Consider the following 115,343-nt stretch of genomic DNA (forward strand, 5'->3'; position numbering starts at 1 on the left):
TGCCGGCCTCGCGATCCTCCTGGCCCTTGCCTTGACCGCCACGGGAGTGGCCTTCGCGCAGCGGCAGGCCGCCGTTGCCGCCCAGCGCGAGGCGCAGTCCCGGCAGATGGCCGCTCTGTCGAGCACCCTGCTCGCCACCGATCCCGACCTGGCCTCGCTGCTGGCAGTGCAGGCACACCGCACCAGCAAGACCGACGAGGCGACGGCCAGCCTCTACGCAGCCGCAACGCTTCCCCTTCGCCACCGTCTCACGGGCCATACCAGTGCGGTGGCGTCTGTGACGTTCAGCCCCGACGGCAAATCCCTCGCTACCGGTAGCTTTGACGGAACCGCCCGCATTTGGGACGTCGCTACGGGGAAGCCTCTTACGACGCTGACCGGCCACAGCGCACCGGTTCGGTCGGTCGCGTTCAGCCCCGACGGGAAAACGCTCGCCACCAGCAGCGACGACAGGGCCACGAGACTCTGGAACGTCGCCACGGGAGAGAACCGCGGCCTCCTGACGGGCCATAACCGTCCGGTGATGTCGGTTGCCTTCAGCCCGGATGGTCTCACCATCGCCACTGCCAGCGCTGATGACACCGCCCGTTTGTGGGACGTCGCAACGGGCGCACACCGCGCCACCCTCGACGTCCATGCCGAGGTGCTCTCGTTGGCGTTCAGCCCCGACAGCAAGGTGCTCATCACCGGAGGAGGCGAACGGACGGCTCGAATCTGGGATATCGCCACACGAGAAAGCCGCCTTACCCTCGAGGAAACGACGAGCACTACAGTCCGGTCGGTGGCGTTCGCCCCCGATGGCAAGTCCTTCGCCACGGGCAACGATGACGGCACCGCCCAGCTCCGGGACGTGACGACCGGGAAAGCCCGCACGATCCCCACGGGGCAGCAGGCCCCGGTGCAGTCGGTGGCGTTCAGCCCTGACGGCACGACCCTCGCCACGAATGGCGCCAGGTCCGCACAGCTGTGGGACGTGGCAACGGGGGCGGCTCGCAGCACCCTCACCGGCCACAGCGCCCCGGTGCAGTCGGTGGCGTTCAGCCCCGACGGCAAGTCCTTCGCCACCGGCAGCTCCGACGGCACCGCGCGCATCTGGGACGCCCGGACAGGGAGCGCCCGGGGCGCCCTTCCCGGGCAGGACAGCCCCGTGGAGGCAGTGGCCTTCAGCCCCGACGGCAAGGCCCTGGCCACCAGTCATTACGACAAGACCGTACGCGTGTGGGACGTGGCAGCGCGCAGAGTCCGCCGCGTCCTCACCGGCCACACCGCCCTCGTCGCCTCAGTAGCCTTCAGCCCCGATGGCAAGTCTCTCGCCACGGGAAGCTATGACGGCACCGTCCGGCTCTGGGACATCACCACGGCCAGGACCCGCACCCGCGCAATCCTTCCCAAGCACGCCGCCCCCGTAACCAGAGTGGCCTTCAGCTCCGACGGGAAAGCTCTGGTCACCGGAAGCCAGGACACGGCCGTCCGCATCTGGGACATCCCCACAGGCACGATGCGCAGCGCCTACACCGGCCCCACAACCCCCGGAGGGCCGTCGGTGATCAGCCCCGACGGCAAGACCGCTGTCATCGGAAGTCTCCCGGGCGACCTCGACAGGGCCATGCGGATTCGGGACGTAGCCACGAACAGAACCCGCACCATCGCCACCGACCACACCGACCGCGTCGTGCTGATGGCGTTGAGCCCGGACGGAGGAACACTCGCCACAAGCAGCGGCGAGGAATCCGTCCGTACCGCTGCCTACGACGACACCGTACGGCTGTGGGACGCACGCACAGGGAAAGCCCGTAACGCCATCACCAGCCTCACCGACAACGTACTGGCCATGGCCTTCAGCCCTGACGGCAAGACCATCGCCATCAGCACGGACGACAAGACGGTGAGGCTCTGGGACGTAGCCACGGGCAAAGCCCGCAGCACTCTCTCGGAAGACGTCGCGCAGGTGGCGCTGATGGCGTTCAGCCCTGACGGAAAGATGCTGGCGACCAGCACCGGCTACCAAGGCGACAGGACGGTACGGCTCTGGGAGGTCGACCTTCCTGATGCCGCTGAAGCCGGCAGAAGAGTCTGCAAGGCACTCCACCGGGGCTTCACCGCCAAGGAACAGTTGGCGTACCTCCGGGACCAGACGTCCAGCCCGTGCGCCCGGTGGTGAGCCGCGACAGACCCGGCCCCGGCCGGGGGTGCATTCGGCGGCCTTCCGTTCACACAGGTCAGCGGGGGTTTCCCGGTCCCCTCAGCCAAGGGAAACAAGGAAACTCCTCGACATGCGCCGCCTCCCCGGGCTGAATGGATGACGTACCGGCACCGAGGCGGCAGCACCGTCTTCGACGCCGGGACACAGCGCCGGCTCGGGCCCAAGGGGGGCACGTCCGGGGTCCGGGGCCACGGGGGAGTGGGCGCCGGGCCTCACGGGGGAGATGTGCGGGCCCGAGCCGGCGGGGACGGGAGACTTCCAGGGGGGGACTGTCATCGGGGTGGTTGAACGGGCACAGGCGCGCTGAACCGGAGGTGGTACGCGGCCGGTCTCGTGCCCGCCCTGCAAGTCGCCAGCCGGACCTCGACGGGCAGCAAGGTCATCCGGTCGGGTCACCAGCTCCTCCGGACCGCCGGGCTCGCCGTGGACGTCCAGGTGCGGACGGTTCTTGCCCGCCTTGGCCTCGGGTACCTCCTGGAAGAGCAGCCGTCGGCCGCGGCCGACACCGCTGGTCTGATCGAACGGTCGCGTCTGACGCCGACGCCCGCGCTGGAAATCTCCCAGGACGAGGTGACCGACGCGCGAAGGCTGCGCGATGCACTGTTCCGGGTGGTTCTCGCCCACACGCGCGGTGAGCCGCACCCGCCCGGTGACCTGGAGGTCATCAATGAGACGGCTGCCCGGCCGGCCCTGGCGCCCGCCATCACGCCGGCCGGGCAGCGGCAGTGGGCCGGGACTCCCAGCGGAACGCACCTGCTGGCCACCGTTGCCCGGGACGCCGTCGAGCTGCTGACCGGCCCCTTCGCACACCGCATCCGCACCTGTGCCGCCGAGGACTGCCACCTCCTCTACGTCGACACCTCACGCCCCGGCCGCCGCCGCTGGTGCTCCATGGAGCACTGCGGCAACCGTCACAAGGTCAGGGCGCTACGCGCCCGCCACTCCGAGGAAGGATGACCGCCATGCCCACAGGCCTCACCAAGGGCGCCGGCTGGCAGATGGGCGTGTCCCGCACGCTGTCCCACCCCGCGCCCGTCGTCCGGGACTTCATCAGCAGTCCCGAAGGGCTCGCTCTCTGGCTCGGCGCCGGAGCAGCCCTCACTCCCGAGCGAGGCGCCCCCTACCGGACGGCCGCAGGAGTGACCGGTGAAGTGCGCGGCTACCATCCGGGCCGGAAGATCCGCGTCACCCACGGCGCCACCACCCTCCAGATCGCCCTTGCCCCCGCTGCCGACGGGGCCCGCGCGATGCTCCGCTTCCACCAGGAGCACCTGGCGGACGCCGAAGAACGCGAACAGCAGCGGGCGCACTGGCAGCACATCCTGGACCGGATCGCCGCCGCCCTCGGCTGAGGACCGTCCGACCGGGCCTGCCGCCCCCGGAGGTCGACTGTCAGTGGCCACCCTTAGAGTTCCGTCACTGAACGTGAAACGTGAACGCGAACACGAACACGAACGTGAACGGGGGAAGGGCGGTGGCGAACATGAGCGCATGCTCGGTGGAGGTCGTCTACGGCGAGGGGTGGTGCGCCCGAAGCCGCGCGGTCATCAGCCCGGTGTCCGAGGAGGAAGCCCGGCGGCGCCACGCGGTCGGCGATCCGTACATGGCTCTGCTGCGCACGGACGGACAGCCGCTGGCGGAGCTGCGGATCACGGGCCGGGCCGGCCACGTGGGCCTGCTCCTGTTCGACGCGCACGGCAGGCGCCACCAGGAGTACGACTACGTGGAGCTGCGGCGCGGCCGGCTGCACCTGAGACGCCACCGCCAGTGGCTGTACCGCACTCCTGAAGAGGCCGAACGACCCGAGCCGGCCGCGCACTTCACCCTCACCATCCGGCCGGACGGGAGCGCTCAGCGGAGTCTGGAGCAAGACGGCCGGTTCGACACCATCGCGCGCATACCCGAAGAGCACCGCACGCTCCCCCTGGCGGACTTCGGGGACTGGACCCGCTACGCCGATGCCGGCCTGCTGGGTGTCCCCGGCCCGGTCACGCTGGTGCCCGCGCCGCCGCCGGAGACGGCCGGCCCGACCGGCGGCGACCCGCTGTGGAGTGCGCCCGCGCCACTGGCTCCGGGGGCGCTGGAGGCGCTGTTCGTCCCCGGCAGCCGCTTCGAGTCGTACGACGGCCCGGTGACCGTCGTCGAACCCGAGCACGCAGGGAACCTGCGGCTGCCCACGGGCCGGGTGGTCGCGGCCGATCCGGCCTGGCTCTCGGCGGACAGCGAGCCGTTCACGGTGCCCGTGCCGCCGGGGACGTACCCCCTGGTGCTGGGCAAGGTGGAGCAGCGATCCGAGTGGGCGGGCGAAGAGATGACCTGGGAGGAGATCACGGCGGCGATGCTGTGCATCGGGGACCGGCGGCCCACCGTGGCCTGGGAGCCGGCTCTGCTTCCGGGGCAGGAGGTGCGGCTGCTCGGTGACCGGGAGTTCTACGGTTTCGGCGTCGACTCCGGCACGGGCGCTTTCCTGGATGCCGCCGCGCGCGACGCGCTGGACGCCGACCCGGACGCCGGGGTGCAACTCGCGTCCTCCATCGGTGACGAGGCCGCCTGCCCTGAGTTCCGCGACCCCGTGTCCGGTGCCAACGCGATCGCCTTCCCGAGCGGCGCGGGCGACGGATCGTATCCGGTCTGGATCGGCCGAGACCACGACGGCGAGGTCACCTGCCTCATAGCCGACATGCTGACAGTCGACAGTGCGCGTCCCCTGCCGCCCACGGCCGCCTCTCCGGCGGTGGTCCTCGTTCCGCCGGTTCCGGCGGCCGAGGGTCCGCTACCGGCTGCCGTGCCGCACGCGGAAACGGCCCTCCTCTTCGCCGAGTTGCTCGTCGAGACCGTCACGATGGCGCGCGACGTCCGCTGCCTGAACCGGAACTGAGGGCCCTCCGCCGATGGTGCCTCCACTCACTCACTTGCCAGTTTGGAAAGTACTTGTCATTCTGGAATCAGGTGGTCGGCGTACATGAGGGGGAGCCATGCACGGATTCACCGATGCCGAGGTGGCGTTGGGGCGGGTCGCTGACGTAGAGAAGGCGGCGCGGGCCCGGAGCGGCTGGTATGCGCGCTACCTCTGGGCGTTCGCCGCCGGGCAGTTGGTCCTCGTCCCGATCGCGGTCCTGTGGCACGGCTTCGCCTCAGCCTTGGCCTTCGGGTTCGTCAACACGGCCCTCGTGACAGGGCTGAGCCTGTACGCCGCACGGCAGCGCGTGGTGCGCCGCGGATTCGGCGTCAAGCACGGCGTGATCGTGGGAATCTGGGCCGCCGTGTTCGTGCTGGCGGTGACGTTCGGGAACACGGCATTTGCGAACAGCCCCGCCTTCGCAGCAGCGGCTGCGCTGACGTGCGCGCTGCCGCTCGCGACGGGTGCCTGGCTTGAGATGCGGCGATCGTCGTGACGGAAGGCGAGGCCATGGGGGAGGAGAGTCCCGCCGGACAGCGGGGCAGCCACCCTCGCCACGCCCTCGCACCCCTGCTCAACGCACCTGTGCGCCTGTCGGTGGTGGCCGCCCTGGCCTCGGTCGAGAAGGCCGAGTTCGGCTTCGTGCGCGACCTGGTGGAGGTCACCGACTCGGTCCTCTCCAAGCAGGTGTCGGCCCTGGAGGAGGCCGGCTGGGTGGCCGTCGACAAGGGCCGGGTCGGCCGTCGTCCGCGGACATGGCTCTCCCTGACCGCCGAGGGGCGTGCCGTCTATCAGAGGCATTTGGCGGCGCTGAGAGCCATCGCCGCAGGCTGAGCGGCTCTGGGACGGCGGCCTCTTCCGTCGCGGGTGCCGCAGCGATCAGTCGAAGTGCCGGGCGAACACCTGTGACTTGCCGTTGGTGTCGCCGGGCAGGATGCCGGCCGTGGAGTGGAAGACCACGTCCCGCCCATCGGCGCTGACCGCGTGGGTCCCGGCCGAGGCGAGCCGGTCCGAGACGACCTTGTCGGTGCCCGTCTGCAGGTCGCGCAGGATGAGCGACGGTCCGGACGTGTCGTGCGGGGCGTACAGCAGATGGCGGCCGGTGGGATCGATGGCCACGCCCCGCACGTTCGGCACCAGCCGCTCGGTGCCTGAAGGTACGTCATGGACGTAGGTGTCAGAGCCCGAAAGGTAGACGACCTTGGTGCCGTCGTCGCTGAGCTGGACGAGGGCCGCCTCCTTGGAGGGGCCCTCGATCGGGCCGGAGGTGGTGCCGCTCGTCCGGTCCCACACGAAGACGTCCTGCGCCTCGCCGTCCTGGTAGGCGACATAGCGGCCGTCACCGCTGATGGACGGCCGGGAGGGCTGGGTGTGGCCGAGGGTGGCGACGGTCGCCTTGGTGCCCCCGCTGTTCCAGTCCTGAACCTCGATGCGCTGGCCGGGCGACGGCCGCTGGAAGAAGATGGCGAGGGCGGTGTGCCGGCCGTCCGCACTGAGCGAGGGCTGGTTGCAACTGTAGGCCGAGCAGTCGGCGGAAGCCGTTCTTCCCGTGCCCACCTCATACTGGCGAATCCGCACGTTTCGCATCCACTGCACCGGATAGGCGACGTATTCCCCGTCACCGCTGATCACCGGAGGCTGGAGCGTGGTCAGGGACCCGATCCGCTTGGTCTGCCGCGCCGGCTGGTCGCGGACGAAGACCCTGTCGCCTCCCGTCGTCTCATCGGGCGTGAGGTTCTTCGCCGACGACGAGAAGACGATGTGGCGGCCGTCGGGCGTGATTGAGGCGCCGGCGGAGTTGTCGTCGGCCTGGGTGCCGTCGGCCGCGGCACTGACCCTCTCGACACCGGCCGCGCGATTGCCCGCGAGACCCGCCACGACCGTGGGCTGAGCCGAGGCGGCTCCGGGCAGCGCCACGGTGACCGCGCAGACCACGACCGCCGCGCTCAGAGCGGCCCGCACGCGTCTGATGCTGCTCCGGTTCGCGTTTCCTCTCATTTTCCCCCCAGGAAGGATGTGGTCTCTTCTCCGGCTCTCCACCGGAGAACCGCAAGCATGCAGCCGCAACGGTGCTGTGGGAGGCGGGGTTTCGGTCATGTGGGAGCGGTCAGCGGGTACGTGCCGGACGGCGCCGCCCCGCTTCGTGAGCCCGCTTCAGCCGGATCGTGGTTCGGGTCGCGAGTCAGGCTGCGCCAGTTCGAGTGCCTCGGTGCGGTCACGGTTTTCGATGGCGTCGATGAGGGCGGCATGGTGGTCGTACCGGTCCCGGAGCTGCTCTGCGCTGTCGGGTTCGGCCAGGGGGAGGAGCGTCGCGTAGAGCGAGCGCAACAGCATGTTGGGGCTGATGGCCGCCAGGCGCGTACGGAGCCGGTGGTCCGCGGCGGAGAAGGCGGCCGGGTCGGATTCCTGCACGGCTTTGGCCAGGTCCGCCAATCCCTCCCGGAGTGCGCTGACATCGGCAGGCGAAGCGTGCCAGAGGGCGTCCTCGACCAGGAGCGGTCCTAGGGCGTCGCGGATGCGCCGGGCCTCCTCGGCGCGTGCGCCGTCCGGCTGGTGAGTGTCCAGCGCGAGAACGGAGTTGCCCAGACGCCGCATGGGTGACTGTTCGGCGGCGAAGAGACCGCCGCCCGGCCCGGGGCGCACCGTGACCAGCCCGCGGGACTGGAGGAGCCGCAGAGTCTCGTTGAACGTGCCGACGGACACCCCGCACGTGGCGCGGAGTTCTTCCTTCGTGCCCAGGCGCGCACCCGGTTCGGCGTCCGTGACCATGGCGGCGATGCGCTCGGCGGCCACCTCGGCGCGGGAGGCCGTGGTGCGTTCCCAGTCGCCGCGTCGCAAGGCCGGCGGCTCGATGCCCCCTCTGGTGTCGTCTGCGGCTCCCACTGGGGCCTCCACATCCTCAGAGCTATTGATTATGACCAATAGCATCGTACCCCTTGACGGTCTTTCAAACCTCCGTGCATGATCACCGTAATCATCATGATGAATTGGAGGGGTTGTGATGACCGAGCAGGACTTCCGGGACCTGATGGCCGGGGTCTGCGCCCCGGTGACCGTCGTGACCGCGACCGAGAACGAGGCGCCTCACGGGGCAACCGTCAGCGCGTTCGCGTCGCTGTCCTTGCGCCCGCCGATGGTGTCGGTGGCGCTGGACCGCGGCTCGGGGCTGCTGGCCCGCATCCTGGCGACCGGGCGGTTCGGGGTGAACGTGCTCGGCGCGGAACAGGAGCCGCTGGCACGGCGCTTCGCCGGCCGGTCAGCCGGCCGGTTCGCCGGGGTCCGGTGGCAGTACGACCACGGGCTGCCGCGGCTCCCGGACGCGCCGGGCTGGCTCGTCTGCGAGCTGGCCTCGGCCGTGGAGGGCGGTGACCACCTCCTGCTCCTGGGAGTGGTCGTCCACGCCCGCACCGCCACGGCGGCACCACTGGTCTACGGCCACCGGACCTTCGGCACGCACTCCGCGTTCGCCCCGGTCGCGTAACCCCCTTAATCCCACGACGTGTTCAAAGCTATGGAGACAGACATGACCATTACCGGCACCAGCACCAGCACCAGCACCGGAACCAGCACGTCCGCCGCGACCGCAGCAGAGCTGGTGGCGCGGGCCACCGCCCTGCAGCCGCTGCTGCGCGAGCACGCCGCCAGGATCGAGGCGGACCGCAAGGTGACCGACGAAGTCATCGACGCCCTGGCCGACGCCGGGCTGTTCAAGCTGACCGTGGCACGGCGCTTCGGCGGACACGAGACCGACATGCGCACCCTGGTGGACGTGACCGCCGCGGTCGCCGAGGGCGACGGCTCCACGGGATGGGTGGTGGCCGTGGTCAACACCTGCAACTGGCTGGCCGGCCTCTTCCCCCTCCAGGCCCAGGAAGAGGTCTTCGGCGCAGACCCCGACGCACGCGTCACCGGCGTCTTCACTCCCGCCACCGCCACCAACCACAAGGTCGAAGGCGGCTGGCGGATCTCCGGCCGCTGGTACTACAACTCCGGATCCTGGCACTCCACGTGGGCCGTGCTGGGCCTGCCGCTCACCGACGAGAGCGGCGACGTGGCAGACCAGGCGATGGTGCTCGTACCGCGCACGGACCTGGAGATGCAGGACGTCTGGCACGTCGCCGGAATGCGCGGCACCGGCAGCAACTGCCTGATCGCCGAGGACGTCTTCGTGCCCGAGCACCGCGTCATCTCCGTCCCGCGCGCGATCGACGGCGAGCTGCCCGCCGTCCACGGGCCGACGGGCCTGTTCCGCTCTCCGCTCTCACCGCTCCTCGCCCTGGGCCTCGCCGGGCCCCAGGTCGGCATGGCCCGCGCCGCGCTGAAGCTGGTCACCGAGAAGGCCGCGACCAAGCCGATCTCGTACACCTACTACGAGACGCAGGCCGAGTCGGTGGCCGTACAGCTCCAGGTCGCCGAGGCCGCCATGCAGATCGACACCGCGCAGCTGCACCTGCACCGAGCCGCCGCGGACATCGACGAGGCCGCCGCCCGCGGCGGCGACCTCGACGTGCCCATCCGCGCCCGGGTCCGTGCCGACAGCGGACACGCCATCAAGAACGTCCTGGAAGCCATCAACACCCTGCTCAACGTGCACGGCGGCGGCGCCTTCGCCGACGCCAACCCGCTCCAGCGGATCTGGCGTGACGCAGGCACCGCCGGACGCCACGCGGTCTCCACGCCCGCGGTGGGCATGGAGATCTACGGCAAGCTGCTGCTGGGGGTCGAAGAGCGGATCACGCCCTTCGTATGAGATGACCGCCCGGCCCGGCGCGGCACCCACGCGCCGGGCCGCGCCGCGCCGGGCCGGGCCCGGCGGTCATGCGGCGGAGCAAGGAGCTGGGCGTGTGTCGAATGTGCCTGGTGAGGATGGCGAGGAGCCCATTTCGTGATCCAGAATGATGGGATGGTCACGCTGGAGACTCCCCGTCTGATCCTGCGCCGCTGGCGCGAGGAAGACGTCGCGCCCATGGCAGCCGTCAATGCCGACCCCGAGGTCATGCGGTGGATCCGAGACGGCAGCGTCCGTGACGAACAGCAGACTCGCAGCGGGATCCAGGCATGGGAGAGCGAGTGGGAGTCGCACGGCTTCGGTCTGTTCGCCGTGGAGATCCGGTCCACTGGTGAGCTGGCCGGGTTCACCGGCCTCTCGGTGCCCGACTACTTGCCGGAAGTACTGCCGGCGGTTGAGGTCGGCTGGCGGCTGGGGCGTCCCCACTGGGGGCAGGGTTTGGCCACCGAGGCCGCTGCAGCCGTTGTGCGGTTCGGGTTCGAAGCGCGAGGGCTGGAGCGGATCGTCAGCATCACTCAAGTGGGCAACGACGCCTCCGAACGGATCATGACCAAACTGGGGATGCGTCCGGTCCGTGAGACCGTCAATCCCACCGGCGGTCGGCGGGTCCGGGTGTTCGAGTTGTCGTCGGACCAGTACGTCACCACCACTCGTTGATGGCGGCGACGAGGACGGTTGCCTCGTAGTGGACGGCGGGTTTGTCGTACCTGGTGGCGGGTGAAGCGGCGGACGGCGTCAAGGCGTTCGGGGTCCGGGGCGGGGCTGAGGGTGGCGAGTTCGTCCCCGCGGAGACCGCCTTCCGCCTCGACGCCACGAGCCGGCTCGGCGGCTCCTGAACTGAACGGAGCCGACGGCGGGACAGCTGGTCGAGCGTCCGGGCGGGTCAGGAGCGCCCGGGCCGGGCAGAAAGCAGGCAGGAACCGAGCAGGAATCGAGAAGCCCGGTTCACGGAGCCGCGTCTAGCCTGCTCGTCATGAACATCACCATTCACACGACCGCTCTGCCGCACGACGACCCCGACGCGTCCCTGGCCTTCTACCGCGACGTCCTCGGCTTCGAGGTCCGCAGCGACGTCGGGCAGGGCAGGATGCGCTGGATCACGGTCGGCCCGGCCGGTCAGCCCGGCACGTCGATCCTTCTGGCGCCGCCCGCCGCCGATCCCGGCATCACGGAGGCCGAGCGCCGCACCATCACCGAGATGATGGCCAAGGGCACCTACGGCTGGATCCTGCTGGCCACACCGGACCTCGACGCCACGTTCGAGAAGATGCAGGCCGGCGACACCGAGGTCGTCCAGGAGCCGACCGAGCAGCCCTACGGCATCCGTGACTGCGCCTTCCGCGACCCCGCCGGCAACCTGGTCCGCATCCAGGAACTTCGCTGAGCCGAGCCCCGCGGGTATCGCCGCGGCGCACCCGAAGACGTCGATGGCATTGAAGACGAACGACAAAGGGGAGGGTCCCCATGTGTGAGCCCGAATGGCGGCGTGCACGCGTCCAGGCGCAGCGCCTGGACGATCTCGCGCGGTTGCGCCGCGTCCGCGACCGGATCGACAGGGAGTACGCGCAGCCGCTGAACGTGGAGGCGCTCGCCCGCGATGCGCACATGTCCGCCGGGCACTTGAGCCGGCAGTTCCGGGCCGCGTACGGCGAGTCGCCGTACGCGTATCTGATGACGCGTCGCATCGAGCGGGCGACGGCGCTGCTGCGGCGCGGCGATCTCAGTGTCACCGAGGTCTGCTTCGCGGTCGGCTGCGCGTCGCTGGGCACGTTCACCACCCGCTTCACCGAACTGGTCGGCGTGCCGCCCGGGGCCTTCCGCCGCCTGGCGGCAGATGCGGCGGCCGACCCTGCCGATGCCGCTGGTGCGGCCCGTGACACGGGCCCGGCGATCACGGTGGAGGGGATGCCTGCGTGCGTGGTGAAGCAAGTGGCGCGACCGGTCAGGAATCGAGAAGCCCCGGCCGTCGCGCAGCCCCTAGCGTGATGATCCTGGCCGACCCGGCCGACCTGGCCGACCTGGCCGACCCGGCCGACCTGGCCGACCTGGCCGACCCGGCCGACCTGGCCGACCTGACTCCCGATACCCCACGCCCCCGCACCACCCCGTCCCACCTTGTACGAGAGGAAACACACCATGCCGTCCACGAACTCGCCCGACGAGAAGTACAGCGGATTCACCGCCGAGGAGCGGGCCGCGATGAAGGAGCACGCCCGCGAGCAGAAGAACGCGGCGGCGCGGCGTGGTGCGTCGAAGGCGGAGAGGGAGGCGGCAGCGGAGCAGGACGTGCTCGCGAAGATCGCAGAGATGCCGGAAGCGGACCGGGCCCTCGCCGAGCGGATCCACGAGATCATCAAGACCGCCGCTCCCGGCCTCGCGGCCAAGCTCTGGTACGGGATGCCCGCGTACGCCAGGGACGGCAAGGTCGTCTGCCACTTCCAGAGCGCGGAGAAGTTCAAGTCGCGGTACGCCACGCTCGGCTTCAGCGACCAGGCGGCACTCGACGACGGTGCTATGTGGCCGACCTCCTACGCCCTGAAGGAACTGACCGCAGCCGACGAACAGTTCATCAGCGCCCTCGTGAAGAAGGCAGTGGGCTGAGGAGCACGTCGAAGAGTTCGTCGCCGAGTGCCACCAGGTTGCCGAGGCGATGCGGCAGCAGCCGGGCTTCCTGTCCGTCGGGGTCTGGGTCACCCCGGGCGGCGACGCCGTCGTCACCACCGGCGCGTTCGAGTCCGAGGAGGCCTTCCGGGCGACAGCCGACCTCGCTCGCGAGATGGGCGCGACGCCCGACGGCTTGAGCGATCTGGAGGTCAGGCCCCGCGAGGTCCACTTCCTCGTGTCGCGGTAGAACGGTGGAGCGGGCAGGGCGCTGGTGGCCGGGCAGCACCTGCAAGCACCGCGGCCGGCCTCCTGGCCGGCCTGTGTGCGGGGCGGGCCCGCCGTGCGGGTGAGTCGTCGTTGCCGGGAACGAAACTGATCGTTTTCGTGAAGAGACAACAGTTTCCCGTATTCCTCTCGACGAATGGGGTCCACCGTGCGTCGTTCTTGGTGTCCTCGGGCCCGGCGGAAGGTCGTCGCCGGTATCACCTCGGCCGGCCTGGTGTGCTTGCTCCAGACTCCGGCCGCCGCAGTGTCCCGCGACCACCATGAGATCTCCGATTGCCTGGGCCGGGAAGACGGCTACGACCGTGATCTCCTGCTGAACAACAAGGAATGGGCGCGTGCGGAGAACCGCAGCCTGGGATACCCCAGATACGCGACGTGTCGTTTCGTCATCAAGCACGACTCCAGATACGTCGACTTCGGTCAAAGAGCCGTGTCGGCCAGCTTCGGCGCCTGCGAGGGGCCGGCATGGAGTGTTGAGCTGCTGGTCAACGAGTCCGTGGCCAGGTCGAGGGCGGTGACGCGGGGGAGCGAGAGGGTCAGGAGGCACGAGCGGTCGATCGAAAAGAACGTCTCGAGGGCGATCTCGGCCGCCATCGCGGACGTGCTGAACGTCAGCCTCGGCCGCAACGTCACCGTGAGCGAGGGGGAGGCCCGCGAGTACAAGCAGCTGCAAGGTGAGAGCACGGAGTGGACCGACACCAGGACCGCGGAAAAGAAGAGCATCGTCAGCATTCCCGAAGGGAAGAGGGTGTATCTCCAGTCCGCCCCATGGCTCCAGAAGAGCTCCGGGTACCTGGAGATGAGCTACTGGGAGGGCGAGCCCAGCACTCGTAGCAGAGGCGTGAAGAAAATCGATCTGACGACTCATACGCCGGTCCTGGGGGAGGACAAGAGGCCGCGTATGGACTACCAGACCAGGTGGATGGAGTGCCCCAAGAACAAGTGACCGCCGGCTGCCGAGGCGGCCGCCGATGACAATGGCAGGCTGGGTGTAGGCGCGCACGTTAGCGCAGGGGCTCACTTCCCCGAAGCGAGCCCGTACCAGGTGCTCGCAACCCCCTGCTTACCGGCCGGCCGGGGTGCAGGTCCGGGCAATCCGCCCCGAGATGGCCCGGGGCGCCGAACGCGGCGTGCAGCGCAACGTGTTGGGCGCCGCTCCCCGAACGCCCGGGGTCCGGCGAGCGCCATGACAATGTCATCCGCCCTGATCAGCCCTCCACCTGACGCCTCGTCGCCTCCGCCTTCTTCCTCACCGGTACCGGGCCGACGTCTTCACGCCCCTCCACGGTTGAGTCGCCTGACCGTGTCCATCAACACAATCACTCGACATTGTCGACCGACAATGTCGTCTGTACGTTGACGGGCAAGCGACCTCTGGTGTGAAACGAAAGGCACGCTCATGCCTCACACGCCTCAAACACCTCACGCATCTCGTGCGCCTCACGCGCCCATCGACGAGCCGCAGACGATCCCCGAGCGCCCAGCGCTGCCCCTGATAGGTCACGCCTTCGACCTGCCCAAGGGCGCTGACGGCCACGACCACCTGATGAAGGAGGTCAAGGAGATGGGTCCGGTGTTCCGGATGCGCGCCTTCGGGGCCGAGACCGTCATCATCGGCGGGCTGGACCTGGTGACGGAGCTGTCGGACGAGTCCCGGTTCCGCAAGAGTCTGTCTCCGGACCTGATCGAGGTCCGCCGCTTCGCCGGGGACGGCCTGTTCACCGCCTTCAACCACGAGCCGAACTGGCGCAAGGCCCACGACATCCTGATGCCGGCGTTCTCGCTCGGCGCGATGCGCAGCTACCACGGCACCATGCTCCGCGCCGCCCGGTCCCTGATCGCCAAGTGGGACCGGGCCGTCGGCGCGCGGGAAGTGGACGTCCCCGAGGACATGACCCGCCTGACCTTCGACACCATCGGGCTGTGCGGCTTCGGCTACGACTTCCAGTCGTTCCGCCGGGACCAGGTGCACCCCTTCGTCGGCGCGATGTCACGGGCACTGGCCTTCACCCAGGACAAGGTCGAGTCCGTCCCGGGCGCGGAGCTGTTCAAGCGGAAGCAGGCGGAGCAGTTCCGCCGGGACGTCGACCTGATGACGGACCTGGTCGACGAGGTCATCCGGCAGCGCAGGTCATCCGGTGACACCAGGACGGACGATCTGCTCGGCCGGATGCTGCACACTCGGGACGCGGTGACCGGCGAGCCCCTGGACGACGTGAACATCCGCAACCAGGTGATCACCTTCCTCATCGCCGGGCACGAGACCACCAGCGGCGCCCTGTCCTTCGCTCTGTACTACCTGACCAAGCACCCCGCCGTGCTCGCGCGGGCCCGGGCCGAGGTGGACGCCCTGTGGGGCGACGCCGACACCCCGGAGCCCGGCTATGGCGACATAGGCAAACTCACCTACATCCGCCAGGTCCTCAACGAAAGCCTGAGGCTGTGGCCGACCGCACCCGGCTTCGCCGTGGAACCCCTCCAGGACACGGTCATCGGCGGCAAGTACGCCGTACGCAAGGGCCGGACACTGACGGTCTACACCCCGGCCCTGCACCGCGACCCCGCCTGGGGAGAGAACGTCGAGCTGTTCGACCCCGAGCGCTTCACACCCGAGCGGGAGGAGAAGCGGCCGGTCCACCTGTTCAAGCCGTTCGGCAACGGTGAACGCGCCTGCATAGGCCGCCAGTTCGCCCTGCACGAGGCCACCCTGCTCCTCGGGCTGCTGGTGCACCGCTACCGGCTGATCGACCACGCCGACTACCAGCTGAAGATCAAGCAGACCCTCACCATCAAGCCCGACGGGTTCACCCTCGAACTGGCCCGGCGCGCCGGCAGCGAGCACCGCCTGCCCGCAGCCGCCACGAGCAGCGCCCCCGCCGGCCAGGACCGTCCCGTGACCCGACGGGCCGCGGGAACCGCGCTCACCCTGTTGCACGGCTCCAACCTGGGCACCTGTGCCGGCATCGCCCGCGATCTGGCAGCCGACGGCGACGAGCACGGATTCTGCCCTGCCGTGGCATCTCTCGACGACTACGTCGGCAAGCTGAGAGCCGCCGAGGGCCCGGTCGTGATCGTGGCCGCCTCCTACAACGGCAGGCCCACCGACGACGCCGCCGAGTTCGTCGCGTCACTGGAGGAACTTGAGCCCGGCTCGCTCGGCGGTGTCCGGTACGCCGTGCTCGGTGTCGGCGACCGCAACTGGGCAGCCACCTATCAGCGCGTCCCCTCCCTCATCGACGAGCGTCTGACGGCGGCCGGCGCCACGCCACTGCTGGAGCGCGGCGCCGCCGATGCCTCCGGCGATTTCGCCGGCGCCGTGGACCGGTGGACGGGCGACCTGTGGACTGCCCTGCTGGAGCGGTACGGCGACCCGGTACCCCACGCCGCCGCGGCGACCGCCGAACCCGAGGAGGTCCCGGGCCTTTACGAACTCCACGACACCACCGAGTCGGTCACCGGCGCACTCGCGGCACGACACGGCGTACGGCCCATGCGCGTGCTCGACGCGTACGAGCTCGTCGACACCGACCATGAGCTCGGCCGCTCCAAGCGCTTCCTGAGACTGCGACTGCCCGACGGCGTCACCTACCGCACCGGCGACCACCTGGCCGTGCTCCCGCGCAACCCGGACACCCTCGTGCAACGCGTCGCCGACCGGTTCGGCCTCGACCTGGCCCGCACCGTCCGGCTGCACGCACGCCGGCGCAACCGCAACACTCTCCCCGTCGACCGCCCGCTGACCTTGCGCCGGCTGCTGACCGACTTCGTGGAACTGCAGGACCCCGCCACCCGCGACCAGGTCGCCGTGCTCGCCGAGCACACCGCCTGCCCGCCCGAGAAGCGTCCCCTGGCCGAACTCGCCACGGCGGACCCCGAGACGTTCCGCGAGCAGGTGACGGCCGCCGGACGCAGCGTCCTGGACCTGCTGGAGCAGCACCGCGCCTGCGAGCTGCCCTTCGAACGCTTCCTGGAACTGCTGCCGGTCCTGCGTCCGCGCCACTACTCGGTCTCCTCGTCGGCCGAGGCCTCTCCCGGCGAGGTGGACCTGATGGTGTCGCTGCTCACCGCACCCCACCGGAGCGGCGAGGGCACCTTCCACGGCATCGCCTCGCACTACGTCCGGACCGTGCAGGCCGGTGACACCCTCCAGGCCCGGGTGCTGCCGTGCAACGAGGCCTTCCGGCTTCCCGAGGACCTGTCCGCGCCGGCCATCCTGGTCAGCGCGGGCACTGGCCTGGCGCCCTTCCGCGGGGCGGTCCTCGACCGGCTCGCCCGGCTGCACAACCGGTCGGCAGGCATGCTGCTGTGCTACTTCGGCTGCGACCACCCCGACGTCGACTACCTCCACCGAGAGGAGCTCGAAGCCGCCCAAGTGGCCGGAGCCGTCAGCATGCGCCCCACGTTCATGTACGAGCCCGAGGACGGCGCGCGCTTCGTCCAGGACCGCATCGCGCGCGAGAGCGAAGAGGTCTGGACCGTGCTGGAAGCCGGTGGCCGGGTCTACGTCTGCGGTGACGGCCGCCGCATGGCCCCCGCAGTGCGGGAAGCATTCATGGCGATCTACCGCAAGAACACCGGTGCGTCCGACGAGGGGGCAGCCGCCTGGCTGACCTCCCTCACCGAGTCCGGCCACTACGTCGAGGACGTCTGGGCCGGCTGACCACAGCCACCGGCTTGGACCCGGCACCGACAGGGTCAACCTCCGGAGACGATCACCATGAGGCCGGCCCGCATGTCCGGATGGATGCGGCAGTGGTAAGGGAACGTGCCGAGGGTTTGGAAGGTGATCGGGGAGGACGTCCGCCCCGGAAGGATGTCGCCGGTGTCCCAGACCGGCGGGGAGGCGTCGGACGTGGCGGTGTGTGTGATGCTGTCCTGGTTTGTCCAGGCGACGGAGTCGCCGGCGTTGATCACCAGGTCGTTCGGGACGAAGGCGAAGTTCCGGATCAACACGGTGTGCTGGGTCGACATGACTGGCCCCCTCTTCCGCTTCCCTTTCCCCCGTACGCGATCCCCGCTGGGTGCGGGGATCGCGTACGCGTGAGTGCGGGAAATATGCCCGGAATCATCCAAGCAAATCCAGAATCATCCTAATTGGCTATTGGAAAGGGGGTGTTGGGGAGGCCGGGACGGGAGTGGGGGAATCCCATGCCCCCCGGCTCCGCGGACGCCGCCGCCTTCCCGACGCCGGCCGAGCCGCCCCCGCCTGGCGTCTACGGGCTTGCGGACACTCTGTTCAACTCGTCGGCACCTCCGCCAGGTCCAGCCGCCCCGTGGCCAGGGCGACGGTCGCGGAGACCAGAGCCCGAAGGCCCACACCTCCCGAGAACTCGTCCGGCGCGTACAGGCACTGCAGCGTCAGCCCGTCGAAACCGGCGAGGAAGAACCGGGCGACCGTCTCCGCCGGCTGGGCGAGCTCATACCCCGTCCGCGCCGCCGCCTCGCTCACCAGCCTCGCCGTCACCTCACTCACCCCCCGGTAATAGCCCTGGTAGGCCTCACTCAGACCAGGGGTACGCAGGGCGATCATGCTCAACTCGGTGAGCAGACGGTAGCGGGTCGCTTCCTCCCGCACCGTGCGCCAGCAGGCGCCGGCCAGCGCGACGATCGTCTCCTCGAAACCCGCGTCCTCCGGCGCCGCTCGCTCGACCTGCGCTATCAGGTCGTCGGTGAGCTGCTCCATGACCGCCCGGTACAGGTCCGCCTTCGTGCCGAAGGTGTAATGGACCGTGGCCTGTGCAACGCCGAGCTCGGCGGCGATGGCGCGTGTGCTGCCGGCGGCGACCCCCTCCCGGGTCATGAGGTCGATGGCCGCTTTGATCAGCTGAGGGCGGCGCTCAGCCGCGGAAACGTGAGCCATCTCGCCATCGTATCGACTGAGTCTGGCGAACAAGTCGTGTGACCAAGTTGGTGGTTCCGGCGCATCGGTGGAGCGAGAAGGGACGAAGCGATCGGCAGTGCGCCCCGAGAGCGACACCGACACCGACAGCGGCGACGGTGACAGCGCCCGGTCAAGCCGTGACGTCGGCCAGCCACAGGTCGGGACCGAAGACCTCGTAGCGGATGTTGCGGGCGGCGATGCCGTCATGGAGCAACTGCGACCGGATCTCCCTCATGAAGGGCAGCGGGCCGCACAGGTACACGCACGCGTCGGCCGGCAGGCCGAGCCCGTCGATGTCCATCAGCCCCGCCCGGGAATCCGGCTCCTCCGCAGCGGACCGCTCGTACCAGAACGTGGCCCGCGCGTGGGGCAGCGCATCGACCAGCAGGTTCATATCCCTGCGCAGCGCGTGGTCGTCGGGGGAGCGGTCGGCGTGCAGGACCGTGACGGAACGGGTGGACGCGATGCCCGCGAGGTACTCCAGCATGCCGACCATCGGGGTGCAGCCGATGCCGGCGGAGACCAGCACCAGCGGCGCGTCGCTCTCGTCCAGCACCACATCGCCGAAGGGCGCCGAGAGGGTGAGTTCGTCGCTCACCTGCAGAGTGCGGTACAGCAGGTTCGATACCTCACCCTCGGGAGCACCGTCACCGTGGACGCGCTTGACCGTGATCCGGCGCTTCTGCTCGCCGGGGGCCGAGGAGAGGCTGTACTGGCGCAACTGGTGAACGCCGTCGGGCATCTTGACCCGCACGCTGACGTACTGCCCCGCGCGCGCCCGCGGCGCCGGGGCGCCGTCGGCCGGCCGCAGGAAGAAGGAGACGGTGTCGGCGGTCTCCTGCCGCCGGTCCAGGACGGTCCACTGCCGCCAGGGGTGCCCCGGTCGCACCTGTGCTTCCAGGCAGAGACGGGCTTCCTGGGCAATGAGGGCCCCCGCCATCAGCCAGTACACCTCGTCCCAGGCGGCCGACACATCAGGGGTGACGGCCTCGCCGAGCACCTCTGCGATAGCGGCGAACAGATACTTGTGCACGATCGTGTACTGGTCGTTGCTGACGCCGACGGCCACGTGCTTGTGCGCGATGCGCGCGAGCAGCGTGTCCGGCCGGGTGCCGGGGTCGGCTGCCAGCGCGCCGGCGAAGGCGGCGACGCTCCCCGCCAGCGCCCGCCGTTGCGCGCCGCTCGCCTGGTTACCGCGGTTGAACATGCCGTCCAGCAGCTCGGGGTGTTCGGCGAACATCGTCGCGTAGAAGCGGGTGGATATCTCGTCCAGTGCCCCGCCCACAGCAGGCAGGGTTGCCCGGATCACCGAGGCGGATTCGGCAGACAGCATGACGCTCCCGAGAGAACAAGAGGGGGACAACTGGCCCTGCGCAACCGCGGGCACTGTCAGGTTTAGCAGCCGTAACAGCAGGTCAGCCCGGTGCGCGGAACATTCGGGACCAGCGTCCGGGCAGTCGGGGCCGCCTGGTCCCTGACGAGCCCCGCAGACCGGGACCAGCGGCCCCTGGGCATCCGGCGCCGAACCGCGTAATGATGCCGGATTTCCGCGGCTCATTCTTCTGCGGTCATCCGTGTTTGGATGGAGCCTGCCTTTGTGAGGGGAAACGTTGACACGCACGACGCCGCCGCGCCCGCTGGACGTGGCCGTGGAACTTCCGGAGCTGGCGCACCTGGCCCGGACAGCCACTCGCCTGCACCCGCGACCAGGTGCCCCCACGGTCCATGACAGCTCAGTGGGCGGTCCGCTGCTGTGGCCCGCGGGCGAACCCTGGCCGGTGTACGAGCCGGTGCACGGGGCCTACGGGCCGCTGACCACGCCGGCGGACGTGCGCACGCTGCGGCAGACCATCGCGCAGGCACGGTCACGGCCGCGGAGGCCCGGTACGGACCTGCTGACCGAGCAGGAGACGGCAGCGGTCGACCGGATCAGAGCCGGGTACGCACCGGAACTCCTGCCGGAAGGGCCGCTGCCCCTGATCCCGCTCGTGCAGCTCTACGCCCGGGACGTACCCGGACTTCCGTGCCCCGAGGGGACGGACATGCTTCAAGCGCTGTGGACGCCGTTCGACGAGATCGAAGGGGCCTCGGGTGCCGTGCAGCTGCGATGGCGGCTGTCCTCGGACGTACAGGAGATCCTGGCCGAGCCGCCCGAGCCCGCCTACATCGACATGAGTGACCACGTGCCGATGCCCTGTGTGCTGCATCCGGAACAAGTCCGGGAATTTCCACCAGTACACCTCCTCACGGAGGAACAGACGCAGCGCGTGGACGCCTGGACGGAGCAGCGCTCGATCGACCACCAGCACGTGGACTACGAGGGAGACCTGTCCACCGCCCCCGGCTGGAAGCTCGGCGGCTGGCCGGCACACTTCACCTACGGCTGCCCGGCCGACTTCGAAGAGCTCCGGTGCGGCGAGTGCGGCGGCCCTGTGGAAGCGCTGCTGACCGTCGCCAGCAGCGAGTGGGAAGGAAGAAGCCGCAGCTGGCGTCCGGTCGAGGACGTGGACGGAGACCTGTACCACACCCGCACACCGACGATCGTGACAGTCGGGCGCGGCTGCGCCCTGCAGATCTACAGGTGCATCAGCACGCCGACTCACCTGCCACGGACGATCATCCAGTAGTACGGGGTGCGCGACCGCCGGACCGGCACCACCCACCGGGTCATCGACCCTCCACCGGGCTACGGAGCCGCGCGACACCCGTCGATTCTGCGCGGAGTGCCGTGCCGTTTCGACGGGCGGCACAAGGCGTCGTTCATGGACGGAGCGCGGCGCGCACTCGCCGCGGCGCAGCGCGCGGGGAAATCGGGGTGTGCTCGACGAGTTGGACAGGCAGCATGGCCGGATGTCGGATTTGGTGTGGGATGACGTCAGGAACTTCTTCGACCCTGACCTGATGGGTGCTCTGCCGGACGTGTCCGTGCAGGGCGTTGCGGTGGAGGACTGGCAGACGGTGTTCGATCTCGTTCGGTCGAGTGATTGGGGGTGGGAGTACTCGGAGGGCGGCGTCTCCGGGCCCCTGCCGCCTGCGGTGGAGGTGCTGACGCGTCCGGCCGACGCCGATACGGTCGATCTGCGGGTCCGGCCGGTTCCGGGCGTACTGGTGATCTTCCGTCCCATGTCTGCTGAGGAAATCGACTTCGACTTCGACCTTCGAGAGCTGCAGGGCCAGCAAGGAGTGGACATCCTGTGCGGATTCCTGACCACGCTGGGCAGGCAGCTGGGCAAGGCGGTGACCATGACCGCCGAAGGCGACTACGAGAACCCGGTGCTCGGGTTCGACCCCGGCGCAGACCGCGTGGTGCTGATGGCGGACCCGGAGTTGGTGCAGCTTTCTGCTGTGGCCGATCGCTGACGCCAAGCGAACACATGCACAGCGCAGGCGTGCTCAGCCACGTACGGACGGATCCTGCTCCCCGGTGGGGTTCATGCCGTGAAGACACTCGGGGAAGCCCTTGAGCTCCGGAGTGACCGTTGATGGAAGAGAAGAGAGCTGCGAGGGGAGCCGGACGAACAGGGTCGGCCCGAAGGCATCGCAGGTCACGCTGACGGCCTGCCCGACGGCAGGTGCGCGCGACGGTTCCGGCAGGACAGGTGCGGGGTCAGGAACTGAGAGGGCGGCAGCGGGAGCTGCCGACGCGGCCAGCGCGAGCAGGCCGACGCTGACGCCGATGCCGGCGGCGGCAAGCAGGCGGTTCTGCGGAGGCCGGAGGGATGAGGTCATGGAGCAGAGCATGCAGCCAGTGGCCGGCGCGGAGCAGTAAGGACACAGCGCCAACCCTCGAGTGAGTGACGGCCTGTCACCCGAACAAGCATGGCGTCGGCACAGGGGAAGCCAGGGGAAGGCTACGGGCGGCGGCGTCCCCACGCGGAGATCATGGGGCCGGTTGCCAGGTCGAGTTGCCCGGTGGCGATGTTCGCGAGGTGGCGGTCGATTTCCTCGTCGGTGGCGAGTCCTGCCGCCACCAGGCGGTGACGGACCTGCCGTACGGTTGCGGCTTCGAGGACGGCGCATGCGGGTGAGGTGATGGGGAAGTACGCGTCGGCCTGAACGTCGTCCAGACCGGCCTCACGCAGCAGCCGGGGCAGGGTCCGCCCGTAGGCGAGGTCCGCGCCGCGGCCCGCCATCAAGGTGCGGAAGCCGGCCCGCAACCGGTTGGCGAGCTGCTGCTCGGGGCCCGACTCGTCCGGGCACGGCAATGGCTGCAGCTCCGGGTCGGCGTCCTCGAGGAGGAGCCGGCCGCCGGGCCGCAGCGCCTGGACCATCCGGCGCAGGGCCTCGGCGCGGTCGGTGACGTGTATCAGGACCAGCCGGGCGTGGACGAGGTCGAATTCGCCGGGCGGCGGTGGCTCGGCCGCCACGTCGTGGCGCAGCACTTCGATCACGCCGCCGGCGATGTCCCGGGTCCAGGACACGTCGATGTCGGTGGCTATCACCGCTCCCGTGGGGCCGACCCTCTCGGCCAGCCCGAGAGGCACGGACGGACCGCCGGCACCGACCTCCCAGCACCGCATGCCGGCAGTGATCCCGAGCTGGTCGACGTGCCGGAACGTCACCGGATCGAACAACTCGCTCAGCGCCTCGAACCGGATCCCTGCCTCCGATTGCCTGTTGTCCAGCAGGTAACCGTGATCTGTTTCGTGCTCAGCCATGCGGCGATTGTGGCAGAGGGGTCTGACGCCCGGTGTTCAGGCCTGCCAACTCGCCGGCTGTGACCGTGCTTACGTGATGACTGTGCCGTGCGCTGGAACGCTGCCGTCGCGGCCTGACGTTTGCCGAGGACGGCGAAACGCCCACCGGGGGGGGCGTGCATATCGTCGACGTGCCGGACCCCGCTCCGTCCGAGCCATCGGCCCCGCCATGCCGACCAGGGTGTGGGAAGGGCTGCTGGTCAGGACGGATATCGTCCTGGCATGACACCAAGCTTCGATCTTGTCGGGTCCCTTGCCAGAGGCGTCGAAAGCCGTGGCGGCGCGTGGGACTTCATCCGGGACTTCGCTGCCCACTGGGTGAGCCCGCTCCGAGACGGGGACGGGTGGCCGGAGACCGAGGTGGCCGCGGCGGAGGAACGGCTGGATATCCGGCTGCCGGCAGCGTTGCGCGAAGCTTATGTGCTGCTCGGACGCCGTCCGGACCTCACGAGCAACCATGATGTGCTGCTCAGCCCGGCGGAGCTGTATGTGGATGACGGCAAGGAGGCGCTGGTCTTCCGGCACGAGAATCAGGGAGCCGCGTCCTGGGGCATCCTCCTGGACAGCCTTCAGAACGAGGATCCTGCGGTGCTCATCCGGTCCGACCTGGCGGACAAGACTGCCGAACGGTGGGAAGGCTGGCTGGAGCGGCTGTCCCTGTGTTTCGTCGAGATCGTTCTCTCCGAGGCACTGAACGCCGACGCGGACCTCTGCGACTTTCTCGACACCGACGACGACAGCGTCGAACTGCTTCAGGAGAAATGCCTCCGGCTGCCGTTCCCGGACTATCCCGTCGGCGACAAGGGTCATGCGACGCGCTGGTTCCTGGGGCCGGACGTCCTACTGCGCGACGATGACGGCATGGCGATCCTGGCTCGCGGCCGGACAGAGGACGATCTGGACCGCATCCGGGACCTGATTCCGGGCGACTGGCTCAACGACTGTCGCTGAATCGCGGTTTTCTTTGGTCTGCATCGGGTCGTGGGCTGCTGTCACGCCCCCAACCGCCCTCGCGGCGCTACTGGAGCGGCAAGGCATGTGTGAAGAGGCTTCGGCAAGCGCTCAGCCCACGACCTGATGCAACATGACTCAAACCAGTTCGGGTTGCGGTTCCGGCTGCCGCGCCGGCGCGGTCTTCGGCTCCCACCGCTTGGTGGTCCGTATGTAGCCGTAGATCACCGAGGCCATCGCCAGAATGAGAAGCGGTCCGAACACCCACGGGTTTTCGGCCATTTCCATCGGCAGGTAGCGGAACGACACCAGAAGCGCGGTGAAGACCGCTGCACCGTAGGCGACCAGCTGGATTCCCGAGCGGTCCCAGCCGCGTTCTTGCGAGCGCAGCGCTGCCTCGATCGTGAGCGTGAACACCACGCCGGTAATGATGTCGGTGCCGTAGTGGTATCCGAATCCCAGCGTTGCGCCGAGCGTGGAAATCAGCCAGAACGCACCGAAGAACTGCAGAATGCGCGGACCCTTGCGGGAATGTATGAAGATCGCGGTGGCCCACGCCGTGTGCAGGCTGGGCATGCAGTTGCGCGGAGTGATCTCGTCGAAGGGCATCTGGTGGGGCACGTTGAGCGGCGGCGGAGTGTTCGGCCACAGGTCGGCCACCGCCCAGTGCGTGCCGTCGGAGCCGTAGGCGAAGATCGGGCCGACCACCGGGAAGATCATGTAGATGCCCGGCCCGAGGAGGCCGATCATCAGAAAGGTCCGCACCAGGTGATGGCTCGGGAAGCGGCGCTCCGCCGCCACGTTGCGCAGCTGGTACAGCGCGACGATGACCGCGGCCACCGCGAGCTGGATGTAGACGTAGTCGAGGATGTGGTCACCGATCGGGCCGGTGGCCTCGACGATCCGGCCCACCACCCACGACGGGTTGCCCAGGGCGTGGTCGGCGATCGCCACGTACTGGTCGAGCACCGTCGGGCGGGTCTTCGACGTGATGAGCAGCCAGGTGTCGCCGGTCTTGCGTCCTGCGACGAGCAGGAGGCCCAGCCCGACGCCCTTCAGCAGCAGGACACGTTCGCGGCCGGTGCGGCGCGTGACGGCGATGACGGCATAGCCCAAGGTCACCCACAGCGCGCCGTTACCGAACATCATCTTGGCGTCGACTGCCCACCGGACCAGAAAGAAGATGACATCGATGCCAACTGCGATGCCGGCGGCGATGAGCCGCTCCCGCCAGGTGAGCACCACCATCATCAGTGCCATGCCGGCGTACAGCAGTGGCCCTGATTTGGGAGCGAGTATCACCTCTTTCGCCTGGTTGGTCATCGGCCCCGGAAGGCCGTAGTGCCGTGCGGCGATCTCCAGGGCTATGAGGAATCCGAGGGCCACCACGCTCACCGTGGCCCACAGCATCACCCGTGGTCGACGCCATGCGGCGGACGTGAATGTGTTGTCTATTCGCGAAGACGCCCGCGAGCTTTTAGATATCAATTGTTTGGCCGATTTGTTAGTTTTGAGATAAATAGGTCAATTTTTGCTGGATGGCATGGTTTCCGGTGAAGGACGGGCGATCGGGGCGATCGCCACGAGGTCGAACATGCTATCGGAGCTGGTACGGGCGGGTTTCGGCGGTCGTGGGTGGTGGGGCGTGCGAGGGTGGCCGGTCTGTCATGTCATGGGGTCGCTCAGTGGTTCCAGGCAGGGAAAGTCGCTTCCTCTGTGGCTGCTGATGGGGATCGCGCCGGCGATTCTACCGGCGGTAGAATCGCCGGTGTGGGTAAGCCGACGAGCATCAAGACCACCGAAGAGGTCCGTGACCGGCTGCGGATTCTTGCGGCTGAGCGCGGCACCACCATCACGGAGCTGCTGGAGGAGCTCGCGGCCCGTGAGCTGACGCGGGCCGAGCGGGAGGAGCGCGCTCTGCAGGCCGCCCGGGAGCTCGGGGTCGAGTACACCGATCAAGTGCAGCAGGCCGGCCAGGAGGCCTGGGTGAAGATCCGCGCTCATCGGGACGGCACCGCCATATGACTCCCGCGGCTGTCCTGGATCACACTGCTCTGGCCGCCCTGTACGGGGAGGACCCCTTCTTCACCGGCCTGTACATCGAAGCCTCCCGGGGCACCGGCCGAGTTCTGATCCCGTCACTGGCCGCGCTCGCCGCGGAGCGCGGGGTCCCTGGCGCGGGCCGGCACGCAACCTCTCTGCGGTTCGCTGAAGCCGTTCCGTTCACGACGGCGCACGCCGAGGCGGCGATGAGCTGGCCGGATGCCGACTGGCCTGTGGTGCACACGGCTGCCATCGCCTGGCAGGCGGCCGGAGCGGGAGAGCCCGTCACCGTTCTCTCGCTGGAGCCCGAGCTGTACGAGGGCACGGGCGTCACCCCGCTGAACCCTCTCTGATCACGCGGCCGGTGGCTGCCGCCCAACCGCCCTTGGACAGGGAGATGACCATCTCATCCACGCCGGTCAGCTCCGGTTCGAACGAGCTGTCGTGGTCGCGGGGCACGCGTATCTCCGGCGGTTCGCCGGTTCGCCGGTCGGACGTCCGTCAGGAAACGCGCAGTCAACCCTCCCTAAATGCAACCGCATCGGACAAGATATGCGGAAGCATGTGAGATAGTGCGTACTCCACTTATTGCGGGTGAATAGCCTGAACATGCCGAATGATGCATTTTACGGGTGCAACGGGCTGTCGTCCGGAGCTCGTCCCGCCATGGCGCAGCCTCTTCTCATCCGGTGCGCAACGTCTGCCACGGTCATCCGGCTGCCTGCCACCTCGTGCGCTGCCGGGGCCCAGGTGTGAGCGTGGTGCAGTACAGCGCAAGGCCGGGAGCCGGAGGAGGTGATCATCGTGGCCGGAGCCCGTAACCGGACAGATCGCACGGTCATGCCTACGCGGTGACCGCTGAATTCCCCCGTACCCTCCCCCCACCATGGCCTCGGAGGCACCTCATGCCCGAGCACCACCCCGGCCCGGGCCGCCCGCATCCCCCCACAGCGGTGGCCATCCTCCTCCCCCTCCTGACCGTACTCACCCTGCTCGTCACTCTCCCCGGAACCGCCACCGCGGTCGATGGAACCACCAGCCGTCCGACCCACCCCGAGCAGGACTGGATGGGTTCGACCGTCCGCGCCCACGAGGGCGAACGCGGCCCGGCCACCAAGGGCCCCGCGCGGCGCGACCGCGCCCTGGGAGGCGCCTCGGTCGACGGAGTCGACGTCAGCAGCCACAACGGCAACGTCTCCTGGTCAAAGCTCTGGCACAAAGGCGTCAGATTCGCCTACGCCAAGGCGACCGAGGGCACCAGCTACACCAACCCCTACTTCGCCCAGCAGTACAACGGCCCGTACGACGCGGGCATGATCCGGGGCGCGTACCACTTCGCTCTGCCGGGCAACTCCAGCGGCGGCGCACAGGCCGACTACTTCGTTCACCACGGCGGCGGCTGGACGGACGACGGCTGGACGCTGCCGGGCGTGCTCGACATGGAGTACAACCCCTACGGCAGTGCCTGCTACGGGCTGAGCAAGGGCCGGATGATCGACTGGATCGAGGACTTCCTCGACGCCTACCGGGACCACACCGGGCGCGACGCGGCGATCTACACCTCGACCGCGTGGTGGAAGAAGTGCACCGGCAACCACGGAGGATTCGGCCGGTACAACCCGCTGTGGGTACCGCGCTACGGCTCCTCCTCCGGAGAGCTCCCGAACGGCTGGGACTTCTACACCTTCTGGCAGCACACCAGCACCGGCCCCACCGTCGGCGACCACGACCGGTTCAACGGCTCCTACAACAGGCTCGAGGCGCTCGCCTACGGCTGACGGGCCGGCCTCGGATCCGGCTCAGGCGCCGCGGCGTACCCGGGCCGCCTTGCGGGCTTCGGCGAGTTGGCGGGCCTCGGCGGCCTTGCGGGATTTGCCGCCGGTGCGGCGGGAGGCGTCCTTGCTGGTGCCCAGGCCGCGGAAGGGCGTGTTGGTGTTCTTGGCCCGGGACGCGGCGGGCCCGCCGTCGAGCGGGGTGCCGGAGGGGGCCTTGGCCCCGGTGATCCGGCTCAGCTCCGCCTCGCCCGAGCGCACCTTGGTGACCGTCGGCTCGACGCCGGCCTCGGCCATCACCCGGCTCGCCTCACGGCGCTGGCCCGGCAGCACCAGAGTGACGACGCGGCCGGACTCACCGGCCCGCGCCGTGCGGCCCGCGCGGTGCAGGTAGTCCTTGGCGTCGGTGGCCGGGTCGACGTTGACCACGAGGTCGAGATCGTCGACGTGCAGGCCACGGGCCGCGACATTGGTCGCCACCAGAACGGTGATCTGGCCGTTCTTGAACTGCGCCAGGGTCCGTGTGCGCTGCGGCTGGGATTTGCCGCTGTGCAGGGCCGCGGCGTGCACTCCGCCGGCCCGCAGATGCCGGGTGAGCTGGTCGACCGCGTGCTTGGTGTCCAGGAACAGCAGCACGCGGCCGTCGCGGGCGGCGATCTCCGTGGTGACGGCGTACCGGTCGGGACCATGGACGACCAGCACGTGGTGATCCATCGTCGCGACCGCGCCCGCGGACGGGTCGACCGAGTGGACGACGGGGTCGCGGAGGTAGCGGTGGACCAGCTGGTCGACGTCACGGTCCAGGGTGGCCGAGAACAACATCCGCTGGCCGTCGGGGCGGACCTGGTCCAGCACCTCGGTGACCTGCGGCAGGAAACCCATGTCGCACATCTGGTCGGCCTCGTCGAGGACGGTGATCCGTACCCGCCCCAGGCGGCACGCCTTGCGCTCGATGAGGTCGTGCAGGCGGCCGGGGGTGGCGACGACGACCTCGGCACCGTCACGCAGCGCAGCGGCCTGCCGGCCGATCGACATGCCGCCGACGACCGCGGCCATCCGCAGCCGAAGCGCATCGGCGTACGGCGCGAGCGCCTCGGTGACCTGCTGGGCCAGCTCCCGGGTGGGCACCAGGATCAGAGCGAGGGGCTGCTTCGACTCCGCGCGGCGCCCGGCCGTCCGGGTGAGCAGCGGCAGGCCGAAGGCGAGCGTCTTTCCCGATCCGGTGCGCCCGCGCCCCAGGACGTCCCGTCCCGCGAGAGAGCTGGGCAGCGTGGCCGCCTGGATCGGGAAGGGCTCGCGCAGACCGCGCTCGGTGAGCGTGCGCAGCACCGCGGCCGGCAGTTCCAGGTCGGCGAAGGAAGCGACCGGGGCCGCCGTCGAGGCGGGGGGTACCGGCCGGGTGGGGGCGTCGTGCGAGGTGCCGAGGTGATCCGCGTCGTTCATGAAGAGCCTTCCGCATAGGGAACGTACCGAGGAAGGCCCGGCAGGAAATGAGCGGCCGGCCGAACAGGGGGATGCCGGACGGACAGAATCACCGAACGTCACGGCTGTCCAAAGATCCAACGTTAACACAAAGTGATAGTTCGGGCCGGTGCTGTGGTGCGGTATCCGCCCGCCCCGGGGCCCAGGGCGTGCGCGCGCCTTCTTCCCGCGCCGCACCACCCGTGTGATCGTCATGGTCAGTGCCCGAAGTGATACCCCGAAGTGACACCGCGAAGTGACGACGCAGGGAGCCGCCCGTGTCAGCCGCGCTCTCTGTGCTCTTCGCCCTGCTGGCGGCCGTCGGCAACGCCTCGGGGACGGTGCTGCAGCGAATCGCCGCGGTGACGGTGCCGCACGGGGACGCCTTCAGCGTCCGCCTGGTCGGGCACCTCCTGCGACGCCCCGCCTGGCTCGCCGGCATCGCCGTGATCGTCGGCGCCGCGGCCTGCCAGGCACTGGCCCTGAATCTCGGCTCCCTGTCCCTCGTACAGCCCCTCCTGGTGATCGAGCTCCCGCTCACTCTCCTCATCGCTGCCGCCCATTCCCGCCGGCCGCTCCCGGCCGCGGGCTGGGCGGCCTCGGCCATGGTCGCCGGAGGGCTCGGCCTCGCTCTCGCAGCGGCGAAGCCTTCCGGCGGACACAGCCAGGTCCCCGGCGGCCTGTGGGCCCTGACCCTGGTGTGCACGACAGGGGCCATGGCCCTGTGCGTCCTGGCCGCGCTGCCCAGACCTCGCGGACGGCTCCGTGCCGCTCTGTTCGGCTCGGCCTCGGCCATCGGCTACGCCCTCACCGCCGTCCTCATGACTGCCGCCACCGACATCTTCGCCAGGGACGGCGGCACGGCCTTCCTCACGGCCTGGCAGTTCTACGGCTTCGTCGCCGGCGGCGCCTGCGCGCTCTTCCTCCTGGCCAATGCCATGGAGTCCGGCCCGTTGATCGCCTCCCAGCCCGCCCTCACGCTGGGCGAGGCCCTGATCAGCCTCGCCCTCGGCATGCTCGTCTACGGAGAACGGGCCCGCACTGGCTGGTGGCTGATCCCGGAGGCCGTCGGGGCGGTGCTGGTGACGTGGGGCGTCCTCATCCTGCCCCGGGTCGATACGGAGACCCCGCGCAAGCTCTGACCCGGCTGTGCCGGCCCGCTGCCGGGGGCTCCGGGCGGTCCTAAAAGATCTTTTCGGCCCACCATTCGAGGCCCGCGATCGCCGCGGCCCCGCAGGCGTACGCAGCACCGCGTACGGCGTTGAACGCGGCGGTTCGGGCCAAACGTCGCAGGGTGGTCTGTGTCGATCCCTTGTAGATGGCGGATCCCTTGTGCATGGCGGCTCCTCACGATGTGACGGCTGTGCAGAGTGCTCGTGACCACCTTCGCCGCGGCCGTACCCGGCGCAGAGGGAGTGGGCCGGACCCGCCCGCGACAGACAAGAAGTCGCCATGGCGTGGGGAAAGTTGAGGACGCGTGGGAATATCGTCGAACGCTGTTGAACGGACGCGAATGGAGATGCGTGGTGGGGCGGGCCGGACGTCTGAGCAAGCCGGATATTCCGTACAGGATGCACCGGGCGTTGAACGACGCCCTGCACGAGCTCCATCTGGTGGCCAAGAGCCCCTCACTGACGACGATGGTGAAGGGGCTGAAGGACGTGCCGGGAGCCTCCCGGACCACGATCTACAACGCGTTCTCCAGTCAGCGGCTGCCGATGTCCGGCGTGGTGGACGCGCTGGTCGTCTACCTGGCCGAGCGAGTGCGGAACGTCTCCCCGGCTCAAGTCGACGCCGTGTCCCGCCACTTCGACAATCTCTGGTGCCTGGCCGAAGCCGAAGCCCGCTCCCACGCCACCACGACACACGCTCCACCACGCTCCGGACCCGAGGAACCGGCGGAGGCGGTGGTCTTGAACGTCCCGGAGCTCGATGCGCCGCGGCAACGCCTCGCGCTGGAGCCGGTGAGGCTGCGATCACGTCTCGACTCCCTACGGGAGGCGTTCGGTGACGCGGAAGTCGACGAGGCCGTGATCGCCGGCGTGGCCGAGGCGATCTCGGCCCTTCCGGGTCCGTACGGCGGCGACCGTACCGGGACCATGCCGGTACGACGGACACGCGGAGCGGCCGGCTTCCACGGCGACAGCGAGGCTGCCGCCGAGTCATAGAGGACATACCCGGCCCCACTCCTCGACTCCCGGACCTCACCGCCCTCAGCACCGGGCAACTGAGCTTCCTGCCACAGGCGCCCCGGCGGAGCGCGCGGCCGAACTGGCCTGCCCCACGGGCAACATGGGGAGCGTCAGCACTAAAAAGGTCGGCCAATGGGGTGATGTTCCGGCGAAACGCTATGTATGTCACTGAAAAAGGCGGAGATTTCCGCTAACGGGCCTGAACAGCCCGTTGGTGAGCCGGACAGCGCCTGGCGAGTGGCCGGGGAGGTGCTCGATGAGCATGGTGGAAATGCTCAGATTTCGGCGGGATCCGCTGGGGTTCGTCGAGAACTACTCCCACCGCAGCCCGTCAGGCGTGTTCCGGCTTCCGTGGGGCGCCTGGTGCGTGGGCGATTCGGACCTGGCGCTCGTGGTGCTGCGCGACCCGGCCTTCAACACAGGGACGGCCCCCTTCTTCGGAGACCTGCTGCCCTCGCGCCCTGCCCAGAACGACTTCGGCCACGCTGTACGCAACCTGGTGCGCGCGCGTTTGCCCGAATACCGGGTCAACATGGCCAAGGCGGCGGCCGAATTGCCCGAGGCCAGCCAGTGGCCGGCAACCGGAGCCATGCTGGTGTACCGGTGCACGGCGGACCTGCTGCTGCAACCGGACGCCTCGCCGACGTTGCGTCGGTCGATGGAGCAGGCGGTACGCGTCGGTTCGCTGGTCCGTGCGCCCCATATGTGGCAGCGCGCACTGGTGGAAATGCGCCGCCCGAAACTGAAGCCGATGGTGGTCGAGCTCGTGACGGCCCGACGAAGAGAAGGCATCCCCGCCGACGAGCCACGAGACCTGCTGGACACCCTGATCGCCGTGTGCCCCGACGAGGTCACCAGCCGTGAGCTGGCCGACCTGTACTTGTTGATGTTCCTGTCGATCGTGGGGACCGTCGGCCACTCGGTGGCCTGGTCGCTGCTTCTCGCCTGCCTCCACGGCAGGCCGCGTTCCTCCTGGCCGTGGCCCGCCGACTGGATCGCCCGTGAGGCCGCACGGCACCGGCCGGTGGTCTGGATGGTCGGCCGGTCCGTACCGCGCCCCACCGAGTTCGGCGGGGTTCCCTTCCAGCCCGGCGCGGTCCTGTCCGTCAGCCCCTACCTCCTGCACCACGACGAGAACCGCTGGACCCGGCCCGGCGTGTTCCGGCCCGAACGCTGGGCCGAACCAGGTGAGCACGGCCCCTACGTTCCCTTCAGCTCCGGCCCGTTCATCTGCGCCGGAGCGGCGGTCGCGCAAACCATGATCTCCGACGCCCTGACCGCCCTCGCCGACGGCGCACACCTGACCGTCACGGGCGGCGACCTGCGTCCGTTCGTGACCAACGCCGCCATCTGCCGCCCCTTTGTCCTCCACCGCACCACCAAGCCCCGTGGAGGACCCTCACGCCGGGAAGGAGGTGAACAACCGTGATTGCTGCAATCCGTCGGGTCGTCAAGAACACTCCGGCCTATGACTGGTTCGGTACCGGTCTCAACTGGTACTACGGTGGTTGATCCAGTGCCACCCGGGTGGCCTGTACGTCGAGTGATCGGACGTGCAGGCCACTTGCCGTCTCGTGCCCTCGCGCGGTGGCGCCGGCATGCCGTCTCAGCGCAGGAAGGCCACCGTCCCCCTGCCGTGGAGCGTGCGCAGCCCGCCCAGTACGCAGCCGCTGACATCGCTGGTGGGGGTTGCGCTCCCGGAGACGCGCGCGCCCGCCAGCGTGCCCCGGGCGACGGTTCCCCCCAGCAGGGCGTCGCCGGGGTTGTAACTGGTGATGTGGTGGAGGGACGGCTGCAGGGTCGAGGAGCCGACGGTGCGCCCGCCGGCGTCGTACCAGGTGACCCGGCCCCGGCCGGCGACGGCCTGTGCCCCGGTGCAGACGGCCTGGGCGCTGCCGCGGAACGTGAAGAGGCCCGAGCGCACGCGCGCCACGGAGCTGTCGTGTGCCGCACAGTCGGTGAACGCCATCGCGCCGCTCACGGTGACCGTGCGCGGAATCTGGCTCAGCGGAGGGGCGAAGGTTACCGGGTGATCCGGAAGGGTGCTGACGGCGCACGTCAAGGCGGCCGCCTGGCGGTGCTGTTCGGGCAGGCGTGCCCCGGGGACGGCCCCGTCCGCCGACTGTGTGGTCAGCAGCAGATGGACCGTGGCTACGGCCGCGGCTGTGGCGACCGCCGCCGGTGTACGTCGAGGCCTCCGCGTGAGACCGGCCGGAATGCGAAAGGTCATCCTTGCTCCTCTGTGAGTGCCCCTGTCCGTGACGCGCGGTTCGTCTGGGAAGGGGGCCGGGGAGAGACGAGGGGAGAGGCGGCCTCGGCGTCCGGGAACGCGTGCGCTCCGGTGCGCCTCGGGGCGGGCAGCAGGCGTGTCAGCCCGTGCGGGAGCCACCAGTTGCGGTGGCCGAGCAGCCGCATGAGGGACGGCACCAGGACGATGCGGATGACGGTGACGTCGATGGCGATGGCGGCGGCGACGGTCAGGCCCATCTGCTGGAAGTCCTGGCGGTGGGTGGTGAGCAGGCCCGCGAACGTGACGACCATGACCGCCGCGGCGAGCGTGATGGTTCGCGCGGTGTGCTGCAGCCCGTGGGCGACCGCGCGGGCGTTGTCGCCGCTGCGGTGGTAGTGCTCGGCGATGCGGTGGACGAGGAAGACCTCGTAGTCCATGGACAGGCCGAACACCAGGGCGAAGGCCAGCAGCGGGATCAGGACGTTGACCCCGCCCCCTGCGACCCCCGCCCCCGCGACGCCGCCCGCCGCGGTCCCGCCGCCCGCCGGCGTCCCTCCGGACATCTCGGACACCAGGGTGAGCACACCGAACGCGGCGCCGACGGCCAGGACGTTCATGGCGATCGCTTTGAGGGGGATCAGCACGCTCCGGAAGACCACCAGGAGCAGGACGAACGAAGCGGCAAGGACGATTCCGATCACCTGCCACAGGCCGGTGACCGCCGCGCTCTTGAGATCCGCGAGCGCGGCCGTGGGCCCGGCGATGAGCACGCGCTGCCCTGCGGGGAGCAGCCGCGGCGCGAGCCGGTGGATGTCGTTCAGAAGGGAGGTGGAGGCCGCGCTGTCGGGGGCGTTGCGTTCCCCGACCGCGAGCACGGTGAGGTCCTTGCCGTTGTCCAGTGCGCTGGCCAGAGCGACCCGCGGGTCGGCGTGCAGCGTGGCGGACAAGGCCGTGGTGTCCACGGGGGGAGCGCCCGGTGGATGGGGGAGGGCGAGGACGGTCACGCTGGCCAGCCGGTCGTGCTCCATCCGCAGCAGGCCTTGGCCCGTCGTGGTGTGCGCGAGGGCCGTGCGGTCGTAGTGCAGCCCCAGGCGGATGCCCAGGACGGGGGTGGCGGCCAGGAGCAGCACGGTGAGCGCCGAGATGAGGTAGGGCCACGGGCGTCGCATCAGGTGCAGCGTCCAGCGGGTCCACCACCCGTCTGTGGTGGCCTTCGCCCCCGCCCCGGGAAAGGCCGTCGGCCCGGTCGTTCCTTCTGCCTCAAGCCTTCCTGGGGACCCGCCCCGCCGGCGCAGGCGGCCCCGGTCGAGCCAGGGATCGAGGCGCGGCAGCAGGGCGGGCAGCAAGGTCAGCGCGGCGCAGAGCGTGATGCCGGTGGCGATCATCGCGCCGAGCGCCAGCATGCGCACGTTCCGCGCCGGAATGATCAGAAGTGCCGCGCTGGTGGTCACGACCACCAGCGCGCACCAGGAGACGGTGGTGCCCGCCGTGGCGGTGGCGCGGGCGGTCGCTTCGAGCGGAGTCCGGCCGCGCGACCGGGCCTGCCGGTAGCGCAGCAGGATCAGCAGGGCGTAGTCGAGCCCGAGGCCCAGGCCGACGCTCGACGCCAGGGTCAGCATCGTGGTGTCGACCTGTGTCACCAGGCTCATCGCCATCAGCGCGCCGGTGCTCACCAGGATGGTCGACACAGCGACGACGAGGGGCACCACGGCGGCCCCCAGCGACCCGAGGCCGAAGGCGAGGAGCAGCACGGCCGTGGGGACGGTGACGATCTCTACGAACCTCAGGTCCTTCACGTCGGCGTGGATCAGTTCGGCCAGTACGGGCGTGAGCCCCACGACGGCCACGGAGACGCGGCCGCCGGACGCCTCTCGCGCGGTGCGGTAGGCCACGTCCTGCAAGTGCGGCAGCCGCCGCTGGCGCGTGGATTCGTCCCCCGTGACGCCGATGGAAACATATACGTGACGGGGGTTCTGCCCGGTGACCGTGGGCACCGGCAATACCGTGCCCACTCCCGCCCGGTCGACGATCGCCCGGGCGGTCGAGGACACCGCCTTTTGGTAGGCGGGATCGGTTCCTTGCCACGTCGGGGAGTCGAAGGCCAGCATCATCTGTTCGGAGCCCAGCCGCGGAAATCCCCGGGTAATCAATTCAGCGGCCCGCAGGGCGGGAGAGTTCCCCATGGCGGTGGACGGAATGCTCAGCCGGCCCAGTTGCAGGGGGAGAAGAACGGCCGAGGCCGTGATGAGTACGGCCCATACCCACATCACCAGCCGGCCGTGCCGGGCGGCCGTCGCGCCGATCCGCCCCGTAGGACCGGATTCCCTCGCGGTGATGTTCGTGGAGTCTGGCATGTGCTTCACCGTTCAGCCGTCGGGCAGCAGCACCGAAAACACAGGACAGAATGGCACGCCGAAATCGGGAAGAGTTGATCCGAAACGCTCACGCTCCTGAATCGTTGACTTCTCTACGAGAGCGAGCCGCAATAACCCGATTTACCTCCGGGCGCTCTCCGGACATCGCATGCCCACCCTCGGCGAGGAGTTTTTCCATGACGCACTTCGACACGTCCGGCGCCGTCGCCGTGGTGGGCGCCGCCTGCCGGCTGCCGGGCGGGATCACCACCCTGGACGGGCTGTGGTCCGCGCTCACCGAAGGGCGGGACCTCGTCGGTGAACTCCCCGACGACCGGTTCGATCCGGGCCGGTGGTTCGATCCGGTGCCCTGGCGCCCGGCGAAGACCTACACCCTCGCGGGCGGATTCCTCGACGACATCCACGGGTTCGACGCCGCCTACTTCGGAATGTCGCCCCGTGAGGCGTCGCGCACGGACCCCCAGCAACGGATCTTCCTGGAAATGGCGGTGGAGGCACTGGACGACGCGGGCATCGCGGCCGCGTCGCTCGCCGGATCCGGCACCGCCGTCTACGCGGGCGTCTCCAGCCCGTCCTTCGCGGTTCTGCAGGGGCTGGAGGAGCGGTCGACCGACGGGTACACCATGACGGGCGGTGCCACGTCGAACGTCGCCAACCGCGTCTCGCACTTCCTGGACCTGCGCGGCCCCAGCCTCGCGGTGGACACGGCCTGTTCCTCGGCCCTCGTGGCCCTGCACCACGCCTGTGAGGCACTGCGCACCGGCCGGTGCGACACGGCTCTGGCCGGTGGCGTTCACGCCCTGCTGAGCCCCTTCGAGTACGTCGGGTTCGCCAAGGCGTCGATGCTGTCCCCGACCGGCCGCTGCCGTACGTTCTCCGCCGACGCGGACGGGTACGCGAGGGCGGAGGGCGGAGGTCTGGTGGTCCTCAAAGACCTGTCCCGCGCCCTGGCGGACGGCGACCGGGTGCACGCGGTCATCCTGGGCAGCGGCGTCAACACGGACGGGCGTACTCCCGGCCTGGCGCAGCCCAGTGCCGACGCGCAGGAAGCGCTGTTGCGCGAGGTGTACGAGCGGGCGCGCATCGATGCCGACGACATCGCCTATCTGGAGCTGCACGGCACCGGCACCCCCATCGGGGATCCCGTGGAGTGCCGGGCCGTCGGACGGGCCCTGGGCACCCGGCGCGCCCCGGGCCGGCCGCTGCCCGTGGGATCGGTCAAGAGCAACATGGGTCACCTGGAGCCCGCATCGGGCATGGCGGGACTGTTCAAGACCATGCTGGTCCTCCGGCACGGCCGGGTCCCGGAGAACCTGCACGCTCTCCCGCTCAACCCTGCGATCGACTTCGACGGACTGCAACTGGCCCCCGCCACCGAGCCCCGTGTGCTGGAGCAGCCCCCCGGCGGACGGGCCGTGGCCGGCGTGAACTCCTTCGGCTTCGGCGGCGCCAACGCCCACGTCATCGTCACCACCTTGCCCGGACAGCGCGAAGACGCGCACGAGACCGTACGTGAAGACGCGCCGGCTGCGAGCCTCCTGCCGGTCGTCGTGTCCGCCCGTACCCCCGAAGCGACCGCCGCCGCGGCCGAGCGCATGGCACAGCGACTCGACACCTGCACGGACCGGGACTTCTACGACCTGGCCTATACCGCCGCCCGCCGGCGCGGCCACCACGCCCACCGCGCGGCCGTCCTGGCCGGCACCCCGGCCGAGGCGGCATCCCTGCTGCGCGGCCTGGCAGCCGGCGAGCAGCCCTTCGCCGGCGCCACGGCGGCCGCCGCCGAGCGGGGGAGCGTCGCGCTGGCCTTCTCCGGCAACGGCTCGCAATGGGCGGGCATGGGAGCGGACCTGCTGGCGGCCGAGCCCGTCTTCCGGGCCGCGGTGACGGAGGCGGACGACGTGCTGAGCCCGCTTCTCGGCTGGTCCGTACGGGAGGAGCTGGCCCGCGGCGGGCCGCCCGACCGCACGGACGTCGCCCAGCCGCTGATGTTCGCCGTGCAGGTGGGCCTGGTCGAGATGCTGCGCGCGTCCGGCGTCCGTCCGGCCGGAGTGGTCGGGCACAGCTCCGGCGAGATGGCCGCGGCCTGGGCCGCGGGCGTGCTCGAACTGGACGCCGCGGCGCTGGTGGTGGTGGAGCGCTCGCGCGCGCAGCAGTCGACGGCCGGCGACTGGGGCATGGCGGCGATCGGCACGGACGAGCGGAGCGCGGGACGGCTGCTGGAACCGTACGCCGGGCGGCTGGAGATCGCCGGGGTCAACACCGCGCGGGACGTGACCGTCAGCGGCGACAAGGCCGCCCTGGCCGCGCTGGGGCGGGAACTGACGCAGCAGGGGATCTTCTTCCAGGACCTGGGCCTGGACTACGCCTTCCACAGCCACGCCATGGACGGGCTCGCGGACCGGCTGGTGACGGCCCTGTCCGGGGTCAAGGCGCACCGGGCGCACATCCCGTACGCGTCGGCCACCACGGGCACCCTGCTGACCGGCACCGAGATGGACGCCGACTACTGGTGGCAGAACCTGCGCAGGCCCGTGCAGTTCGCACCGGCCGTCGCCCACCTGAGGGACCTGGGGTGCGACGTCTTCGTCGAGGTCGGCCCCCACCCCGTGCTCAGCGGCTACCTCCGGCGGCCGGTGGCCGGCCACCGGCCCACCGTCGTGCCCACCCTGAGCCGGCAGGCCCCCGGCCCGTCCGCGGTGCGCGCCGCCCTCAGCCACCTGGTGGCGGCGGGGACCGGCACGGAGGCGTCCTTCTTCCCCCGGCCCGGCCGGGTGGTGGACCTGCCGGCCTACCCCTGGGAGCGCGAGCGCCACTGGAACGGCGAACCCGGCGCCTGGGCCCGCCGCTGCGGCGACGGCTCGGCCGACCACCCGCTGTTGGGCGAGCGCGCGGACCTGGCCGACCCCTCCTGGCACGGCCTCTTCGACCCCGCGCGCGCCCCCTGGCTCGAAGGCCACCGCATCGCCGAGGCCGTGCTCATGCCCGCGACGGGCTTCACGGAGATGGCCCTGGCGGCCGGACGGCGGGCCTGGGACAGCGCCGTGGAGGTCACCGACCTCACCATCCCCCGCGCGCTGGTCCTGCCGTTCGAGAACGACCGCGAACTGCGCATCCAGACCACGCTGTCGGCGGACGACGGCCTGATCCGCATCGCCAGCCGCGGGGAGGGCGGCGACGCCTGGCAGGAGCACGCCCGCGGACGCGTCCGCCGGCTCCTCGAACCCCGGCCGGAACCGGTCGACGTCGGCCGCATCGCCGCCCGCCTGCCGGAGCGGTGGACCGCCGAGGAGTTCTACCGGATGATGGAACGCGTCGGCGTCCGCTACGGCCCCGACTTCCTGGTGCTCGGCGAGGACCTGCACACCGGCCCGGACGAATCCCTGACCCGCTACACCACCCGGGCCGACCTGTCCGGCTACGAAGCGCACCCCGCACTGCTGGACGGAGCGGTCCAGACCGGTCTCGTCCTGCTGGAGGACCTGGCCGTCCAGGGTGAGCCCTGCCTGCCCGCGTCCCTCGACCGCGTACGTGCCTGGCGGCCCCTGCCCGCCGAAGGACACTTCCACGCCCGCCTGCGCGCCCGCTCCGCGCGCGAATCGCTCCTGGACCTCACCGTCCTCGACCCCGACGGCCAGGTCTGCCTGTCCTTGGAAGGCGTACGGCTGCGCCGCTTCGACCGGCCCGGGACCACCGGCGCCCGGCACCACCTCACCGTCATGAGGGCCGCCTGCCGCCCCGGTCAGGACCTCGGCCCCAGCCCGCTGCCCGGCCCCGCCGCCGTCGCCGACGCGTGCCGCGACCTCCTGCACGAACCGGACGAGACCGCTCATGTCTTCGACACCGTCAGGGAACTGACGGCGCACTTCGGCGCGGCAGCCGTCGCGAGTCTGCTCCCCGGCCCCGGTGCCTTCACCAAGACCGAGCTCTTCGACGCGGGCGTCATCGCCCCCCACGCGCGGCTGCTCGACACGCTGCTGGACACGGCCTGCGCCCACGGCCTGGCCGCACCCGTGACGTCACCCGGCACCGAGGAGGACCGGTGGCGCATCGTGCGCACCCCCGCCCCGCACGAACGCGTCCGCGACCTCACCCGGCGCCACCCCGGCCTCGCCGTGGAGATCGCCCTGATCGGCACGTGCGGCTCACGCCTGCCCGAGGTGCTGCGCGGCCGCCTCGACGCCGCGGACGTCCTCCACACGGCGACCCACCGTCCACTGCTGGAAGAACTCCACGCCGGGGGCGGCACGGCACGCTTCGGCCTCCGGGCCCTGCGCACGGCCCTGCAGTCCGTCGTCGCCGCCTGGCCCGCCGGCCGGCCGCTGCGCATCCTCGAAGTCGGCGCGGGCAGCGGCGGCACCACCGCCTCCCTCCTGCCCCTCCTCCCGCCCGACCGCACGCAATACGTCTGCACCGACGTCACCGGCACCTTCTTCCCCCGCGCCCAACGGCTCTTCCGCCCCTACGACTTCGTCACCTACCGGACCCTGGACCTCGACCAGGACCCCGTGGAGCAAGGACTGCCCGAAGCCGGCTTCGACCTCGTGATCGCCGGACACGCCCTGCACACCGCGAGCGACGTGCGCCGCGCACTCGCCCACCTCGGCACGCTCCTCGCCGACGACGGCCACCTCCTGGCGACCGAGACCCACGACCCCTCCGCATGGGCCCTCCTCTACGGCCTCCTGCCCGGCTTCTGGACCAGCCACGACACCGGCCTGCGCCCCTCAGGACCACTGCTGGCCCCCGGCACGTGGCAGAAGGTCCTCGCGGAAGCCGGATACGCCCACCCCCTCACCATCGGCGGCGGCGACTCCTTCCTGCTCCTCGCCCGGCGGCCGCACCGTCCCCGGCCGGCCCCCGCGGCCGAGCCCGCCCGGCCGCCCGGCGCCTGGATCGTCGCCGCCGAATCCGACGGCGACCCCCTCGCCGACGCCCTGGCCCTCCATCTCGGCGCCCGCCGCGCCGCACCCGCCACGGAACCGGACCACTGGACGGCCCTGCTCGACGAGCACCCCGGCGACCTCGGAGTCGTCCTGCTCCTCGACGCCGACGAGCCCACCGGAAGCGGAACGGAACCCGCGCCCCTGGACACCGGGCGTGCCGTGCACCGCCTCGCAACACTGCGCGCTCTGGTCACCTCCGCCGCCCGGCGCAGCGACATCGCCCTGTGGCTGGCCACACCCCCGACCGGAGCCCTCCCGGCCCCCGAACGCCCCCTCGCCCCGCAGGCCGCGACGCTGTGGGGAGCGGCCCGCTGCATCGGCACCGAACACCCGCAACTGGCGGTACGCCGCATCTCCCTCGAACGCGGCAGCAGCCCCGAGGCCGACGCCGCCCGCCTGGCCGCGGAACTCGCCGACCCCACCACCGAGGACGAGATCCTGCTCACCCCCTCCGGACGCTTCGTGCCCCGGATCCACGCCCGCCCCGCCCTCACCACCACCGCACCCGCGCCCCGAGGCACCTCCTTCGCCCTGCGGCTGCGCGCACCCGGCCGCCACTACCGCCTGGCCTGGGCGCCCGCCCCCGCACCCAGGCCCGGGCCGGACGAGGTCCTCGTCTCCGTACGGGCGGCCGCGCTCAACTACCGGGACGTCCTGCAGTCCCTCGACCTCATCCCGCTGAGCACACCGCGCGCCGGCGAGGCGCGCGGCAAGGAGCCGGGCCTCGGCCTGGAGTGCGCGGGCGTGGTCACCGCCGTCGGATCCCGCGTCACCCGGTTCGCGGTCGGGGACCGCGTCTTCGGCTTCGGCTCCGACATGCTGGCCTCGCACGCCACCGTCCAGGAACACCTCACCGGCCGCATCCCCGACGGCATGGACTTCTGCCAGGCCGCCACGCTGCCCGGCGTCTACCTCACCGTCCACCACAGCCTCCACCGCCTCGCCCGGCTCGAGCCCGGCGAGACCGTCCTCGTGCACGGCGCGGCCGGCGGCGTCGGCCTGGCCACCCTCCAGTACGCCGCCCACGCCGGCGCCCACGTCATCGCCACCGCCGGCACCCCCGCCAAACGCGACCTGCTCCGCCTGCTCGGCGTCCGGCACGTCCTGGACTCGCGGTCCCTGGACTTCGCCCACCAGGTGAAGGACCTCACCGGCGGCCGCGGCGTCGACGTCGTCCTCAACTCGCTCGCCGGCGAGGCCATCAGCCGGGGCCTGGAATCCCTGCGCAGCGGCGGCCGCTTCATCGAGCTCGGCAAACGCGACCTCTACGGCAACACCCCGCTGCTGCTGCGCCCCTTCCTCAACAACCTCACGCTGTCGGCGGTCGGCGACATCCACGAACTCCTGACCCAGCACCCGGAGCTCGCCGCGGTCGAGGGCCCCGAGATCGCGCGGCGGGTGCGCGAGGGCGTCTACGGGCCCATCCTCCACCACGTCTACCCCGCCGACCGGATCACTGACGCCTTCGAGACCCTCCAGCACTCACGCCACATCGGCAAGGTCGTCATCTCCCTGGAGACAGCGCCCCGGATCGAGCAGCAGCCCGCCCCGCCCGCGCTGGATCCGCAGGCGACCTACCTCGTCACCGGCGGCCTGACCGGCTTCGGCGCGGCCACGGCCCAGTGGCTGGCCCGGCTCGGAGCCCGCCGTCTGGCACTGACCGGCCGGCGCGGGGCCGACACCCCCGAGGCACCGGCACTCCTCGACACGCTGCACCGCCAGGGCGTGCACGTCACCACATACGCCGCGGACGCCGCCGACACCGAAGCGATGCGCGCGGTCATGGACGCGGCCGACACACCCGAACACCCCTTGCGCGGCGTCGTCCACGCTGCGGCGGTCTTCGACGACGGCCCCCTGATGGACCTCACCGACGAGAGCCTGCGCGACGTCCTGGCCCCCAAGGCGGCAGGCGCGTCCGTCCTGGACGGACTGACCCGCGACCGCGACCTCACCCTGTTCCTGCTGCACTCCTCCGTCACCGCGCTCACCGGCAACCTCCACCAGAGCAACTACGCGGCCGCCAACGCCTACCTCGAAGCCCTGGCCAGAGCCCGCCGCCGGGCCGGGCGGCCCGCCCTGGCCGTCGGCTGGGGCGCCGTAGCCGACGCCGGCCACGCCGCCCGCAACGACATGACCGCCTACCTCGCGACGATCGGCCTGCCCTCCGTACCGGCCGCCGAACTCCTCGAACCGCTGGGCACCCTCCTGACCCGGGGCGACGACGTGGCCGTCCTCGCCGACATCGACTGGAACCGGGCACGGCAACTGGTGCCGGCCGCCGCCCGCTTCAGCACCGTCCTGCCCCCCGACCACGGCACCTGCGACGGCGACGAGACCCTCGCCCGCCGGCTGGCCGACGCCACCCCCGAGACCGCCCTCGCCCTGATCACCGACCTCCTCACCCACACCCTCGCCGACATCCTCCAGACCTCCCCGGACCGGCTGCCCCTCGACCGCTCCCTGACGGAGCTGGGCGTGGACTCCCTCATGGGCGCCGAACTCATGACGGCCCTCCAGAAGCGGCTCGGCTGCACCCTGCCCATGCTGGAGATCGTCAACAGCACCTCGGTCACCGACCTCGCCCGCCGCTGCCTGCACTGGCTGAAGTGAACGGTCCCCGCCATGTCCTTCACCAGACGCCGCACCGCCCCCGCCGCCGGCCGGGGCGGTGACACCGGCGGCAGCCGGGGCATCCCCGTGCCCATGGCCGACGGCACCGTCCTCCCCACCGACCACTACCACCCCTCCAGGAACGGCCCGGGCCCGACCGTCCTCGTCCGCTCACCCGTCGGACGCATCCCCATGGGCCTGATCTACGGCCAGTACTTCGCCCGCCGCGGCTTCCACGTCATCGTCCAGGAGACCCGCGACGTCGCCCACGGCTACTCCGTCCAGGACCCCGACAGCGAACGGGAGGACGGGCTGTCCACGGTCGCCTGGCTGCGCGAGCAGCCATGGTTCGACGGCACCTTCGTCATGTACGGAGCCAGCGCCACCGGCTACGTGCAATGGGCCCTGGCCCACGACGTGCCCGAGTGCAAGGCCATGTCCGTGCAGATCTCCGCCTCCTCCCTCGCCGACGCCGTCTACCCCGGAGGAGCCTTCGCCCTGGAGTCGAGCCTCTACTGGTGCGCCAGCCGGGACCGCGCCCGCATCCTCACGCTGCCCCGCCGCGTCCGGCGCGCCCTGGACTCCGGGCGCCCCGTCCACGAACTCGACACCGTGGTCAGCGGCATGCCCATGCCCTTCTTCCAGGAACTCCTCGCGAACGGCGAACCCGGCAGCCCCCTGCGCACCCAGCTCGACGCCGGACACCACCTCCGCCGCACCACCCTGCCCGTCCACTTCCTGGCCGGCTGGCACGACGTCTTCCTCCCCGGCCAGCTCCGCGACTACCAAGCCCTGCGCGCCGCCGGCCACCGCCCCCGCCTCACCATCGGCCCCTGGTACCACTGCGACCGGCGCCTGCTCCCCGTGGCCCTGCGCGAGGCCGCGGAATTCTTCCGCTCCCACCTCACCGGCGCCCCGCCCCTGCGCGGGCAGCCCGTACGGATCCACGTCACCGGAGCCAAGGAGTGGCGCGAGTACCCCGACTGGCCACCCCCCGGGACGTCGGCCCGGCCGTGGTACCTGCACGCCGACGGAGGCCTGCGCCCCGCACCGCCCGCACACGGCACCCCGCGCCGCTACCGCTACGACCCCGCCGATCCCACGCCCGTCCCGCGCGGACCGGTCATCTTCGGGGACTCCCGGCCCGAGGACTGCAGGCCGCTGGAGAAGCGCTCCGACGTCCTCACCTACACCAGCGACCCGCTGCCCGCCCCCATGGAACTCATCGGACCGGTCACGGCCGACATTCACCTGCGCTCCTCCCGGACCCACACCGACTGCGGCGTACGGATCTGCGACGTCCATCCCGACGGCACCTCCATGAACGTGTGCGAAGGCATCCGCCGCGTCTCACCCGGCACCAGCGGCCCCCGCGACGCTGACGGGGTCACGAAGGAGACCGTCGACCTCTGGCCGACGGCACACCGCTTCCCCGCCGGGCACCGCCTGCGGGTCCACCTCTGCAGCGGCGGTCACCCCCGCGTCGCACGGCACACCGGAAGCGCCGCACTGCTGGACACCAGCGGGATCCTGCTGGCGGCCGAACAGGAGATCTTCCACGACGCGACCCGGCACTCCGTGATCCACCTCCCCGTCAGCCCCCTCCCCGCCGAGGGGATCCCGCCCCGCCCCGGCATCCCGGGCGAGGACGAGGACGAAGAGGAGACCGAACCGGGGGAGTGGGCGCCGGACTTCTTCCGGCCGGAACCCGGGACGTGGTGAGCGGCCCCGGCCTCGTGCGCGTCAGCCCCGGGGCCGGGGCACGGGAAGCGCCCGGTCCTCGGGCGCCTCCGCCAACCGGCGCAGCAGGGTCGTACCGATGCTCCGGATCGACCCGTCGCTGTGCAGCAGGTCCATCGCGGCCAGCTCGCACGGGAACCGCCCGCGCAGCTTGGCCAGCAATTCCATGTTCATCAGCGAGTCCAGGCCGTACTCCTGGAGAGGCCTGGCCCGGTCGAGGCTCTCCACCGGCAGGTGCAGGATGCCGGCCGTCACCGTGGCGACGGCCTGCTCCAGACGGTCGGCCGCCTCCTCGGGGCGGGTGGCAGCGAGCTGCACCAGGAGCTCGTCCGACCGGTGATCCGAGTCCGTACCCGGTGGCATCACCTGCCGGAAGCGCGGAGCGGTCAGCGACGGCATGATCATCGCCATGCGGGCCCAGTCGCACCGCCCGAAACCGGCCACCTCCGTCCCCCACGAGTGGAACGTGTCGAGCGCCGCGCACGCCTCCCCGGGCGCGACCGGACGCAGACCGGCCTTCGCGAGCGCCGCGTTGAGCCCGTGACGGGCGGCATACCCCGTATCGCCGATGGCGCCCCACGCCACCGCACGGGCGGGCTCACCGGCCCGGAGCCGGACGCGGGCCAGCGCCTCGACGAAGAGGTTCCCGGCCGAGTAGCCGGCCTGCTGGATGCTGCCCGCCCAGACGTTCATGGACGAGTAGGCGAGGAATCCGGCGCCGCGCCCCCGGGTGAGACGGTCCAGGACCAGGGCGCCGCCCAGCTTCGGAGCCAGGACCGCACGGATGCGCTCGTCGTCGAGCCCGGTCAGCTTGTCGTCCTCCAGGTGCATCGCCGCGTGCACCACCCCGCGCAGAGGGCGGCCGCCCGCGTCGAGGTCCCGGACGAGCACCTCCATCGCGCCGGCGTCGGTCACATCGACGCCGTACGCGTCCGCGCTCACCCCCCGCGCGGCGAGGCGCGCCAGGAGCGCGGCGGCCCCCGGCGTCGCGCCGCCCCGGCGGCCCGTCAGCGCCAGGTACCGGGCACCGCGTTCGGCCAGCCACAGCGCGGTGGAGGCCCCCAGCCCGCTCAGGCCGCCGGTGACGAGGTAGGTCCCCTCGGGGTCCATGCGCTGCTGCTCGCAGGCGGGCCGCACCGGGACGGGTTCCCCGAAGGAGACCACGACCTTGCCGATGTGCCGCGAGTGCTGCATCAGACGGAAGGCCTCGTCGATGCGGTGAGCGGGGAAGACGTGGTGCGGCAGCGGCCGGTACTCGCCGCGCTCCGCCCGCCGCGCCACCGTCCCGAACGCGGCCGAGGCCGCCCCGGAGCCCGACGCCGTCATCTGCGCGACATCCACGACGAAGAAGGAGGTGTTGCCGGCGAGCGGACGGAGCAGGGCACGGCGGTTGGCGTACACGTCCTGCTTGCCCAGCTCGACGAACCTCCCGCCCCCGGCGAGGACCTCCATGCCGCGGGCCATGCCCTGGCCGCTGAGGGAGTTGAGGACGACGTCCGCCCCGTGCCCGCCCGTCAGCTGCCGGACCCGGTCCGCGAAGTCCGCACCGCGCGAATCCAGGACGTGGTCGACGCCGAGCACGCGCAGCAGGTCCCTCTTGGCGGGGGAACCGGCCGTGGCGACGACCCGCGCCCCGACGCGCCGGGCGTATTGCAGCGCGGCCAGCCCCACCCCTCCCGCCCCGCCGTGCACCAGCAGGACCTCACCGCGGTGAAGCCGGGCCAGGTGTTCGAGACTGTGCTGGACGGTGAGGAAGACCGTCGGCAGGGTGACGGCTTCGGTGAAGGCCAGCCTCCCGGGGATCCGCCGCACCATCGAGGCGCGGGCGCGGACGTGCCCGGCGAAGGCTCCCGCCGCCGTCCCGAAGACCCGGTCTCCCACCGAGAGACCCCGCACACCCGGGCCCACCGCGGTGACCACTCCCGCGCATTCCAGGCCCAGCAGACGCTCGGAGGCGACGCCGTCCTCGGCGACCGCGGGCAGCAGACCGGTGACGACCATCACGTCCCGGTAGTTCAGCGCCGCGGCCCGGACGCCGACAACGACCTCACCCGTGTCCGGCCGGGGCACGGGAGCCTCGTCCCACCGCAACCGGTAGCCCAGACCGAGGCCCTCCACCGACAGGCGGTAACTCGAACCCGTACGGGCCGAGGACGGAACGACGGGCGCGCTCGCCCGCACCACCCGGGGGACGAAGCGACCGCCACGAGTGAGGGCGACCTCGTCCTCGCCGGGCGCCTCCGCGAGCAACTCCTCGGCCAGCCTGCAGGCGTCCTGCTCCGGCTGCGCACCGCGCTCCAGAGAAACGCGCCGCACGGACACGTGCGTCACCTCGTTGGCGAGGGTCCGCGCGGCGCCCCACGCAGCCGCCTGGCCGGGGCACGCGGCGCGCTCCGGGGACGGGAGGGCACCGGTGGGGTGAGTGACGAGCGTCAACTGCCGCAGCGCGCTTCGGCCGTGCCCGGAGCAGGCGCGCGCCAGCTCCCGCAGGGTGGCGACCCTGCGCACCGCGAGATCGACCGCGGCGCCGGGGTCCTCGGGCACGGCCCGGTCCTGCTCCTCGCTCAGGACGAGCACGGCGCGGACTCCCGTGGGCCCGATGTCGTGCAGGACCTCGCGCACTTCTCCGGCGGTGACGGTGCGTACGGACCCGGGATCGCCGGTCAGTCGTCCGGCCAGGGAGGTGATCAGGTCCGGTTCGGAGCCGTCCTCGGTGATCACGAGCCAGTCGGCGGACGGGTTCTCCCGGTTCTCCTGGTCCTGACGTCCTGTCGGCGCACTGCTGTTTTCGAGCGGCAGGGAGGCATCCCGGTGGGTGTTTTCGCGTGGCAGGGCGGCGTCCCGGCGGGCCAGGAAGACGGAGAAGTCGTCGCCTGCCGGGCCGCGCGCCGGTACGGCCTGTGCCGGCGCGCCGAACCCGTTCTCCTCGAACACGGCCGACCACTGGGCGCGAGACACCAGCACGGAGCCGGACTGCGGACCGGTGCCCTCGGTGCGCCAGAAGCCCGGCAGCATCGCGGCGCCCAGCGCGAAGGCCTCCGGGTCGTGGGCCTCCACGGCCAGCAGGCTCCCGCCGGGAGCGAGGAGCCGCGCCAGTCGCCGCACTCCGGCGGCCACGTCGCGCGCCGCGTGGAGGGAGTGCCCGGCGACGATCAGGTCGAAGCTCTCGGCCGGCATCACCTGCGCGTACCCGGCGGGGTCGTTCCCGTTCCCGCTCCCGTTGTGGTCGTGGTCGTGGTCGTGGCCCGGGTCCGGGTCCAGGTCGAAGGTGCGGTAGTCGACGAAGTCGTACGCGGCGAAGCGCTCTTGTGCCATGGAGAAGTGCGCCCTTGAAACGTCCGCATACACGTACTCCGTACGCTCCGGTGGAAACAGCGGCAGCAGCCGGGCGGTCAGTCCGCCGCCCCCGGCTCCCACTTCCAGCACCCGCAGCGGACCATCCCCGGGCGCCGTCCGGACGAACGCCCTCACCACGGCCGCAGCGATCCGGTACTGCACCGCGCACGCCGGTTCCGTGTCACGCAACTGCCGCATCAGCGGCGGGCCGCTGTCCTGGAACAGCAGCTCCGCGGGATCGCGGCGGCCTGTCAGGACATCGGCGAGATGCAGCCCGCCCCGGCCGTGGAGAGCCGCCGTGGCCGGGTACGCGGGGTGCTCCCGCAGCACCTCCCGCAGGGCGCCCTTGAAGTCCCCCGGGCGCCGCAAGGCCCAGCCCCGGCGGCCGGACTCCCGGCTCTCGGACTCCTCCAGCAGCCCGTACCGCTGCGCCATGCGCGCCAGCATGCCCACGTAGGAGCGGTAGCCGGGCAGGACGCCGGCGGCGGCCAGGTCGTCGAAGCCGAAGGCGACGGGCGCCCGCTCCGGCAGGATCGCGGCGAAGGCCTCCGCGGCGCCGTGCGCCGCGGCACGGGCGAGCGCGTCCATGCACCGCGCGTGCTGCCCGCCGTCCCAGGACTCGAGGACCGTGCCGATCTCCGGACGGGCCGCGGCGAGGACCGCCGGGGGAGGCGGAGGGGGAGGGGGAGGGGGCGCCGAGGCGGGTGGCGTGCGCCGCCCCGGCAGGGTCGCCGCCCGCATCACCGTGGCGTACTCCTGCGGAAGGTCGTCATGAAGGGCCGACCGGTGCAGGCGGCAGCCTTCCAGCTCGGCCGACACCCGGCCCCCGGCGTCCGTGACCGTGATGTCGCACACGACCTCGTGCGGCGTCCTGGAACGCTCGCGGACATGCACCAGGCCGGCGGGGTCCGGCGTGCGCCACATCCGCAGCCGGCCGACGGCCGCCGGCAGATAAGTGTCCGTGGTCCCGGGCAGGAGGAGGATCCCGGCCTGCAAGGCTCCGTCGAGGAGCGCGGGGTGGACGACGTAACCCCCGTACCCGCCGCGTGCGTCGTATCCCTCGTCCGGTTCCTCGTGGCGGTAGGCGGCCAGGACCTCGCCGTCACCCACCCGGAGGTCACGCAGCACCCGGAACGCCGGCCCGTAGGCCAGCCCTCGCCGCTCCGCCGCCGCGTAGTGCTCGGACCCGGTCACCGCCCGGGTCGTACGCTCGCGCGCCCGCGCGGCATCCAGGCCGGGCGGGGCGGCCCCGGCGAGCCGGCGGGCACGGCCGCGGGCGTGCAGCCGCCAGCCGTCGGTGTCCCCGGCCCGGCTTGCCACCCGGAAGACGCCGTCCTCGTCCGAAAGGGAGGTCTGCAGCCGGATGCCCTTCGCGTCCCAGTCCAGGGGCAGCATCCGGCTGATGTCCACGCAGTCGAGCTCGACGGCGTCGCCGAAGACCTCGCGGCCGGCCGCCAGCGCCATCTCCAGATACGCGGTGGCGGGCATGACCGCGGCACCGCCCACGCGATGGCCGGCCAGCCAGGGGCAGCGGGTCCTTTCGAGCGTAGTGTGCCAGGTGGGTTCGAGTACCGGAGCCCGCTCGCCCAGGAGCGGATGGACGACGATGCCGTCACCGCTGGTACGGATCCAGTGCTCCGGCGTGCCGAACCAGTGCCGCTTCCGCTGCCAGGCGTAGGCCGGCAGGTCCACGACGCGTCCGGGCCGGGGGAACCACCGGTCCCAGTCCGTGCCCACGTCGGCGGCGGCCAGCCGGGCCGCGGCCCGGCGCACCGCGGCGACGCCCCCGCACTCCCGGCCGAGCGTCGGCACGACCGGGAAGGCCCTTCCCCCGTACTCTGCGGCGATCCGGCTCAGCGGCCCGCGCAGGCTCGGCTGCGGCCCGATCTCGACGACAGCGCCGAGCCCGCCGCCGTCCTCGGCCATCCGGCGTACAGCCTCGTCGAACCGTACGGGGCGGCGCACGTTGTCCCACCAGTACCCGGCGCCGAGCTGCCCGCGCCGCACGCGCCGGGCGGTGACGGTGGAGTACATGGGCACCCGGGGCCCGGCCGACGACAGTCCCGCCAGCGCGTCACGCAGCGGCTCCTCGATTCCGTCCATGGCCGAACTGTGGAAGGCATGGTCCACGTCCAGCACGCGGAAGGGAACCCCCCGGCCGGCCAGGCGCTCACCCAGCTCACGCAGCGACCGGTGGTCCCCGGAGACCGTCACGTCCCGGCCACTGTTGACGGCACCGATCTCCAGCAGCCCCGCGTACGAGGCGATCTCCTTCTCCGCCTCCCGCGGCGTCAGGGCCGCGACGGCCATCCGGCCCTTCCCGGCCGTGGCGGCCTGGGCCAGGCTCCGCTCGGCGACGATCCTCGCCGCGGCGGGCAGATCCAGCGCCCCGCAGACGTACGCGGCGGCCACCTCACCCACGCTGTGCCCCACGACGGCCTGCGGACGCACCCCGTAATGAGCCAGCAGAGCCACCAGCCCGCTCTGGACGGCGAAGAGCGCGGGCTGGGCGTAACGGGTGTCCGCCATCCGCGAGACGAGCCCGGCCCCCTGCGCCCCGGCCGCGAGCAGCCCGGCCACCGACCAGCCCAGCCGCGGCGCGAGATGGGCGTCCGCTTCCTCGACGGCCGCCCGGAACACCGGCTCCCCGGCCATCAGATCGGCGGCCATACCGGGCCACTGGCTCCCGTTGCCGGAGAACACGAAGGCGACGCGCCCGCCGGCCACCGCCCCTTCCGGCGCACGCAGCTCCCCTTCGTCCTGCGCCGCCTCCCTCAGCTGCCGGGCCGCGTCCTCCGGCGTAGCGGCCAGGACAGCGAGACGGTACGGGTGCTGCGCTCGCCGCCTGCAGGCCGTCCAGCACAGGTCGTAGAAATCCTCCGAGGCGACGGCGGCGAGCCGCTCCGCCATGACGCGGGCGGTCTCCGCCAGCGCCTCGCGGCTGCGCGCGCTGATCACGAGCGGCAGCAGGCCGTGCCGGACATGGCCCGGTGGAACTGGCGGAACCGGCGGGGCTGTCGAGGCTGGCGGAATCGGCGCGGGAGCCCCGGCGAGCACCACATGCGCGTTGGCACCGCCGAACCCGAAGCTGTTCACCCCCACGAACCCCCCGCCGCCGAGAACCCCGCCGAGACCTTCGCGACGGGCCACCGGGCGCATCGCACCGACCGGTTCGAGATTCAGCCCCCGGAAATCGATCGCCGGATTGAGCGGAACGCTGTGCAAGGTGGCGGGAATCAGCCCGTGCCGCAGAACGAGCATGGCCTTGAACAAGCCGGCCATGCCGGAAGCAGGCTCGGAATGCCCGAGATTGGACTTCACCGACCCGATCGGAAGCGGACCGCTGCTGCGCCGCGCCGCCACGGCCTGCCCGACGGCCAGGCACTCCAGCGGATCACCGACCGGGGTCCCCGTACCGTGCGCCTCGAAATACACCAGGTCGTCCGCGCCTGCACCGGCCCGAGCATGCACGTCCGTCAGCAACCGCCGCTGCATTTCCGCACTCGGCACCGGCAGATGCGGCGTCCGCCCGTCGGTGTTCGTGCCGCTCGCCGCGATGACGGCCTGCACACGGTCCCCGTCGGCCAGTGCGTCCGACAGCCGCTTGAGCAGGACGACGCCACCGCCCTCGGAGCGTACGTACCCGTCCGCCGCGGCGGAGAAGGCCGCGCAGCGCCCGCGCGGCGAGAGCATGCTCGCGCGGGAGAACCCCACATAGGCATGCGGGCTGATCAGCAGACTGACCCCGCCCGCCACCGCCACCCGGCTGCGCCCCGCCCGCAGCCCCTCGCACGCCTGGTGCACCGCTACCAGCGACGACGAGCACGCGGTGTCCACCGCCATGCTCGGCCCACGCAGGTCGAAGGCGTACGACAACCGGTTCGCGGCGATCGAGGCCGCCCCGCCCGTCATCGTGTGCGGATCGATGTCCTCGGACCGGAGCATCTGCAGCACCCCGTACGAGGTGTCGGCCACCCCGACGAAGACCGCGGTGTCGGAACCCGCCAGGCCCGCCGGATCGATGCCCGCGTCATCGAACGCCTCGGCCGTCATCTCCAGCAGCAACCGCTGCTGCGGATCCATGCGCTGCGCCTCACGCGGCGAGATCCCGAAGTACTCCGCGTCGAAATCCGTCACGTTGTCGAGATATCCGCCGGCGAAGGTGTAACTCTTCCCCGGGAACGCCGGATCCGGGTCGAGAAACCGCCCCACGTCGAACCGGCCGTCAGGCGGCGCGGCCGTCACCAGATCCCGCCCGCCGGCCAGCGCATCCCACAATCCGCCCAGATCGCGAATCCCGCCCGGCAGCCGGCAGGAGACACCCACGACGGCGATCGCGTCGGAAGGCACGGATGGTACGGACGGCGGGGAAGGCACGGAAGGCACGGCGCGACGGTCACTCACGGCAACTCCTCTTGACGACCGCCCATCGTGGCACTCCCGCCCCGCCGGAAGTCCTCAGTGGGAGTGCGCGGCGTCCGGTGCCTTCCCATCGCCACCCGAAGGGACGAAGGAACGGGACGGCCGGCCGGCGGTGACGGAGGCCAGGGATGACTGCTCGGGGCCGCCCGTCGCCGCCTCGTGAAGCCGAGTGGACTCAGCGGTCGGTGGCCCCGGCCCTGCACAGCCGACGTGGTTGCAAGTGCTCTCGCCGATGCGCACGCTGGCCGGCCGGCGCGTGGGCACACTGGACAACGCCCCGCGCCGCGCCGACTGCCCGGAGGGGGAGGAGGAGCCCAAGAGGGTTTCAGGGGGTGGTTTCTCCGGGTGGCGACGCAGCCGTGTCTGCCGTCAAGGAGCGGTCGCCCGCGAGTGCGCCCAGCAGGAACCCGGCGTATCCGGCCAGCAAGAGCAGCAGGATGCGCCCGCTGCCGCCCTCGTCGGTCCGTGGGTAGAGTCCGTCGGCGGCCAGGACGAGGGCGACGTCGAGGAGTTGCCCGACGATCACGACGGCGATGCCGAGCCGTATCCCGCGTCCGGCCGGGAGCAGCCGGCCGGTCAGAACGCCGATGCTCGTGAAGGCGGTCGCGACCGCCGCTGAGGCCAGTGTGGTCGGAGCGTCCGCGAGGGCGGGTGCCAGGGCCGTGACCCCCGCCGAGGCTGCCACCCAGATCACGAAAGCCCCTGCTGTCTCAGGCCACACGTGCGCCAGCAGCCGTCGTTTCCCCATCGAACCGCACCGCCGTTCACCTAGTATGTAGCGATCGCTACATACTCTACATGGAACCCGAGGAGAGCACATGTCCCGTCGTGAGGAGTTGCTGAACGCGGCCATGAACTACGTGGGGGAGCACGGCCTCGCAACGCTCACCCTGCGACCCCTCGCCGCCGCCTTGGGCACCAGTGACCGGATGCTCGTGTACCACTTCGGCAGCCGCGAGGGGCTGGTGGTGGCACTGCTGGACCGGGCATTCGCAGACCTTGCCGTCATGTGGCGGGGACGTCAGGTCGCCAAGCCGTCCGATCTGGTACGCGTACTGTGGCATGCCCTCGCGGAACCAGGGGCCCGTGTGGCCGTGCGGCTGTATCTGGAAGCGGCCTCGCTGGCCGAAACGGACGAGCTGTGGCGCGAACGGTTGGTGCCGGCCACGTCGTCCTACCTCCGCACAGCGGAGCAGTGGCTCGTCGGCGCCGGCATGTCTCCCGTCGCCGCCCCGGGCGCCGCCCGCCTCGCATCCGCAGCCCTGGACGGCGTGCTGTTGCAGCTGGGTATCGACGGCGACCGGGTCGCGGCAACGGAGACGGTGGAGCTGCTGGCGCGCCAACTTGATCATCTGGCCGGCTGAGTTCGTGCGGTGTTACCGGCTGAGGCTGGATTCTTCCGACCGGTTTTGAAGCGATCGATTCAAAACATGCTAACGTCCCTTCCTCGAGGGCGGTCGTCATCGCCGCCTTCATTTTGAAGCGTTCGATCCAAAATGGAAGGGGGAGTCATGCCGATCGCCGTCTACGTCCTGGAGCTTGGCATCTTCACTCAAGGCACCTCCGAGTTCATGCTCTCCGGGCTGCTCCCCGGCATGGCCGCTGACCTCGGGGTTTCGATTCCTCAAGCCGGGCTGCTCATCTCGGCCTTCGCCATCGGCATGGTCGTCGGCGCACCCCTGCTCGCCGTCGCCACCCTCAATCTTCCCCGCCGTACTGCCCTCGTCCGGCTTCAGGCCGTGTTCGTGGCCACGCACATCGCGGGCGCGCTCGCTCCCGGTTACGGCTTCCTCTTCGTGACCCGCATCGTCAGCGCCCTTGCCTACGCCGGGTTCTGGGGCGTCGCCGTCGCCACCGCCGTCACGCTCGTGCCCGAGAGCGCCAAGAGCCGGGCCGTCGCCGTCGTCGCCGGTGGCCTCACCCTCGCCACCATCGTCGGCGTCCCCGCGGGCACCTTCCTGAGCCAGCACGCCAGTTGGCGCGCCGCCTTCTGGGCCGTGGCCGCGGCGACCGTGGCCAGCCTTGTCTGCACTCTCGTCGCCGTCCGGGCCGATCACGGCACATCCGGTGACGCGCCCCGCTCGGTGCGGGCGGAGCTGCGCGGCATGGCCCGGCCGCAGCTCTGGCTCTCGTACGCCATCACCGCCTTCACCTTCGGCGCGGTCATCGTGACCTTCAGCTATCTCGCGCCGTTGCTGACCGACGTCACCGGCATCGGTGAGCAGTGGGTGCCCGCGCTGCTGGCGCTGTTCGGCGCCGGCGGTCTGCTCGGTCTCGTCATCGGCGGGCGCACCGCGCACGCCCACCCGCTCGCGACCCTCGGCTGGGGGCTCGGTGTGCTCGCTGCGGTCTCCGTGCTCCTCGCCCTGGCCGCGCACAGCGCGATCGCCGTCACCGCTCTGGTCTTCCTGCTCGGCACCGCCGGGTACGTCACCAACCCGGCGCTGCAGTCGCGGGTCTTCGCGCTCGCGCCCGACGCCCCCACCCTCGTCGGCGCGACCAACACCGCCGCCTTCAACGTCGGCAACACCTTGGCTCCGCTCCTCGGCGGCCTCGCGATCGACGCCGGCCTCGGGTTCACCTCCGTCGCCTGGGTCGGTGCCGGCCTCGCCGCCGCCGGATTCGCGGGCGTCCTCGGAGCCGTACGCATGCGGCGGAACGCTTCCGCATCCACCGGGTCCCTTGAGCCTCGTACCCGTGCCGTGGTCTGACCGCCGCACCCTGAAGAACCTCAAGAAAGAGACAACGCCATGACCTCTTCCCCCACCCGCGTCACCGCTTCCCCCGACTGGTACGCCCCGACCCGCATCTCGCTCGGTGTGCGCGTCGGTGACCTGGTCTTCACCTCCGGCCAGGCCCCCGTTGACGACCACGGCGCCACGGTCGCGCCCGGCGACTTCGCCGCACAGGCCCGGCAGGCCATGGCGCACGTCGGCGCCGTCCTGGAGCGCGGCGGATCCGGCCTGGAGCGGCTGGTGAAGGTCACCGTCTTCGTCACGGACATCGCGTACCAAGAGCTGTACGGGGCAGTGCGCGACGAGTCGTACAGTGCGCCCTTCCCCGCCGAATCGTTCGTCCAGGTCGCCGCGCTCGCCGATCCGGAATGGCTGGTCGAGATCGAGGCCGTGGGCGCCGTGCGCTGAGCCGACGCCCGTCAGAGTGTTTTGTACTGCTGTTACAAAACCTCTAGAGTGGGCCTATGGCCAGGCCACGGCAGTTCGACGAGGACCGCGTCATCAGCGCGGCCATGGAAACCTTCTGGCGCCAGGGCTACGAGGGGACCTCCACCCGCGACCTCTGCGAGAGCACCGGGCTCGGGCCGTCCAGCCTCTACAACTCCTTCGGCGGCAAGCGGCAGCTGTATCTGCGCGCCCTGGAGCGCTACTACGAGACCGCCACCACCGAGCAGGTCGAGCTCCTGGCCGGGCCCGGGACCGGCCAGGAGCGACTGCGCGCGCTGATGGTGCACGCCATCGACGCCGATGTGCCCCCGGGCGAGGATGGCGGCGCGGACGGGCCGCGTGGCTGCTTCGCGATCAGCGCGGCGATCGAAGCCGCGGCGCTCGATCCGGACGTACGGAAGGTCGTGCGGCGCACCTTCGACCGCGTCGAGGACGCGATCCACACGATCGTTGTCGAGGGGCAGGCCGCCGGGGAGTTCCGTACCGGCATCGATGCGCGCACTCTCGCTCGTCAGGTTCTGAGCTCGTACTACGGGCTGCGGGTCCTGGGGCGCGTCCACGAAGAGCGGGATCTGCTGTTCGCGACCGCGCTCGCCACTTTGGACTCACTGCGGGCGCGCTGAGTCCCTCCTCAGTGCGGGGCCCGGCTCGAGTGCCTCAGAAGGCGAGGACCTCCACGCGGCCGGACGCAGCGGTGGACACGGACCGGGGCGTCGTGGGGGAGGCCGGTCCTGAACAAGGTCCGTGTCCCTCGTCTTGACCGCGTACGGGCCGACAAGAACTCTTGGTCGCGGCCATCAACGTGGCTGTGACCAAGACTTTCGGCAGGGGAGTGGGAGGGGCTGTCAGCGGTGGCCCAGCACGTTGACCACCCGTCCGCCGGGGTCGCGAACGAAGAACCGCCGCACGCCCCACTCCTCGTCCTGCAAGGGGTGAATGATCTCCGCACCGCACTCCCGCATGACCGCGTAAGCCGCATCCACGTCGTCCACCTCGATGCTCATGTCGGGGGCGACAGGCGCGGTCTTGTCGCTGGTCATGACACTGATCTGTGCTGCCGGGCTGGACGGGGAAGCGAGCGTCATGATCCAGCCGTGGTTCATGACCTCCTCGAAGCCCAGCAGGCCGTAAAACTCCCGGCTCTCCTGCGCGGCCTCAGACCGGATGTTGGGCACGACACGGCGAACGGCCATCGATGACTCCAAACGAGAACGGATCTGCCTTGTGTCTCTCCAGGAGTACTACGGCACGTCCGCCGGCGCACGCACTTTCGATACGTCGTTCCCTGGCGCTCCGGCCACCGGTGCATCCGTAGCCGCGTTGACGACCAGTGAGGGCACGACGTCCGGGATTGTGGCCTGTGGGGCCCGGCCCGGTCGAGTTGCCCGGAGTTTCGCCACTTCGCTCTCCCTCATCCGGACAGCCTCCGGCTGCGATCACCCGGCCGGTTCCACGGGCAGACGGTATTCGGCGCCGGCCGTCGGGATGCGAACGCCGGTGGCTCGCAGGTGGCCGGTCCGGGTCTGGTAGGCGGCGCCGCGCATCAAGTGTTCCGCCATCACCGCGGCCTCGCGGCGGGCGGGCGCTGCCAGGGCCGTACCGGAGGTCCAGGCGTTGAACGCCCCCATCGCCGGGCCGCACCAGACCTGCCAGTCTCCCGCGCGGTCCGGCGCTCCTGTGACGGCCCACCGGGACGTCATGCCGAGGTACCAGCGGAACACCATGGCCATACGGTGCTTCGGGTCGCGCTCGGCCCGGGCCAGCCAGTCGGGGTGGTGCTCCTTGAGGTAGGCGGCCGTGTCCTGCCATGTCCGGTCCAGCGACCGGCGCAGCACACGCTTCTCCAGACGCTGCCGTTCGGTGTCCGGCAGTTCGTCGAGGCCGCCGTGCTCGTGGTAGAGGCGGTACAGGAGGCCGGCGCGGGCGGGGAACATCGTGCCGCGCCCCAGCACCTGGACCTGGACGCCCTGTTCGAACATGTCGGCGGCCGGCGCCATGACGTAGTCGGCGATCCCCGCCTGCGCCAGCAGCCGCTTGACCGCCTCCGACGTGTCCGCCTCCACTGCGGCCTGGTTCACCGAACCGGTGACCACGTAGTCGGCACCGAGCGCGAAGGCCGCCGCCACGGCGTGCGGTGTGCCGATGCCGCCCGCAGCCCCCATGTGTACCGGCGGCATGCCGTCGCCGCACTGCCGTGCGACCCGCGAGCGCACCCGTGCCAGCGCGGGCAACAGCACGGTCAGCGGCCTGCGGTCCGTGTGGCCCCCCGAGTCGGCTTCGACCGTGACGGCGTCGGCCATCGGCACTGCACGGGCCAGCCCGGCCTGCTCGGCGGTCACCCGGCCCTGGTCTCGCAGCATCCGGACCAGCGCCTCCGGCGCCGGCCGCAGGAACATCTCCGCCGTCTCCTCCCGGGAGACCTTCCCGATGACCACGTGCTCTGCCCGGACGCCGCCCGCCCGATCGCGCCGCAGCCCGGTGAGGCGGTAGCGCACCAGCTCCGGCGTGAGCCGGACGAACGCCGACGCCTCCACGCACCGCACCCTGTGCCGCAAGCACAGGTCCACCACGATCCGTTCCAGGTGGGGCGCCGCCGGGCTGTGGATGAGGTTGCACGCGTACGGCCGGTCGCCGAGCTGCCGCGCCAGCTCGCCCAGCGCCGCGTCGATCCGCGCCTCCGGCAGCCCCGCCGCACCGAACGCCGCGAGGAGGCCGGCCCGGGACAGGGCAGCCACCAGGCGCGTACCGGCGATGCCGCCGGCCATGGCCCCCGCCATGTACGGCAGGCGCACGCCGTGCCGACGCAGGAAGTCCGAGGATCCGAGCCGCTCGGGCGGCATCGCCCCCGCAGTGGCCAGCACCTCGGCTCCCTGCGGCGGCACATGGCACATGCCCGCCCGGCCCCCGCTGCGCACCAGGTGGCAGGGGGTCTCCAGCAACGACAGCACCCGGTACACGCCTTCGGGGTCACTGTGCACGGCGGTCGCAGCGGGCGTTGCTGTCCTGGCGGGCACTGCGGTCATGCGGTCGTACGGTCCGTCAGACACTGCCCTTCCTTTCCATCAGACACCGCCTCCGTCGGACACCGCCTCCGTCATCACTGCCCACCTGTCATGCACTGCCCTTCCGTCACGCGCCGCCCTTCCGGCCTGCCGGCCGGTTTCCGAGGACGATGTTCCGCACGTGGTAGATCCGCAGGTCGTCGCGCCACACGCTGCCGTCGGCGCGGATCAGCAGCCGGTCCCGCTTCCGGGTCACCTTCCGGATGTGTACCTCGCCGCGCACCTGCTGGTGCTCGGGCAGGATCTGCGCGCCGTAGTTCCAGCTCAGCTGCTCGCCGGTGACGAGCCCGAGCTCCGGGTCCGGCAGGCCGCCGGTGAGCCCGGTGTGCACGGCGAACGCCTGTACCTGCTGGAACAGCATCTGCACGCCGGCCGAGCCGGGCATCACGGGGTCACGGAAGAAATGGTGGTGGAAGTACCAGTCGTCCGCGCGCACCGGCTTGGTGCACAGCACGTACCCCGCTCCGTGGTCACCACCGCCGGGCACCAGCACCAAGTCTTCCAGCAGCGCCAGCCGTCCGGTGCCCAGCCGTGCGTCGCCCCGCGCGTCCACGCGGCGCAGACCGGCCGGCGGCGCCCCCTGCCGGTCCAGCCACGGCGGGACACAACGGCCGTTGTCCATGCCTTGCTGAAGGTCCAGCACCTCCTGTGTGAAGTAGCCGTGCAGCGCCTCGCCCTTGTAGAACGGCAGGCCGCCCGTGCTCAGTTCGAAGCGGTAGCGGTGCAGCGTGGCGCCCGGCAGGTCGGTGACCGACAGGACGGTGAGACGCTGGGTGACGGTCGTGCCGCGGGGGTCGGCGTCGCGCAGCAGCGTCCCCTTGCCGTTGAGGTTGCGGCACACGTACGGCACGTCGGGGTGCTGGAGCGCCACGCCGAGGGTCAGGGCGCTCAGCAGACCCGCCGGCTGCAGCGAGATCTCCATCAGGGCCAGAGCCGGAACCGACCGCGTTCCGTTCTCCCTGCAGTACCACGGGTCGGGCGGCATGTCGTATTCGGTGACGCCATACGCACCCGTCATGTCCGCTGCCGTTCCCTGTCTGACCTCCACTCCACGGTCGATCATCAGGAAGTCGCCCCTGGGCAGGCGGGGGCGTACCGGGCACAGTTCCGTGCCGAGCTGCCCGCTCGCGGCGACCAACTGCGCCACGTCCCCCTCGGACGCGTGCGCCATGTGCATTTCCGTGGAGTACGCCGGGCTGCCGGCGGAGGTCAGCCGGATGCCTGCGTCGCCGACATGGAGCAGCGGCTCGCACTCCGGCCTGCCGTACAGCGCCACGCCCACGTCCCGCAACCGGGCCACTGTCTCCCCCTCCGCCGAGGTGACCTCCGCGTCGGCGGTGACGAAGGGGCGGGGGATCCAGCCCGCCTCGCTGATCTCCACTCGCAGCCCCAGCGGCCCGTCCAGCGGGCCGAGCAGTTCTACGCGGGCCGTGCCGCCCGGCACGGGAACGGCGTGTGCTCCCGGCAGGCACAGGTGGACACCCTGGTGGAAGAGGTACACGCGCAGCACCTCGCTGACGGCCTCCAGTGTGAAGGGCCAGTCGTCGCCGTCGCCGGCTGGCAGGGTGGTGGCGGTCAGGAGGCCCTGCCTCCAGTGTCCGCCGCGTGGCGAGATCGAGCCCACCTCCTCCAGGAGGCGCTCGGGCCACGGTTCGGGCCGGAGCCCGGGCGCCACGTGCTGCTGGCCGAAGGCACTGCCGAGAACCGCCGCCACGTCACCGCGTGCAAGGGCATCGAGGTCGCCGGCTGTCAACCGGTCGACGGACGTACGGGCCGGCGGCTTGAACTCCCGGGGGTAGCGGGGAACGCCGAGCCTGTCCTCCACGTTGCTGCCCGCCGTACCGGCGGACACGGTCAGGAGCGTGCGGCCGTTGCCGTCGCGGACCTCGCAGCGTGCCGGGGCGCCGGTCCCGCCGGGGTGGCACGAGGGGCTCAGGGGCACCGGCCCGGAGGGCGGCAGCTCGTGCCATGCGACCTCCACGTGCCCGGACGTCAGGGCCCCGGTCTCGCGCAGCCGCCGCTCCGCCGCGCGCACGACGACGGCCGGTCCCCCGAGCCGGGCCCAGTCGGTGGTGGGCGGGGTGGAGGCGGCGGTGCGGGCAGCAGGCTCGGGTTCTGCGCTCCGGGCGTTGCCCGTCATCTTTGCCGACCACTCGGCCTTCAGGGTGTTCAGAGCGCGGCCGTAATCCGCGGCGCCCGGGACCTTTGCCTTTGGCGGCGGTGCGGGGCGCTGCGGTGCCTGCCGGGGCACTGCCGGCGCGAGGACGGCCGGAGGAGATGCGGCCTCGGGTGGTGTCTGCGGTGGTGCGCCGTGCGGTGCGGGGGAACCCAGGTGCCGCAGCTGCCAGGCGCTGATCGCGCGGTGCGCCTCCACGACGGCCGCGTGCGCCCGTTGCACCTGTTGTGCCATCCGTACGGCCAGGGCGTCCATGTCCGTGACGTCGTGGAGGTCCCGCACGGCCGGTACGGGCCGTGCGGGCGGTGCCGTCGTTGTCGGCGACGGCACTCCGGCGTGCGGGTCTGCATCAGGGCTGATGGCCTGAGCAGCGACGGGGCGGGAAGCGACGGGCCGCGTAGCGAGGGGCTGGGGAGCATAGCCCACAGGGGTGCCTTCGAAGCCGAGTTCGTCCATGGCGCCCGCCTTCACCCGGTGCCCGTACGGCCGGCCGCCGCCTGGGAGGAACGGTAGGTGGCGACCAGGCGGCCGGCCTGGGCCTCGTTCACGTCGAGCATCCGCAGCTTGGTCCACTTCTGCAGGACCCGGCCGCCGGGCTCGCACGCGGTGACGGTGCAGTGCGTGTCCAGCACGGACGTCTTGACGGCCTCGGCGATGACCACGAACGGCTCGTCGTCGGGCAGGGGTGCATAGAGCTCGACGTGCTCGGCGCTCACGGGGATGCCGCCGCTGCCCTTGATCCGGTGGGTGATCAGCGCGGCTCCCTGCAGCAGCAGGTCGGAGAGCGCAGGGCTGAACAGCTGTCCGGCGTACGCCCCGCAGGCGAACGCCGGGTCGCGGAGCCGGGCGGACAGCACGAGCCGCTCCGCGCTCTCTTCGAGTACGTCCCGCAACCCGGCCAGGGACGGTCCGTGGAAGATGGTCCGCTCGGTGTAGCAGGGGTGCGGGGTGCCGGTGGGCTCGTACGGGGGGAGGTCGAGGCGCGGCGCTTCCCCGGGCTCCTCGGCACACACCACGACACCCTCGAAGCTCGTCCGGCCGTCCTTTCCGTCCGCGTTGGCCATCCGCGCCCGGACAGCGCCGGCCTGCTCGTCCGGTGCCAGGTGGAAGCACACGGCCCGCGGGTGGTGGCCGTCGAGGTACAGGCCCCGGACGATGCGGACGTCCCGGCACCGAACGGCCGTCAGACCGCCGCCCTGTGCACGCTCCACGGTGTGCAGGACCGCTCCGAGCAGCCCGGTCATCGGCACCAGCGGATGGCCCGCCAGACGGTGGTCGCCCAGCATCGGCTCGTCCTCCAGGCCCGTGAGCGAGCGCACGGCGGTCAGCCCCTCGGCCGGGAGGGCGTCGGACCGGCGCAGCCAGGGGGCCGTCGGCCCCACCACGGTGACCTCGCCGCCCGGGTGCCCGGGGCCCATCAGGCCGCGGAAGTATGCCGTGCCCGCCTCGCGGGAGAGCACGGGGACGCCGGCCTGGCTGTACAGGCGGTGGACGGCCTCGGCCATGCCGCCCTCCCACGGCCCCCAGACAATGGGAGTCGCCCGGAGGGCCGGGTACGCCGTCTGCATCGCGCAGACGTGGCGGATCATGCCCTCGTTGGCGAGGGCGTAGTCGGCCTGCCGTACGTTGCCCCACAGGCCCGCCACCGAGGCGAACACCACCAGGTGCCGGAGCCGTTCGGGACCGAGTGCGTCGAGCAGATGCTGCAGGCCGGAGAGTTTCGTCCCGATCACCGGTGCCGTGGACTCGGCTGTCATCTCGGCCAGTGGCCGGTCACCCAGCACGCCGGCCGCGTGCAGCACGCCCGTGATGCGGTCCGCGTGGGGTGCCAGCGCCGCCCGCACGGCGGTGGCGTCCTGAACGTCGGCGCTGACATAGTCGGCCCGGACGCCGCGCGAGCGCAGTGCCTCCAGCGCCGGCCGGACGCCGTCGTCCTCTTCGGGCCTGCGGCCCATGATGACGTAGCCGCACCGATGGTCCTCCGCCAGGGCTTCCAGGCACCACGCCGTGATGCCGCCGGCTCCGCCCGTGACCAGCAGGGTGTCATCCTCGGTGAGACCGGCCGGGTCGCCGGGGCCGTGCGGCAGAAGCCGCTGCGGACGCACCGACAGGGCCGGGGTGCGCCGGTGCTGCCCGTCCCTGCCCACCTCCAGCACGTCGGTGGCGACGTCCGCGATCTCCTCCAGCAGTGCCTCGCCCACCGCGTCGGGCGCCATGTCCGGGGCGAAGTCGAGCGCACGGCAGAAGACCGGGGCCGCCTCCAGTGCGGCGGACTTGACCATGCCCGCCAGACCGCCGGCGAGAGCAGCCACGGGCTCGCCGCCGGAGCCCGCGTACCCCAGACACCCGTCGAGCTGTGTCACCGTGATGAACGCCGCTCGACGGCCCTCCCGTGCGGCCTCCAGCAGCACCGCCCTCGCGCGCTTGGCGAACAGCAGCCCGTGCGTCAGCCTGTTGACCGCCTCGTCGACGTTCGTGGTGCGTGAGCGGCTCAGCGGCAGCAGGCACAGGTCGATGCGGCCGGCCTCGCTGAGAGCCTCGGCGAGGCGGTCGCGCAGCTCACCCTCCGACCAGCCGTCCAGCAGGTGGGTGCCCCGATCGCCGGCGGGCACGCCGGGCGCCGTCAGACGCCGCACGCTCCACCCGCGGCCGGCCAGCGCTCGCCCGAGGCCGGCGCACAACTCGCCGCCGTCGTCGAGCATCAGGGCGCACGGCTGCTCGTGGTGGACGCCGGTGAGGACGTCCACGGGCGGCAGGGTCCGCAACGATACGTACGCCTGGCCCAGGGGCACGCCGCCGGAGTGCCGCAGGCCGGACCGCGGAGAGGTGAACAACTCCTTGAGCATCGTGCTCAGATCGCCGACCGTACGGGCCTCGCTGAAGCGGAAGAGCTCCTCGCGCTTGATCACTGGATACCGGCGCCACACCTCCGCACCGATCTCCACCTGTTTGAGGGAGTCGATGCCCAGATCCTCCTGGATGTGCATGTCCGGCTCCAGCATGCTGACGTCATAGCCCGTCTTGTCCGCGACGATTTGGCGGACGACCCGCTCCGCCTCCTCGGGGTCGACGTCCGTGATGTCCTGGAGGGGGGTGCTGAGCGTCCTGTCGTCGGCCATCAGCGCGGCCAGGGCCGACCGGTCGTCCTCCTCCGGGCCGGTGCCGGGCCCACCGCCGGTGCCGGGCCTGCCGCCGGAGTCCGGCGTCCGGTCGGTGCCGGGCTTCCCCTCGACGGCGAGCGTCCGCTCCGGGGCCTCCACGCCGTCCGCCCGGCCGTTCGCCGTCCGCAGTACGGGGGGTGCCACCGAGGCCGCTGGTGTCGTGCCTGTTCCGCCCAGCAGCTCGGCGACCACCTCGCCCGCACGGGCGTGGGCCTCACCCACGGCCAGGCTGTGCTCGGTGATCGCGCCCACCGTCGTGGCCAGGGCCGCATCGGGGCCGTGTCCGTTGCCCGTACGGGAGCGCAGCAGCTCCACCAGCTCCCGCTGGGTCGCCAGCTGACCGTCGAGATAGCGGACGTGGGCGGCGAGGTGGTCGGCCGCGGCCCGGGCCAGCGGGTCGGCCGCTGCTGAGGAAGCCGGCACACCGCCGGCGGCATGGACGAACGGCCTGGTGACGGGTTGGCCCTCCTGCTGCCGGAGCCGCTCCTGGCGGGCCTTGAGCGCGAAGTTCGGCCCCTCCAGCACCCTGGACACCGCCGACGGGGGCGGTTGCTCGGCGGGCGCCGGGGCGTCGTACCGGTTGATGCCGGCCACCGGCCTCCCCAGCACGGCCAGGCGCAGGGCCGCCTCCTTCAGCACGGCGGCGCTGTCGGGTCCCTTCTCGCCCCTGTCGCACGGGACCGCCACCACCGCGTCGGCACCGAGCGTGCGCTCCACCAGGCGGGTCAGTGTGCTGCCGGGCCCGAACTCGACGAAGACCCCGAAGCCGTCGGCCCGCAACTGCCGCAGCCGCTCCACGAAGTCCACCGGCTGCAGCAGCTGTTCGGCCAGCGTGCGCCGGTCGGCCTCCGGACCCTGCCCGTATCGCGCACCCGCCGCACCGGCGTACACGGGAACGGCGGGTGCGGCGAAGTCCATCCGTGCGCAGGCCTCGGCGAACGGGCGGACCGCGTGCCCGACGAGCGGGGTGTGGAACGCGGCGGCCACCGGGAGCCGCTTCGCCGGGACGCCCCGTTCCGCACAACGGGACATGAAGCGCTCGACGGCCTCGGTTGGTCCGCCCACGACCTGCTCGTCGGGCGCGTTGCGGTTGCACACCGCCACCTCGGGGTGTGCGGCGAGAAGACCGGCAACCGCCCCGTCCTCCGCCCGGACGACGGCCATCGCCCCCGGGTCCGACCCCGCCTCCGGCCGTTCCTCCATCGCCCGTCCCCGGGCCCGTGCCAGCGACCGGAACGCGTCGTCGCCCAGCACTCCGGCCGCCCACAGCGCCGTCAGCTCACCGAAGCTGTGCCCCAGCACACCGTCCGGGGCGAACCCCAGCTCCCGCAGGAACCGGTACTGCCCGGCCGCCAGGGCCCCGATCGCCGGCTGGGCGTAAGAGGTGCGGTTCAGCCGCTCGCGGGCCGCGCGGGAGGTGTCCTCGTCGCCCGGGGGCGGGAACACCGTCCGGGCCAGTGTCTCCCCGGGCGGGAAGAGGGCGTTGGCCTCGTCGAAGGCATCCCGCAGAGGCGGAACCGCCAGCAGCGCCCGCAGCCCCATGTCCAGGTACTGGTTGCCCTGTCCCGTGAACAGCGCAGCCACCTTTGTACCGGCCGTCAGCGCCTTACGGCGGTAGTGCACGCCCTCGGCGAGCCGCCACGACTCCTCGTCCGCGCCACTGGTGCGAAGCCTCTCGACCGCGGCTGCCAGCAGGCGCGCCCGGTGCTCGTCGTCCGCTGCGACGAACCCAAGGCGGGCGTGGTCCGGGGGGACGCGGCCGTCCTCGGCCGGATCCGCACCGCCTTCGAGGAGGGAGAGCAGCCGGCCGGGCTCCGGGGCGTGCCACAGGCAGGCCCGCGGCACCGAGTGCAGCGCACTCTCCTGCCGCCCGCCGCCGTGGTGTTCCTCCAGCACGGCGTGGTAGTTCACCCCGCCGAACCCGAAGGCGGACACGCCCGCGCGCCGCACCGGGCGGCCCGGGTCGCGCACCCACGGCCGGGCGGTGGTGTTGACGTAGACGGCACCGTCCGCGGTGACCACCGGCGCAGGTGACTCCACATTGACAGTGGGCGGCAGCACCTTGTGGTGCAGGGCCAGTGCCGCTTTGATCATCCCAGCCGCGCCGGCCGCCGCCTTCGTGTGGCCCACCTGCGACTTGATGCTGCCCACGGCCACGTGCCGGCTGTCCCCGGGCACGCTCATGAGCTCGTTGAGCGTCGTGACCTCCACCTCGTCGCCGGTGGGGGTGCCCGTGCCGTGCGCCTCCACCAGCTCCACCGAGTCCGGCGGGCAGCCGGCGTCCTCGTACGCACGCCGCAGCGCCACCGACTGGCCGTCCTTGCTGGGCGCGTAGATGCTCTTGGCCACGCCGTCGCTCGAACTTCCCAGCCCGCGCAGCACCGCGTAGACGCGGTCCCCGTCGCGCTCGGCGTCGGCCAGCCTCTTGAGCGCCAGCATCCCGATGCCCTCGCCGATCAGCGTGCCGTCGGCCTCGGCGTCGAAGGGCCGCACCCGGCCGCTGAAGGACAGTGCCGGCGTCTTGCTGAAGCACATGAACGACACGATGGAGTTGTCCGCGTCGCATCCGCCGGTGATCATCAGGTCGGCGCGGCGGCAGACCAGTTCGTCGACCGCGGCCCGCACCGCCGCCAGCGAACTGGCGCACGCGGCGTCCACGGTGTGATTGGCCGCCCGCAAGTCCAGACGGTTGGCGATCCGCCCGGACACGACGTTCCCCAGGATCCCCGGGAAGGAGTCCTCCGTCCACGCCGGGAGTTCGTGCAGGTAGTCGCGCGCTGCCTGCTGCGCTTCCTCCTCGGACACGCCGCGGGAGCGGATCGCCTTGACCAGGAGGGGCGCGAGCAGCCGGGCCGCGAGCGGCATGAGGGTGGTGTTGGTGCCGCACACGCCCAGCACCACGCCCGTACGACCCGGGTCGTACCAGTTGTCGCGACCGCAGGCGCCGTCGCTGAGCACCTCGCGCGCCACCATCAGGCTCAGCAACTGGACGAGCCCGGTGGAGTCCAGCGTCTTCGGCGGCATGCCGAACGCCATCGGGTCGAACCGCACCGGGGTGAGGAAGCCGCCGCGCCGGCCATAGGTCTTGTCGGGGGCGAAGGGGTCGGGGTCGTAGAAGTCCTCCGGGTCCCACCAGGCGGGGGGAACCTCCTCGGTGCAGTCGCGGCCCGCCACGATGTTGTCCCAGAACGCGCGGACGTCGCGGGCCTTGGGGAACATCCCGGCCAGCCCTACGATGGCCACTGGGTCCCGGGACAGACGACGGTCGAATTCCTGCGGCATGGTGCGGTCCCCCTCTGCCCCGGCAGCCCGTTCCGTGCGACTGTCGTACATGCTGCCCAGCCGTCGACGCGAAGACGCTGCAATCACCCTCATGGGTGAAAGTCGGGCCCACCCGTACGATTCCGGACCGCACCTTCGAAAGCCTGCGGCAGGAAAGGTGCTGGGAGTGCGCGAGTGCCGGCGGCCTCGTCGGCCACGACCCGACGCCCCTTGGTGCACATTCAGTGCCGACGGAGGGGGTCGGCGACGCTCTCGCACGCATGATCGCTACAGGTATCGGATGAGTGAATGTCCAGCCTGGTCCGCTAGACGCGGCCGGGCTGGAAAAGCCTTATCACCAGCGGTGGTTCAGCCATCGGCTGATGCCTGTCCTTCGCCACCGCAGCGGCGCATGAGCCGGGTTCCTCTGCTTGACGGCGGAGGCTGCCTTCGAGGACGCAGCCCTCGACCCGACCCTGCCGGCCCGTGAAGACGTGAAGAGGAGTGACGCGATGCCCGTCGTGACGCTGGCGTTGACCGCAGCGCTCCTCCTGACCGACCTCGTTGCCCGCGCGGTCGTCCACCGGCACCACTTCGGTGAGAACCCACTGCGCTGGCCCGCCGGTGCGTTCCACTGGTGCATAAGCGTGATCCGCGGCGGAGCCGTCCTGGTCACAGGCGTCGCCGCCCCCCTCGCCGAGCTCGTCGGCCCCCGCCTGGCAGCTGAACTCTCAGGCCTCAACCCGGTACCCGGGCTCGTCGGCTTCCACTCGCTGGCCGAGCTCGCCGCCCTGCACCCGGTGCCGGCGCTGGACGAGCCCGCCTTGCAGATCGCCGGAGCTGCACTGGCCGGTGCGAACATCGTTGTGATCTTCGTCTGCCAGCACGCCATGGGGCCCTCCTTCCGTCTGACGATCGACCCCGGCGAGAACCCCGCCCTGGTCACCGGGGGCCCGTTCGGCCTGGTGCGCAACCCCGTCTACGCCGCACTCACCACGATGACCGCAGCCCTCGCCCTGACCCTCCCCAACCTCCTCGCCCTGGCCGGTGCCACCGCCATGCTCATCGGCAACGAACTCCAGGTTCGCTGCATCGAAGAGCCCTACCTCACCCGCATCCATGGCACCGCCTACCAGGAATACGCCGCACGAACCGGTCGCTTCCTGCCCCGCCTCGGACGCCTGCGCTGAGACGACTTCTCGCCGATGGGAACGGGTGACGGGCAGCAGGGCAATACCCCCCCGCCTCGTAGGCCCGCCGCTATGGTGTCGCCACGTTGCTGACCCGCCGGGATCCGGCCGAGTGACGGCGTTACCGCCCGGCCGTCCCCAGGGTCTGGTCGGCCGTTGCGAAGTGGTGCTCCGTCGGCTTCAGCACTTCGTAGAGGTGTCCGAAGTAGTCCGTCTTCGCCGCTCCCGTGAGCACCGCCGAGAGGAAGGCCAGGCACCCCATGTCGTGGTGCTCCCACAGGGGGCCGCGCCCCTCGTTGTAGAGCACGGTCCACTCGTCGGGATGCTGACCGGGCCGCGCCAGCCAGTACAGGAACGCCCCCGTGCCTTCCTCGAATGCCCACGGCAAGAGCTTCGCCCCTTCCTCCTGGAGATGGGCGGGCTTGTCCTCGAACTCCCACAGGCCGCTCAGGATCTCGTCCCGTTCCGTCGTCTGCGTGTGCAGGTCGCAGTCCTCGTAGGCGGAGCCGGGGACGAGCAGCCAGATCGTCTCGTCGAAGATGCCGTCGCCGTACGTCTCGACTAGCTGCTTGTAGTCGGCGGGCAGCACCGTACCGAGGGCGCGCTCGGCTCGGGCCCAGTCCACTGCGGGTGGCGGATCGGCGGGCGGTGGGCAGAGACGGACGAGCGCGTCGAGGGTGATCACGGAACGGACGCTACCGGAGAACCAGCCGGGTCCCATGGGCGAGTGGGCAGGCAGGGCCTCGGGCCGGTCTATGGCGAAAATCCGGCCACGCAGCCCCCGGAGCACGCCGCTGATGGCGCCCACCTGCGTTTCGCCCCCGCCCCGGCAGTAACACGCCAGCGACTATCGGACATTTATTCGGCTCCTCTCGTGAGGATTCGAGCAAGTGGGGAGTATCTGTGTGTTTCCTATGGGGGGTGTGTGACGAGTGTTGCGATCTACGCGACCTGCACGATCCAAGCGGCCGGCGCGATCCGCCCGACTTCCGCGATCCACGCGATCCGCGCGATCCACGCGATCCGTGAGACCCGCGGGATCCGCGCAGCGAAGAGCCGTCCGACTACTGTCCTGTCTCCTGGCGTTCGCTCTCCTCGCCGTGGCCGGCATCACCGAGACGGCCTGGGCCCGGACGGTCCTGCCACCTGCGCCGGGCGGCGGGACCGCACCACCCCTCGTACCGGACCCCCTGCTGACCCGTACTGAGAAGGACCTGCCCAAGCCTCCCCGGCCGATGACCCTGCCGGAGCGGCGCAAGCAGCTCGACGCCCGTCGCGGCAGCACCGGCCCGATGCGCGAGTTCGTCCAGCCCCGGCCGCCCGCTCGGCAGGCGACACCCGAAGGCCCGCCCGCCGCCGGAGCCCTGCAGAAGGGCCCGGCAGCCTCCGGCAAGGGGACCCGGGGCGCGCCGGGCCTCAAGGCGCCCGCGGGCACGGCGCCCAACCCCGACTGGGTGTCCGCCTATGCCACGGCCTACCCCGGCATGCTGTCCATCGGCGGGCAGGTCAAGTTCTCCGGCATCGACGCCGCCAAGCTCTCCAGCATGTGGCTCTACGTCATGGACGAGGAGAAGAAGCCGGTCCTCCAGCAGGAGATCAAGAAGGCCGACGCCGACCCCCGGGGCCGCTACCTCGAGAGCGGCGCCTGGTGCTACGGCTGGTGGCCCAAGAACTCCTACCCCGCCGACCAGTGCTTCTGGTGGACCTCCAGCCTGCTGAACGGCCACCTGAAGGACGGCAAGAAGTACTACGCCTGGATCTTCCTCACCGCCACCGACGGCTCCTCCAGCCCCGGCGGCACCACCTCGCCCTTCGTCGAGGCCTTCTACACCCCTGACATCCCCGGTGCCCAGGCGGGTCTGTGCACGTGCTATGCCCAGGAGCACCGCGCCGACCCCATCAACACCGCCACCGGCATGTACTACGAGAAGATCACTGACGCCACCCTCGCGGGCGCCGGCAAACCCTTCTCGCTCGACCGCTACTACCGCTCCGACTCGACGGCCACCGGGCTGCTCGGCCGCGGCTGGTCCACCCCCTTCGACAGCAAGCTCACCCTCGCCTCCGGCAGCGCCACGCTCCAGACGGACGACGGCGCCCAGGTCGTCTTCACCCTCTCGAACGGCGCCTACACCACCCCCGCGGGATCGGTGCTGAAGCTCGCCAAGTCGGGTTCCTCGTACGTCCTCACCTCGATCGACCACACCCGGCGCACCTACAACGCCTCCGGTCAGCTGACGGCCGTCACCGACGCGAGCGGCCACGGCCTGACCATCGGCTACGCGTCCGGCCGCCCCTCGACCGTGAAGGACACGGCCGGCCGCACCGTCGAGTTCACCGTCGACGACTCCGGCCTGCTGACGAAGGCGGCGCTGCCCGGCAACACCACCGTCGCCTACGGCTACACCGGCGGCCTGCTCACCTCCGCCACCGATCAGCTCGGCAAGACCACCACCTACACGTACGACGGCGCCAAGCGCCTGGCCACGTTCACCGACGCCGAGGGCGGCAAGGTGACCAACGCCTACGACGCCGCCGGCCGGGTGAAGTCCCAGACCGACAGCAGCGGCAAGACCACCACCCTCACCTGGGACAACAAGCGCGAGTCCCATGTCACCGACCCCAACGGCGGAGTCTGGACGGACGTCTACTCCGGCAACGTGCTGATGGAGAGCACCGACCCGTACGGCAAGACCGTCTCCTACAGCTACGACCGGCAACTGCACCCGGTGTCCATCACCGACCGGCTCGGCAACACCACCGAGATGACATACGACGGCGCCGGGCGGATGCTCACCCGCAAGGCCCCGGCGTCCGCGGGCTACACCGAGAGCTGGACCTACGACGGCGCCGGCAACGTCACCAGCCACACCGACGGCCGCGGCAAGACGTCGACGTACACCTACACCTCCGACAACCAGCTCGCGACCAGCACGGACCCGGCCGGCGGGACGGTCACCTACACCTACGCCCCGCTCGGATCCCTCGCGAGCGTGCGCACCCCGCGCGGCAAGACCGTCACCTACGACCACGATGCGGCCGGCAACCGCACCGCAGTGACGACGCCCCTCGGCGAGAAGACCACCTTCCGCTACGACGCCGCCGGCCGGATCACCGAGAAGACCGACCCCCGCGGCAACGCCCAGGGCGCGAACCCGGCCGACTTCACCACGACCTACACCTACGACGGCCGCGGCCTGCTGCGCACCGCCAAGGACCCGCTGGGACACACCACCGTCTACGGCTACGACGGCGTGGGCCGGCTCACCTCGGTCAAGGACGCGACCGGCCGCACCGCCACCTACGAGTACGACGGCGAGAACCGTCTCACCAAGACCGTCAACCCCGCAGGCAAGGCCGCCACCCGCGCGTACGACGCCAACGGCAATCTGACGACCGTCACCGACGCCCTCGGCAACAAGACGACCTACGCCTACGACAAGGCCAACCGCCTGATCGCCGAGGTCTCACCCCGAGGCAACGCCCAGGGCGCCGACGCCGCCGCGTACACCACCAGCTACGGCTATGACGCCAACGGCAACCGCACCACGGTCACCGACCCCACCGGAGCCGTCACCACCACCGGCTACGACTCCCTCGGCCGGCCCGTCTCGGTCACCGACCCGCTCAAGCACGTCACCAAGACCACCTACGACGCGACCGACAACATCGCCACGGTCACGGACGCGCTCGGCAAGGTCACCCGCTACACGTACACCGACACCGGCCTGACGGAGTCCGTCACGGACCCGCTCGGCAAGAAGACCAGCTACGGCTACGACGCCGACGGCCACCGCACCAGCGACACCTCCCCGCTGGGCCGGAAGACCACCTGGACGTACGACGACGACGGGCGCACCGCCACCCGGACCGACCCCCGCGGCAACGCCCAGGGCGCGAACCCGGCCGACTTCACCACCACCTACACCTACGACGACGCCGGCAACCTCACCAAGGTGCGCGACCCGCTCGGCGGGACCACCGTCACCGCCTACGACGCGCTCGGCCACGTCGTCTCGGCCACCGACCCGCTCGGCAAGGCCACCACCACCGCGTACGACGAACTCGGACGCGTCGCCAAGGTCACCGGACCCGACGGCGCCGTCACCGCCTACACGTACAACACGGCCGGCGACCTCGCCACCCGCACCGACCCCAAGGGACACACCACCGGCTACGCCTACGACGACGCGGGCCGCCGCACCGAGGTCACCGATCCGCTCGGCCGCAAGAAGACCTTCGGCTACGACGCCGACGGCAACACCAACCGGATCACCAACGCCCGCGGCACCACCGCCACCGTCGCCTTCGACCCCCGCGGCCTGCCCACCGCGACGGCCTTCACCGACGATACCCCCGGCAGCACCCTCGCCTACGACGCCCTCGGCCGCCGCAAGTCTGTCACCGACGCCACCGGCACCCGCACCTACGCCTACGACCCGGCCGGCCGGCTGACCGCCGTCACCCCGGGGTCGGGCAAGGGCGCCTACGGCTACACCTACGACGACGCCGGGCACCTGACCTCGCGCACCGTCGACTACACCGCCCCCGAGCCCCTCGACTGGAGCGGTTCGGCCCTCACCGCCACCGGTGACCTCAACGGCGACGGCACCACCGACGTCATCGCCACCGACGCCAAGAGCGGCGTGCGCACCTTCCTCGGCCGCGCCGACGGCACCTTCACCGCCGGCAGCACACTCACCGGGACCGGCACCGGCTTCCAGCAGGTCCTGACCGTCGAGTTCACCGGCGACGGCAAGCCGGACCTGCTGACCATCGACAAGGCGACCGGCCACCTGTGGCGCTACACCGGCGACGGCAAGGGCGGCTTCGCCGCGCCCGCCGACCTCGGCGCGGGCTGGGGCCCCATGACGCTCACCGCCGGAGACTTCAACCAGGACGGCAAGGCGGACCTCCTGGCCATCAGCAGCAGCGCCAACCGGCTCTACTTCTACCCCGGCGACGGCAAGGGCGGCTTCGGCGACCGCACCGACCTCGGCAACGGCTGGGGCAGCTACCGCATCGCCCTCCTGGAGTACACCGGCGACGGCAAGCCCGACATCCTCGCCGTCAACCCCGGCGACGGCCACCTCTACCTCTACCCGGGCAACGGCAAGGGCGGTTTCGGCGACCGCACCGACCTCGGGGCGGGCTGGGGCGCCATGCACCTCGTGCCGGGCGAGTTCAACGGCGACGGCAAGCAGGACTTCCTCGCCGTCGACACCGCCGCCCACAAACTCCGCTTCTACCCGGGCAACGGCACCGGCGGCTTCGGCACGTACGTCCTCCAGTCCGACGACTGGACCCCGTACGGCATCCCGGCCCTCGCCCGCACCAGCGCCTCCGACCGCCTCGGCATCGTCGCCGCCTCCGGGACCCGGCTGCGCACCTGGAAGGGCGACGGCAAGGGCCGCTTCACCGACGCGGCGGACGCCACCACTGCGGCCTCCGGATCAAAGGTCGGCTACGGCTACGACGCCGACGGCCGCCGGACCTCCCAGACCGGCGCCGCCGGCACCATCACCTACGACTACGACCCCGCCGGGAACCTCAGCACCACCACCCTGCCCGCAGGCAACGGCCACACCGAAAAACGCGCCTACGACAACGCCGGCCGCCTCACCTCCGTGGTCAGCGCCAAGGGCAACGCCGTCCTGTCCGGGCGGCAGCTGACCCTCGACCCGGCAGGCCGGCCCACCAGGGTCGCCACCACCCACGCCGGACAGCCCGACAACTACCGCTACTACACCTACGACCCGGCCGGCCGCCTCCTCACCGACTGCACCTCCACCACCCGGGCCGACGCCTGCCCCGCCACCGACGCGGCCACCACCACCTACACCTACGACCCCGTCGGCAACCGCAAGACCCAGAGCCGCAACGGCACCACCACCTCCTACACCTACGACGACGCCGACCAGCTCACCTCGGCAGCCTCCGGATCCACCACCCGCGGCTTCACCTACGACGCCGACGGCAACCGCACCGGCGCCGGAGACGACACCCTCCGCTACGACGCGACCGGGCGTCTCGTCTCCGCCACCTCCGGATCCGACACGTACACCTTCGGCTACGACGCCGATGGCAACAGGGTCACGGCCGGCAAAGCCGGCAAGCGCCTGCGCACCACGACCTGGGACGTCAACGGCCCACTCGCCACCGCCGGCACCGAGTACGACGCCGGCGGCACACAGAGCGCCGAGTACCAGTACAACCCCCTCTCCCAGATCCAGGCGCAGACCGGCCCCGGCGGCACCCTCTTCCACCACCACGACCAGCTCGGATCGGTCACCGACACCACCGACGCGGCGGGCGCCGCCCAGAGCAGCTACACCTACGGGGCGTTCGGCGAGACCGAGCGCACCGACATCGCCCAGAACCCGCCCGCCAACCCCTTCACCTTCGCCGGCGGCTACGCCGAGCCCGCCACTCCGGCGGCCGGCCTCTACCTCAGGGCACGCGACTACGACCCGGCCACCGGCCGCTTCACCGCCAAGGACCCGGCACCCGCGACCGACCACGAGCCGTACGTCTCGACGTACGCCTACGCCAACAACACCCCCACCCGCTTCACCGACCCCACCGGCCTCAGGGCCGACGACCCGAACAACGACCACATCGACTCCTTCGGCGAGGGCGTGAAGGTCTTCGGCGACGGCTTCCTCAAGGGCCTGAAGATGCCCTTCGAGTTCGTCGGCGACCTCTACAACGCCTTCACCGGCAAGAACGGCGGCGCAGGCGGATTCTTCGACAAATACGTCCCCGTACGCCCCGCCTACAGCCTCTACCGCGCCTCCTACCACTTCTCCAAGCAGGGCTGCGAGGAACTCTCCGAGGTCTACCGCAAGGCCGCCGACGAACTCGCCGCACAGGTCGTCCTCGTCGGCCTCGGCGGACTGCGCGGCTGGCAGCGCAAGGTCGTCGAGGAGGAGAGCAGCGTCCTCGGCTCCGAAGGCGTACCGTCCAAGCCGGGCAAGGGCGGCGACGGGCCGCCGCCGCTGCGCCAGGCCTACATCAACGAGGTCGAGGCCCTCTCCCAGCAGGCCGCGTCGATGCGAGCGGCAGGCGCGAGCCCCGAGACCATCGCGCGCACCCTGCACCAGGCCCGCCGCGACCTGGGCGTGAAGTACAAGGACCTCACCCCCGAGCCGCTGCGGAGCGAGATCTACCAGCGCAACCTGCAGAAGTACGGTGACAAGCTGGGGCCGACGATCGACTGGCTCCGCGCCAAGGGCAAGACGTGGGAACAGATCATCGAGAGCGCGACCCGCACCGGCGGGCAGGACCTCGGACTGGGGAAGAAACAGGAATGAGCATCATGGTGCGGTCCTTCGACCGCTTCGACGAAGCGGCCGCATTCGACCCGGCGAGCGGCGAGCTCGGCCCGCGCACGCGGGCCGGCTCCCCGCCCCCGGGACAGGCGCCCGCCGGTCACTACGGCGAGCTCGGCGGGGTTCCGGTCGTGCTCTACCGCACGGCCGGCGGCCTCCGCCTGCGGCTGGGGGAGCGGGACGTCGCTGTCGACGCCCACCTGGAGATCCGGCACGAACGCTCCGCGGACCGCTGCCTGCTGACGGTCGGCACGACCACCCTCGCCTACCCCGCCCCGGACACCCTGACCGACCCGGAGGACGACCCCACGGCCTTCGCCGAGGCGGAGGACTTCGACATGGGCCTGTTCGTGGCCAACGTGGCCGGTGATCCCGGGCGCAGGGAGGCGGTTTACCGGTAGTAACGGTGGCGGGGCGGGGCCCGCGCGCGTGACCGTCCGTGATAGGCAGGTCCCGTCCCCGCCCTGCCGCCTGCCCCGAAAGAGAGGCCCCTGTGATCCGTAAGCACGTCGTCGTCTCCGGTCGCGTCCAGGGGGTCTTCTACCGGGACACCTGCCGGGAGCAGGCGCGGCGCCACGGGGTGGCCGGCTGGGTGCGGAACATGCCGGACGGCACCGTGGAAGCGGTCTTCGAAGGCCCTACCGAAGAGGTGGAGCGCATGGTCGACTGGGCACACCTGGGGCCGCCCCGTGCTGAGGTGCGGGGAGTCGAGGCCGAGGAAGAAACCCCGGAAGGCCTGACCGGCTTCGAAGTCCGCCCGACCGGTCCCTAGAATCCGGCCGGCGCCGCGTGCAGCTCGCCGCTCACGAGGTCGACGACAGCTCCTTGCCCAGGAACCGCAGGACGCGCTCGTTGTACTCGACGGGCTTCTCCGCGGGTACGAGGTGACCCGCGCCCTGGATGAAAGCGGCTTCGGACCCGGGTGACAGCGATGCGCCGACGGCCGCGAGATCTTCCGCGTCCATGACGACGCTCTTGTCCTCCGTGCCGTGCAGATACAGCGTCGGCTGGGCCGGCACCTCGCCCCAGAGCTCGGCATGGCGAGCGGTCCATTCCGGCGTTCCCATTTCCTGCGGGGCGAAATTCATCCGGTAGAGATTGATCGCGGCGTGCAGCCGCGCCGGCTCCCCGAGGGCCTTCTTGACCGCCTCGAAGTCCTCCGTGGCGTCGTAATCGGCCGCGGTCCACTTGTCCTGCATGACCTGGCGCACCCACGCCATGTCGTTCGCGGCGAGTACCTCGTCGGCCATGGCCGTCTGGAAGAACCAGAAGTGGTTCAGCCGCTCGATGCCCTCGTACGTGCTCGCGTATTCCCCGAAGAACGCGAGCGGCGGTACGTCGCTGACCACCACCCGCGACCAGCGCTCCGGCTCGGTGTGAGCCGCGCCCCAGGTCGTCGCCGCGCCCCAGTCGTGGCCGATGATGACGGCGTTTCCATCGCCGCCCAGTCGCTCGTGCAGGCCGTTCGCGTCGGCCACCAGGTCGGCCAGCCGCATACTGCCGTCGGCCGGCAGGGCGGACGGGGCGAATCCGCGGATGTTCGGGGCGACGGCACGGTATCCGGCCTCGGCCAGCGCCGGGATCAGGTGCCGGTAGGTGGATTCCCCGGATTCCGGGAATCCGTGCAGCAGGAGTGCCAGCGGCCCGTCGCCTTCCTCCACATAGGAGATGTCCACACCGTTGGCGACAACGTGCCCGTGCTTCATATCAGTTCCTTGCCTGTGAGCCGTGCTTCGTATTCGTCCCGCTTTTCTGTCGGGCCTGCACCAGACTCGCTCGCCGACTCGGGCGCCACAAGTACCCACTAATTTGTAAGTGCTTACCGCGTGGTGAAGGCTGGCACGCCGTTGCCGGTAGTGCGGAGGATCGTGCAGTTCGTCATCCGGGCGAAGACATGCTCAAGGCGGACGCGGATCCGGCGGTGCTTTGCGGGCCGACCTGCAGCCCGTCACCGCCCCGCTCCTCCGGGAGCGGCCCGCTATCTTGGTTAACGAGACCCGGGGGCATGCAAGGCTGCTCAAGGGTGAGGGCAGGAACATCGAGATCAGGGCCGAGGTAGTGGGACAGCCCTTCGGGGGCGCAAGTGCTGCACGGCCAGATCGATGCGGAGGCGTAGCCCTTCAACATGCTGATCGACGGCAACGACGAGCGTGGGATCGACGTCGGGCTCCGGGGAGAGCGCGTCGCCGAGATCTACCAGGCCGCCTTGGCGCGCTCGGCCCATGTCGTTGTCGCCGGGGACCTCAACGACACCCCGGACAGCGTGCCGCTGTCGTTCCTTTCGTTCCTCCTGGCCGCAGGCCTGCAGGACGCGATGACGCGGTTGGTCATAGCCCGGTGCCGAACCGACAACCCCTGCGTGAGCAGGCAGTACGCCGGCAGCGTCGCCACGGCCGGTTGTACGCGTCAACTCCGGCCCGCTCCGGCGTAGCTCTGATCCTGGGCTTCGGCTGTGGTTGAGCCGGGCGGGGTGTCCTCCAGGCTGGTCACTACGCACAACCATGGGTTGTTCACTAACGTGGGTCGGCGTGGATCTCGAAGCAGTGCGCACCTTCGCCGCCATCGCGGAAGCCGGCCAGTTCCAGAAGGCCGCCGTCGACCTGTCGGTCACCCAGCAGGCCGTCTCCAAACGCATCGCCGCGCTGGAGCGCGACCTCGGTGTGCGGCTCTTCACCCGCACGCCGCGCGGCGCCGAACTCACCATCGACGGGCAGGCATTCCTGCCCCACGCACGCGAGTTGCTGCGCGTCGCCGAGCGCGCGGTCGCGTCCGTGCGCACGGGCCACCGACCGCTGCGCGTCGATGTGATCAACTCACGCGGTGCGGCCTCGGGCCTGATGCGCGGGTTCCACCGCACGCACCCCGAGATCGACCTGGACGTGGTGATGCTGTTCGACGTCGAGACCGCCGTCACCGCCATCCGCTCCGGTGCGATCGACGCGTCCTTCCGCGCCGTCGCCGCGCCCGGCCGGCCCCTTCCCGAGGACATCGAGTCCGTCCGGGTTCTCGACGAGCCGCTTCAGCTCCTCACCGGCCCTGCCCACGCGCTGGCGGGCGCAAAGTCGGTGTCCGTCGCTCAGCTGGTCGGGCACCGGATCTGGATGCCCGGCATCGTCCCTGGCACCGAGTGGGCCGCCTACTACGACGATCTCGTCGCCGAGTTCGGCCTCACCATCGAGGCGACCGGCCCGAACTTTGGCTCCGACGCGCTCCTCGACACCATTGCCGACACCCCCGCCCTGGCCACCTTCATGAGCGAGCAGATGCGCCTCGTGTGGCCCGTCGGCCACGACCTGCGCCGCATCCCGGTGACCGACCCGACGCCCGTCTACCCGCACTCGCTCCTCTGGCACCGCGACAACCCCCACCCGGCCCTGACCACCCTCCGCACCCACCTCGCCGCCGCCTCGCCAGGCGGCGACACCGCCGGGACCTGGGCGCCGGGCTGGGTGATTCCGCGCTGAACGACGCCGCGTCTTCGGCGCCCGTGAGGTGATTTCTTGAAGAAGGCGGCACTGCGTCCCCACGCACTGTTGCCTCGGCAGTACGACCACCAGAGAGTCCTGGCGACCACAGTGGACGCCTGGGGCCGGGCCCTCTGGTTGATCTGCCCCGATGCGGAACTCCAGCCAAGTCCGTAAGGCAGGCCCTACCCCCGGCCACGCAACCGGCCCTACGACGCGCTCCTCGTCATGAACAGCGGCGGCACAGTCCGGGAACAGTCGCTGCGCGGGGTGTGAGCTTGCGGGTGACTCAGTTGGACGCCTTGCCCAATGGCCGGTTCGTCCTGCAAGGCTACGGCGACGCGGGAGATCACAATGCGCAGATCTACGGCTCTGACGGCCGACGCCGCCACAGCTTCACCATGGGGCGCGCGGTCCAGTACCTGATGGCGGACCGGCGGCACCATGTATGGAGTGCCTACTTCGACGAAGGCGTCTACGCCGACCCGATCAGCGCCGCAGGCCTGGTGCGCTGGGGCAGCGGCGGCAACCGGCAGTGGGGGTACACGCCTCCGGAGGGCATCGAGTACATCGATACCGTCTATGCCTTCAACGTTGACGACGGCGTCGCGTGGGCCTGCTACTACCCGACCTTCCCGCTGCTTGAGGCCCGGACCAATGGACGGATTCGGCTCCGCAGGACCCCTGTGGTCGCTCCCGCGGGCATGGCCGTGCACGAAGACCAGATCCTCATGCTCGGAGGCAACCGGCAATCAGACCGCCTGCATCGTTGCTGCATAACAGAGCACGAGGCCCTGTTGATCGAGGAATCCTGTCTCACCCTCCCCAACGGCGCGCCCCTCAAGGGGTACGCACGCCCTGTCGGACGAGGCCGGCACCTGTACCTGCGGGGCACATCGCCCAGGCAGTGGTACGTGATGGGCATCTAGGCTGCCCCCAGGTGCTTTTGGGCTTCGGGATGCGAGCGGCATCGCTGTGACCGCCAGATGCGTGCCGGCTTCTTCGCGGAGAGAGCCGTGGGGCGTGGGCCGTGCGGTCTGCTCAGTCGTCGGCGATCTGCAGGGCCAGCGCGAAGCACTCACCGTCGGTTCCTGCAAGCAGGCTGTCGAACAGTGGAGTGAGCCCGTTCACAGCGCCGCATTCGGTGTCGTGGTTGGTCCACCAGACGGCCTCCGGTCCGAGCAGGGCCACCACCTGCTCCGCCGCGCGCTCGGCGGTCTCGGCGGGCAGGTGCTGGTGGCTCGGCCAGACCAGGTCGACGCCCGCGACCCGGGCCAGGAACGCGGCGGCCTCGTGCGTTTCCACCGGTTCCAGAGAGGCACAGATCTGTGGAACGGGTGGCGGGGTGTACCCGGTCAGAAAGCGCTGCCAGGCCTCGTCCCCTGCGACTTCGGCCAGCAGCGCGCGGATCCGGGCCGCCAGCTCCGGCAGGTCGGGGTCCGGTTCGGTGAACTGACCGGACGCCACGTACACCCGCATCGGCGTGGACAGCCTGGCCATGCGGGCTTCCAGCCCGGTCAGATCCCTTATGGACGTCACAGCAGGATTCTGCCGTACGTCCCCGCTCGCTCCCCGCTCGCTCCTCGACCGGTCTGGGCACTGTCGGCTCATACGGTGACGGTCGCGCGGACGAGGTTGTGGTCCGAGAGGCCGTCCATGGTCTCGACCGCCGCGCTGCTGAGGCCGGCGCCTTGTACGACCACGTGGTCGATCCACTCCGACGCCGACCCCGACCCCGACGTGTGCGGCCGTGTGGGCGGGGAGTCTGACGGGAGGTCCGCGACGGTGAAGCCGGTGCCCAGAGCCGACGCCACCGTGGCACGGTCGGTGTCGAAGTCACCGAGGGGAACTGCCGCTGCCACTGCCAGTGCCACTGCCGCGTGCCCCGGGGGAGTGGCAGCCAGTTCGGCCAGGTGGGCCAGCCGGCGCGTGCGCCGCTGATCTCCGCTCATGCGGGATGCCTACCGGCCACACCCACTCTCTGGGTGCACCTACTCATCTCCGAATGAGCACGTCACCCCTGTCGGCGAGCCGGCCCCATGGCGTGGAATCGCGTCATGGAGACACACCCGCCCCAGGACCCATACGCTGTCCCCGCGGACACCCCGGCCCCGACCGCAGTGGTAAGCCGCAAGGTGGTGGCGCGACGCTGGCTCATCAGCCTGACCGCAGTCACGGCGATCGTCTGGGCGTGCTCCGCGGTGTCCGACTTCTTCGAGAATCTCGGAGGCGGCCCGATACGGTCCGCGGCGGACTACCGCAAGCAGGACATCAACACCCGGGAGGCCGGCCGGCGGATCATCAGTGACCTGCGGCCGGGCGCAGGTGACGGCAGTCGGATGCATGAGGAAGGCAGCACCTCATGCGTCGACGACCTGGGGTTCGACGATGACGGGGTGACCAGGAACCAGCCCCACTACACGTGGCGCCTCCACTACTCCGGCGAGGCCGACTACCTGGCCGACCTGGGCAGACTCCGTGCCGCATGGGAGCGCCGCGGCTGGAAGGCCGAGGACCGGCCGGCGGCCGAGCCCCTGAACCCCGACCGCCCGGCACCGCGCTGGCCGGGCATCCGGACCACCGACGACCACGGTGTCACCATCGCCGTCGGAATCGGCTGGTACTCGGGCGAGCCCACTCTCTCAGCCGACGGCGGATGCATCCGCTACCGGCGCGATGACGGGGTCACCGCCCGCAAGCGCACGGGCGCGGCCGACGGCAAGTCCCCGGCCCGGGAGGGCACCATCACCTACGAGGACGGTGTCCGGGTCTCCATCGGTCCCGTCCAGCCCATGACCCCGGCCCCGGAATCGACGGGCGAGGGCACACCAGCCGCGTACACCTACCGAGTGCCCGTCACCGTGACGAACCTCAGCGGCGCTCCGGTGGAACTGCGCAGCTACGACATCGGAAGCTACGCAAGCGCGAATCCGGGTGTCACAAGAGTCAGCAGCTACCCCGCAGAGCTCAGCTCGAGCGGACCGCACCGCGTGTCAGAGGGTGAGTCGGAGCGCCTGGAGTACGTGTACACAGCCAAGAGCAAACCCTCGCAACTGGAGCTCGCCTACGGCCCCGGTGAGTTTCACACCTCCTACCCGTGGAGACTCTCCATCCCCTAGGGCTCGTGCCGGCCCATCGGACTTTTTGCCATCGAAGATGGATCCCTGATCTGCTAGCCTTCCGGAGGCCGTGCAAGAGAACGAGGAGGTGGTACCCGTGAACGCAGTATCGACATGGGTGCTCCCCTCCGGGGTCACGGTCGGACGATAGGCAGGTCGTCCGGGAGCGCCGTCCAAGTGCACTCCCGAAAGGCACGACCATGCAATTCACTTCTGAACAGCGTCTCGACGACGGCGTCATCGAGCGCGAATTCACCCTCGGCGACATTCCCGGCATCCTGTGGATGCCCGCATCCGCATCCGCACCGGTGCCGCTGATCCTGCTCGGCCCCGCTCCCCTCGGACTGCGCAAGATGTACCCCCGGCTGGTGGCCCGAGCTCAGCACTCTGCGGCGGAGGGTTTCGCCACGGCCACCATCGAGCTTCCCGGAAGCGGCGACCGGCCCCGTTGGGACGCCGCCGAGCAGGCCCGCGCCGAGCTGCGCCGGGTGATGGAGGCCGGCGAGCCGGTCAGCGACGAGATCGTCGACGCCCTCGTACTCCCGCTGGTCGACAAGGCGGTCCCGGAATGGCAGGCGGCCCTGGACGCCCTCCTGTCGCTGCCCGAGATCGGCGGCCCGGTCGGATACTCGGGGGGAGTGATCTCCATCGGCGTCCGGCTGGCGGTGGTCGAGCCGCGCATCTCGGCCGCCGTTCTGTTCGCCGGGAGTTTCGTGCCTCGAGCCATACTCGAGGAGGCCCGCCAGGTCGCCATTCCGCTGCACGTCCTGCTCCAGTGGGACGACGAAGGGAACGACCGGCAGGCGACCCTGGACCTGTTCGACGCCTTCGGCTCCAGGGAGAAGACGCTGCATGCCAACATGGGCGGGCACACGGGCGTCCCGCAGTTCGCAGGGGAGGAAGCGGCCCGGTTCTTCACCCGGCATCTGAGCTGACCGCGGACCATCCCTGCCGTCAGGCCGGCAGCAGACGGTAGGCGACGCCGGCCAGAACGCCGCTCATCTAGGACAGGCCCTGGCCCTCCTCGATGGCAATGGCGAACAGATGCACAACTGCCCTGACCGGACGGAACTGATGGTTCTGTCCGGTCAGGGCGGCGTTCGGCCACCAGCGGGCTTTCCGGCCGGAATCGGGGTGTGCGCGGGGCGGTGCGGCCGGGGATGTGGGTTGCCTCGGCCTCCGGGCTGCTGTCCGCACGGCCTCCGCCCGCGTAATCCGTCCCCAGGGGACAGGGGACAGGGGACAGGGGGCGGGCGTGTACCGGATCGGATCGGGCATCAGGCAGAATCTCTCTGTTAACTCATGTATCAGGAGATTCATGCACAAGCGTCTGCCTCTGCTCGCCATCTGCCTTACGGCCGCTGCTCTCGCTGTCTCAGCGTGCGGCCCCTCCGGTGACAGTGACTCAAGCGCCCCGGAAACATCCGCATCCGCCCCGGCTGCCCCGTCCGCGAGCCCGTCGGCATCCGCCTCGGCTTCCCGGTCCGCGAGCCCGTCAGCCGCCCCGGAGGAAGTCCGCGGGCTGACAGGGCTGTCTGCCAAGCTCTACGTGGAGACGATCCGCAAGCATTACCCGGACCTGGACCACATCAGCGACGACGTACTCGTCACCCATGGCAACGCGCTCTGCCTCGCCCGCGGGCAGGCCCTCGTCGACCAGGCCAAGAAGACCAAGCAGGAACTTGAGCTCTCCGGAAAGCAGGCTTCGGCAGTCCTCGGCACTGCGCACGGCCTCTGCGGCAGGAACGTGTTCGGATGACGGCGGAGATCTGACCCTCAACCCCCTCAGCCCCTGAGCCCATCCGGAACCGGGGGCTTTCCCATGCTCTCGGCACAGCGGCACGCTCCTTCGGGGACGGGGCGGTGCCTGTCCAGTGCAGTCCGAGAGCCGGAGCACCGCCAGGCGACCAGGCCAGTACCCACTGGCATCGCGCCCCCGCCTCCGGCCCGCCGGTTCCGTTGGCCGACCGTGCAGCGCATACGCCAGTACAGCCCAACGGCCTTCGACACAGGCTTCCGCCCGCTCGGCCGCAGCCCGAGCCTGGCCGAGCTCGCCCGGTCGGGCGCAGTGGGAAGCCGGCTCACTCAGCGCAGTGCCTTCCGCATCTCTGCACCGAAACCGGTCCCGCGGATCCGAAGCGATCACGTGGATACCCAGAGGCGTGCAGACCTTCAGTCATTCTCCCATCGGCCTGGGCCGGAGCGACTGTCACATGCTTTTCCTGCCCGGCATCACGCCGTACGGCCGGGCTTGCCGTGCGGGCGATGGCTGGAGGCTGAAGACCGCCGACGGCTTACAGCCCCTCTCCCTGGCGGAGGCGAGAACGGGTGGCGCCGGGCAAGTGCCTGAGCGTCGTCACGTAATCGACGCGATCGATGATTCCGGCCGACATAAATAGGTTGGGCCGTCTGACACCCGGCTGGTAACCTCCGGGCAGCCGTGAGAGAGCGCAAGGAGGTGAGACCCGTGAAGGCTGTATCGAAGTGGGTGCTCCCCCTTTCCGCCACGGTGGCCGACTGACGTAGGTGTCGCCGGGAGCGCCTCAGACAAGGCACTCCTGAGAGGCAACACCTATGAACTCTATGCATTCCCTCTCGGACCCGGGTAACCACGCGGTAGTGGTGACACAGGTCTCCGACACGCAGTGGCACGTCGTGGAGGGCGACCGGGTGGTCGGCCGCGGCGACGCTTCGCTCCGACCCGACGGACGGCTCTTCATCAGCATCGACGCGTGGCACAGCGCGGCCTTCGACAGCATCGCCGACGCGATGCTGGCATGCCTGCCGGCACCGCTGTACACCGTGGTCGACGAGGCCGACCAAGACACGACGTCCGCCTGGGAGCGCACCGGCTTCACGGCCGCCCGCCGCGAGTGGGGCTATCTCGTACCTACCGACCCACAGGTGACCGGGCTCGGCTCGGTACGGCTCCCGTCGGGCGTCACGATCGTGCCTGCCGGCGAGGCGGAGGAGGGCTTGCTGCGCGCTCTGGACCGGGTCATCCGCGACGAGGTCGAGGCCGCCGCCGGATGGCGGACGATGCCGGCCGAAGTACTGCCCCGCCCGGCTGGGACCACCCTGCTCGACCCGTCGAAGTACGCGGTGGCACGGCACGGTGACCAGTACGTGGGGCTGGTGCGGGTGGTGTCGCTGACCCGGCAGCCGCGGATCGGGCTGATCGCCGTCCGGGGCGACAGGCACCGCCACGGCATCGCCCGGGCGCTGCTGGCGCACGCGCTGGGTTCGCTGCACTGCTCCGGGACCGCTTCGGCATGGACCGAGGTCGACGAGTCCAACGCCGCGGCCACCGCCCTTTTCGAGGGCATCGGCGCCCGGCGCTCGGGCAGCACCTTGGAGCTCGTCCGCCGCTGACGCCCCGCCGCACCGAGCGGTGGATCCAACCCGAGCGCAAGACCCGGTGACGGCCGCTCCGACAGCCGAGCACCGGCGCACCGGCGTCCAGAGGCCGGCAGGGCGCGGCCGCCCGCAGTGGGCTCCGCGCCGGCACAGAACGAAAGAAGTGAGAGACCATGACAAAAACAGCCAAGGGCATAGAAGTCGAGGGCACCGTCATCGAGTGCCTGCGCAATGCGAACTTCAAGGTGGAGCTCAAGAACGGGCATACGGTGCTTGCCCATATCAGTGGGAAGGTCCGGAAGAACTACATCAAGATCCTCCCGTACGACCGGGTGCTGGTGGAACTCAGCCCCTACGACCTCACCCGCGGCCGGATCCGTTACCGGTACAGGGTGTAAGGGAGCTGGCCGGATCAATCCGAAGGCACGAGGCCCGGTGCTGGGTAGCCGGCTCAGCACGGCCGGTTCTCCGGTATTCGCTGGAGAACCGATGTGACGATCACGAGCGGTGATGATCCTGCTGCCTTCACCGGGCGGGGCCGTTGCATGTCTTCGTCGCGGGCTCGCTGTCGCCACTGAAGACGTCGGCCTGCAGGAGCGGCCGGGCCGAGGTATCCGTTCCTCCCCACACGCGGGGAGGAATCCGGTCAACGGTGGGCACGTAAGTCTGGGAAGTCTGCTTCTCGCCCGCGGGGAGACGGACCCGCGTCGAGAGCGTGCTCGACGCTGTTACCGGTCCGTTCTCCGCTTATGCGGGGATTGACTCTCACCTGCCGTTCGGCAGTCCGGGAGTCACTTGCCGGGCTTCCAGGTGATCGATATCGATGAGAATTGATGACACCCAGCGGTCCCGTGAAACCTACCCGGCCGGGGAGCCCGGTACGCAAAGCTCAGACCGCTGATGCCTACTCAGCTTGTGGGACCATCCCCGATGAAACTGAGGAGGAGTCAGTGCAACTGCGCAACGTCTTACCGGGCGACGTCGAGGCCTATGTTCGGATGCGATGCGATCCCGTGATGATGGCTGACCTTGGTGGGCCGTTGCCGCGTGAAGGGATGGCGGACAAGGTTCGACGGGATGCTCAGCAGGCAGGAGCTGATCTCGCGTGGTTCAAGATGATCGTTCCCGATCCGAACCGCCCTGATGTAGTGGCGGGGACGGTGACCATCTGGGCCCACGAGACCGAGGGTGAGCCGACTTCAGAGATCGGATGGATGGTCCTGCCTGAATTCCAAGGTCAGGGGCTGGGTAAACGTGCCGTCTGCACCCTCTTGAGGCAGGCGAGGGATCAAGGTCGCTGGGGAGTTGTGCATGCCTTCCCGGCAGTGAACAACGCGGCTTCGAATGGAATCTGTCGTTCTGTCGGCTTCCGATTCCTCTCCGAGACCGACGTGAGGTTCGCCGACCGGGTCCTCAAAGTCAACCACTGGGACATAGACCCACGGACAGATTTGACCTGATATCGAGGGGCCGAGAGCTCCCTTGGACGATGCTGTCGGGTTCGGTCGGCCACGGATGGCGACGTGCCGGGGAGCGTGGTGCAGCGCAGTCCGAAAGGTGTGATGATGCGCCGTTCCACTTCGGTGGTGTAGGTGTTGCCCGCGTCGGCAGGCCGTACCCGGGCTCGGTGGTGAGCTGCAGCAGGAAGGTGGCGACGAAGAGCTCGTTCAGGGTGCCGGCGGCGGAACCGATCCTGCGGAAGGCGTGGACGTCCGGTGTGCAGGTTCACCACACCGGACGTGGTGTGCCGCGGAGGGTCCGGTGCGGTGGGGTACGGGTGCCTCAGTCGCGTGAATTGCCGAAGAGGACGCGGTAGCCGATGAGTAGGACCAGCGAGCCCGCGATCGCTGACCCCCAGGTGGCGGCGTCGAAGAAGTGGTTACTGATCGGCTTGTGCAGAAACTTCGCGGACAGCCAGCCGCCGATGAACGCCCCTGCGATGCCGATGAGAGTCGTGCCGATCAGACCGCCCGGGTCTCGTCCCGGCAGGAGGATCTTGGCGATTGCTCCTGCCAGCAGCCCCAGAATGATCCAGCCGATGATGCCCATGATGGTGTTCTGCCTTTCCTGCGATCAACCGTGGAAGACGGTGCTCCGGCAACCCGCGTACTACTCACGGTGCGTAGTCGTAGCCGGCCGGGGATCCGGTTCAGACGTTGACGCCGTAGTCCTGGGCTATGCCGCGCAGCCCGGATGCGTATCCCTGGCCGACGGCCCGGAACTTCCACTCCGCCCCGTGGCGGTAGAGCTCGCCGAAGACCATCGCCGTCTCGGTGGAGGCGTCCTCGGTCAGGTCGTAGCGGGCGAGCTCACGCCCGTCGGCCTGGTTGACCACGCGGATGAAGGCGTTGCGGACCTGGCCGAAGTTCTGACTGCGCTGCTCGGCGTCGTAGATGGACACGGGGAAGACGACCTTGTCGATGTCGGCGGGCACCGCGGCGAGATCGACCTGGATCTGCTCGTCGTCCCCGTCCCCGCCACCGGTGAGGTTGTCACCGGAGTGCACCACTGAGCCGTCAGGGCTGCGCAGGTTGTTGAAGAAGACGAAGTGCTGGTCGGATACGACCTTTCCCGACGCGTTGCACAGCAGTGCGGAGGCGTCCAGGTCGTAGTCGGCGCCCGTCGTGGTGCGCACGTCCCAGCCCAGCCCGACCATGACGGCGGTCAGGCCCGGAGCCTCCTTGCTCAGCGAAACGTTGCCGCCCTTGGACAGGGTCACGGCCATGAACTTCCTCCGATGATCTTCAGTGCGTGGTGTTTCGCCACGCATAACGTGACGTCAGCCAGCATAGTTCCCGGATTGCGCAACTCATAAAGTATCTGTCGCGGGCGGCCGCGCGGCGGCAGGTGAGGCTCGATGAGCCCCGAGCAGCCTTCGGTGCCCGTCAGGCGCCGGCCGGGGCCGGCCCGGGCCCGGCCGAGGGCAAGGGGCTTCCGCCGCGGAGCAATTCGCCGCCATGTGAGCCGGATACGACGTGGCGCCCCTGGTCCGGGGCCGTCTCGGGCTTCCTGCTCGCGGTTGCCTTCCAGCACGGCGACAAGGCGCCCGTCCATGAGAACGACCTGGGCCGGGTCACTCGTGGGAACGCTGCCAGCCCGGTGACGTGGTGTTCCGGAGGATCGACCGGGGCGCCGGGAACGCCCGGGAACCTGACCTTAAGATCAGCTCTTTGACCTGCACTCACACGTTACTCAACGTTACTCACACGTTCCGAAGGCTGGAGAGAAGAGAGATGGCCGACGTTGCCGCCGTGGAAGCACCGAAGGGACGGCGCGCGCTGGCACGACGCTGCCGCCGTATCACCGACTCCGGCTGGTTCTCCGGCACAGTCTTCGCCGTCATCCTCGCGAACGCCGGTGTTCTGGGGTTAGAGACCTACGCCGGCGTCGCTGCGCGCTGGCACGACCAGCTGTCAGTGATCGAGCACGGCTTCCTGACCGTCTTCGCGGCCGAGATCACCCTTCGCGCCCTGGCTCACGCAGATCGCCCTGGAGAATTCTTCCGCGACCCGTGGAATCTCTTCGATCTCGCCGTCGTCGTTCTGGCCGTCCTGCCGATCACCCGCGAGAACGCCACTGCCTTGCGCCTGATGCGGCTCGCCCGGGTCCTGCGCGCCGCCAGATTCCTGCCACAACTGCGGATCATCATCGTCGCCGTGGGCAAGAGCCTGCCCGGCACCATCAGCTTCCTGGTCGTCGGCACCCTGCTGCTGTACGTGTACGCGATGGTCGGCTGGGTGTTCTTCGCAGACGACGACCCGGAGCACTACGGCTCCATCGGACGGGCCGCCCTCACCCTCTTTCTTCTCATGACATTGGACGGGCTCGGAGATGCGGTACGCGCCGGGCTGGAGATCTCCCGCTGGAGCATCGTCTACTTCGCCTCCTACGTCCTGCTCGCATCGTTCGTCCTGGTCAACCTCCTCATCGGCGTCGTCATCAAATCGCTGGACGAAGCACACCGTTCCGAGGCGTCCAGGGAGCTGTCGACCGCCACTGCCCCGAGGGACGACGCGACTCTGCTGCTGGAGCGTATCGCCGCCGCCCGCGCTGCTCTCGATGACCTGGAAGAGGGGCTGGCCGCGCACGAGTGCGACACGCACCGCTCTGCGAAAGCTGCGCGGAGTGAGGCGGCGCCGAGACATGCATAGTGCGCTATCGCGCCGGTCGCCGTCGCTCTCGGAGGTTCCATTCTCCCAGGTCAGTGCACGTGGCGGGCATGGCCTTCATTGCCGCGCACAAGGACTTCCTCGCCGAGGCCCGGACCGTGCTGCACGAGTCGGCAGAAGCAGGGGGAGCGACCCGCGAGGCGAGGCACTCGTGCCACCGGGGCGAGGAATCCGCGCCACAGGAGTGCTGCCTTCCTGACCCGTTGTCAAGAATCCACCGGTAGCATCGCTGCCACGACGGGCGTGCGGCTGGATTCCTCCGCCTCCGGCGGTCGTGCAGCCGTGCCCCTGGGGGATCATGCCGCGTGCCATCATGGCCCTCGCTCACCGATTCACCGCGCCTGCCGCGGTGCCGGTATCCGAGCTGAGCCACGAGCTGCGCCCGGTCAACGAGGCGGTGTGCGGGGTGCGCCGATCGAAGTTCCGCTGGTGGTGCTGAGCGGTGAGCGGCGCGAGACGCTGTTCGCGCGAGCCCTGCCCGGTCACGACGAGGCCTCCCGTTTCCACATGATGGGGCCGTTGCATGCGCTCGGCACGCTCGCCTCCACTCGGACCGGGTTTCTGCTGGAGCGCGCACCCGGCTTCCGGGGCCCGGTCGCTGACCTGGGCCGGGAGGCTTCCGCGCACTACGCCCAAGGGAACGCGGCCGGGTTCCGCGCGTGGTTCGCGGGCCGGGCGGCGAGTCTGGAGAGGAACCTCGTGCGGTACGTGGGGCAGCCGTCCGCGTCCGCGGCGGAACAGCTGATGGTGCCGCTGATCTGCCTGAACCACATGTGGTCGTCGGGCGGATGATCCTGATGCACCTGCCTGACCCGGCGGCACCATCAGGGCAGTGTCCACACTGGTCCGCCCAGGTGGTGTGGTCACCTTCCAGGACCTCAACACCACCCGGATCCGGTCGGTACCCGCCCTGCCGCTGCTGACGAGGGGCATCGCGGTGGTCAACGACTGCCTGCGTGCCGCGGGCCGCACTCTGGACACCGGCGAACGGTTGTACTCCCTGTTCCGGGAAGCCGGGCTGACGGACCCCGAGTTCGCCGTGGCGGTGCCGACGCCGCAGGACAAGGAATCGGCCGTGGTGATGCTGGGCCAGACGCTGCTCACTGCGCTCCCGTTCGCCGAGGAGGCCGGCGTGGTCACCCCGGGCGACCTCGACCCGGACACACTGAGCCTCCGCCAACTTGAAGTCGCCGGTCAAAGGGCTGGTGTGCTGGACTGTCGGCGTACTCGCGCTGGTCGTGGGCGACAGTCTGCGGGGTAGATCATCTGGCAGAGCGGTCGGTTCGCTAGGTTCCTGCCCGCTGTGGCCGGTTGGTCTTCTACGATCCGGTCATGCTGGATCCCGAGTTGCTGGAGCGGATCACCGCGCGGTGTGCGGAACTGGACGAACTCGAAGAACAGATGGCCGAGCAGCTGGCAGAGGTGCGGGCGGAACGGGACGAGCTCGCCGTCGCCGAACGGGTCCTTGAACGGATGAGCGAACAGCTCTCTGACGAGCGTGCCTCGGCCGCGCCGATGCCCGGGCAGGTGGGCGGGCATGCGGTGATGCTCATCCCGCATCGCACGCCGGACGTGGAGGAAGCGGTGCTCCCGCCGGACTACCAGCGCCTCCTCGCCGCCGTGCGGCAGGGGGCCGGGCCGGTCATGGCCCGGCAGGTCGGCGAAGTGCTGGGGGTGGACGTCAGCATGCGGGCCAAGCTGGAACCGCTACGCGGGAGGCTGGTCAGGCTGGCCGATCGCGGCTGGCTGCGCAAACTGCCTGACGGCCGGTTCACTACCCGCCTGTGACCAGGCACACCACTGCCCGGAGCGGTGCGGCGCGGGCGTAACCGGGATGCCCCGGCGGCCATTGGAACGGTATGACGAGAACTCACGAACGTGCCGAGGACACCTGCCCGCTTGTCTACCGGTGCCGTCTGCCACTGTCCACGAGCACCGTCAACCACGTCGCCAGTCTGCTGCGACGCCACCTGAAGGCGATACGGTCGCGGTGGCGGGTCCTACCGCCTGGGAGGATCGCGGTGATCGTCCTGGCCGTGCTGCGCCACGACCAACGCCTGGCCGACATGGCCGGCGGCAACAACGTGTCCGAGTCCACCGTCCGCCGCTGGCGCGACGAGCTGATCACCCTGCTCGCCGCCCAGGCGCCGCGCCTGGACCGCGCCCTGAAGAAGATCGCCAAGCGGGGCGAGGAAGTCGTCCTGATTGACGGCACCCTCATCCCCACCGAGCGCCGCACCGGAAGAGCCGACAGGCGGAACTATTCCGGCAAACACCGCCGCCATGGCCTGCACTTCCTCGCCCTGACCGACGAGAGAGGCCGGCTGATCTGGATATCGGCCGCCCGGCCCGGCCGCACCCACGACATCACCGCCGCCCGCCACGACCACATCCTGGCCCACCTGCGCGCCGCCGGTCTCAGCGCACTTGCGGACCTCGGCTTCCGCGGCCTGGACAACGACGTACTCGACCCCGTGATCGTCACAGGCTTCCACGCCAGCCGCACCCACAAGCTCACACCCGGCCAAAAGACCGCCAACCGCGTCCTCGCCGTCGGACGCGCACCGGTCGAGCACTGCTTCGCCCACCTCAAGAACTGGCGGACCCTCACCAAACTCCGCACCGACCCCGCCCGCGCCACCCGCCTCCTGCGCTCCCTGCTCGTCCTGACGAACCTCGAAGTCAACCGCTGACGGGCGCTTTTCGGTCCCTTGCGTGGCCATTCCTGAACGGTTCAGGGCGTAGCGGGTTCAACGCGCGTAGCTTCCTGCTCTGGTGTGGGCACACCGTGTGCCCACACCTGTGACAGGGGTGGGGCGTGATGACGGATACGACTCCGGAGCAGCGGCTGGAGCGGTTGCGGGGCCAGTTGATGGGGACGCGCAGTAATACGCGTGCGGTGCGGGCTGCGGCGCGGAGGGACAAGGGCAATGTGCTGTTCGGTGCGATGCTGCACGCCGCGGACCGGTTTCGGCAGGGCAAGTCGGCGACTGATCTCGAGCGGACGCTGCTGGGAGTGCTGCGGGCCGCTCTGACGGATGCGGAGATCAGGGACTGGGGGCGGGTCTACCGGGAGGCGGTGAACACGCTGGGCAGGCCCGCGACGATACCCGAGGTCATCGCCCGGCGCCCGGTGACCTCCGGCTACACCCTGCTGGAGCACGTGCTGACCTTCGGGCCCGTGGCGGCGGAGCACGCGGCGCGGCCGAACATGGCGTTCGTCGACCGGGAGACGCTGGCCGCGGGGGGAGACATCGACACGCCGCGGTTCCGCGAGGGCATGCGCGAGGACGGGTTCGGCGTCACCGTCTTCCGCAAGTCGTCGACATCTGCACGTGCCGCGCAGACGGCCGAGAACACCGGCAACGCCGCACAGACCGGCGACGCGGACGCCGGGGCCGACGAGCGTACGACGCAGTCGTTCAGGGCCAAGCTGGAGCTGGAGAGCTTCCACTGCCACCGGGCGGTGGGCGACGCGGGGGGCGGGAGGGACGAGATCTACTGGTGTTCGGCCTCCGCCAGCGACAAACAGGCCGGCGAGGCCTACATGTCGGAGGAGTTCGGCGGGGTCAAGAAGGGGCAGACCCGCACCTTCGGCTCGAACCGGGTGGTCTTCGACGGCCAGGCGAGCACCGGTGTGGTGCTGAACATGTGGTGCTGGGAGGCCGACGACAGCCCCGGCGCGTGGTACGACAAGCTCCAGACTGCCCTGACGGCCCTCAAGCAGCAGCTTTTTGACACCTGGCAGTGGCAGCTCAGCATGGGCCTCTTCGATCCGACCATCGTCGGCAGCGCCCTGGCCGAGATCATGATCACAGCCGTCCTCATCATTGAGAAACTGCGCAACGACGACGACCTCTCCAGCGCCCGTGGGATCATCCTGGACCAGTTCGACCTGGCCCTCATGGCGCACCGGGGCACGACCGACTTTCACTTCGACGGCGACGGTCACCACAGCCTGAAGATGAAGTACACCGGCGACTCGGTGCCCTTCCCCGTCGGTACCCTGGAATACGCGGTGCGCACCGGTGACACCTGGGGAGCGCCGATCTCCTTGCCCTGGAAGAGCATGTCTCCTCCGGCCCTGGCCTCCTTCCGGGGCGCCCTGCACGCCATGTACATCCGCGAGGGCGACAAGGCGGTGATGTGGACCGTCCTGCGCGACGGCGTGTGGAGCGAACCCCAGCACATCGGCGGCTGGCTCTCGCTGTACGCCCCCACCCTGACCGACTTCAGGGGCACGCTGCACTGCGTCCTCGTCGGCCTGGACAACCGCGTGTACTCAAGCACGTCCACCGATGGCACCTCATGGACTAACGCGGCCAAGGTCGGAAACTTCTGGGCGAACCGCCCCGTGGGCCTGGCGGCGACCTGGTCCACAATGGGGCCGCTCCGGATGAGGCTGTACATGACGCACACAGGCGGGGACGACGTCAACAACGACAACTTCCACGACGGGACCCGCTGGACCACCAGCGCCACCCGGAGCTACCCCTGGCGGAGTTACAGCCCCATCTCTATGACCGGGTACGGCGCGAACGCCTACCGGGCCATGCGCGAGACGGACAACCGCGTGCGCTTCGCCACCGGCGGCTATCCGCTGTTCGGTGGCACCGACCCCTCATGGAGTGACGGAAGCCTCGTCTCAGGCTGGAGGATCTCCGCCGGCCCCACCCTGACCATCCACCAGAACCTGGTGTGGATCTTCTTCCGCGACAACAACAGCGAACTGTGCACAGCACACTACAACCCGCAGAGCCGAGAGTGGAGCAGCTACACCCACGTCTTCAAACAGAGAACCACCAAGCCGATGCGTGAAACCGGCGCAGCATCCCATCAGAACAAGCTGTACGCGATGTACCACCGGCAGTAGAGCCCGCCCGGCCCTGGAGCCGCAAGGCCGACGGAAGAGGAACGGCCACGCCGAAGGACAAAGCACCGGCGGCCCCCCACCACGGCAAGCTGCACGTGAGGCACCGCCGCTGACCCCCGGCACGCCACCAGAAACGGTGAACCGCCGCCCCTGACACACGACCAGAACAGATGAACCACAGCCCCGCCTCCCCACACCGAGGCGGGGCCCCTGACACGAACGCAAGACCCAGGCCGCCACACATCACGCGCTCTGCTCACTCTGGCGACCCTCCGGCCACGCCAACCACACCGGCAGGGGCGCGGCAGACAGGACACCGTGGCGACTGATCTTCCATGCAGACAACCGCCCACGACCAGCACGAGCACGCCGACAGTCCGGCACACCAGCCCTTTGACCAGCGACTTCAAGTTGACGGAGGCTCACTGATCGACCAGCTCCGCGAGGAACTCCGGAACACCCCGTGCGCGATCTACCTGGCCGAACTGGTCGGCGCCTGGATCCGCCTGCCCGGCTGACGCACGCTCGGTGACGTCGCGGGAGAGAGCACGTCATCGACCAAGCACTCGTCGACGACCCCGCCCCGGCCCGTACGGACAACCCAGGCCGCGACCAGACGGCGCAGGGCGCGCTTACATGACCGGTCCGCGGTTCATGGCTACCCCCTGGGTACCACCGACGACGCCCGCCTGTGCCACCTCACCCTGGCCCTGCCCCGGTCGGTCGCCTCGCAGGAGGCGAGCCCCGAGCCGCCCAAGGACCGCGTCCGCCCCCCGACCCCGACGAGGAACGGAAATGACCTGCGAGCGCTCAGGACAGGGGAACGGGACGAACGGGCGGATCGGCGTGGTGGCGTATCCGGGGCGGGTAAGGGTGAGCTTCGAGAGCATCGAGCAGCATCGCCGCGATGGCAGGATCGAAGGTGCGTGTCCGTGTCACCTCGTCGATCACGAAAGGCATATTCCTGGCCCACAGATCCCGGGCGGCCTTGTTCAAACGTCGGCTGACATCTCGCACGGAGGCTACCCGGCACCCACCGCTCCGGCTCCGGGTTCCGGAAATCCACCGCAAGCAGGCAAGCAGGCAAGCAGGCAAGCAGGCAAGCAGGCAAGCAGGTCGGTGGGTGGGTGGAAGTGCCGCGTGTGAGACGGAACGCCCGTTCTATGATGTGTTCATCATGATCGACCGATCGAGGTGGGGACGTATCACGTGAACATACGGATCGATCTGGCCCACTTGGCGGTCAAAGCCGCCGGGTCAGGGCCCGGCTCGGCGATGGGGGAGGTGCTCGACACCGCCAAGGCAGAGGACTGGGTTGCATTCGACCTCGCGGTGCGCCGGCTTTGGACCCGTCCCGCCACCGACTGGCTCCGGGCCGGGAACCCGGCGCCCAACGAGCCGTCCCTCGCCATAGCGCTCTGCCACCCCGACGGCCGCATACGTCAAGCCGCTCTCACTTCCCTCTCCCTCGGATCCGTTGCCCTTCTCCCTCTCGTCGCCGTGCGCTGCGCGGACTGGGTCGCCCCTGTGCGTGAGGCGGCGCGGGTGATGCTGCGGCGCGCACTGCCCGAGGCCGCGCCGGAGGTACTGGTCGCGGTCGCCGCCGTCATCCTGCGCGTCGCGCAGCGGCGACACGGCGACTTCGCCCGTCAGCTGCTGGAGGAGGTCCTGCAGGACGGTGAGATCGCCGACGCGCTGCTGAGCAGCAAGGACCGGGCAGCCCGGCGTCTGGGCCACCGGATTGCCGTCGAGCGGGGCCGCCTGACCTGCGAAGACCTCGCCCGGATCGCGGCGAGGGACAACGACATCGTCGTGCAGGACCTCTGCGCGGACGCGGCGCTCGCCCGCACGCGGGACGGCAGGGAACACGGCGACATTGTCGCCTTGCTGCTGGGCGCCCGACAGGCGCGCGTCCGCGCCGCCGGCGTGACCGCACTCAACCGGACCGGCGACACCGAGCGGGCCACGGCCTACCTCGACGACCGCTCGGGACTCGTCCGGGCCTGCGCCCGCTGGGTACTGCGGCAGCACGGCGTCGAGCCGCTGCCGTACTACCGATCCCTGTGCGCCTCGGCCGAGGTCACTCCCGGCGCCGCCGCCGGGCTCGGCGAATGCGGCAGCAAGGCCGACGCCGCATCGCTGCGGCCACTGCTGGCGCACCCGCTCGGCGCGGTGCGTGCCCGCGCTGTGTGGGCGCTGCGGATGCTGGATGCAACGGATCCGGAGCAGCTCATGCCGTTGCTGGACGACGTGTCCGCGGCCGTGGTCCGCGAGGCATCCATCGCCCTCACCCCCGTGGCCGCTCGTCTTCCCGAAGAGTGGCTGCGTCGGCGCCTGGCAGTCGACCAGCCCCGCTACGTCCGGGTGGCTGCCCTCCGCCTGCTGGCCGCACACGGCACGGCTGCCCAACTGCGCTGCTTCCTCACCCTCCTGGACGACAGCGACCCGGGATTGCGCGTCCGGGCCTGCACCGCTCTCCATGGTTGGGGGCCCACCGACGCCACCGCGGTGTACGCCGCGCTGCCGCCGATCGAGCGCGCGCACCTCGACACACTCCTGGACCGGGCACAGGCCTCCCTCGGCGGTGAGTTGCTGCACAAGCTGCGCTGGTACCTGGGGGCACCCCGCTGACACCGCCATCGACACGCGGAATCCCTCAGTACGGCATCGCTGCTTCGAATCCGGGCAGCGATGCCGGCGACCTCCCCTTACCGTTTGCGGCGCAGTGTGCTCCGCGATGAACCCGAAGATCTGACAACCAAGCCACGCGCCCAGCCGACCGCGGCGCGCCCTGTGGTGTAGACCGCATTCACGGCCTGCGGGTCGATGCAAGGTGAGGGGCGGTCCGGGCCCTGTAGAAGGACGGCTGGAGTCGGCCGGTCAGCGTCAGGAAGGCGACGAACGCGCCTGCGGCGATCCAGCCGGGCCATCCGGCCATACCCATGTGCAGGGGATCCAGCGCTGCCTGAGGATCGGCGAACTCCTTGACCATACCGACACTCGCCGAGCTCACGAACGCGTGACCGATGACGGCGGGTATGACCGAGCCGGAGCGCAGGCGCAGCCATGTGAAGACCGGCAGGATGAGGGTGCAGCTGACCAGCATGGCAGGCACCGATACGTACCAGGGCCGGCCCGGGTACTGGCCGCCCATCAGCAGCGTGGGCAGGTGCCATACGGCGAAGGCCGCGCCGGTGACCACGTACGCCCGTATCAGGCTCCGGCGGTCGCTGTCCTGTGCGAGACGCGGGAAGAGGTAGCCCTGCCAGCCCAGTTCTTCGCCGAAGAACAGCGGAAGTGACACCAGCATGTTCAGCACCGCTCCGGCCATCCAGGCGCCGAGCCCGTTCCAGTGCACTCCATCAAACGGGTAGCGGCCGGCGAAGGTGCCGATGGCAAGAGCAGCCGTGGTGAGACCGGCGGGGACGACGAAAGCCATCAGGCACGCCCGTGCGGCACGGCCCCAGGGCTTCGTCCAGCGCAGGGCGAGAGTGTCCCGCACCCGGCCGCTGCGCTCGACACAGCGGACGACGAGGATCGCGGCGACAGCAGGCGCCAGCATCGCGGCTGCGATACACGCCTCCTCCAGCGCACCGGTCTCCTCGCGTGCGTTGCCGCGCCGGTAGCCACTCGCCAGGAGTGGTGACATGGCCGCCCACATGCCGATGTAGGCGACACCGAGGAAGACGAACAGGCCGCGTCGCCGCTTGAGGAGCGGTAAGGACCCGGTTGAAAGTGTCATGACGTGGACGCTACGGATCAGCTCCGCAGCGAAGTATCCGGCTGGCGTGCGTACCGGCAGTGGCTCTAACCCCACGTCTTGCATGGGGTTTTCCCCACCACCGAGGACAGTCAGCGGTTGACTTCAAGGTTCGTCAGGACGAGCAGGGCGCGCAGGAGACGGGTGGCGCGGGCTGGGTCGGTGCGGAGCTTGGTGAGAATCCGCCAGTTCTTGAGGTGGGCGACGCCGTGCTCGACCGGCGTGCGTCCGACGGCGAGGACGCGGTTGGCGGTCTTCTGGCAGGGGGTGAGCTGGAGGAAGTGCAGGCCGTGACGGTGGTGTTTGCCGGAGTAGTTCCGCCGGTTGGCCCTTCCGGTACGGCGCTCGGTGGGGATGAGCGTGCCGTCGATCAGGGCCACTTCCCCGCCCTGCTTGGCGACTTTCCTCAGAGCGCGGTCCAGGCGCGAGGCCTGCGCGACGAGCAGGGCCATCAGCTCGTCCCGCCGGCGGCGGTCGGTGGACTCCGACACGTTGTTGCCGTCGGCCACGTCGGCCACGTTCTGCTCAGCCCGTGCCTCTGCCAGCTGCTTGGCCAGCTGTTCTTCGAGTTCGTCCAGTTCCGCGCGCCGCGCGGTGATTCGTTCCAGCAGCTCGGGATCCAGCATGCACCGGATCGTAGAGGGCTGCTGATCCGCAGCGCGCAAGAACCTGACGGTCAGCCCCTGCTTGTGTTGTCGGCTGCTCGCTCAGGAACTGCTTCGCGGCCTCGACCGCTTCCCTGCTGAGTTCCTCGAGGGAGACTCCCCAGCTCTCCTCTCTCTTCTCAGCCGCCCAGGTTGGGTGCGCAGTGGACAAGTGGTTCCAGCTCTTCGGGAAAGCCGAGGTCCTCGGCGATGTTTGCCCAGATGAGATAGGTGCCGGTGGCGGGGGCCAGGGATCCAGGAATCCGCCGGCGATCTGACCGGCGACCCAGTAGGCCATCGCCCACTCTGTGGCCCGAGAGTCAGCGGGCGGGTGGAAGAGCAGCCCCAACTCCTCCATTACCTGGTCGAAGAGTGCGGGAGCTTCGGTCCCTTCGCTCCGGAGGAGGCTGGCCAGCATGGCCAGAGAGGGGCGTGGGCGGGCCGGGGTTCGGGGCGCGGACAGGTCGGGGTCCCGGAGCACGGAATCATCATGGGCAGATCAAGTGTTGATCGCCTACAGTGCCAAAGATCATCAACTCTCCCGGAGATCAGGGCGTTTCATGGCGATCACGCGTAGATCCGTACTCAAAGGCTCATCGGCCGCGGCCGCTGTCCCGTTCGTCACCGGCGCAGCAGGGGAGGCCGCCGCTTCCCCCGCGCCGACGGCACCGGCCCCCGGGCCGTTGCTGCAGAGCCGGCCGCACCGGCTGGGCGCGCCCGGAGTGCTGGGCGTGCACCTGCAGTTCGGTTCGGACCCGTCCTCGGAGATGACCGTCTCCTGGATCACTCCGCAATCGGTCCGCCGGCCGCAGGTGCGGCTCGGTACTCCCGAGGGCGGGCACGGCGGCCGGGTCGTCGAGGCCGAAACGCGCACGTACCGCGACGGTCTGTCGAAGGAAGAGGTGTACGTCCACCACGCCCGGATCACCGGCCTGCGCTCTTCGGCCACGTACCTGTACGCGGCCGGGCACGACGGCGCGACCCCGGAGACCGGTTCGTTCACCACGGCACCGCGTGGCCGCGCCGCGTTCACCTTCACCAGCTTCGGTGACCAGGCAACACCCAACTTGCGCCGGGTCATCCACCTCCCGGACGGTGTCCCTTCCCCCGTCAACCGCTACCCGCTGCACACCAGCAGCCAGGTCGGCTCGCCCGCCTCGGCGGACATCGTCTCCGCCGTCGAGCGGGTCGCCCCGCTGTTCAACCTCGTCAACGGCGACTTGTGCTACGCCGCGATCGCCGGTGCGTGGGGCACGAGCCGGGTGGCGACCTGGGCGGACTGGTTCATCAACAACAGCCGCTCCACCCGGCTGCGCCCGTGGATGCCCTGCGCGGGGAACCACGAGAACGAGAAGGGCAACGGGCCCATCGGCGCCGCCGGCTACCAGACCTACTTCGCGCTGCCTTCCTCGTCCGCCTCCTCCGACGAGGAGACCCGCGGCATGTGGTACGCGTTCACGGTCGGCGCGGTCCGCTTCATCAGCCTCGCCAACGACGACGTGGCGCTTCAGGATGGCGGGGACACCTACATCAGCGGCTACTCCGGCGGCGCCCAGCGCCGCTGGCTGGAGCGCGAGCTCAAGGCCGCGCGGGCGGACCGGGGCATCGACTGGATCGTGGTGTGCATGCACCAGCCGATGATCTCCAGCCACCGCAGCGCCGGCAGCGACCTGGGGGTGCGCCGGGCCTGGGGTCCACTGTTCGACGCCTACGGTGTCGACCTGGTGGTCAGTGGGCACGAGCACCACTACGAGCGTTCGCACCCGGTACGCGGCACCCTGCCCAACGAGGCCCGCACCCCTCTCCCGGTCTCCACCCGCACCGATCTGATCGACACGGGCAAGGGCACAGTCCACATGGTCATCGGCGCGGGCGGCAACATCGCCACGAGCCAGGACGACCTCTTCGACACGCCGCAGGCCCGGGTCCTGACCGGCCTGAAGGACGACAAGACCTCCTCGGGCCACCGCGAGCCGGTGTGGATCCCTGAGGAGGCACCCTGGGCCGCCGTCCAGGACCGCAAGTACAACCGCGGCTTCGCCGCCTTCGACGTCGACCCCGGCGACCACCGCGAGGGCCTGACACGGATGCGGGTCACCTACTACACCTTCGACGGGCCCCACGGCGATCTGACGCCCGTCGACACGTTCACCTTGCAGCGCCCGCGTTCGGACGTGCGCCACTGACCCGACCGCCACCGGCGGGCCGGACCCGCAGCCGGCGGCCTCCCGCAGGGATCGGCCGGGCACTTCGCACCGGCGGCCGTCCGGGCCGCGAGGGCCGGTTCCGCCACGCGGTTGTCTCCCCTCAGGCCGACGCCGAACACCCCGTCCGCCTGGGGAGACAACCGCGTGACTATGGGAGCGGCCGAAGACGGCCCGGCCCGTGGGCTCAAGACCTTCGGCTGCGCAGCCTGCGCAGGCTGCGCGCTGATCTCAGATCAGCTGGTCGCGACGCGTCAGCATTCGTAGGCGTAGTCGGCACGGCCCTTGGTCGAGTCCCAGGTGAAGGTGGCGGACTTGCCGGCGCCGATGCTCTTGCAGGCGGGGTCCCACGACCAGTCGACGGAGACAGTGGCGTTGATTGTATGGCTGCATATGTTCTTGACCTGCGCCCTGCCGTTGTCGTTGCTGGTCAGCGAGGCGCAGCCGACGAACGACGTAGTAGAAGTGGTTCCCGACGGTGCGGAGGCGGCAGCCGACGCAGGAGTGGCTCCGGCTGCGGCGAGGGCTCCCGCCGCAATTGCCATGGCCAAGGGGGTGAGGATGGTGCGAGTACGCGGCATTGTCTGGTGTCTTCCTCTCCTGAACGTCCTCCCCTGATGGGGAGGGCCGGCCCTGTCAGGACGGCACCAAGACCTTGTTGAACCAGGAGTGCCCGGAGCAACAGGAACAGGATGTCCCGGACAGGGCACCATTGTCCGCCCTGCTCAGAGGCTTGTCCGGGACAGGCGCCGGACAAGAACAAGAGTCGCTGGAGCCGCTCGCCGCTCGCGGCATGCCCGGCCGGGCGATGCGCACCCGGTGCGGCATCCAGGGAGCCCCCGCCCCCTCACTAATTGCTGCTCATGGTGGGGATCGCGCGCGGGGAGGCAACGGGGTCGAAGTGGAAGACCTGCCCCGCGTCGCCGGCGGCACAGGGCAGCTGCAGCACCGGTGCCCACTGCTGCGCGGAGCTACCGGGCACTGACACACACGCCCTCGTGTGCAGCGGCATGACGCGGTATCCGCCCGCCGGTGTCCCCTCCCGCTGCAAGTGGAAGGTTTCCGCGGCGCCGCGGTGACCGCAGTAGTCATCCGCCATCTGTGCACCTCCCATGGAACTGCCGTTCCCCACACCCAGGCACCCGTACCCGAAGACCGGGTGCAGGCCGCGGATCCGGTACGTCCCGCCGTCCGCCTCCTCCAGTGCGTACGTGGGGACGCTGCTGCGGCAGTCCGCCTGGTAGACGTTTCCCGTGCCCTGGCCGTCGCGCTCGGTCAGGCACAGTGAGGAGGCGGCCGAACGGATGCGGTACGTGCCGGGTGCGAGGGCCGGCGGCCCGCCGGAGCCGGTCGGGCCTTGTGCCTTCTGACTGCCGCTGTTCGTTCTCCCCGTGATGTACACGCCGCTGCCCGCCAGCGTCAGCAGCACCAGCAGGACGCCCAGCGCCCGGCCGTACCGGCCGATACGGGCCGGCTTTCGTGGTGGCGGGGGCGGTTCCTGCTGCTGCGAGGCGATCCGCTCCCGTACCGTCAGCCACTCCTGGACGCGATCCCTCTGCCCGCTCGCGCGGACGAAAGCCGCCAGCAGCTCTGCCCGTGGCAGGGTGTCCTGCCGCAGCACATCGGCCAGCGTGCTGCGCGGCAGAACCTCACCGCACTCGGCGGCACGCGCCTCCAGTTGCCGGTAGGTCAGGCCGGCCGCTTCCTTCAACTGCCTCAGCTGCGCCACGAACTCGGCGGCATCCCGCGCGGCTTGCGGGTCCGGCTCCCCCTGCCTCCCCATGCCCACATGATTGCTGTGGGCATGCCATCAGACAACCTTTCTGTCCGGACCGGCTCCGGACAGCGGCTCGACCGGGCCGGACATCCGCGCGGACACTTCCCCGGCCCTTCGTCACCGACGTGACGAAGCAACAAGGCCGACGCCCGGTTCTGCACGTCCGCCGGGGCGGCCATCGGGATGGATTCATAGGGATGGATTCAGCAGCAATCAGCAGCACTGCATCGTGAATCGGGCCCGGTCGAAGCGGCCCTCCGCGAGGTCTTCAGGGCGCATCAGCCAATACAGCGCGCCACAGTCGCCCCACATCATGTCGGCGTCGTCGTCCGTGTCGATCTGGGCGAGCAGGGTCCAGCGGCGTGCCTCAGGGGCGTGGCGGGGGTCGTTCCAGGGCGTCCCCGGGCCGAGAACACTGTGCGCGATCTCGTCCTCGACAGGTCCCTGAACGGGGATGGCGTGGCCACCGACCAGGTGCCCGATGTCACCGTTCACGTCGCCGACCGCGTCGGCCAGCTCATCAGGTACGTCCACGCCGCCGAGGACCTCCTCCGCGCCCGGGTGCCCGTACGAGGGCGCGGTGAGCGTCACACGCGCCGTCAGCGCTACCTCGCTGTACGCGTCCAGGCCCTCGGGGGTGGGCCGCTCGACGACCGCGGCACCGGCGGCTATGTACAGGACCTGCGCGCCGGCGCAGCCGTGCGGAGCGTCGGAGCCGAGGAACGCCTCGGTGCCCTCGTCCAACTGGCCGTCGAAGTAGAAGAAGGCCAGCGTGCCGTCGTCCGGAAGCGCTATGTCCAGCTCCCGTACGGGCAGGGCACCGCAGTCGACCGACGCGATGAAGCTGAGCGGCCCGTGCCCCTCCCACACCGGCCACTCCATTCCCTCAGGCAGCGCCGGCTGCCCGCCCAGCTTCCCGACGACGATGTCGCCGTCCCCGGCCGCCGTCAGCCGGACTCCCGGCCTCAGCAGGCCGATCCACTTCTCCGCGACGTCGGCGGGCAGGTGCTTGAGGGCGAGCGCGTGCAGCGTCGCTTCGGTGGAGCTCTGTGTCATGCCTCCGATGATGCAGGACACCACTGACAACGCGGATCGCGAACGGGACGGCCAACGTCTTCGGGCCGGCCCGAGGCGCTGTCTCCGCTCCGGATCGCGAGGTCGCGCTCGCAGATCTCTCCCCCCGGACTGCGCGCCCAGGGCTGTCAGGCCCGCAACCCGGGGCCGGGCGCCGCCCGCCCGGCGGCGATCCGGCCGGTTTTCCGGCAGGGCCGGAATGCGCGCGACGTCGCTCGCCGCCCCGCCAGGCGGACAGCACGATGGGTCCTGCCCGCCCGGAACGCCGGGAACATTCGCCCGGAACACCGGGAACACTGGAACGACGACCGCTGGAGCACCGCATGATCTTCATCGCCGTGAAATTCACCATCCGCCCCGAGCGCAGCGCGCGGTGGCTCGAGGACGTCGCCGAGTTCACCCGCGCCACGCGCGAGGAGCCGGGCAACCTCTTCTACGAGTGGTCGAAGAGCGTGGACAACGAGCACGAGTACGTGCTGCTGGAGGCCTTCGCCGACGCCGAGGCGGGCGAGGTGCACGTCAAGTCCGAGCACTTCAGGACCGCCATGGCATGGATGCCCGACGCCGTCGCCGAGACCCCGAAGATCATCAACGTCGAGGTCCCGGGCAGCGGCTGGTCGGCGATGGCCGAGGTCCAGCCGCGGCAGTAGCGCTTGCCGCCCAACCCGTGGCGGGCAGTACGACCCGCGCCGACGTCAAGGCGGGCATCACCGTGTCGGCCCGCAACGCGCCCGCCACGCCCGGGAAGGGCAAGTGGCGCGTCAAGCGGGCCGCACGCGTGAAGCGGCGCGTCAGTCGACTCGGACCTCTTCGACGCCCAGGTACATCACGGACGGCCGGCCGGGGTTGAAGGCGATGGCCGAGATCCCGTCATAGGCGTTGTGGGTCTTGGTGACCTTGCCCGTGGCGGCGTCCAGGCGGAAGAGGTCCGTGCCGTAGCCCGCGTAGTACGTGCCGTACTCGAAGTACAGGACGTCCGGGGCGACGGGGCTCGCGGCCAGCAGCGTGCTGTTGGTCAGCTTGGTTTCCGCGGTGTCGTCGACGGCCTTGGCGAACGTCCGCCCGCCGTCCGTCGAGCGGTACAGGTGACGGCCCTCGTTGCCGGAGCCCGGCACGGCCTCGGCCAGGTCGACGCCCAGGCCGTAGACCACCGAGGAGGAGGCGGGGGATACGACCGTGGAGAAGAGGTTCGCCGAGCCGGCGGACAGCCCGGTGGACGGCCGCCAGGTGACACCGCCGTCCGTGGTCACCTCTCCGCCGCGCACCATGCCGCCCGCGACGGCGTGGTCGATGTCGGAGGGGTCGAAGGACACGGAGTACACGCTCGCCCCGCCGCCGAACGCGGCCGTGCCGACGGCGTGCCAGGTGGCGCCGGCATCAACCGAGTCGTAGATCCGGCCGTCGTGCCCGGCGACCCGCACATGGTCCGGGCGCGCCCGGTCGGTGCCCAGGCCCACGATGTTCGCGGTGGGGGACATCAGCGGGGTGACGGTCCGCCCGTCGGTGCGGGCCAGGAAGCGCCCGCTCATCTCCCAGGCGAAGGCCCGGCCGCCGGGGGCGGCCGTCAGCCGGGTCGAACCGCTGCCGACCGCGCCGACCCGGGTCCAGGTGCAGCCGGCGTCGGTGGAGCGCTGCAGCTCACCGTTGCGCGTGGCCAGCAGGGTACCCGGGGTGTCCAGTGCGACCAGGCCGTGGGTGTAGCTGGTCGTTCTCAGGGTGCCGGTGGTGGGCGCGAGGCTCGCTCCGTCGTCGGTGGTGAAGGTGACTCCGCCGTCCCCCGTCACACGGGTGCAGGACGGAGCCGGCCATACCGGCGCGCCGGGACCGGTAGCGAGGGCGCTGGACGGCGCGGCGAGGACGAGAGCGGCGGCTGCCGTGGTGACGGCGGCACCGAGACGCTTCATGGACTCTCCCTTGTGGGGCACGGTGGGCGCACGGGACGTGCGATGTCGGTCGACGATCTTGTTCTATTCGGAAGATCCTCCGTGGCGCAGCCCGGTTAAGCGTCAAATTTCCTGACTCGAAAGGCGCTTGACGAAAAAATCCGGGTGTGTGGGTGTGGTGACGAGACCATCCGGAGGGCCCGGTCGGGGAGGGGCCGAAAGTGATGACGATCCGCCGACGTCCGCGGCCGTGGCGCCGCTGGCACAGTCGTGCTCACGGCGTTCCTGGTGAACTTCCGGCACGTCTTCTACGCGCTGTCCTTCCCGCTGCACCGCGTCAAGAGCCGCGCCGGGAAGGCCTACAGCACCTACACGATGACCGACGAGGCCTACGCCCTGACCACGAGGGAGTGCGCGCAGTCCTGGAGCGGCCGGAGGATGGTCTGGCTCCAGGTCCTGTGCCAGGTCTACTTGGGTCGGCGGCGCGACTCTCGGCGCGCTCTTCGGCGCCCTGGTTCCTGCACAACTGGCCGGACTGGACTTCGCGTTGACCGCCTAGTTCGTCGTCCTGGCTGCCGACGCCTACCGCGCCCGGCGCGACATCCACACCCCGGTTCTCGCTCTGGTGCGCGCTGGTTGCCCGCTTCGTACTGACGGGGCAGATGCTGCTCGCCGTGCCCGGCTGCCTGGCTGCCCACTCTCCTCGACAAGGACGAGCATCATCGTGCGAAGCAGAAACATCCGTAGGGCCCTGGCCCCCCTACTCGCCGCCGGCCTCGTGGCAGCCACCCTTTCGATGCTGACGCCCGCAACGGCCTTGGCCGCGTCCACGGCATCTGACACCTCCCCTGCCAGGGACCCTCTGCGGCAGTACACGCAGCAGAAGCTCCAGTGGAAACGCTGCGACGCGGAGGAGGGCCCCGACACATTCCAGTGCGCGACGCTCAAGGTGCCGCTGGACTACAGCGACCCCGGCGGCAAGACGATCAGGCTCGCGATATCCCGGCTGAAGGCGGGCGGCGCGAAGGCGCGTCACGGCGTTCTGCTGCTCAACCCGGGCGGCCCCGGCGCACCGGGACTGCAGCTGCCTGCCGACCCGCTCCTGAAGCTCCCCGCGGAGGCGAAGCGGCGCTACGACCTCGTCGGCTTCGACCTGAGGGGCGCCGGGCAGAGCTCTCCCGTCAGCTGCGGGCTGACCGCCGAGGAACAGGCCGACCAGCCGTACAAGGCGGAGACCTTCGCGAAGGACGTGGACCGGGCCCGTACCGTCGCCGGGAAGTGCCGGGCCAGGGCCGGTGACAAGCTGCCGCACCTCACCACCCGCAACAGCGCCCGTGACATGGACGTCATCCGCGCAGCGCTGGGCGAGAAGACAATCTCCTACCTGGGGATCTCCTACGGCGCCTACCTCGGCGCTGTCTGCATGCAGCTGTTCCCCCAGCGAGCCGACCGGATCGTGCTGGACAGCGCAACCGACCCGAACCGGATCTACAGGGGGATGTTCCAGGACATGGCGAAGGCGGCGGAGCAGGCTTTCACGCGCTGGACCGCATGGGCCGCCAGACGCCACACGACCACGGACTGGGTGACACTCCGGCCGCACGACCTACTGGGACCTGATCGCGCGGGCGAACCGCACACCCATCCATTTTGAGGGACAGACCCTCACCGGCGACGGCATCCGTGCCGACAACCGCACGTTCTTCCACGTCCGGAAGGCTGCCGGACGGATCGCCGGACTGAAGAAGGCGGCCGAAGGTGAGAACCCGGCTCCGCCCGGCACGCCCGGTCAGGTCCAGGAGCCCGACGACAACTACGCCTCCACCGCCTGGTCCTTCATGTGCGCTGACACCCGCACCTGGTCGCACGACCCTGAGGAGTACCGCCGCGAGGCGATCCGCGACAAGGCCCGGTATCCGCTGTACGGCGACTTCGCGGCCGCCATCACACCCTGTGCCTTCTGGGAGCAGGGCAGCGAGCCGCAGACCACGATTGACAACAAGGTCGGTGCACTGATCGCGCAGAACGAGTGGGACTCCCAGACGCCCCTCTTCGGGCCTCAGGCCATGCACCGGGCCCTGCACGGCTCCCGGATGCTCACCGTCGCCGGCGGCGAAGGACACGGCGTCCTCTACGCGCCGGACAGCAGTCCCTGCGCGGACAAGGCCGCCACGGTCTACCTGACCACGGGCAGGCTCCCCGCCAAGCACCTGACCTGCCAGGCTCTGGCCGGGCAGAAGTAGCGACCCGCACGTTCGCGTAGTGGGCGCGGCCGTCTACTGCTCGTGCCCGGCGTCCGGTTCTGAGCGCTCTTTGCTCCGGTGGTCTTGTCTGCTGAGGGCGTGGGCGGCGCGGAGCAGGCGGTAGGCGAGTTTTTCGAGGTGGGGGGCGAGTTCGGGGGTGCCGTGGATGGTGTGGGCGGGGCCGAGGTCGATGCCGAGGAGTTGTTCGGCGATGTGGTGGGGGTTGTCGGCGGCGAGGTCGAGCGTGCTGGTGGTCTCGTCGACGGGTTGGACGCGGTTGGAGAGGGCGTAGGTGCGGGCGCGGACGGTTTCGGCGTCGGCGGGGACGGTGGCGTGGAAGGTGTAGCGGGCGGGGGCGGCGGCCAGGCGCGTGGCGACGTAGGCGGCCGCGTCCGCGGCGGGGAGCGGGCGTGGAGTGACGCGGTGGCCGGTGGGGGTGGGGTCGGTGAGGCGGTCGACGCGGAAGAGGCGCCATTCGTCGAGGTCGGTGTCGTAGGCGACGAGGTACCAGACGGGGCTGGCCGCCACCAAGGCGTGCGGTTCGGCCCGGCGCTGGCCCGTGACGCCTTTCCCGGTCCGGTAGGTGAAGGTGGTGATCTCGTGGTCGCGGCAGGCCGCGGCCAGGGTGGCCAGGACGGTGGGGTCGGCCTCGGGGCCGGTGCTCCAGGGCACGGGGAGCGGGGCGGCGGTGGCCTGGATCGCGGTCACCTGGGGGCGCAGCCGTTGCGGTAGTACCTGTTCGAGCTTGGCCAGGGCGCGGACGGCCGTCTCCTCGATGCCGGTGACGCCGCCGGCAGCGGTGCGCAGGGCAACGGCGATGGCGACGGCTTCCTCGTCGTCCAGGAGGAGCGGGGGCAGGTCGGTGCCGGCGACCAGGCGGTAGCCGCCGGCGGTGCCGGTAGTGCCCTCGATGGGGTAGCTGAGGTCGCGGAGCCGGTCGATGTCGCGGCGGATGGTGCGCAGGGTGACGCCGAGGCGGGTCGCGAGTTCGATACCGGACCAGGTGCGGCGTGTCTGGAGCAGGGACAGCAGGCGCAGCATGCGGGCGGGCAGGTCCTGGGTCATGTTTCCAGGCTGCCAGGCATTAGTGACGCGAGCTGTCCTAAAGGGCCTCTAGCGTGGAAAACATCCGGATGGTCCGCACAGATCCGGATGCTCCGTACAGATAGGAAAAGATCATGATTACTGGAGTGAACACGGCCGCGGTCTGGGTGCTCGACCAGGATGCGGCCAAGGCGTTCTTCACCGACAAGCTCGGCCTGGAAGTACGTACGGACGTGCCGTTCGGCGAGGGCATGCGCTGGGTCACCGTGGGCGCCAAGGCTCAGCCGGAGACGCAGATCTCCCTGATGGTCCCGGGGCCGCCGATGATGGACCGCGAGTCCGCCCAGCAGCTCACTTCGCTGCTCGGAAAAGGTGTCCTGATCGGCTGCACCTTCACTGTCGAAGACTGCCACGCGGCTTTCGCTGACCTCTCCGCGCGGGGCGTCACCTTCGTCCAGGAGCCGCAGCCCAGGCCGTGGGGCATCTCCGCGACCCTGCGGGACGACTCCGGAACCGTGCACGAGATCCTCCAGCCCCACCACCAGGACCGGTAAGCAGCCGCTCGGAGCTCCTGACTGCGGCCGGCACAGCAGCTGACCGCTCCGGCTGCCGGGAGGATGATCCGCCCTCCCGGCACCCGGCGGGTGGCCGCACCGGCGACCAGCAGAAACGATGACCAGAGCCGGCCCTTCCGGGCCGCCCGACAACAGGGTGGAGTCATGGCCTACGACGAAGTACTCGCGGAGCGCGTAAGGGAACGCCTGGAGCCCGAGGGAGTGGTCGCGAAGAAGATGTTCAGCGGCCTGACCTTCCTCCTCCAGGGAAACGCCCTGGCCAACCTCTACGACGAGGGCCTCATGGTCCGCGTCGGCAAGGAAAGAAACGACGAAGCCCTCGCACGCCCCGGGGCCGCACCCCTGGTCATCCGGGGCAAGGAACAAAAGGGCTGGGTCCTGCTGGCGGAGGAAACCCTCGACGACGACGTCCTGGACGACTGGCTGGCGTGGGCCATGGACGTCACCGCCGAGCTCCCGCCCAAGTGACCCCCGGCCGAGCCCCCCTCACCGGCCTGCTGGAACCGTGCGGTGGCGCGCCCGCGGAATGGGCCCTCACCGTCGTCTCCGGCCCCGCCGGAGCCGGAGAGCCGACCCTGGTCAACCGCGTGGCACGGGCTGTCTGCGACCGCTGTCCCGGTGGCCTGCTCTCCACCGACCTGCGTACCCCGGCCGGCGCCCCGTGTTCCCCGGCCGACGCACTCACGGACATGCTGCGCGCCACCGGCCTGCCGGGTGAGGCCGTGCCCGGGCCCGCGGCCGACCGCATCCGCCTCTACAGGGTGCGGCTGCACGGCAGCCGCACCCTCGTCGTCCTCGATAACGCCCTCCGAACTGCTGGAATCTCCGCCGACGCACCGAATACTTGCTGGACCACCTGTGCGACCTCCGGCTCCTCCAGTGCGACCCGCGAGGCCCGGGAGCCTCGCCCCGGTACCGGATCCCCTTGCTGGTACGGAAGTTCGTCCGCATCGGTGAGGATGCCGGCGTGTGCCGGGACCTGCCGTAGGGGTCGGGGCCCGGTGCGCGCCCGGGCCCGGGGCAGCCCGGAGCGGTGGGGGTTCAGTTCTTCGGGCAGAGGCGGATGTGCACCATGGTGACGATCTATTCGGCGAGGTGAGCCGTACGTTCGCCTCGCTGCAACCCGGCAGCTGCCCCAAGCCCTGGTCTCGGGCGGGGAGCTGGTGGCGCGGGTCGCCGGCGCACTGTCCTTCGAGGCGCCGCAACGCCGTGCAGTCGGCGCGGTCGCCGGCCGACGCGACATGCCCGGGGCCGCCCGGCTCGCGAAATCCCCGCCCGCGCACTTCAGCGTCTACGACCTCACGAGCCTGTTCGCACGAGGTGCGGCACCCGGCCGATCTTGAGGGACCTGACGGCGCGGTGTGCCGTACGCCGATGCGTGGAGATCCTTCTACCACTGGGGGCTGCGCACTGGGGGCTGCGCACTGGGGGCTGCGCACTGGGGGCTGCGCGGTACGACCGCTGAAGGCTCTCGTATCGGCTCGCTCAGGGATTCCTGACGGACCATTTCCGCGCGGGTCCGGCTCCTGGCTGCTGAAGGCGCAGGATGTCCCCGGGGCCGATGTCCAGGGTCTGTCCGGAGGCCTTGAGAGTCAGTGTGTAGGTGCTGCCGTCGGCAGCCACCCGCCACTGCTGGGTATCGGTTCCGGCGCACGGCTGTTGGGTTATCCCGCCCGCGGGTGAGGTGGCGTCGGCCTGGAGGCATTTGGCGGAGTGGACGGCCGTGATGCGGACGTAGCCGCCACCGGCGTCGGTGAGGGTCCATCGCTGGTTGGGGTTGCCGGTGGGCTGGTAGGCGATGACTACCGCGCCGTTGTCGCGGGAGGCCGCCGTGACGTCCGCGGCCTTGCCGGTGTCGCTGATCAGCATGTAGGGCCCGCCCAGGAGTACGGCGGCGGGCGGGCTGGGGGCGGCGGAAGGGGCGTTCGACGGGGAGGGTTCGGCGGAGCCGGGCGTGGCCGGGGTGGCGGGTTCCGGTGACCGCGCCGCGGGAGCCGCTCCTTGTTCGTCGCCGCCGAGTACCAGCGCGCCGACCGCGAGACCGGCGGCCGCGCAAGCGGCGATGGCCGCGACGGGTATCCACACCCGTCGGGGCCGGCGAGCCGGCCGGCCGGACGCGCGGGGCTGCGCCGGTTCGGGTGCGATGCGCGGCAACGGCTTGGTCGCGCCGGCCGGATCCTCGGGTGGCACGTGGCCGTACTGCTGCCAGGCTCCCGGGGAGAGGACCTCGGTCGCGTCCGGGTCGAACGCCGAGGGACGGTAGGGCGGCGGCGTCGCAGGCTGCTGCGGGTGGTTCACTACGGCTCCGGCTGTCGAGTCCTGGCCAAACAGCTGCGACCCTACTCGCCGTCAGTTCGCCCACCAGGTCGGGGCCTTGCTGCTACGGCCTTACCCGTGGACCTTGGCTAGCGGGTGCCCTGCCTGAGCAGGTGACGAGGGCTGAGGGCAGTTGCTCCCGTGGAGAACGGGTGAGGCCCCGAGTCGGCGTCCGGTTCCACGCATGTCCCGGCCCCCGGAGGTGGCTCGACCAGTCGGCGGCGCTGATGCGCCGGTGTTCGCCATGACGGAGCAAGCGCGCGGGAGTTCCGCGTGGGGGTTCAGGGGAGAGGCTGGGTGTCCCCTGCGAAGACGATGATCTGGTCGATGAGGTTGCGCCGCAGGTGGACGACGTCGGTTCCGGCGAGACGGGGGCCGCCGTCAGGGGTGGTGAAGGCCCACTGGTACCGGGCCCACTCATTAGGCATGTCCACTTCTGAGCAGCGGGTCATCGTGCCGGTCCCTGCCGGATGGCGGCGGATGTCCAGGACGAAGCGCTCGACTGCCGCGATGCCTTCACTGCGTCCCAACGGCCCCCAAAGGATCACGTCCGAGGTCAGGGCCTGGGCCAGCAGACTGGTCACGTACCTGTCGTCCGAGGCATTGAACGAGGAGATGAACGTATCGATCGCGCCCTGGGCAGTCTCTTCCTGCATGTATCAGTAATACCAGTCATCGTGCGGAGGGTGGCCCCCGGGAGTGACAGCGGCAGCGGCATCGGCACTTGTTCATGGCACTACGGCACTGCTCGCGGCCGCGAGCAGTGCCGGATCTGTCGCGAGAGATCCCGGAGCGGACGGTGAGGGGCCGGCTGCTGTTCAGCCGGCGGCCTCGCTGCCTGCTTCGAAGTAGGAGTCGAGCACAGTGTCCAGTTCCGTCGCCCACTGCTTGAGCAGGTTCCGGCTGGGTGCCTCGATGCGGACGTTGTAGCTGTGGCGGTTGGTGGCGTGGACGGTGACGGTGATCTGCCGACCGAACCGGGGAGTGTTCGTCTCCACTGCGCCGATCTCCGCCCAGTCGAACTCGGCCGTTTCCCCGTCCAACTGGAGTATGACGCCGGTGCTGTCGACGGTGATCGAGCCGCGTCGGTCGGACACCTCGAAGGCCGGACCGTCGGCCGCCGGCCGGGGTTCCTCTTCGGCGGCAGCCTCCTCCGCCGCTTCAGCTGCCTCCGTCTCTGCTTGTGGCTCTGGTGCGGCGCCGGACCCTGGTACGGCGTCCGCCGGTACCGGCGGACGCTCCTTCGCTGCGGCAGGGCGCGGCGGCGTCAGGCCGGGGATGAAAGCCGGATCGGTTCCGGCGGCGTACGCGGGTGGGGTGTTCTGGCCTATGCGGTGGTCCACGGCGGGCAGTATGGCCGATGAGGCTGTGTGAGTGGTAGCCGGGTCAGGCCCACTTGCTGTCTGCTCGATTACTGCACCAGGACAGCGATGAGGTGAACGACGACGACCTGGTCTTCGCCGGCCTCCAGGCCTTCCACCTCTCCGCGGCGCTACCGCGTCAAGGATCGCCGTGCGCTACGTGGCGCGGCAGGCGCCCCTTCGCGTGGGCGGGTGGTGGTGAGAGCCGGGACAGCGGCCTCCGCCCTCCTCGCGCCGACCGGTGATCCGCCACGCTTTGAATAAGACTTGCCTTATATAAGGAACAGCTTGCATGATATGAGCCATGCATGCATTCGATGTGCTCGGGGATCCGGTCCGGCGTCGCATCCTGGAACTGCTGGCCGAAGGCGAGCGGACCTCCGGGGCAGTGACCGCTGCGATCCGGGAAGAGTTCGCGATCTCCCAGCCGGCCGTCTCCCAGCACCTGCGGGTCCTACGCGAGAGCGGGTTCACGACGGTACGCGCTGAGGGCGCGCGTCGGCTTTACACGATCGACGCAGCGCCGCTGCGCGAGGTGGACGTCTGGCTTGAGCGCTTCCGCGGCTTCTGGGAACAACGCCTCGACGCGCTCGGCACCGAACTCGCCAGGGGCAAACGGGCCAGGCGACTGCATGACGGCACACAAGGGGGCGGCAATCGCAGTGCGAAGGATCGTAC

General features: G+C 70.5%; 95 protein-coding genes (2 of these 95 running past the window's edge). 60 read left to right on the top strand and 35 right to left on the bottom strand.

The window, feature by feature from the left end:
* The 6 genes from B7P34_RS01060 to B7P34_RS01085 all read left to right on the top strand — a co-directional run.
* On the top strand, positions 1-2,161 hold the 3' portion of the coding sequence (locus B7P34_RS01060; protein ID WP_223267356.1) for an nSTAND1 domain-containing NTPase. The gene continues 1,808 nt to the left of window position 1, outside the view; only the last 2,161 of its 3,969 coding nucleotides appear in the window; its start codon lies beyond the left edge, outside the window; its stop codon occupies positions 2,159-2,161.
* A gap of 375 nt (positions 2,162-2,536) precedes the next feature.
* Positions 2,537-3,160: a CGNR zinc finger domain-containing protein gene (locus B7P34_RS01065; RefSeq protein ID WP_223267357.1), complete on the top strand. Its 624-nt coding sequence runs from the start codon at positions 2,537-2,539 to the stop codon at positions 3,158-3,160.
* A gap of 5 nt (positions 3,161-3,165) precedes the next feature.
* On the top strand, positions 3,166-3,555 hold the full coding sequence (locus B7P34_RS01070) for an SRPBCC family protein (protein WP_106673949.1): 390 nt from the start codon (positions 3,166-3,168) through the stop codon (positions 3,553-3,555).
* 131 nt (positions 3,556-3,686) lie between these two features.
* A complete protein-coding gene (locus B7P34_RS01075; RefSeq protein ID WP_146166673.1) occupies positions 3,687-5,081 on the top strand; it encodes a DUF4241 domain-containing protein in 1,395 nt (464 codons plus the stop codon).
* A gap of 97 nt (positions 5,082-5,178) precedes the next feature.
* Positions 5,179-5,598, top strand: a complete 420-nt coding sequence (locus tag B7P34_RS01080; RefSeq protein WP_106673823.1) for a hypothetical protein — start codon at positions 5,179-5,181, stop codon at positions 5,596-5,598.
* Between the two features lie 14 nt (positions 5,599-5,612).
* A complete protein-coding gene (locus tag B7P34_RS01085; protein ID WP_106673824.1) occupies positions 5,613-5,936 on the top strand; it encodes a winged helix-turn-helix domain-containing protein in 324 nt (107 codons plus the stop codon).
* Between the two features lie 45 nt (positions 5,937-5,981).
* Here the strand turns inward: B7P34_RS01085 and B7P34_RS01090 are convergent, their stop codons facing one another.
* Both B7P34_RS01090 and B7P34_RS01095 read right to left on the bottom strand, forming a co-directional pair.
* The gene (locus B7P34_RS01090) at positions 5,982-7,064 is read right to left on the bottom strand and encodes a PD40 domain-containing protein (RefSeq protein WP_106673825.1); all 1,083 of its coding nucleotides are present in this window, start codon (positions 7,062-7,064) and stop codon (positions 5,982-5,984) included.
* Between the two features lie 192 nt (positions 7,065-7,256).
* A complete protein-coding gene (locus B7P34_RS01095; protein WP_223267358.1) occupies positions 7,257-7,985 on the bottom strand; it encodes a FadR/GntR family transcriptional regulator in 729 nt (242 codons plus the stop codon).
* A gap of 118 nt (positions 7,986-8,103) precedes the next feature.
* On the opposite strand from B7P34_RS01095, the gene B7P34_RS01100 reads away from it, so the two are divergent.
* The 10 genes from B7P34_RS01100 to B7P34_RS01140 all read left to right on the top strand — a co-directional run bounded on the left by B7P34_RS01100 (position 8,104) and on the right by B7P34_RS01140 (position 17,440).
* A complete protein-coding gene (locus B7P34_RS01100) occupies positions 8,104-8,583 on the top strand; it encodes a flavin reductase family protein (RefSeq protein WP_106673827.1) in 480 nt (159 codons plus the stop codon).
* A 42-nt stretch (positions 8,584-8,625) separates the two neighbouring features.
* Positions 8,626-9,852 (top strand): acyl-CoA dehydrogenase family protein, encoded by a 1,227-nt coding sequence (locus tag B7P34_RS01105; RefSeq protein WP_106673828.1) that lies wholly within the window; start codon positions 8,626-8,628, stop codon positions 9,850-9,852.
* A 135-nt stretch (positions 9,853-9,987) separates the two neighbouring features.
* Positions 9,988-10,548 carry a GNAT family N-acetyltransferase gene (locus B7P34_RS01110; RefSeq protein ID WP_223267359.1) on the top strand — a complete coding sequence of 187 codons (561 nt, stop codon included), beginning with the start codon at positions 9,988-9,990 and terminating at the stop codon, positions 10,546-10,548.
* A gap of 41 nt (positions 10,549-10,589) precedes the next feature.
* Positions 10,590-10,727, top strand: coding sequence for a hypothetical protein (locus B7P34_RS37090; protein ID WP_189382314.1), 138 nt, complete (start codon positions 10,590-10,592; stop codon positions 10,725-10,727).
* A gap of 137 nt (positions 10,728-10,864) precedes the next feature.
* Entirely contained in the window at positions 10,865-11,275 is a 411-nt protein-coding gene (locus B7P34_RS01115) for a VOC family protein (protein WP_106673829.1), read from the top strand.
* A gap of 80 nt (positions 11,276-11,355) precedes the next feature.
* The gene (locus B7P34_RS01120) at positions 11,356-11,877 is read left to right on the top strand and encodes a helix-turn-helix transcriptional regulator (RefSeq protein ID WP_106673830.1); all 522 of its coding nucleotides are present in this window, start codon (positions 11,356-11,358) and stop codon (positions 11,875-11,877) included.
* A 150-nt stretch (positions 11,878-12,027) separates the two neighbouring features.
* Positions 12,028-12,492 carry an iron chaperone gene (locus B7P34_RS01125; RefSeq protein WP_106673831.1) on the top strand — a complete coding sequence of 155 codons (465 nt, stop codon included), beginning with the start codon at positions 12,028-12,030 and terminating at the stop codon, positions 12,490-12,492.
* A 49-nt stretch (positions 12,493-12,541) separates the two neighbouring features.
* Positions 12,542-12,742 carry a hypothetical protein gene (locus B7P34_RS01130; RefSeq protein WP_223267360.1) on the top strand — a complete coding sequence of 67 codons (201 nt, stop codon included), beginning with the start codon at positions 12,542-12,544 and terminating at the stop codon, positions 12,740-12,742.
* A gap of 258 nt (positions 12,743-13,000) precedes the next feature.
* Positions 13,001-13,726, top strand: a complete 726-nt coding sequence (locus B7P34_RS01135; RefSeq protein WP_146166674.1) for a hypothetical protein — start codon at positions 13,001-13,003, stop codon at positions 13,724-13,726.
* A 453-nt stretch (positions 13,727-14,179) separates the two neighbouring features.
* Positions 14,180-17,440, top strand: a complete 3,261-nt coding sequence (locus B7P34_RS01140) for a bifunctional cytochrome P450/NADPH--P450 reductase (RefSeq protein WP_106673833.1) — start codon at positions 14,180-14,182, stop codon at positions 17,438-17,440.
* 35 nt (positions 17,441-17,475) lie between these two features.
* On the opposite strand, the gene B7P34_RS01145 is transcribed toward B7P34_RS01140, so the two are convergent.
* From B7P34_RS01145 to B7P34_RS01155, 3 genes are all read right to left on the bottom strand, one after another.
* Positions 17,476-17,751, bottom strand: a complete 276-nt coding sequence (locus B7P34_RS01145; RefSeq protein WP_106673834.1) for a cupredoxin domain-containing protein — start codon at positions 17,749-17,751, stop codon at positions 17,476-17,478.
* Between the two features lie 265 nt (positions 17,752-18,016).
* Positions 18,017-18,640 carry a TetR/AcrR family transcriptional regulator gene (locus tag B7P34_RS01150; protein WP_106673835.1) on the bottom strand — a complete coding sequence of 208 codons (624 nt, stop codon included), beginning with the start codon at positions 18,638-18,640 and terminating at the stop codon, positions 18,017-18,019.
* A gap of 151 nt (positions 18,641-18,791) precedes the next feature.
* Positions 18,792-19,994 carry a globin domain-containing protein gene (locus B7P34_RS01155; protein WP_106673836.1) on the bottom strand — a complete coding sequence of 401 codons (1,203 nt, stop codon included), beginning with the start codon at positions 19,992-19,994 and terminating at the stop codon, positions 18,792-18,794.
* A gap of 403 nt (positions 19,995-20,397) precedes the next feature.
* Here B7P34_RS01155 and B7P34_RS01160 point away from each other — a divergent pair, with 403 nt between their 5' ends.
* Both B7P34_RS01160 and B7P34_RS01165 read left to right on the top strand, forming a co-directional pair.
* The gene (locus tag B7P34_RS01160; RefSeq protein ID WP_106673837.1) at positions 20,398-21,288 is read left to right on the top strand and encodes a hypothetical protein; all 891 of its coding nucleotides are present in this window, start codon (positions 20,398-20,400) and stop codon (positions 21,286-21,288) included.
* A gap of 190 nt (positions 21,289-21,478) precedes the next feature.
* Positions 21,479-22,021: a hypothetical protein gene (locus B7P34_RS01165; protein WP_286157435.1), complete on the top strand. Its 543-nt coding sequence runs from the start codon at positions 21,479-21,481 to the stop codon at positions 22,019-22,021.
* A 33-nt stretch (positions 22,022-22,054) separates the two neighbouring features.
* Here the strand turns inward: B7P34_RS01165 and B7P34_RS36580 are convergent, their stop codons facing one another.
* A complete protein-coding gene (locus B7P34_RS36580) occupies positions 22,055-22,390 on the bottom strand; it encodes a hypothetical protein (protein ID WP_189382316.1) in 336 nt (111 codons plus the stop codon).
* Positions 22,391-22,512: 122 nt separating this feature from the next.
* Positions 22,513-23,319 carry a methyltransferase domain-containing protein gene (locus tag B7P34_RS01170; RefSeq protein ID WP_106673838.1) on the bottom strand — a complete coding sequence of 269 codons (807 nt, stop codon included), beginning with the start codon at positions 23,317-23,319 and terminating at the stop codon, positions 22,513-22,515.
* Between the two features lie 261 nt (positions 23,320-23,580).
* On the opposite strand from B7P34_RS01170, the gene B7P34_RS01175 reads away from it, so the two are divergent.
* The gene (locus B7P34_RS01175) at positions 23,581-24,309 is read left to right on the top strand and encodes a hypothetical protein (protein WP_106673839.1); all 729 of its coding nucleotides are present in this window, start codon (positions 23,581-23,583) and stop codon (positions 24,307-24,309) included.
* 138 nt (positions 24,310-24,447) lie between these two features.
* Here the strand turns inward: B7P34_RS01175 and B7P34_RS01180 are convergent, their stop codons facing one another.
* The gene (locus tag B7P34_RS01180; protein ID WP_106673840.1) at positions 24,448-25,719 is read right to left on the bottom strand and encodes a phosphatase PAP2 family protein; all 1,272 of its coding nucleotides are present in this window, start codon (positions 25,717-25,719) and stop codon (positions 24,448-24,450) included.
* 360 nt (positions 25,720-26,079) lie between these two features.
* Here B7P34_RS01180 and B7P34_RS01185 point away from each other — a divergent pair, with 360 nt between their 5' ends.
* The 3 genes from B7P34_RS01185 to B7P34_RS01195 all read left to right on the top strand — a co-directional run bounded on the left by B7P34_RS01185 (position 26,080) and on the right by B7P34_RS01195 (position 28,130).
* Positions 26,080-26,334 carry a ribbon-helix-helix protein gene (locus tag B7P34_RS01185; protein ID WP_106673841.1) on the top strand — a complete coding sequence of 85 codons (255 nt, stop codon included), beginning with the start codon at positions 26,080-26,082 and terminating at the stop codon, positions 26,332-26,334.
* The gene (locus B7P34_RS01190; RefSeq protein ID WP_106673842.1) at positions 26,331-26,705 is read left to right on the top strand and encodes a PIN domain-containing protein; all 375 of its coding nucleotides are present in this window, start codon (positions 26,331-26,333) and stop codon (positions 26,703-26,705) included. Before B7P34_RS01185 ends, B7P34_RS01190 begins: the two co-directional genes overlap by 4 nt.
* 552 nt (positions 26,706-27,257) lie before the next feature.
* A complete protein-coding gene (locus B7P34_RS01195; RefSeq protein ID WP_106673843.1) occupies positions 27,258-28,130 on the top strand; it encodes a lysozyme in 873 nt (290 codons plus the stop codon).
* Between the two features lie 21 nt (positions 28,131-28,151).
* Here the strand turns inward: B7P34_RS01195 and B7P34_RS01200 are convergent, their stop codons facing one another.
* Positions 28,152-29,567, bottom strand: a complete 1,416-nt coding sequence (locus B7P34_RS01200; protein ID WP_106673844.1) for a DEAD/DEAH box helicase — start codon at positions 29,565-29,567, stop codon at positions 28,152-28,154.
* A 296-nt stretch (positions 29,568-29,863) separates the two neighbouring features.
* Between B7P34_RS01200 and B7P34_RS01205 the strand changes: the two genes are divergently transcribed.
* Complete coding sequence (locus B7P34_RS01205) at positions 29,864-30,727, top strand: DMT family transporter (protein WP_106673845.1); 864 nt, start codon at positions 29,864-29,866, stop codon at positions 30,725-30,727.
* 40 nt (positions 30,728-30,767) lie between these two features.
* Here the strand turns inward: B7P34_RS01205 and B7P34_RS37095 are convergent, their stop codons facing one another.
* Entirely contained in the window at positions 30,768-30,923 is a 156-nt protein-coding gene (locus B7P34_RS37095; protein WP_189382318.1) for a hypothetical protein, read from the bottom strand.
* Positions 30,924-31,042: 119 nt separating this feature from the next.
* On the opposite strand from B7P34_RS37095, the gene B7P34_RS01210 reads away from it, so the two are divergent.
* Both B7P34_RS01210 and B7P34_RS01215 read left to right on the top strand, forming a co-directional pair.
* Positions 31,043-31,753: a hypothetical protein gene (locus tag B7P34_RS01210; protein WP_146166677.1), complete on the top strand. Its 711-nt coding sequence runs from the start codon at positions 31,043-31,045 to the stop codon at positions 31,751-31,753.
* Positions 31,754-32,033: 280 nt separating this feature from the next.
* Complete coding sequence (locus tag B7P34_RS01215; RefSeq protein WP_223267361.1) at positions 32,034-33,206, top strand: cytochrome P450; 1,173 nt, start codon at positions 32,034-32,036, stop codon at positions 33,204-33,206.
* A 177-nt stretch (positions 33,207-33,383) separates the two neighbouring features.
* On the opposite strand, the gene B7P34_RS01220 is transcribed toward B7P34_RS01215, so the two are convergent.
* Entirely contained in the window at positions 33,384-33,746 is a 363-nt protein-coding gene (locus B7P34_RS01220; protein ID WP_106673847.1) for a hypothetical protein, read from the bottom strand.
* A gap of 257 nt (positions 33,747-34,003) precedes the next feature.
* The gene (locus B7P34_RS01225) at positions 34,004-36,361 is read right to left on the bottom strand and encodes an MMPL family transporter (RefSeq protein WP_146166679.1); all 2,358 of its coding nucleotides are present in this window, start codon (positions 36,359-36,361) and stop codon (positions 34,004-34,006) included.
* Positions 36,362-36,558: 197 nt separating this feature from the next.
* Here B7P34_RS01225 and B7P34_RS01230 point away from each other — a divergent pair, with 197 nt between their 5' ends.
* Both B7P34_RS01230 and B7P34_RS01235 read left to right on the top strand, forming a co-directional pair.
* A complete protein-coding gene (locus tag B7P34_RS01230) occupies positions 36,559-43,941 on the top strand; it encodes a type I polyketide synthase (RefSeq protein ID WP_106673849.1) in 7,383 nt (2,460 codons plus the stop codon).
* A gap of 12 nt (positions 43,942-43,953) precedes the next feature.
* On the top strand, positions 43,954-45,663 hold the full coding sequence (locus B7P34_RS01235; protein ID WP_189382321.1) for a CocE/NonD family hydrolase: 1,710 nt from the start codon (positions 43,954-43,956) through the stop codon (positions 45,661-45,663).
* A 21-nt stretch (positions 45,664-45,684) separates the two neighbouring features.
* On the opposite strand, the gene B7P34_RS39235 is transcribed toward B7P34_RS01235, so the two are convergent.
* Together B7P34_RS39235 and B7P34_RS01245 are read right to left on the bottom strand one after the other, a co-directional pair.
* Positions 45,685-53,367, bottom strand: coding sequence for a type I polyketide synthase (locus B7P34_RS39235; RefSeq protein WP_189382323.1), 7,683 nt, complete (start codon positions 53,365-53,367; stop codon positions 45,685-45,687).
* 397 nt (positions 53,368-53,764) lie between these two features.
* The gene (locus tag B7P34_RS01245; RefSeq protein ID WP_106673851.1) at positions 53,765-54,133 is read right to left on the bottom strand and encodes a hypothetical protein; all 369 of its coding nucleotides are present in this window, start codon (positions 54,131-54,133) and stop codon (positions 53,765-53,767) included.
* 124 nt (positions 54,134-54,257) lie between these two features.
* Here B7P34_RS01245 and B7P34_RS01250 point away from each other — a divergent pair, with 124 nt between their 5' ends.
* From B7P34_RS01250 to B7P34_RS01265, 4 genes are all read left to right on the top strand, one after another.
* Positions 54,258-54,803, top strand: a complete 546-nt coding sequence (locus B7P34_RS01250; protein ID WP_106673852.1) for a TetR/AcrR family transcriptional regulator — start codon at positions 54,258-54,260, stop codon at positions 54,801-54,803.
* A gap of 147 nt (positions 54,804-54,950) precedes the next feature.
* Positions 54,951-56,150 carry a Cmx/CmrA family chloramphenicol efflux MFS transporter gene (locus tag B7P34_RS01255; RefSeq protein WP_106673853.1) on the top strand — a complete coding sequence of 400 codons (1,200 nt, stop codon included), beginning with the start codon at positions 54,951-54,953 and terminating at the stop codon, positions 56,148-56,150.
* Positions 56,151-56,189: 39 nt separating this feature from the next.
* Positions 56,190-56,582, top strand: a complete 393-nt coding sequence (locus B7P34_RS01260) for a RidA family protein (RefSeq protein WP_106673854.1) — start codon at positions 56,190-56,192, stop codon at positions 56,580-56,582.
* Between the two features lie 56 nt (positions 56,583-56,638).
* On the top strand, positions 56,639-57,244 hold the full coding sequence (locus B7P34_RS01265; RefSeq protein WP_106673855.1) for a TetR/AcrR family transcriptional regulator: 606 nt from the start codon (positions 56,639-56,641) through the stop codon (positions 57,242-57,244).
* Positions 57,245-57,466: 222 nt separating this feature from the next.
* On the opposite strand, the gene B7P34_RS01270 is transcribed toward B7P34_RS01265, so the two are convergent.
* The 4 genes from B7P34_RS01270 to B7P34_RS01285 form a co-directional block, all read right to left on the bottom strand.
* Positions 57,467-57,814: a VOC family protein gene (locus B7P34_RS01270; RefSeq protein WP_106673856.1), complete on the bottom strand. Its 348-nt coding sequence runs from the start codon at positions 57,812-57,814 to the stop codon at positions 57,467-57,469.
* 243 nt (positions 57,815-58,057) lie between these two features.
* A complete protein-coding gene (locus tag B7P34_RS01275; protein WP_223267362.1) occupies positions 58,058-59,668 on the bottom strand; it encodes a PfaD family polyunsaturated fatty acid/polyketide biosynthesis protein in 1,611 nt (536 codons plus the stop codon).
* Positions 59,669-59,750: 82 nt separating this feature from the next.
* A complete protein-coding gene (locus B7P34_RS01280) occupies positions 59,751-62,315 on the bottom strand; it encodes a 3-hydroxyacyl-ACP dehydratase (protein ID WP_146166680.1) in 2,565 nt (854 codons plus the stop codon).
* A gap of 11 nt (positions 62,316-62,326) precedes the next feature.
* The gene (locus tag B7P34_RS01285) at positions 62,327-68,302 is read right to left on the bottom strand and encodes a type I polyketide synthase (RefSeq protein WP_106673859.1); all 5,976 of its coding nucleotides are present in this window, start codon (positions 68,300-68,302) and stop codon (positions 62,327-62,329) included.
* Between the two features lie 491 nt (positions 68,303-68,793).
* Here B7P34_RS01285 and B7P34_RS01290 point away from each other — a divergent pair, with 491 nt between their 5' ends.
* Complete coding sequence (locus B7P34_RS01290) at positions 68,794-69,471, top strand: methyltransferase family protein (protein WP_106673954.1); 678 nt, start codon at positions 68,794-68,796, stop codon at positions 69,469-69,471.
* 121 nt (positions 69,472-69,592) lie between these two features.
* Here the strand turns inward: B7P34_RS01290 and B7P34_RS01295 are convergent, their stop codons facing one another.
* Entirely contained in the window at positions 69,593-70,156 is a 564-nt protein-coding gene (locus B7P34_RS01295; RefSeq protein ID WP_223267363.1) for an SMI1/KNR4 family protein, read from the bottom strand.
* Between the two features lie 415 nt (positions 70,157-70,571).
* Between B7P34_RS01295 and B7P34_RS01300 the strand changes: the two genes are divergently transcribed.
* The 3 genes from B7P34_RS01300 to B7P34_RS01310 all read left to right on the top strand — a co-directional run bounded on the left by B7P34_RS01300 (position 70,572) and on the right by B7P34_RS01310 (position 77,574).
* On the top strand, positions 70,572-76,784 hold the full coding sequence (locus B7P34_RS01300) for an FG-GAP-like repeat-containing protein (protein WP_146166681.1): 6,213 nt from the start codon (positions 70,572-70,574) through the stop codon (positions 76,782-76,784).
* A complete protein-coding gene (locus B7P34_RS01305; protein WP_106673862.1) occupies positions 76,781-77,203 on the top strand; it encodes a hypothetical protein in 423 nt (140 codons plus the stop codon). The genes B7P34_RS01300 and B7P34_RS01305 overlap by 4 nt, the downstream gene beginning before the upstream one ends.
* A gap of 92 nt (positions 77,204-77,295) precedes the next feature.
* On the top strand, positions 77,296-77,574 hold the full coding sequence (locus B7P34_RS01310; RefSeq protein WP_106673863.1) for an acylphosphatase: 279 nt from the start codon (positions 77,296-77,298) through the stop codon (positions 77,572-77,574).
* 31 nt (positions 77,575-77,605) lie between these two features.
* On the opposite strand, the gene B7P34_RS01315 is transcribed toward B7P34_RS01310, so the two are convergent.
* Positions 77,606-78,508 (bottom strand): alpha/beta fold hydrolase, encoded by a 903-nt coding sequence (locus B7P34_RS01315; protein ID WP_106673864.1) that lies wholly within the window; start codon positions 78,506-78,508, stop codon positions 77,606-77,608.
* A gap of 419 nt (positions 78,509-78,927) precedes the next feature.
* On the opposite strand from B7P34_RS01315, the gene B7P34_RS37100 reads away from it, so the two are divergent.
* From B7P34_RS37100 to B7P34_RS01330, 3 genes are all read left to right on the top strand, one after another.
* Positions 78,928-79,233, top strand: coding sequence for a hypothetical protein (locus tag B7P34_RS37100; protein ID WP_189382325.1), 306 nt, complete (start codon positions 78,928-78,930; stop codon positions 79,231-79,233).
* A 97-nt stretch (positions 79,234-79,330) separates the two neighbouring features.
* Positions 79,331-80,266, top strand: a complete 936-nt coding sequence (locus tag B7P34_RS01325) for a LysR family transcriptional regulator (RefSeq protein WP_106673865.1) — start codon at positions 79,331-79,333, stop codon at positions 80,264-80,266.
* Between the two features lie 284 nt (positions 80,267-80,550).
* Positions 80,551-81,195, top strand: a complete 645-nt coding sequence (locus B7P34_RS01330) for a hypothetical protein (RefSeq protein WP_223267364.1) — start codon at positions 80,551-80,553, stop codon at positions 81,193-81,195.
* A 112-nt stretch (positions 81,196-81,307) separates the two neighbouring features.
* Here the strand turns inward: B7P34_RS01330 and B7P34_RS01335 are convergent, their stop codons facing one another.
* Positions 81,308-81,805, bottom strand: coding sequence for a hypothetical protein (locus tag B7P34_RS01335; protein ID WP_223267365.1), 498 nt, complete (start codon positions 81,803-81,805; stop codon positions 81,308-81,310).
* A gap of 68 nt (positions 81,806-81,873) precedes the next feature.
* Positions 81,874-82,218, bottom strand: a complete 345-nt coding sequence (locus B7P34_RS01340) for a hypothetical protein (RefSeq protein WP_106673867.1) — start codon at positions 82,216-82,218, stop codon at positions 81,874-81,876.
* Between the two features lie 186 nt (positions 82,219-82,404).
* Here B7P34_RS01340 and B7P34_RS01345 point away from each other — a divergent pair, with 186 nt between their 5' ends.
* The 6 genes from B7P34_RS01345 (at position 82,405) to B7P34_RS01370 (ending at position 88,202) form a co-directional block, all read left to right on the top strand.
* Complete coding sequence (locus B7P34_RS01345) at positions 82,405-83,385, top strand: hypothetical protein (RefSeq protein WP_106673868.1); 981 nt, start codon at positions 82,405-82,407, stop codon at positions 83,383-83,385.
* A gap of 200 nt (positions 83,386-83,585) precedes the next feature.
* On the top strand, positions 83,586-84,320 hold the full coding sequence (locus B7P34_RS01350) for a dienelactone hydrolase family protein (RefSeq protein WP_106673869.1): 735 nt from the start codon (positions 83,586-83,588) through the stop codon (positions 84,318-84,320).
* Between the two features lie 614 nt (positions 84,321-84,934).
* Positions 84,935-85,144, top strand: a complete 210-nt coding sequence (locus tag B7P34_RS37105; protein WP_189382327.1) for a hypothetical protein — start codon at positions 84,935-84,937, stop codon at positions 85,142-85,144.
* A gap of 863 nt (positions 85,145-86,007) precedes the next feature.
* On the top strand, positions 86,008-86,757 hold the full coding sequence (locus tag B7P34_RS01360) for a GNAT family N-acetyltransferase (protein WP_223267366.1): 750 nt from the start codon (positions 86,008-86,010) through the stop codon (positions 86,755-86,757).
* A 158-nt stretch (positions 86,758-86,915) separates the two neighbouring features.
* Positions 86,916-87,140 (top strand): translation initiation factor IF-1, encoded by a 225-nt coding sequence (gene infA, locus B7P34_RS01365; RefSeq protein WP_106673872.1) that lies wholly within the window; start codon positions 86,916-86,918, stop codon positions 87,138-87,140.
* A gap of 552 nt (positions 87,141-87,692) precedes the next feature.
* A complete protein-coding gene (locus tag B7P34_RS01370; RefSeq protein WP_106673873.1) occupies positions 87,693-88,202 on the top strand; it encodes a GNAT family N-acetyltransferase in 510 nt (169 codons plus the stop codon).
* Between the two features lie 322 nt (positions 88,203-88,524).
* Here the strand turns inward: B7P34_RS01370 and B7P34_RS01375 are convergent, their stop codons facing one another.
* A complete protein-coding gene (locus tag B7P34_RS01375) occupies positions 88,525-88,791 on the bottom strand; it encodes a GlsB/YeaQ/YmgE family stress response membrane protein (protein ID WP_106673874.1) in 267 nt (88 codons plus the stop codon).
* A gap of 100 nt (positions 88,792-88,891) precedes the next feature.
* The gene (locus B7P34_RS01380; RefSeq protein ID WP_106673875.1) at positions 88,892-89,467 is read right to left on the bottom strand and encodes a TerD family protein; all 576 of its coding nucleotides are present in this window, start codon (positions 89,465-89,467) and stop codon (positions 88,892-88,894) included.
* A gap of 508 nt (positions 89,468-89,975) precedes the next feature.
* Between B7P34_RS01380 and B7P34_RS01385 the strand changes: the two genes are divergently transcribed.
* From B7P34_RS01385 to B7P34_RS01415, 7 genes are all read left to right on the top strand, one after another.
* Positions 89,976-90,893 carry an ion transporter gene (locus tag B7P34_RS01385; protein ID WP_106673876.1) on the top strand — a complete coding sequence of 306 codons (918 nt, stop codon included), beginning with the start codon at positions 89,976-89,978 and terminating at the stop codon, positions 90,891-90,893.
* A gap of 447 nt (positions 90,894-91,340) precedes the next feature.
* Entirely contained in the window at positions 91,341-91,703 is a 363-nt protein-coding gene (locus B7P34_RS01390; RefSeq protein ID WP_146166682.1) for a hypothetical protein, read from the top strand.
* 40 nt (positions 91,704-91,743) lie between these two features.
* The gene (locus B7P34_RS01395; protein ID WP_146166683.1) at positions 91,744-92,172 is read left to right on the top strand and encodes a hypothetical protein; all 429 of its coding nucleotides are present in this window, start codon (positions 91,744-91,746) and stop codon (positions 92,170-92,172) included.
* Positions 92,173-92,243: 71 nt separating this feature from the next.
* Positions 92,244-92,699: a hypothetical protein gene (locus B7P34_RS01400; RefSeq protein WP_189382329.1), complete on the top strand. Its 456-nt coding sequence runs from the start codon at positions 92,244-92,246 to the stop codon at positions 92,697-92,699.
* A gap of 233 nt (positions 92,700-92,932) precedes the next feature.
* The gene (locus B7P34_RS01405) at positions 92,933-93,604 is read left to right on the top strand and encodes a transposase family protein (RefSeq protein WP_223267367.1); all 672 of its coding nucleotides are present in this window, start codon (positions 92,933-92,935) and stop codon (positions 93,602-93,604) included.
* 128 nt (positions 93,605-93,732) lie between these two features.
* The gene (locus B7P34_RS01410) at positions 93,733-95,784 is read left to right on the top strand and encodes a hypothetical protein (protein ID WP_146166684.1); all 2,052 of its coding nucleotides are present in this window, start codon (positions 93,733-93,735) and stop codon (positions 95,782-95,784) included.
* Positions 95,785-96,119: 335 nt separating this feature from the next.
* The gene (locus B7P34_RS01415) at positions 96,120-96,302 is read left to right on the top strand and encodes a hypothetical protein (RefSeq protein WP_106673881.1); all 183 of its coding nucleotides are present in this window, start codon (positions 96,120-96,122) and stop codon (positions 96,300-96,302) included.
* A gap of 292 nt (positions 96,303-96,594) precedes the next feature.
* Here the strand turns inward: B7P34_RS01415 and B7P34_RS37110 are convergent, their stop codons facing one another.
* Positions 96,595-96,735 (bottom strand): hypothetical protein, encoded by a 141-nt coding sequence (locus tag B7P34_RS37110; RefSeq protein WP_189382331.1) that lies wholly within the window; start codon positions 96,733-96,735, stop codon positions 96,595-96,597.
* Positions 96,736-96,993: 258 nt separating this feature from the next.
* Here B7P34_RS37110 and B7P34_RS01425 point away from each other — a divergent pair, with 258 nt between their 5' ends.
* Positions 96,994-98,415, top strand: a complete 1,422-nt coding sequence (locus B7P34_RS01425; RefSeq protein WP_146166685.1) for a hypothetical protein — start codon at positions 96,994-96,996, stop codon at positions 98,413-98,415.
* Positions 98,416-98,593: 178 nt separating this feature from the next.
* Here the strand turns inward: B7P34_RS01425 and B7P34_RS01430 are convergent, their stop codons facing one another.
* Together B7P34_RS01430 and B7P34_RS37115 are read right to left on the bottom strand one after the other, a co-directional pair.
* Positions 98,594-99,526 carry a CPBP family intramembrane glutamic endopeptidase gene (locus tag B7P34_RS01430; protein WP_223267368.1) on the bottom strand — a complete coding sequence of 311 codons (933 nt, stop codon included), beginning with the start codon at positions 99,524-99,526 and terminating at the stop codon, positions 98,594-98,596.
* 110 nt (positions 99,527-99,636) lie between these two features.
* Positions 99,637-100,170, bottom strand: coding sequence for a transposase family protein (locus B7P34_RS37115; RefSeq protein WP_223267369.1), 534 nt, complete (start codon positions 100,168-100,170; stop codon positions 99,637-99,639).
* A gap of 578 nt (positions 100,171-100,748) precedes the next feature.
* On the opposite strand from B7P34_RS37115, the gene B7P34_RS01450 reads away from it, so the two are divergent.
* Positions 100,749-102,374 (top strand): purple acid phosphatase family protein, encoded by a 1,626-nt coding sequence (locus tag B7P34_RS01450; RefSeq protein ID WP_106673884.1) that lies wholly within the window; start codon positions 100,749-100,751, stop codon positions 102,372-102,374.
* A 272-nt stretch (positions 102,375-102,646) separates the two neighbouring features.
* On the opposite strand, the gene B7P34_RS36590 is transcribed toward B7P34_RS01450, so the two are convergent.
* The 3 genes from B7P34_RS36590 to B7P34_RS01465 all read right to left on the bottom strand — a co-directional run bounded on the left by B7P34_RS36590 (position 102,647) and on the right by B7P34_RS01465 (position 105,225).
* A complete protein-coding gene (locus B7P34_RS36590; RefSeq protein WP_146166686.1) occupies positions 102,647-102,973 on the bottom strand; it encodes a hypothetical protein in 327 nt (108 codons plus the stop codon).
* 269 nt (positions 102,974-103,242) lie between these two features.
* On the bottom strand, positions 103,243-104,175 hold the full coding sequence (locus tag B7P34_RS01460) for a helix-turn-helix domain-containing protein (protein WP_106673886.1): 933 nt from the start codon (positions 104,173-104,175) through the stop codon (positions 103,243-103,245).
* 207 nt (positions 104,176-104,382) lie between these two features.
* Positions 104,383-105,225, bottom strand: a complete 843-nt coding sequence (locus B7P34_RS01465) for a YwqG family protein (protein ID WP_106673958.1) — start codon at positions 105,223-105,225, stop codon at positions 104,383-104,385.
* A gap of 341 nt (positions 105,226-105,566) precedes the next feature.
* Between B7P34_RS01465 and B7P34_RS01470 the strand changes: the two genes are divergently transcribed.
* Positions 105,567-105,893: a putative quinol monooxygenase gene (locus B7P34_RS01470; RefSeq protein ID WP_106673887.1), complete on the top strand. Its 327-nt coding sequence runs from the start codon at positions 105,567-105,569 to the stop codon at positions 105,891-105,893.
* 141 nt (positions 105,894-106,034) lie between these two features.
* Here B7P34_RS01470 and B7P34_RS01475 read toward each other — a convergent pair whose 3' ends face one another.
* Positions 106,035-107,147 (bottom strand): WD40/YVTN/BNR-like repeat-containing protein, encoded by a 1,113-nt coding sequence (locus B7P34_RS01475; RefSeq protein WP_106673888.1) that lies wholly within the window; start codon positions 107,145-107,147, stop codon positions 106,035-106,037.
* Between the two features lie 267 nt (positions 107,148-107,414).
* Here B7P34_RS01475 and B7P34_RS01480 point away from each other — a divergent pair, with 267 nt between their 5' ends.
* From B7P34_RS01480 to B7P34_RS38130, 3 genes are all read left to right on the top strand, one after another.
* Positions 107,415-107,780, top strand: a complete 366-nt coding sequence (locus tag B7P34_RS01480) for an AzlC family ABC transporter permease (protein ID WP_286157436.1) — start codon at positions 107,415-107,417, stop codon at positions 107,778-107,780.
* Between the two features lie 70 nt (positions 107,781-107,850).
* The gene (locus tag B7P34_RS38125; protein WP_223267371.1) at positions 107,851-108,780 is read left to right on the top strand and encodes an alpha/beta fold hydrolase; all 930 of its coding nucleotides are present in this window, start codon (positions 107,851-107,853) and stop codon (positions 108,778-108,780) included.
* Positions 108,781-108,964: 184 nt separating this feature from the next.
* A complete protein-coding gene (locus B7P34_RS38130) occupies positions 108,965-109,369 on the top strand; it encodes an alpha/beta hydrolase (protein ID WP_223267372.1) in 405 nt (134 codons plus the stop codon).
* A gap of 33 nt (positions 109,370-109,402) precedes the next feature.
* Here B7P34_RS38130 and B7P34_RS01490 read toward each other — a convergent pair whose 3' ends face one another.
* Complete coding sequence (locus B7P34_RS01490; protein WP_106673889.1) at positions 109,403-110,434, bottom strand: helix-turn-helix transcriptional regulator; 1,032 nt, start codon at positions 110,432-110,434, stop codon at positions 109,403-109,405.
* Between the two features lie 113 nt (positions 110,435-110,547).
* Here B7P34_RS01490 and B7P34_RS01495 point away from each other — a divergent pair, with 113 nt between their 5' ends.
* Positions 110,548-110,967, top strand: a complete 420-nt coding sequence (locus B7P34_RS01495; protein WP_106673890.1) for a VOC family protein — start codon at positions 110,548-110,550, stop codon at positions 110,965-110,967.
* A gap of 165 nt (positions 110,968-111,132) precedes the next feature.
* Positions 111,133-111,456, top strand: a complete 324-nt coding sequence (locus B7P34_RS01500; RefSeq protein WP_106673891.1) for a TfoX/Sxy family protein — start codon at positions 111,133-111,135, stop codon at positions 111,454-111,456.
* 1,017 nt (positions 111,457-112,473) lie between these two features.
* Here B7P34_RS01500 and B7P34_RS01505 read toward each other — a convergent pair.
* The 3 genes from B7P34_RS01505 to B7P34_RS38135 form a co-directional block, all read right to left on the bottom strand.
* Complete coding sequence (locus tag B7P34_RS01505) at positions 112,474-113,286, bottom strand: RICIN domain-containing protein (RefSeq protein WP_106673892.1); 813 nt, start codon at positions 113,284-113,286, stop codon at positions 112,474-112,476.
* Positions 113,287-113,585: 299 nt separating this feature from the next.
* Positions 113,586-113,960: a hypothetical protein gene (locus tag B7P34_RS01510; protein ID WP_106673893.1), complete on the bottom strand. Its 375-nt coding sequence runs from the start codon at positions 113,958-113,960 to the stop codon at positions 113,586-113,588.
* Between the two features lie 162 nt (positions 113,961-114,122).
* Positions 114,123-114,401, bottom strand: coding sequence for a hypothetical protein (locus tag B7P34_RS38135; protein ID WP_223267373.1), 279 nt, complete (start codon positions 114,399-114,401; stop codon positions 114,123-114,125).
* 568 nt (positions 114,402-114,969) lie between these two features.
* Here B7P34_RS38135 and B7P34_RS01520 point away from each other — a divergent pair.
* A protein-coding gene (locus B7P34_RS01520) for an ArsR/SmtB family transcription factor (RefSeq protein WP_106673895.1) crosses the window boundary here: on the top strand, positions 114,970-115,343 show its 5' portion. 37 nt of this gene lie beyond the right edge of the window; the window shows 374 of its 411 coding nt (coding positions 1-374); it begins with the start codon at positions 114,970-114,972; its stop codon lies off the right edge, out of view.

The sequence above is a fragment of the Streptosporangium nondiastaticum genome, assembly GCF_003011965.1.
Taxonomy (GTDB): domain Bacteria; phylum Actinomycetota; class Actinomycetes; order Streptomycetales; family Streptomycetaceae; genus Streptomyces; species Streptomyces nondiastaticus.

Excerpts from the sequence above, each read along its gene's own strand:
- B7P34_RS01220 (WP_106673847.1), bottom strand. The coding sequence starts at position 33,746 with ATGGCGTTCACCGACTGTGCGGCACACGACAGCTCCGTGGCGCGCGTG.
- B7P34_RS01195 (WP_106673843.1), top strand. The coding sequence starts at position 27,258 with ATGCCCGAGCACCACCCCGGCCCGGGCCGCCCGCATCCCCCCACAGCG.
- B7P34_RS01115 (WP_106673829.1), top strand. The coding sequence starts at position 10,865 with ATGAACATCACCATTCACACGACCGCTCTGCCGCACGACGACCCCGAC.
- B7P34_RS01075 (WP_146166673.1), top strand. The coding sequence starts at position 3,687 with ATGAGCGCATGCTCGGTGGAGGTCGTCTACGGCGAGGGGTGGTGCGCC.
- B7P34_RS37115 (WP_223267369.1), bottom strand. The coding sequence starts at position 100,170 with ATGCTGGATCCCGAGCTGCTGGAACGAATCACCGCGCGGCGCGCGGAA.
- B7P34_RS01230 (WP_106673849.1), top strand. The coding sequence starts at position 36,559 with ATGACGCACTTCGACACGTCCGGCGCCGTCGCCGTGGTGGGCGCCGCC.
- B7P34_RS01510 (WP_106673893.1), bottom strand. The coding sequence starts at position 113,960 with ATGCAGGAAGAGACTGCCCAGGGCGCGATCGATACGTTCATCTCCTCG.
- B7P34_RS01145 (WP_106673834.1), bottom strand. The coding sequence starts at position 17,751 with ATGTCGACCCAGCACACCGTGTTGATCCGGAACTTCGCCTTCGTCCCG.
- B7P34_RS01460 (WP_106673886.1), bottom strand. The coding sequence starts at position 104,175 with ATGGGGAGGCAGGGGGAGCCGGACCCGCAAGCCGCGCGGGATGCCGCC.
- B7P34_RS01495 (WP_106673890.1), top strand. The coding sequence starts at position 110,548 with ATGATTACTGGAGTGAACACGGCCGCGGTCTGGGTGCTCGACCAGGAT.
- B7P34_RS01265 (WP_106673855.1), top strand. The coding sequence starts at position 56,639 with ATGGCCAGGCCACGGCAGTTCGACGAGGACCGCGTCATCAGCGCGGCC.
- B7P34_RS01375 (WP_106673874.1), bottom strand. The coding sequence starts at position 88,791 with ATGGGCATCATCGGCTGGATCATTCTGGGGCTGCTGGCAGGAGCAATC.
- B7P34_RS37095 (WP_189382318.1), bottom strand. The coding sequence starts at position 30,923 with ATGCACAAGGGATCCGCCATCTACAAGGGATCGACACAGACCACCCTG.
- B7P34_RS36590 (WP_146166686.1), bottom strand. The coding sequence starts at position 102,973 with ATGCCGCGTACTCGCACCATCCTCACCCCCTTGGCCATGGCAATTGCG.
- B7P34_RS01470 (WP_106673887.1), top strand. The coding sequence starts at position 105,567 with ATGATCTTCATCGCCGTGAAATTCACCATCCGCCCCGAGCGCAGCGCG.
- B7P34_RS01475 (WP_106673888.1), bottom strand. The coding sequence starts at position 107,147 with ATGAAGCGTCTCGGTGCCGCCGTCACCACGGCAGCCGCCGCTCTCGTC.
- B7P34_RS01140 (WP_106673833.1), top strand. The coding sequence starts at position 14,180 with ATGCCTCACACGCCTCAAACACCTCACGCATCTCGTGCGCCTCACGCG.
- B7P34_RS01400 (WP_189382329.1), top strand. The coding sequence starts at position 92,244 with ATGCTGGATCCCGAGTTGCTGGAGCGGATCACCGCGCGGTGTGCGGAA.
- B7P34_RS01410 (WP_146166684.1), top strand. The coding sequence starts at position 93,733 with ATGACGGATACGACTCCGGAGCAGCGGCTGGAGCGGTTGCGGGGCCAG.
- B7P34_RS01080 (WP_106673823.1), top strand. The coding sequence starts at position 5,179 with ATGCACGGATTCACCGATGCCGAGGTGGCGTTGGGGCGGGTCGCTGAC.
- B7P34_RS01180 (WP_106673840.1), bottom strand. The coding sequence starts at position 25,719 with ATGCTGTGGGCCACGGTGAGCGTGGTGGCCCTCGGATTCCTCATAGCC.
- B7P34_RS01085 (WP_106673824.1), top strand. The coding sequence starts at position 5,613 with ATGGGGGAGGAGAGTCCCGCCGGACAGCGGGGCAGCCACCCTCGCCAC.
- infA (WP_106673872.1), top strand. The coding sequence starts at position 86,916 with ATGACAAAAACAGCCAAGGGCATAGAAGTCGAGGGCACCGTCATCGAG.
- B7P34_RS01250 (WP_106673852.1), top strand. The coding sequence starts at position 54,258 with ATGTCCCGTCGTGAGGAGTTGCTGAACGCGGCCATGAACTACGTGGGG.
- B7P34_RS01490 (WP_106673889.1), bottom strand. The coding sequence starts at position 110,434 with ATGACCCAGGACCTGCCCGCCCGCATGCTGCGCCTGCTGTCCCTGCTC.
- B7P34_RS01415 (WP_106673881.1), top strand. The coding sequence starts at position 96,120 with ATGCAGACAACCGCCCACGACCAGCACGAGCACGCCGACAGTCCGGCA.
- B7P34_RS01215 (WP_223267361.1), top strand. The coding sequence starts at position 32,034 with ATGAGCATGGTGGAAATGCTCAGATTTCGGCGGGATCCGCTGGGGTTC.
- B7P34_RS01255 (WP_106673853.1), top strand. The coding sequence starts at position 54,951 with ATGCCGATCGCCGTCTACGTCCTGGAGCTTGGCATCTTCACTCAAGGC.
- B7P34_RS01155 (WP_106673836.1), bottom strand. The coding sequence starts at position 19,994 with ATGCTGTCTGCCGAATCCGCCTCGGTGATCCGGGCAACCCTGCCTGCT.
- B7P34_RS01285 (WP_106673859.1), bottom strand. The coding sequence starts at position 68,302 with ATGCCGCAGGAATTCGACCGTCGTCTGTCCCGGGACCCAGTGGCCATC.
- B7P34_RS01105 (WP_106673828.1), top strand. The coding sequence starts at position 8,626 with ATGACCATTACCGGCACCAGCACCAGCACCAGCACCGGAACCAGCACG.
- B7P34_RS01350 (WP_106673869.1), top strand. The coding sequence starts at position 83,586 with ATGCAATTCACTTCTGAACAGCGTCTCGACGACGGCGTCATCGAGCGC.
- B7P34_RS01190 (WP_106673842.1), top strand. The coding sequence starts at position 26,331 with ATGACTCCCGCGGCTGTCCTGGATCACACTGCTCTGGCCGCCCTGTAC.
- B7P34_RS01120 (WP_106673830.1), top strand. The coding sequence starts at position 11,356 with ATGTGTGAGCCCGAATGGCGGCGTGCACGCGTCCAGGCGCAGCGCCTG.
- B7P34_RS01125 (WP_106673831.1), top strand. The coding sequence starts at position 12,028 with ATGCCGTCCACGAACTCGCCCGACGAGAAGTACAGCGGATTCACCGCC.
- B7P34_RS01270 (WP_106673856.1), bottom strand. The coding sequence starts at position 57,814 with ATGGCCGTTCGCCGTGTCGTGCCCAACATCCGGTCTGAGGCCGCGCAG.
- B7P34_RS01200 (WP_106673844.1), bottom strand. The coding sequence starts at position 29,567 with ATGAACGACGCGGATCACCTCGGCACCTCGCACGACGCCCCCACCCGG.
- B7P34_RS01465 (WP_106673958.1), bottom strand. The coding sequence starts at position 105,225 with ATGACACAGAGCTCCACCGAAGCGACGCTGCACGCGCTCGCCCTCAAG.
- B7P34_RS01070 (WP_106673949.1), top strand. The coding sequence starts at position 3,166 with ATGCCCACAGGCCTCACCAAGGGCGCCGGCTGGCAGATGGGCGTGTCC.
- B7P34_RS36580 (WP_189382316.1), bottom strand. The coding sequence starts at position 22,390 with ATGACCTCATCCCTCCGGCCTCCGCAGAACCGCCTGCTTGCCGCCGCC.
- B7P34_RS01385 (WP_106673876.1), top strand. The coding sequence starts at position 89,976 with ATGGCCGACGTTGCCGCCGTGGAAGCACCGAAGGGACGGCGCGCGCTG.
- B7P34_RS01500 (WP_106673891.1), top strand. The coding sequence starts at position 111,133 with ATGGCCTACGACGAAGTACTCGCGGAGCGCGTAAGGGAACGCCTGGAG.
- B7P34_RS01130 (WP_223267360.1), top strand. The coding sequence starts at position 12,542 with ATGCGGCAGCAGCCGGGCTTCCTGTCCGTCGGGGTCTGGGTCACCCCG.
- B7P34_RS01175 (WP_106673839.1), top strand. The coding sequence starts at position 23,581 with ATGACACCAAGCTTCGATCTTGTCGGGTCCCTTGCCAGAGGCGTCGAA.
- B7P34_RS01100 (WP_106673827.1), top strand. The coding sequence starts at position 8,104 with ATGACCGAGCAGGACTTCCGGGACCTGATGGCCGGGGTCTGCGCCCCG.
- B7P34_RS01290 (WP_106673954.1), top strand. The coding sequence starts at position 68,794 with ATGCCCGTCGTGACGCTGGCGTTGACCGCAGCGCTCCTCCTGACCGAC.
- B7P34_RS01150 (WP_106673835.1), bottom strand. The coding sequence starts at position 18,640 with ATGGCTCACGTTTCCGCGGCTGAGCGCCGCCCTCAGCTGATCAAAGCG.
- B7P34_RS01305 (WP_106673862.1), top strand. The coding sequence starts at position 76,781 with ATGAGCATCATGGTGCGGTCCTTCGACCGCTTCGACGAAGCGGCCGCA.
- B7P34_RS01280 (WP_146166680.1), bottom strand. The coding sequence starts at position 62,315 with ATGGACGAACTCGGCTTCGAAGGCACCCCTGTGGGCTATGCTCCCCAG.
- B7P34_RS01260 (WP_106673854.1), top strand. The coding sequence starts at position 56,190 with ATGACCTCTTCCCCCACCCGCGTCACCGCTTCCCCCGACTGGTACGCC.
- B7P34_RS37100 (WP_189382325.1), top strand. The coding sequence starts at position 78,928 with ATGCTGATCGACGGCAACGACGAGCGTGGGATCGACGTCGGGCTCCGG.
- B7P34_RS38130 (WP_223267372.1), top strand. The coding sequence starts at position 108,965 with ATGTGCGCTGACACCCGCACCTGGTCGCACGACCCTGAGGAGTACCGC.
- B7P34_RS01170 (WP_106673838.1), bottom strand. The coding sequence starts at position 23,319 with ATGGCTGAGCACGAAACAGATCACGGTTACCTGCTGGACAACAGGCAA.
- B7P34_RS01430 (WP_223267368.1), bottom strand. The coding sequence starts at position 99,526 with ATGACACTTTCAACCGGGTCCTTACCGCTCCTCAAGCGGCGACGCGGC.
- B7P34_RS01235 (WP_189382321.1), top strand. The coding sequence starts at position 43,954 with ATGTCCTTCACCAGACGCCGCACCGCCCCCGCCGCCGGCCGGGGCGGT.
- B7P34_RS01450 (WP_106673884.1), top strand. The coding sequence starts at position 100,749 with ATGGCGATCACGCGTAGATCCGTACTCAAAGGCTCATCGGCCGCGGCC.
- B7P34_RS01225 (WP_146166679.1), bottom strand. The coding sequence starts at position 36,361 with ATGCCAGACTCCACGAACATCACCGCGAGGGAATCCGGTCCTACGGGG.
- B7P34_RS01340 (WP_106673867.1), bottom strand. The coding sequence starts at position 82,218 with ATGAGCGGAGATCAGCGGCGCACGCGCCGGCTGGCCCACCTGGCCGAA.
- B7P34_RS01315 (WP_106673864.1), bottom strand. The coding sequence starts at position 78,508 with ATGAAGCACGGGCACGTTGTCGCCAACGGTGTGGACATCTCCTATGTG.
- B7P34_RS01380 (WP_106673875.1), bottom strand. The coding sequence starts at position 89,467 with ATGGCCGTGACCCTGTCCAAGGGCGGCAACGTTTCGCTGAGCAAGGAG.